General features: G+C 63.3%; 69 protein-coding genes, 1 tRNA gene and 1 pseudogene. 42 read left to right on the forward strand and 29 right to left on the reverse strand.

Translation table 11 applies throughout. The annotated features are described in order from the left end of the window. Window positions 1–15: 15 nt before the first annotated feature. The gene (locus tag ACLBXN_RS13995) at window positions 16–1,023 is read right to left on the reverse strand and encodes an AraC family transcriptional regulator (protein ID WP_447612513.1); all 1,008 of its coding nucleotides are present in this window, start codon (window positions 1,021–1,023) and stop codon (window positions 16–18) included. 230 nt (window positions 1,024–1,253) lie between these two features. Between ACLBXN_RS13995 and ACLBXN_RS14000 the strand changes: the two genes are divergently transcribed. From ACLBXN_RS14000 to ACLBXN_RS14015, 4 genes are all read left to right on the forward strand, one after another. Beyond that, entirely contained in the window at window positions 1,254–2,714 is a 1,461-nt protein-coding gene (locus tag ACLBXN_RS14000) for a flavin-containing monooxygenase (RefSeq protein WP_447612514.1), read from the forward strand. A 54-nt stretch (window positions 2,715–2,768) separates the two neighbouring features. Continuing rightward, window positions 2,769–3,716 carry an alpha/beta hydrolase gene (locus tag ACLBXN_RS14005; RefSeq protein WP_447612515.1) on the forward strand — a complete coding sequence of 316 codons (948 nt, stop codon included), beginning with the start codon at window positions 2,769–2,771 and terminating at the stop codon, window positions 3,714–3,716. 11 nt (window positions 3,717–3,727) lie between these two features. After that, entirely contained in the window at window positions 3,728–4,684 is a 957-nt protein-coding gene (locus ACLBXN_RS14010) for a 3-hydroxyacyl-CoA dehydrogenase (RefSeq protein ID WP_447612516.1), read from the forward strand. Window positions 4,685–4,924: 240 nt separating this feature from the next. Next, a complete protein-coding gene (locus ACLBXN_RS14015; RefSeq protein WP_447612517.1) occupies window positions 4,925–5,947 on the forward strand; it encodes an aldo/keto reductase in 1,023 nt (340 codons plus the stop codon). Window positions 5,948–6,120: 173 nt separating this feature from the next. Here ACLBXN_RS14015 and ACLBXN_RS14020 read toward each other — a convergent pair whose 3' ends face one another. Further along, window positions 6,121–7,014, reverse strand: a complete 894-nt coding sequence (locus ACLBXN_RS14020) for a CoA transferase (protein WP_447612518.1) — start codon at window positions 7,012–7,014, stop codon at window positions 6,121–6,123. A 569-nt stretch (window positions 7,015–7,583) separates the two neighbouring features. On the opposite strand from ACLBXN_RS14020, the gene ygiD reads away from it, so the two are divergent. Further along, a complete protein-coding gene (ygiD, locus tag ACLBXN_RS14025; protein WP_211456782.1) occupies window positions 7,584–8,510 on the forward strand; it encodes a 4,5-DOPA-extradiol-dioxygenase in 927 nt (308 codons plus the stop codon). A gap of 190 nt (window positions 8,511–8,700) precedes the next feature. On the opposite strand, the gene ACLBXN_RS14030 is transcribed toward ygiD, so the two are convergent. Further along, window positions 8,701–9,897 carry an amino acid aminotransferase gene (locus tag ACLBXN_RS14030; protein WP_447612519.1) on the reverse strand — a complete coding sequence of 399 codons (1,197 nt, stop codon included), beginning with the start codon at window positions 9,895–9,897 and terminating at the stop codon, window positions 8,701–8,703. Between the two features lie 174 nt (window positions 9,898–10,071). On the opposite strand from ACLBXN_RS14030, the gene uvrB reads away from it, so the two are divergent. The 10 genes from uvrB to ACLBXN_RS14080 all read left to right on the forward strand — a co-directional run bounded on the left by uvrB (window position 10,072) and on the right by ACLBXN_RS14080 (window position 19,027). Next, the gene (uvrB, locus tag ACLBXN_RS14035; protein WP_087084545.1) at window positions 10,072–12,138 is read left to right on the forward strand and encodes an excinuclease ABC subunit UvrB; all 2,067 of its coding nucleotides are present in this window, start codon (window positions 10,072–10,074) and stop codon (window positions 12,136–12,138) included. 228 nt (window positions 12,139–12,366) lie between these two features. Then, entirely contained in the window at window positions 12,367–12,903 is a 537-nt protein-coding gene (iscR, locus tag ACLBXN_RS14040; protein ID WP_003054211.1) for a Fe-S cluster assembly transcriptional regulator IscR, read from the forward strand. A gap of 173 nt (window positions 12,904–13,076) precedes the next feature. Beyond that, window positions 13,077–14,297 carry an IscS subfamily cysteine desulfurase gene (locus ACLBXN_RS14045; protein ID WP_029158470.1) on the forward strand — a complete coding sequence of 407 codons (1,221 nt, stop codon included), beginning with the start codon at window positions 13,077–13,079 and terminating at the stop codon, window positions 14,295–14,297. A 34-nt stretch (window positions 14,298–14,331) separates the two neighbouring features. Beyond that, a complete protein-coding gene (gene iscU / locus ACLBXN_RS14050) occupies window positions 14,332–14,727 on the forward strand; it encodes a Fe-S cluster assembly scaffold IscU (RefSeq protein WP_003054213.1) in 396 nt (131 codons plus the stop codon). A 4-nt stretch (window positions 14,728–14,731) separates the two neighbouring features. Next, the gene (gene iscA / locus ACLBXN_RS14055; protein ID WP_003054214.1) at window positions 14,732–15,055 is read left to right on the forward strand and encodes an iron-sulfur cluster assembly protein IscA; all 324 of its coding nucleotides are present in this window, start codon (window positions 14,732–14,734) and stop codon (window positions 15,053–15,055) included. Window positions 15,056–15,204: 149 nt separating this feature from the next. After that, the gene (gene hscB, locus ACLBXN_RS14060; protein ID WP_447612520.1) at window positions 15,205–15,723 is read left to right on the forward strand and encodes a Fe-S protein assembly co-chaperone HscB; all 519 of its coding nucleotides are present in this window, start codon (window positions 15,205–15,207) and stop codon (window positions 15,721–15,723) included. Between the two features lie 94 nt (window positions 15,724–15,817). Next, a complete protein-coding gene (hscA, locus tag ACLBXN_RS14065) occupies window positions 15,818–17,677 on the forward strand; it encodes a Fe-S protein assembly chaperone HscA (protein WP_447612521.1) in 1,860 nt (619 codons plus the stop codon). 15 nt (window positions 17,678–17,692) lie between these two features. Then, window positions 17,693–18,031 carry an ISC system 2Fe-2S type ferredoxin gene (fdx, locus tag ACLBXN_RS14070; protein WP_003054218.1) on the forward strand — a complete coding sequence of 113 codons (339 nt, stop codon included), beginning with the start codon at window positions 17,693–17,695 and terminating at the stop codon, window positions 18,029–18,031. A gap of 173 nt (window positions 18,032–18,204) precedes the next feature. After that, window positions 18,205–18,936, forward strand: coding sequence for a DNA polymerase III subunit epsilon (gene dnaQ / locus ACLBXN_RS14075; protein ID WP_447612522.1), 732 nt, complete (start codon window positions 18,205–18,207; stop codon window positions 18,934–18,936). A 16-nt stretch (window positions 18,937–18,952) separates the two neighbouring features. After that, window positions 18,953–19,027: transfer RNA gene (locus ACLBXN_RS14080), tRNA-Val, on the forward strand. Between the two features lie 191 nt (window positions 19,028–19,218). On the opposite strand, the gene ACLBXN_RS14085 is transcribed toward ACLBXN_RS14080, so the two are convergent. From ACLBXN_RS14085 to ACLBXN_RS14115, 7 genes are read right to left on the reverse strand one after another with little or no spacing between them, the layout of a single operon-like run. Next, entirely contained in the window at window positions 19,219–20,010 is a 792-nt protein-coding gene (locus tag ACLBXN_RS14085; RefSeq protein ID WP_447612523.1) for an SDR family NAD(P)-dependent oxidoreductase, read from the reverse strand. Window positions 20,011–20,015: 5 nt separating this feature from the next. After that, window positions 20,016–20,576 carry a DUF3833 domain-containing protein gene (locus tag ACLBXN_RS14090; RefSeq protein ID WP_343677690.1) on the reverse strand — a complete coding sequence of 187 codons (561 nt, stop codon included), beginning with the start codon at window positions 20,574–20,576 and terminating at the stop codon, window positions 20,016–20,018. Further along, window positions 20,573–21,859 carry an MFS transporter gene (locus ACLBXN_RS14095; protein WP_447612524.1) on the reverse strand — a complete coding sequence of 429 codons (1,287 nt, stop codon included), beginning with the start codon at window positions 21,857–21,859 and terminating at the stop codon, window positions 20,573–20,575. Before ACLBXN_RS14095 ends, ACLBXN_RS14090 begins: the two co-directional genes overlap by 4 nt. A gap of 18 nt (window positions 21,860–21,877) precedes the next feature. Then, window positions 21,878–22,468, reverse strand: coding sequence for a hypothetical protein (locus tag ACLBXN_RS14100; protein ID WP_447612525.1), 591 nt, complete (start codon window positions 22,466–22,468; stop codon window positions 21,878–21,880). Next, a complete protein-coding gene (locus ACLBXN_RS14105) occupies window positions 22,465–23,739 on the reverse strand; it encodes a class I SAM-dependent methyltransferase (protein WP_447612526.1) in 1,275 nt (424 codons plus the stop codon). The genes ACLBXN_RS14100 and ACLBXN_RS14105 overlap by 4 nt, the downstream gene beginning before the upstream one ends. Continuing rightward, entirely contained in the window at window positions 23,736–24,488 is a 753-nt protein-coding gene (locus ACLBXN_RS14110; protein ID WP_447612527.1) for a DUF1365 domain-containing protein, read from the reverse strand. Before ACLBXN_RS14110 ends, ACLBXN_RS14105 begins: the two co-directional genes overlap by 4 nt. Next, the gene (locus tag ACLBXN_RS14115) at window positions 24,485–25,810 is read right to left on the reverse strand and encodes an NAD(P)/FAD-dependent oxidoreductase (RefSeq protein ID WP_447612528.1); all 1,326 of its coding nucleotides are present in this window, start codon (window positions 25,808–25,810) and stop codon (window positions 24,485–24,487) included. The genes ACLBXN_RS14110 and ACLBXN_RS14115 overlap by 4 nt, the downstream gene beginning before the upstream one ends. Before the next feature lie 140 nt (window positions 25,811–25,950). Here ACLBXN_RS14115 and ACLBXN_RS14120 point away from each other — a divergent pair, with 140 nt between their 5' ends. After that, window positions 25,951–26,589: a TetR/AcrR family transcriptional regulator gene (locus ACLBXN_RS14120; protein ID WP_114863967.1), complete on the forward strand. Its 639-nt coding sequence runs from the start codon at window positions 25,951–25,953 to the stop codon at window positions 26,587–26,589. Window positions 26,590–26,671: 82 nt separating this feature from the next. On the opposite strand, the gene ACLBXN_RS14125 is transcribed toward ACLBXN_RS14120, so the two are convergent. From ACLBXN_RS14125 to msrB, 5 genes are all read right to left on the reverse strand, one after another. Then, window positions 26,672–27,361 (reverse strand): glutathione S-transferase family protein, encoded by a 690-nt coding sequence (locus ACLBXN_RS14125; protein WP_447612529.1) that lies wholly within the window; start codon window positions 27,359–27,361, stop codon window positions 26,672–26,674. Beyond that, window positions 27,339–27,833, reverse strand: a complete 495-nt coding sequence (locus ACLBXN_RS14130) for a nuclear transport factor 2 family protein (protein WP_447612530.1) — start codon at window positions 27,831–27,833, stop codon at window positions 27,339–27,341. The genes ACLBXN_RS14125 and ACLBXN_RS14130 overlap by 23 nt, the downstream gene beginning before the upstream one ends. Window positions 27,834–27,928: 95 nt before the next feature. Continuing rightward, the gene (gene msrA, locus ACLBXN_RS14135; protein ID WP_447612531.1) at window positions 27,929–28,693 is read right to left on the reverse strand and encodes a peptide-methionine (S)-S-oxide reductase MsrA; all 765 of its coding nucleotides are present in this window, start codon (window positions 28,691–28,693) and stop codon (window positions 27,929–27,931) included. Continuing rightward, a complete protein-coding gene (locus tag ACLBXN_RS14140) occupies window positions 28,690–30,522 on the reverse strand; it encodes a cytochrome c biogenesis protein DipZ (protein ID WP_447612532.1) in 1,833 nt (610 codons plus the stop codon). Before ACLBXN_RS14140 ends, msrA begins: the two co-directional genes overlap by 4 nt. A gap of 13 nt (window positions 30,523–30,535) precedes the next feature. After that, on the reverse strand, window positions 30,536–31,027 hold the full coding sequence (gene msrB / locus ACLBXN_RS14145; protein ID WP_447612533.1) for a peptide-methionine (R)-S-oxide reductase MsrB: 492 nt from the start codon (window positions 31,025–31,027) through the stop codon (window positions 30,536–30,538). 173 nt (window positions 31,028–31,200) lie between these two features. Between msrB and ACLBXN_RS14150 the strand changes: the two genes are divergently transcribed. From ACLBXN_RS14150 to ACLBXN_RS14175, 6 genes are all read left to right on the forward strand, one after another. Then, a complete protein-coding gene (locus ACLBXN_RS14150) occupies window positions 31,201–31,917 on the forward strand; it encodes a response regulator transcription factor (protein ID WP_301445582.1) in 717 nt (238 codons plus the stop codon). Then, window positions 31,914–33,383, forward strand: coding sequence for a sensor histidine kinase (locus tag ACLBXN_RS14155; protein WP_447612534.1), 1,470 nt, complete (start codon window positions 31,914–31,916; stop codon window positions 33,381–33,383). Before ACLBXN_RS14150 ends, ACLBXN_RS14155 begins: the two co-directional genes overlap by 4 nt. Window positions 33,384–33,842: 459 nt before the next feature. Next, a complete protein-coding gene (locus tag ACLBXN_RS14160; RefSeq protein WP_447612535.1) occupies window positions 33,843–34,541 on the forward strand; it encodes a gluconate 2-dehydrogenase subunit 3 family protein in 699 nt (232 codons plus the stop codon). Between the two features lie 3 nt (window positions 34,542–34,544). Then, window positions 34,545–36,314 (forward strand): GMC family oxidoreductase, encoded by a 1,770-nt coding sequence (locus ACLBXN_RS14165; RefSeq protein ID WP_043003719.1) that lies wholly within the window; start codon window positions 34,545–34,547, stop codon window positions 36,312–36,314. A 12-nt stretch (window positions 36,315–36,326) separates the two neighbouring features. Next, on the forward strand, window positions 36,327–37,706 hold the full coding sequence (locus ACLBXN_RS14170; protein ID WP_447612536.1) for a c-type cytochrome: 1,380 nt from the start codon (window positions 36,327–36,329) through the stop codon (window positions 37,704–37,706). Between the two features lie 369 nt (window positions 37,707–38,075). Beyond that, on the forward strand, window positions 38,076–38,531 hold the full coding sequence (locus tag ACLBXN_RS14175) for an Lrp/AsnC family transcriptional regulator (protein WP_003054244.1): 456 nt from the start codon (window positions 38,076–38,078) through the stop codon (window positions 38,529–38,531). Between the two features lie 194 nt (window positions 38,532–38,725). Here the strand turns inward: ACLBXN_RS14175 and phnE are convergent, their stop codons facing one another. The 3 genes from phnE to ACLBXN_RS14190 form a co-directional block, all read right to left on the reverse strand. Next, a complete protein-coding gene (gene phnE / locus ACLBXN_RS14180; protein ID WP_447612537.1) occupies window positions 38,726–40,300 on the reverse strand; it encodes a phosphonate ABC transporter, permease protein PhnE in 1,575 nt (524 codons plus the stop codon). Further along, complete coding sequence (locus tag ACLBXN_RS14185) at window positions 40,291–41,133, reverse strand: phosphonate ABC transporter ATP-binding protein (RefSeq protein WP_447612538.1); 843 nt, start codon at window positions 41,131–41,133, stop codon at window positions 40,291–40,293. The genes phnE and ACLBXN_RS14185 overlap by 10 nt, the downstream gene beginning before the upstream one ends. A 74-nt stretch (window positions 41,134–41,207) precedes the next feature. Next, a complete protein-coding gene (locus ACLBXN_RS14190) occupies window positions 41,208–42,089 on the reverse strand; it encodes a putative selenate ABC transporter substrate-binding protein (RefSeq protein WP_447612539.1) in 882 nt (293 codons plus the stop codon). 1,037 nt (window positions 42,090–43,126) lie between these two features. Here ACLBXN_RS14190 and ACLBXN_RS14195 point away from each other — a divergent pair. After that, window positions 43,127–43,603: pseudogene (locus tag ACLBXN_RS14195) on the forward strand (RNA ligase family protein); the annotation flags it as partial. A gap of 126 nt (window positions 43,604–43,729) precedes the next feature. Here ACLBXN_RS14195 and ACLBXN_RS14200 read toward each other — a convergent pair. The 5 genes from ACLBXN_RS14200 to ACLBXN_RS14220 all read right to left on the reverse strand — a co-directional run bounded on the left by ACLBXN_RS14200 (window position 43,730) and on the right by ACLBXN_RS14220 (window position 48,085). After that, window positions 43,730–44,968: a cyanate transporter gene (locus ACLBXN_RS14200; protein ID WP_447612540.1), complete on the reverse strand. Its 1,239-nt coding sequence runs from the start codon at window positions 44,966–44,968 to the stop codon at window positions 43,730–43,732. Between the two features lie 90 nt (window positions 44,969–45,058). Further along, window positions 45,059–45,499, reverse strand: coding sequence for a nucleoside deaminase (locus ACLBXN_RS14205; protein WP_447612704.1), 441 nt, complete (start codon window positions 45,497–45,499; stop codon window positions 45,059–45,061). Between the two features lie 176 nt (window positions 45,500–45,675). Further along, the gene (locus ACLBXN_RS14210; protein ID WP_447612541.1) at window positions 45,676–46,677 is read right to left on the reverse strand and encodes an alpha/beta hydrolase fold domain-containing protein; all 1,002 of its coding nucleotides are present in this window, start codon (window positions 46,675–46,677) and stop codon (window positions 45,676–45,678) included. Then, the gene (locus ACLBXN_RS14215) at window positions 46,674–47,630 is read right to left on the reverse strand and encodes a class I SAM-dependent methyltransferase (protein ID WP_447612542.1); all 957 of its coding nucleotides are present in this window, start codon (window positions 47,628–47,630) and stop codon (window positions 46,674–46,676) included. Before ACLBXN_RS14215 ends, ACLBXN_RS14210 begins: the two co-directional genes overlap by 4 nt. Before the next feature lie 149 nt (window positions 47,631–47,779). Then, entirely contained in the window at window positions 47,780–48,085 is a 306-nt protein-coding gene (locus ACLBXN_RS14220; protein WP_043003708.1) for a hypothetical protein, read from the reverse strand. 116 nt (window positions 48,086–48,201) lie between these two features. Here ACLBXN_RS14220 and ACLBXN_RS14225 point away from each other — a divergent pair, with 116 nt between their 5' ends. The 5 genes from ACLBXN_RS14225 to ACLBXN_RS14245 all read left to right on the forward strand — a co-directional run bounded on the left by ACLBXN_RS14225 (window position 48,202) and on the right by ACLBXN_RS14245 (window position 52,716). Further along, window positions 48,202–48,918 (forward strand): methylated-DNA--[protein]-cysteine S-methyltransferase, encoded by a 717-nt coding sequence (locus ACLBXN_RS14225; RefSeq protein WP_447612543.1) that lies wholly within the window; start codon window positions 48,202–48,204, stop codon window positions 48,916–48,918. Between the two features lie 218 nt (window positions 48,919–49,136). Next, complete coding sequence (locus tag ACLBXN_RS14230; RefSeq protein ID WP_343677712.1) at window positions 49,137–49,928, forward strand: SDR family oxidoreductase; 792 nt, start codon at window positions 49,137–49,139, stop codon at window positions 49,926–49,928. 121 nt (window positions 49,929–50,049) lie between these two features. Further along, the gene (locus ACLBXN_RS14235; RefSeq protein ID WP_167002410.1) at window positions 50,050–50,472 is read left to right on the forward strand and encodes a hotdog fold thioesterase; all 423 of its coding nucleotides are present in this window, start codon (window positions 50,050–50,052) and stop codon (window positions 50,470–50,472) included. 135 nt (window positions 50,473–50,607) lie between these two features. Beyond that, entirely contained in the window at window positions 50,608–51,624 is a 1,017-nt protein-coding gene (locus ACLBXN_RS14240; RefSeq protein ID WP_447612544.1) for an NADP-dependent oxidoreductase, read from the forward strand. Between the two features lie 186 nt (window positions 51,625–51,810). Then, a complete protein-coding gene (locus ACLBXN_RS14245; protein ID WP_447612545.1) occupies window positions 51,811–52,716 on the forward strand; it encodes an SDR family oxidoreductase in 906 nt (301 codons plus the stop codon). Window positions 52,717–52,762: 46 nt separating this feature from the next. Here ACLBXN_RS14245 and ACLBXN_RS14250 read toward each other — a convergent pair whose 3' ends face one another. Next, window positions 52,763–53,248 carry an Lcl C-terminal domain-containing protein gene (locus ACLBXN_RS14250; protein ID WP_447612546.1) on the reverse strand — a complete coding sequence of 162 codons (486 nt, stop codon included), beginning with the start codon at window positions 53,246–53,248 and terminating at the stop codon, window positions 52,763–52,765. Window positions 53,249–53,586: 338 nt separating this feature from the next. Here ACLBXN_RS14250 and ACLBXN_RS14255 point away from each other — a divergent pair, with 338 nt between their 5' ends. From ACLBXN_RS14255 to ACLBXN_RS14275, 5 genes are all read left to right on the forward strand, one after another. Further along, a complete protein-coding gene (locus tag ACLBXN_RS14255; RefSeq protein ID WP_447612547.1) occupies window positions 53,587–54,786 on the forward strand; it encodes a multidrug effflux MFS transporter in 1,200 nt (399 codons plus the stop codon). Next, complete coding sequence (locus ACLBXN_RS14260) at window positions 54,779–56,206, forward strand: MFS transporter (RefSeq protein ID WP_043003701.1); 1,428 nt, start codon at window positions 54,779–54,781, stop codon at window positions 56,204–56,206. Before ACLBXN_RS14255 ends, ACLBXN_RS14260 begins: the two co-directional genes overlap by 8 nt. Before the next feature lie 289 nt (window positions 56,207–56,495). Continuing rightward, window positions 56,496–57,794 carry an efflux RND transporter periplasmic adaptor subunit gene (locus ACLBXN_RS14265; protein ID WP_447612548.1) on the forward strand — a complete coding sequence of 433 codons (1,299 nt, stop codon included), beginning with the start codon at window positions 56,496–56,498 and terminating at the stop codon, window positions 57,792–57,794. 18 nt (window positions 57,795–57,812) lie between these two features. Then, window positions 57,813–60,980: an efflux RND transporter permease subunit gene (locus ACLBXN_RS14270; protein WP_447612549.1), complete on the forward strand. Its 3,168-nt coding sequence runs from the start codon at window positions 57,813–57,815 to the stop codon at window positions 60,978–60,980. 11 nt (window positions 60,981–60,991) lie between these two features. Continuing rightward, window positions 60,992–62,416, forward strand: coding sequence for an efflux transporter outer membrane subunit (locus tag ACLBXN_RS14275; RefSeq protein ID WP_447612550.1), 1,425 nt, complete (start codon window positions 60,992–60,994; stop codon window positions 62,414–62,416). A 128-nt stretch (window positions 62,417–62,544) separates the two neighbouring features. On the opposite strand, the gene ACLBXN_RS14280 is transcribed toward ACLBXN_RS14275, so the two are convergent. Beyond that, window positions 62,545–63,183 (reverse strand): TetR/AcrR family transcriptional regulator, encoded by a 639-nt coding sequence (locus ACLBXN_RS14280; RefSeq protein WP_211456554.1) that lies wholly within the window; start codon window positions 63,181–63,183, stop codon window positions 62,545–62,547. A gap of 170 nt (window positions 63,184–63,353) precedes the next feature. After that, a complete protein-coding gene (locus tag ACLBXN_RS14285; RefSeq protein ID WP_447612551.1) occupies window positions 63,354–63,854 on the reverse strand; it encodes a flavodoxin family protein in 501 nt (166 codons plus the stop codon). A gap of 559 nt (window positions 63,855–64,413) precedes the next feature. Between ACLBXN_RS14285 and ACLBXN_RS14290 the strand changes: the two genes are divergently transcribed. The 6 genes from ACLBXN_RS14290 (at window position 64,414) to ACLBXN_RS14315 (ending at window position 76,366) form a co-directional block, all read left to right on the forward strand. Then, window positions 64,414–67,548: an EAL domain-containing protein gene (locus ACLBXN_RS14290; protein ID WP_447612552.1), complete on the forward strand. Its 3,135-nt coding sequence runs from the start codon at window positions 64,414–64,416 to the stop codon at window positions 67,546–67,548. A gap of 50 nt (window positions 67,549–67,598) precedes the next feature. Further along, complete coding sequence (locus tag ACLBXN_RS14295) at window positions 67,599–67,928, forward strand: YnfA family protein (protein WP_447612553.1); 330 nt, start codon at window positions 67,599–67,601, stop codon at window positions 67,926–67,928. A 249-nt stretch (window positions 67,929–68,177) separates the two neighbouring features. After that, window positions 68,178–71,705 (forward strand): chromosome segregation protein SMC, encoded by a 3,528-nt coding sequence (gene smc / locus ACLBXN_RS14300; RefSeq protein ID WP_447612554.1) that lies wholly within the window; start codon window positions 68,178–68,180, stop codon window positions 71,703–71,705. 37 nt (window positions 71,706–71,742) lie between these two features. Next, complete coding sequence (locus ACLBXN_RS14305) at window positions 71,743–73,098, forward strand: cell division protein FtsZ (protein ID WP_211456549.1); 1,356 nt, start codon at window positions 71,743–71,745, stop codon at window positions 73,096–73,098. Window positions 73,099–73,162: 64 nt separating this feature from the next. Next, window positions 73,163–75,289, forward strand: coding sequence for an NAD-dependent DNA ligase LigA (gene ligA, locus ACLBXN_RS14310; protein WP_447612555.1), 2,127 nt, complete (start codon window positions 73,163–73,165; stop codon window positions 75,287–75,289). Between the two features lie 30 nt (window positions 75,290–75,319). Beyond that, window positions 75,320–76,366, forward strand: a complete 1,047-nt coding sequence (locus ACLBXN_RS14315; RefSeq protein WP_447612556.1) for a patatin-like phospholipase family protein — start codon at window positions 75,320–75,322, stop codon at window positions 76,364–76,366. Window positions 76,367–76,389: 23 nt separating this feature from the next. On the opposite strand, the gene ACLBXN_RS14320 is transcribed toward ACLBXN_RS14315, so the two are convergent. The 3 genes from ACLBXN_RS14320 to ACLBXN_RS14330 all read right to left on the reverse strand — a co-directional run bounded on the left by ACLBXN_RS14320 (window position 76,390) and on the right by ACLBXN_RS14330 (window position 79,137). After that, the gene (locus tag ACLBXN_RS14320) at window positions 76,390–76,740 is read right to left on the reverse strand and encodes a DsrE family protein (RefSeq protein WP_447612557.1); all 351 of its coding nucleotides are present in this window, start codon (window positions 76,738–76,740) and stop codon (window positions 76,390–76,392) included. 76 nt (window positions 76,741–76,816) lie between these two features. Continuing rightward, window positions 76,817–77,695 (reverse strand): thiol:disulfide interchange protein DsbG, encoded by an 879-nt coding sequence (gene dsbG / locus ACLBXN_RS14325; protein ID WP_447612558.1) that lies wholly within the window; start codon window positions 77,693–77,695, stop codon window positions 76,817–76,819. Window positions 77,696–77,718: 23 nt separating this feature from the next. Next, window positions 77,719–79,137 (reverse strand): prolipoprotein diacylglyceryl transferase family protein, encoded by a 1,419-nt coding sequence (locus ACLBXN_RS14330; protein WP_447612559.1) that lies wholly within the window; start codon window positions 79,135–79,137, stop codon window positions 77,719–77,721. A 182-nt stretch (window positions 79,138–79,319) separates the two neighbouring features. Between ACLBXN_RS14330 and ACLBXN_RS14335 the strand changes: the two genes are divergently transcribed. From ACLBXN_RS14335 to ACLBXN_RS14345, 3 genes are all read left to right on the forward strand, one after another. Continuing rightward, on the forward strand, window positions 79,320–79,994 hold the full coding sequence (locus ACLBXN_RS14335; RefSeq protein ID WP_003054305.1) for a response regulator: 675 nt from the start codon (window positions 79,320–79,322) through the stop codon (window positions 79,992–79,994). Next, complete coding sequence (locus ACLBXN_RS14340; RefSeq protein ID WP_447612560.1) at window positions 79,994–81,778, forward strand: ATP-binding protein; 1,785 nt, start codon at window positions 79,994–79,996, stop codon at window positions 81,776–81,778. The genes ACLBXN_RS14335 and ACLBXN_RS14340 overlap by 1 nt, the downstream gene beginning before the upstream one ends. 185 nt (window positions 81,779–81,963) lie before the next feature. Then, a partial coding sequence (locus ACLBXN_RS14345) for a c-type cytochrome (protein ID WP_447612562.1) occupies window positions 81,964–82,636 on the forward strand: 673 nt, incomplete at its 3' end.

Genomic DNA, 82,636 nt, shown 5'->3' on the forward strand with positions numbered 1-82,636 from the left:
GGTCCTACACCGAGGCTATACCTCCCAGGAACCATGGCGCAGCTGACGGGGGGATTGGCCAAACCAGCGCTGGCATGCTCGGGTGAGCACGGCCTGGTCTGAATACCCCAGCAATTGCGCGATATGGCCCAGGCTCAGCTCGGGCTGTGCGAGCAATTGGGCCACCCAGGTCTTGCGTGCGCTATCGCGCAGTTCCTCGAAGGCCGCGCCTTCCGCTTGCAGGCGTCGCTGCAGGGTGCGCGGGTGCTGGCTCAGGGCGCGTGCCGCCGAGGGCAGGTCGGCCATGCCCATGCGAACCAGATTGGCCAGCGCGTTGCGCACCTGGTCCGTCACACTGGTATCCCTGCCTGGTGCGGCTCCCAGCAGGAAACGTTCGACAAACTGCTGCAGCAGCCGGTTGTGCCGAGGCATGGGCTGACGCCAGGCCAGCGGGTCGACGGCAATGCCGTCAAAGCTGGAGCCAAAGCGCGGCAACTGGCCCAGGTGCCGCCGGTATTGCGCGCTGCTGCCCACGGGGGCATGGCGCAGATGGATGGCGGAGGGGCGCAGCGCACCTTCGGACAGCACATGGATCAGGCGGCACATATAGGCCACGCAGATTTCCGTGCCCTGGGGCATGTGGGCGTGGGAGGGCAGGCGCGAGAGCACTTCCACGCATTCCAGCCCCTCGTCAGGCACCATGAAGGTTCTGTAGCTCAAGGTGGGGTTGTGGAAGTGGACATATTTGCCGCCCTGCATCATGCCTTCGCGCACGGTGGGCGCTGACTGTATGACCAGCCCCAGCAAGCCCAGGGTTTCGACACCTTGCCGGGCGCACAGGCGCAGCCCGAAATCCTGCACGCCCAGCACACAGGCGGCTTCCTCTATGACCAGGGCCACGGCGTGACTGGGCAGGTAGCGCTCGGGGTCGGCCAGATCGACAGGCACCAGGCCGCAGGCGCGCAGTATGGCGGCGGGGTCACCGCCCTGTGCGCGCACCAGGTCTTCAAAGCCCGCAAGCGAGGCGGCGCGGACACTGGTCATGACGGCGGAATCAGCAGGCTTGGTAGGCATCGGGGTATGTACTGCATGTCGTTCAACATCAAAATCCTGTCGCGCAAACACAAGTTTTGCCAGAGGGCTAGACCTAGCATGGCTGCGTGACAGACACGATTGACGCAAATCAGATCTAGGCGGGAGCTTCACCTCCAGGCCACGATCCCGGCTCATTCCTGTCGGCTCACACCCCAGCAGACAAGCAGGAGACACCCGGTATGGCACAGCATTTCGACTTTCTCATCATCGGCGCCGGTATTTCCGGCATTGGTGCGGCGCGTCATCTGCGTGAGCAGTTCGCGGACCGCAGCCTCGCCATCCTCGAGGCCATGGACGGCTTCGGTGGCACCTGGTGGACGCACCGCTACCCAGGGGCTCGCTCGGACAGCGACCTGTTCACCTATGGCTATGGCTTCAAGCCCTGGACGGGCAATGCCATTGCCACGGCGGACGAGATTCGCCACTACCTGGCCGAGACCATTGAGGAGAACGGTCTGGCCCCGCTGATCCGCTACGACCACAAGGTGCAGTCGGCCCGCTGGTCGTCCGAGGACAGGCGCTGGATGCTGGAAGTCACCCACGGTGGCTCGGACGAGGTGCAGACCTTCACCACCGGTTTTCTCTGGGTCTGCGCCGGCTATTACGACCACGGCCGGGGCTATACGCCAGAGTGGCCGACGCTCAAGGACTTCAAGGGCCAAGTCATTCACCCGCAGCACTGGCCGAAGGAGCTGGACTACTCGGGCAAGCGCATCGTGGTCATAGGCTCGGGTGCCACGGCGGCCACGCTGATCCCCAGCCTGGCGCCGGATGCTGGCCATGTGACCATGCTGCAGCGCTCGCCCACCTTCTTCCTGCCCGCGTCCGAGCATCCGCTGGTGCCGCTGCTCAAGCCTTTGAACCTGCCTGAGGACTGGTACCACGAGATCATGCGCCGCGCCTTCATCGCGCGCACCGACGAGATCGTGCAGACCTCCAGGCAGTACCCCGAAGCGATGCGCGCCTTCCTGCTTGGCGAGATCCGTTCGCACCTGCCTGAAGGCTTCGACATCGACAAGCACTTCAACCCCGGCTACCGTCCCTGGCAGCAGCGCATTGCCGTGGTGCCCAACGGCGACTTCTTTCAGGCCATGCGAGAGGGCAAGGCCTCGGTGGTGACGGACACCATAGAGAACTTCGACGCCAGCGGCATCCAGCTGACCGGCGGCGGGCATCTGGACGCCGACATCATCGTTACTGCCACGGGCTTCAATCTCAAACTGTTCGGCGGCATTGCGTTCAGCGTGGATGGCGCGCCGGTGGATTTTCGCGAGCGCATCTCCTACCGGGGCGTGATGATCGAGGGCTTGCCCAATATGGCCTACACCCAGGGTTACTTCCGCTCCAGCTGGACGCTGCGCTGCGACCTGGTGTGCGACTGGGTGTGCCGCCTGCTTGCCCATATGCGCGAGCAAGGCCACGCCGAGGTGCGGCCTACGGTGGCTGCAGCCGATGCCGGCATGCCGCGCCTGTCATGGATAGAGGCCGACAACTTCAACGCCGGCTATGTGCTGCGTGCGCAGGATGCCATGTTCGGCCAGGGCGCCCGCCAGCCCTGGAGGCATGACCTGGAGTACGCCGAAGAGCGCGTGGTTCTGCCGGCCGCATCGCTGCAGGACGATGCCTTGGCCTATCGCTAGGCCCGTCCCCCGTATCCCTTGCCTCGATCTTTATAACGACAGGAGACTTCAAGCATGGCTCTCGATCCCCATCTGGCCGGCGTCCTGCAGCAACTGGCCGCTGCCAACAAGAAATCCACCGCCGAAGGCACACCCGAAGAGGGCCGTGCCGGCTATCTGGCGCTGACCCGTGGCTCGCTCACGCCCGAGCAGATCGTGCCCGTGGCCAGCGTGCGGGACACGACCGTGCCCGGCGGCGCAGGCCCTGTGGCCGCGCGCATCTACAGGCCCGAAGGCGCAGGGCCTTTTCCCACCGTGGCCTATTTCCACGGCGGAGGCTATGTCATCGGCAACCTGGACACGCATGACAATATCTGCCGCGAGATCTGCCGTGACGCGCAGGCCGTGGTGGTGTCGGTGGACTACCGGCTGGCCCCCGAGCATCCCTTCCCGGCAGGCATAGAGGACGCTGTGGCTGCCGCCCGATGGGTGGTTGCCAATGCGCCTGAGCTGGGGGGCAACGGCACCGTGGCCGTGGCCGGCGATAGCGCTGGCGGCAACTTCTGCGCCGTGGTGACGCAGCAGCTGCGCGATGCGGGCATTTCCCTGGCTGTGCAATTTCTCATCTACCCCGCGGTAGACCACGCCGCCGCCGAGTACGCCAGCGCCGAGCAGAACGCCAAGGGCTATTTCCTGGAAGCCGAGACCATGGCCTGGTTCTACAACCATTACGCCGGCGCCTGCCCCGATGCGCTGGACCCGCGCCTGGCACCGCTGCAGGCCAGGAGCCTGGCAAACCTGCCACCCGCCTTGATCGTGAATGCCGAGTTCGATCCGCTGCGTGATCAGGGTGCGGCCTATGCCGAGGCACTGCGTGCTGCGGGCGGGCAGGCCGAGCTGATTGAAGGTGCGGGCATGATCCACGGCTTCTTCGACATGGGCCGCTGGTCGCCCGGCGCGCAGGCCGTCATCACGCGCAGCATCGAGCGCTTTGCCGCGCTGCTCAACACAAGAACCCATTGAGGAGGCCCGCAATGACCCATGTGAATCACCTGAGCGTCCTCGGATCGGGCGTGCTGGGTGGCCAGATTGCCTGGCACAGCGCGTTCAAGGGCAAAACCGTTGTTGTCTACGACATCTCGGAAGATGCGCTGGCGCGCTGCCGTGCCGCACAGGCGCAGTACGCAGCCATCTACCTGGCAGAGCTCGGTGCCAGCGAGGCCGACATCGAGACCACGCGCCAGCGCCTGAGCTTCACCACGGACATGGCACAGGCCGTGGCCAAGGCCGATCTGGTCATCGAGGCCGTGCCGGAGATCCCGGATGTCAAGGCAGATGTCTACCGGCAGATGGCGCCGCTGCTGCAGGTCCACACCGTGGTCGCCACCAATTCGTCCACCTTTTTGCCCAGCGATTTTGCGGCTCCCACGGGCCGGCCCGAAAAGTTCTGTGCGCTGCACTACGCCAACTACATCTGGTCGGCCAATGTCGTGGAAATCATGCCGCATGCGGCGACGGCCCGGGCCACGCTGGAGACCGTCACCCGGTTCGGCATCGAGACCGGCATGGTGCCGATTCCCATCCCCGTGGAGCACAACGGCTATGTCATCAACACCTGGTTCCCCGCACTGCTCAAGGCGGCCCAGACGCTGGTGACCAATGGCATCGCCACACCCGAGGATGTGGACCGAACCTTCCTGATTGCCAACCGCGGTGCCCGCATGGGGCCGTTCGGCATGATGGACATCGTGGGCATGAAGACTTGCTACGACGTGTCTTCCTACTGGGGCCGGCTGCAGGGCGATGCGCAGCAGCTGGCCAATGCCGAATACGTCAAGACCCAGTTGATGGACAAGGGCCGTACCGGCATGCTGGCGGGCAAGGGCTATTACGACTACCCGAATCCGGCCTATGCGGCGGCGAACTTTCTGGATGTGCCTGCGCTGTCGCAGCTATCTGACATCGTCGATCGCTGTACTTCAAGAGCCTGAGTCTTTGGTGCGCTTACGGCGCATGCGGTACTGCCACTGTGCCTGTGCCTGATGCTGCAGTGAGGCAGTGCCGGGCAGGTGCCTGACGGGCACAGATTTTGATGCGGACATTATTTTGGCTTGGCATCGGCCATACACGAACCGGAAGGCAGCTGCTGGAATAATATTGCTCCAGCTTGTATAGCGGCCTGCGCCCGCGCTTGGTTCGGTTGAAGGCCTTTGGATGCATAAGGAAAGTTAATGGAAAACCGCAAAATCGGCCCATTCAGCGTGGCCAATGTGGCGCTGGGCTGCATGAATTTCTGCCATGCCTACGGCAACCCCGTCTCCACCGAGCAATCGCACGCCGTGCTGCATGCGGCCCTGGATGCGGGCGTGACCTTGTTCGACACCGCTGCCCTCTATGGCTTTGGCGCCAGCGAATCGCTGATCGGCCCCGTGCTCAAGCCCCATCGCAACCACATCACCCTGGCCAGCAAATGTGGCATGGCCGGCGTGCGCGGCGAAGACGGCGTGATGCGCCGCGTCATCGACGGCCGCCCCCGGACGCTGCGCCAGAACTGCGAAGACAGTCTCAAGCGCCTGGGCACCGATGTGATCGACCTCTACTATCTGCATCGCTGGGACAGGAATGTGCCCATCGAGGAGTCTGTGGGCGAGATGGCGCGCCTGAAGGAAGAGGGCAAGGTTCGCGCCCTGGGCCTGTCGGAAGTGGGGGCCGACGCGCTGCGCCGCGCGCACAAGGAGCACCCGATTGCCGCGCTGCAAAGCGAATATTCGCTGTGGTCGCGCAATGCGGAGCTGGGCACGCTTGCCGCCTGCAAGGAGCTGGGCATTGCCTATGTGGCCTTCAGCCCCATGGGTCGTGCCTTTTTCAGCGGCAAGCTGCAGCAGGTGGACAACCTGGTCAAGGGCGATATCCGCGCCTCCATGCCGCGCTTTGCCGGTGAGGCCTATGCGCAGAATCTGCGCCTGCTGGCGCCCATGCAGGCCGTGGCGGAAAAGGCCGGCTGCACGCTGGCCGAGCTGGCCATCGCCTGGGTGCTGCACCAGGGCGAGCATGTGATTGCCTTGCCCGGCACCACCAGCGTGGAGCATCTGCACGAAGACATTCGCGGCGGCCGCGTCCATCTCGACGCCGAGCTGCTGGCCGAGCTCGATGACATCTTCAAGCCCGAAGCCATTGCAGGTGACCGCTATGCGCTGCAAGGTCAGGGCGAGGTCGATACCGAGAAATACGCGTTTGAAAAGCGCCCAGGCTAGTGCCTTTGCGGACGCCCGGTCAGGGGTGGTCTGCGGCGTTGCCGCGCCGGCGGCGCAAATCCTCGCAATAGCACCACTATTGCTGCGGTATCGCGCGGGGGGGGCCGCCCCCTAGCACCCCATCCCGCGAAGGCCCTAGCGCGGAGGGGAGCGTAAACAGGCTCTGGTTTGCTTCAGGTTTGGGGCAGGGCGTGCAGGGGAATGTCCCTGTCCTGGGCCAGCTGCATCAGTTCCTCGCAGCTGCGCGCGGCCAGAAACCGGGCCACGCCCTGATGAATCTCGGGCTTGCGCATATCGGTTGGGTGGCTGAGCAGCAGGTCCGCCGCTTCGCACAGGCGCTGGGCAAAGTGAGGCTCCAGCGCGGCGACGGCCACGATGCCGTCGGCGCAGGGATAGATGCGGTAGCCCGCATGGGCGCCGCCGACATCGCCCGCGGGCTGGGTCAGACCCCAGTGCCAGGGCAGGGCCAGCCATTGCGCGGCCTGGGCCAGGCCGACTTCGCGCAGGATGCCGCGCCCGCTGCGGCTGCTGACGAGCACGGCCTGGAGCACGGCCTCGCTGGCCATCAGCGCTCCCGCCATATCGGCAAACAGGCTGGGGGGCAGGGCGGTGCTGCGCACCAGTCCGGCTTCGGCCTGATAGGTGAGGTCGTGGCCGGGGACATCGGCCAGCTCGCCAGCACTGCCTACCACGCGCACCAGCGACAGTCGGGGGTAGCGCTGCTGCAGGGCTTCCCAGCCCAGGCCCAGCTTGCTCAGGGCCGAGGGACGGAACGAGGTCAGCAGCACATCGGTTTGCGCCAGTTGCGCATGCAGACTGGCCTGCCCTTCGGCGGTCTTGAGATCGGCCTGCAGGATTTGCACCTGGTCATGCATCTGCGCGTAGGCATCGGGGCAATAGAGACCCATGGGGTCGGCGCTGCGGCCTGCGCCGGCGGCCAGGGGCTCAAGCTTGCGGCAATCGGCTCCCATGCCGGCACAGCGCCACAGGGCGGCAGGCCCGGGCAGGTTCAGAGCCAGGCTGAGTATGCGAATTCCTTGCAGGGGTTGAATGGCGGTGCTGGGCATGAGTGGGAGTATTCCTTGTCTGGACTTGTGCAAGCCAGTGCGGCATCAGGATGGCTTGCTGGAAGCGAAGCCTTTGTCTGATCCTGATTGGCGTGAGTCGTGCTTGTGCAGCTGCAGTTGTAGTGCAAGCGGGCCCCTGGTGCTGGCACTTTCAGGACAGTCTGTTGCGCAGGCGATGCTTTCAGGCGCTGTTGCGCTGTGGCAAGCTTGCCCCATCTAAGAACGTGTTTACGATCTCTACGCAGCCGCGTTGGAGCGCAATCGGGACGAGTTCGAAGCGATGGCCCGCCGCTTGCACCGGGGTGCAAGCAAGAGACAGCGCACAGAAATCGCCCGATTTCGCTCCAACCCTCCGGGACAGTGTCTTTGCGGACGCCCGGTCAGGGGCAGTCTGCGGCGTTGCCTCGCCGGCCGCGCGAATCCTCGCAATAGCACGGCTATTGCTGCGGTATCGCACCTAGCATCCCATCCCGCAAAGCCTCTGTCGCGGCGCGAGGAGATCGTAAACATGTTCTATAAAGCGCCCGTAGGGGCGCATTCGATTGACCGAGATGCGTAGACGTACGCTTTTGTCCCTGGGCGCAGCCTCCGTGTTGGCCGTCGGCGGGGGCTGGAAGGCTTTTTCCATGAACTCCACTTCTTCTTCCCTGTTGCCCGAGCAGCTGTTGCAGCAGCTCAAACCTTCGCCGCGCATGCCGGTGATGTTCCTGGGCCATGGCAGCCCCATGAATGTGATCGAGGACACGCACTGGCGCCAGAGCTGGAAGGCACTGGGCCAGGAGCTGACGGCTAAGGGCATTGCGCCGCAGCTGATTCTCTGCGTCTCGGCCCACTGGCTGACCGAGTCCGACTGGGCGCTGACCGGCATGGCCCAGCCGCGCACGATTCATGATTTCGGCGGTTTTCCGCAAGAGCTGTTTGATCAGCAATATCCGGCCCCCGGCGCGCCCGAGGTGGCCAGGCAGCTCGCAGCCGAGCTGCATTCGCCGCTGGACGGATCGGCCCTGCTGGTGGACCAGAAATGGGGCTTCGACCACGGCACCTGGTCGGTGCTGCTGCCCATGTTTCCCGAGGCCAGTATTCCCGTCATGCAGCTGAGCATGCCTTACGGGCTGGCGCCCGAAAAGCATTTCGAGATGGGTCGCCAGCTGCGCGCGCTGCGTGACCGCGGCGTGCTCATCGTGGGCAGCGGCAATGTCGTGCACAACCTGCGCGCCATGCAGCGCGGTGCCAGCGACAACCAGGCCTATGACTGGACGATCCAGTTCGACACCGAAGTGCAGCAGCGCCTGGACAGCGGCAATCTGGCCGATCTGAGCACCTTCCTGGACTGGGGCCCGCAGGCCCGTCTGGCCCATCCCACGCACGACCACTATCTGCCCCTGCTGTATGCGGCAGGGGCCGTGCAGGAGGGCGAAGCGCCGCGCGTGTTCAACACGGCCTACCAGTATGCGGCGCTGTCCATGCGCTCGGCCATCTGGGGATTGAGCGCCTGATCAAGATTTTGATAGCTTGCTGCGCTTGTTTTACAAAGTTTTCAGATGCTTTTCTGCCTGAAAACGATATGGGTGATGCGCTAGCAGCTATCAAATATTGAACAGGCAATGAAACAGCCATAAAAAAAGAGCAACGGATTAAAAGTCCATTGCTCTTTTGCTTTCAGGGACCAGGCCCCGAATCGTGAACTTAGATCACGGCGGCGATGGCCTTGCAGACATAGTCGATGTTCTTGCTGTTCAGCGCAGCCACGCACATGCGGCCGGTGTCGGTACCGTACACGCCGAACTCGGAGCGCAGACGCACCATCTGGTCCTTGGACAGGCCGGAGTACGAGAACATGCCGATCTGGGTGGTGATGAAGGACATGTCTTGCTGCACGCCGGCAGCCTTCAGGCCGTCAACCAGCTTCTGGCGCATGGCCTTGATGCGCACGCGCATCTCGCCCAGTTCCTTTTCCCACAGGGCGTGCAGCTCGGGGTTGTTCAGCACGGCTGCCACCACGGCACCGCCATGGGTGGGAGGGTTGGAGTAGTTGGTGCGGATGACGATCTTCAGCTGCGACAGCACGCGAGCGGCTTCTTCCTTGTCGGAGGCCACCACGGACAGGGCGCCCACGCGCTCGCCGTACAGGCTGAAGCTCTTGGAGAAGGAAGTCGAGACAAAGATGTTCAGGCCGGCAGCCACGAACTTGCCGATCACGGCGCCGTCTTCGGCGATGCCGTGGCCAAAGCCCTGGTAGGCCATGTCCAGGAAGGCGACCAGGCCCTTGGCCTTGACGACGGCAATGACTTCATCCCACTGAGCGGCAGTGATGTCGTAGCCGGTGGGGTTGTGGCAGCAGGCGTGCAGCACGACCACGGTGCCGGCAGGGGCAGCGTTCAGGTCGGCCAGCATGCCGGCGAAGTCGATGGAGCGGGTCGCTGCATCGTAGTAAGCGTAGGTGTCGACTTCAAAACCTGCGTTGGTGAAGATGGCCTTGTGGTTTTCCCAGCTGGGGTTGGAGATCAGGACCTTGGCGTTGGGGTTGAGCTTCTTGAGGAAGTCCGCGCCGATCTTCAGGCCGCCGGTGCCGCCGATGGCTTGCACGGTGGCCACGCGGCCGGACTTGACCACGTCGGATTCGGCACCGAACACCAGGGCCTTGACGCCGTTGTCATAGGCGGCGATACCGTCGATGGGCAGGTAGCCACGGGCGGTGGGCTTTTCCATCATGGCCTTCTCGGCGGCCTGCACGCACTCCAGCAGGGGCAGCTTGCCGTTGTCGTCGAAGTACACGCCCACGCCCAGATTCACTTTGTTGGGGTTTGCGTCAGCAGCAAATTGCTCGTTCAGACCCAGGATGGGGTCGCGGGGGGCCATTTCGACGGCGGTAAACAGAGACATGAAAAAATCCTTGAGGGATGGAAATAAGTCAGGTCACCCCCAGCTATTGCTCCGAGAGCGTTTGACGGACAGGGCATTGCCCGGTGCTCGAAAAAACGCATCAGCCTAGGTTAGGCTTGAGGGTTGGGCTGCCATTCTACTCGCGCTTACCCTATGCGTCATGGACATGAGATCATGCAAGAACAAAATATGACTGCCGAGCCGCAAGGCCGTTTCGTGCAATATCCGGACTCGCCGTTCGAGCTGTTCCAGCCCTATCCGCCCGCTGGCGATCAGCCCGCGGCCATCGAAAAACTGGTCGAGGGCGTCAATGACGGCGAGTCCTTCCAGACGCTGCTGGGCGTGACGGGCTCGGGCAAGACCTTCACCATGGCCAACGTGATCGCGCGTCTGGGCAAGCCGGCCATCGTGTTTGCGCCCAACAAGACGCTGGCCGCACAGCTGTACTCGGAGTTCAGGGAGTTTTTCCCGAAAAACGCGGTCGAGTACTTCGTCAGCTACTACGACTACTACCAGCCCGAAGCCTATGTGCCCCAGCGCGATCTGTTCATCGAAAAGGACAGCGCCATCAACGAGCACATCGAGCAGATGCGCCTGTCCTGCACCAAGAGCATCATGGAGCGGCGCGACGTGGTGATCGTGGCCACCGTCTCGGCCATCTACGGCATCGGCGAGCCCGAGAGCTACCACCGCATGATCATGACGCTGCGCGCGGGCGACACGCTCAACCAGCGCGATGCGATCGCGCAGCTGATCCGCATGCAGTACCAGCGCAACGACCAGGATTTCTCGCGCGGCACCTTCCGCGTGCGCGGCGACACCATCGACGTTTTTCCGGCCGAGCATTCGGAGCTGGCCGTGCGCATCGAGCTGTTCGACGACGAGGTCGAAAGCCTGCAGCTCTTCGATCCGCTCACGGGCCGGGTGCGCCAGAACATTCCGCGCTTCACCATCTATCCCAGCAGCCACTATGTGACGCCGCGCGACAAGGTGCTGGCGGCCGTGGAGACCATCAAGGAAGAGCTGGCCGAGCGCCTCAAGCAACTCGTGGGCATGGGCAAGCTGGTGGAGGCGCAGCGCCTGGAGCAGCGCACGCGCTTCGATCTGGAAATGCTCAGCGAAGTGGGGCACTGCAAGGGCATCGAGAACTACACGCGCCATCTCTCGGCCTCCCAGCCCGGCGATCCGCCCAGCACGCTGACCGACTATCTGCCGCGCGACTCCATCATGTTCCTCGACGAGAGCCATCAGATGATCGGCCAGCTCAACGCCATGTACAACGGCGACCGGGCGCGCAAGACCACGCTGGTGGAATATGGCTTTCGCCTGCCGTCGGCGTTGGACAATCGCCCGCTCAAGTTCGAGGAGTTCGAGCAGCGCATGCGCCAGGTGGTCTTCGTCTCGGCCACGCCCGCCGAATACGAAAAGACCCATGCGGGGCAGGTGGTGGAGCAGGTGGTGCGTCCCACGGGCCTGGTCGACCCCGAGATCGAAGTGCGGCCGGCCATTCACCAGGTCGACGACGTGCTGCAGGAGATCCGCCAGCGCGTGGAGCTGGAGGAGCGCGTGCTCATCACCACGCTGACCAAGCGCATGGCCGAGCAGCTGACCGAATACCTGACCGACAACGGCGTGAAGGTGCGCTATCTGCACTCCGACGTGGATACGGTGGAGCGCGTGGAAATCATCCGTGACCTGCGCCTGGGGGCCTTCGATGTGCTGGTCGGCATCAACCTGCTGCGCGAAGGCCTGGATATTCCCGAGGTCTCGCTGGTGGCGATCCTGGATGCCGACAAGGAAGGTTTTCTGCGTGCCGAGCGCAGCCTGATCCAGACCATCGGTCGCGCGGCGCGCAACGTCAACGGCAAGGCGATTCTCTATGCGGACCGCATCACGGAGTCCATGAAGAAAGCCATCGGCGAAACCGAAAGACGCCGCGAGAAACAGATGGCTTTCAACGAGGCCAACGGGATCGTGCCCAAGCAGATTGTCAAGAGGGTGAAAGACCTGATTGATGGTGTCTACAGCGAAAAGAGCGGCAAAGAGGCCGAACGCCTGCAGGAACAGGCCCTACAGCAGGCACGTGTCGAGGATATGTCGGAGAAAGACATTGCCAAGGAGATCAAGCGTCTGGAGAAGCAGATGCTCGAGCACGCCAGGAACCTGGAATTCGAGCAAGCAGCGCGTGTGCGAGACCAGCTCTCGCTTCTCAAGCAGCAATTGTTCGGCGCGGCGCCGTAGGAATATTCCTTCGCAACCCTCAGGGTTATTACGTGAGTGCACGCTGTTACCCGACAAAATTGATGGGGAATGTGATATACTCGCGTCAAACACTCAACAACAAACTTCCCTCACAGAAGGGCTCTGAACCTAATCACAGGACGGAGTAAGGGCGGAGACTGTGCTCGTCTAGGTACTGTGACCAGGCGTGCGTTTCTGTAACGAACAATCCTGACTGAAGGAGCTCGTATGCGTCTTACGACCAAAGGCCGCTTTGCGGTCACCGCGATGATCGACCTGGCACTGCGCCAGAACAATGGCCCTGTGACCCTGGCTGCCATCAGCCAGCGTCAGCAGATTTCGCTGTCCTATCTGGAACAGCTGTTTGGCAAGCTGCGTCGCCACGAACTGGTGGAATCCACCCGTGGCCCCGGCGGCGGCTACACACTGGCCCGCAAGGCAACAGACATCACCGTGGCCGACATCATCGTCTCGGTGGATGAACCCATTGATGCGACCCAGTGCGGTGGCAAGGAAAACTGTCTGGGCGAAGCCGGCCGCTGCATGACCCACGAACTGTGGGCCGCGCTGAATCAGCGCATGGTGGAATTCCTGGACTCCGTCACCCTGCAAAAGCTGGTCGACGAACAACTGGCCAAGGGCATCCAGATCGAGGACAAGCCCGTGGTGCGCCGTGCCATCTCCACTGCGCCCGTGGTCAAGCCCATCCGTGTGAACGCACCGAACTCGGTGTTCGCCCTGGGTAACGCCTTCGCGAAATCCTGATCCGCAGCCGCTCGAGCAGCGCTCGTGCGGCGACCAGATCACTCTGAAGCCCGACTCCGATAGTCAGGGCGTGGATACATGCATGGCTGTGCGGCATGTTTTCTCGCCCTGATGGCACCACGAGGTGCATCGATTCCTCACGATTTGTCAGCCAAAAACAAGACGAGCCAGTCATGGACATGACCCCGCACTTTCCCATTTATCTCGACTACGGTGCAACCACTCCGGTGGACCCCCGCGTGGCGGACGCCATGATTCCCTGGCTGCGTGAACATTTTGGCAATGCCGCATCGCGCAGCCATGCCTGGGGCTGGGAAGCCGAAGAAGCCGTCGAGAAGGCCCGCAAGCAGGTCGCCGATCTGATTGGCGCCGACCCACGCGAAATCGTCTGGACCAGCGGCGCGACGGAGTCCGACAACTTGGCTATCAAGGGTGCAGCGCATTTCTACCAAGGCAAGGGCAAGCACCTGATCACCGTGAAGACCGAGCACAAGGCTGTGCTGGACACCATGCGTGAACTGGAGCGCCAGGGCTTTGAAGTCAGCTATCTGGACGTGCAGGAAAACGGTCTGCTGGACATCGAGGTGTTCAAGGCGGCGATCCGCCCCGACACCATTCTCGCCAGCGTGATGGCCGTGAACAACGAGATCGGTGTGGTTCAGGACCTGAACACCATCGGCGCTCTGTGCCGTGAAAAGGGCATCATCTTCCACGTCGACGCCGCTCAGGCTTCGGGCAAGATGGATCTGGACATGCAGACCATGCCCATCGACCTGATGAGCCTGGCTTCGCACAAGACCTACGGTCCCAAGGGCATAGGTGCACTGTATGTGCGCCGCAAGCCGCGCGTGCGCCTGGAAGCGCAGATGCACGGCGGCGGTCATGAGCGCGGCATGCGCTCGGGCACGTTGGCAACCCACCAGATCGTGGGCATGGGCGAGGCCTTCCGCATCGCCAAGGAAGAGATGGCCAAGGATATGGCGCACGCCCGTGCACTGCGCCAGCGTCTGCTCGACGGTCTGAAGGATCTGGAGCAGGTGTTCGTGAACGGCGATATGGACAACGGTGTTCCCCATTACCTGAACATGAGCTTCAACTTCGTCGAAGGCGAGTCGCTGATCATGGGTATCAAGGGCCTGGCCGTGTCCTCGGGTTCGGCCTGCACATCCGCCAGCCTGGAGCCCAGCTACGTGCTGCGTGCCCTGGGTCGCAGCGATGAGTTGGCACACAGCTCTTTGCGCATGACCTTTGGTCGCTTCACGACGGAAGAGGAGATCGACTACGCAATCAAGTCGATCCGCGAAAACGTGCTGAAGCTGCGCGAGCTGAGCCCGCTGTGGGAGATGTACAAAGACGGCATCGACCTCAGCACTATTCAATGGGCTGCACACTAAGCACAGATTACAAAGAGTTCAAGAGGTAGACACCATGGCTTACTCCGAAAAAGTTGTTGACCACTACGAAAACCCCCGCAACGTTGGCTCGTTCGACAAGAGCGATGACTCCGTGGGCACGGGTATGGTGGGCGCGCCTGCCTGCGGCGACGTGATGAAGCTGCAGATCAAGGTCAATCCCGCCACCGGCGTGATCGAAGATGCACGCTTCAAGACCTATGGCTGCGGCTCTGCTATTGCCTCGTCTTCGCTGGTGACCGAATGGGTCAAGGGCAAGACGCTGGACGAGGCTGCGGCCCTGAAGAACAGCCAGATCGCCGAAGAGCTGGCGCTGCCCCCGGTCAAGGTTCACTGCTCCATCCTGGCTGAAGACGCCATCAAGGCTGCCGTGAACGATTACCGCGCAAAGCGCACTGCAACGGAAGCCTGAGGCCATGGCCATCTCAATGACCGAGGCGGCTGCCCGTCATGTGAACCGCTATCTTTCACGTCGCGGCAAGGGGATTGGCGTGCGCCTCGGCGTGAAAACCACCGGCTGCTCCGGTCTGGCTTACAAGCTGGAGTATGTGGACGAGGTTCAGCCCGATGACGTGGTGTTCGAAGACCACGGCATCAAGGTGCTGATCGACCCCAAGAGCCTGGCCTATATCGACGGCACGGAACTGGATTTCGTGCGCGAGGGCCTGAACGAAGGCTTCAAGTTCCACAACCCCAACGAGCGTGATCGCTGCGGTTGTGGTGAGAGCTTCAGGATTTGATTTCCCCCCCTGAGTCGCTTCGCGCCTTCCCCCCAAGGGGACGACACCTTCGCTGCGAGGCGGCTCTTGCTCGGTGTCCCTGGCGTGTGTAGCGCCCAAGCGTAAGAACGGAACCGCCTCAGCTTTGCTGCAGGCGGTTTTTTAATGCCATGAATCTGCAATCTGACGACTTTGAATTGTTTGGCCTGCCGCGCAAGTTTGCGCAGGAGCGCAGCCAGATCGACGCACGCTGGAAAGAGCTGCAGCGCGAGGCGCATCCCGACCGTTTTGCGGCGCAGGGCGCGGCCGCGCAGCGTGTGGCCATGCAATGGTCGGTGCGCATCAACGAGGCCTATCAGCGCCTCAAGGACCCGCTCAAGCGTGCGGCCTATCTGTGTGAGCTGGCCGGCGCTCCGGTGCGGGCAGAAGACAACACGGCCATGCCCGCGGCATTCCTGATGCAGCAGATGGAGTGGCGCGAAGCGCTCGAGGATGCTGTCAGCGAGCAGGAGCTCGATGCTCTGGAGGCCGAGATGCTCGCCGCCAAGAAACAGATGCTTGCCGAATGCGGTCGTTTGCTGGACGAGGCTGGCGATGCCGCCGCTGCCGTGCAGCAGGTGAGAGCCCTCATGTTTGTTGCGCGATTTGCGCAAGATGTGGATCGCCGTCGCGATCAACTGGGACAATAAGACCCAGAGCAACGCTTTGTGCCCCTGGCGCATGGCGTATCCATCTTGAGCGGGCCAGCCACGCTGGCCTCTGACGTTTCAAAAGAAGAATTTCATGGCGCTTTTGCAGATCTCCGAGCCCGGCCAATCCCCCGATCCCCATCAGCGACGCATTGCCGTGGGCATAGACCTGGGCACCACGCATTCTCTGGTTGCTGCCGTACGCAACGGCGTGGCCGAATGCCTGCCTGACGATCAGGGGCGTGTGCTGCTGCCGTCGGTGGTGCGCTACATGGAAATGGGCCGCCGCCAGATCGGCTTCGATGCCAAGGCTGCTCAGGCGCAGGATGCCACCAACACCATCAGTTCGGCCAAGCGCTTCATGGGGCGCAGTCTGGCTGATATCGACTCACCCGAGAAGCTGCCTTATCGCTTCAAGGCCGAGGACGGTGGCGTTATCTCCATCGAGACTGCGGACGGCGCCAAGACGCCCGTGGAAATCAGCGCCGAAATCCTGGCGACCTTGCGCTTCCGCGCCGAAGACACGTTTGATGACGAGCTCTATGGTGCCGTCATCACCGTGCCCGCGTACTTTGACGATGCCCAGCGTCAGGCCACCAAGGATGCGGCCAAATTGGCCGGCATCAATCTGCTGCGCCTGATCAACGAGCCCACGGCGGCAGCCATTGCCTACGGTCTGGATAACGCAGCAGAAGGTGTCTACGCCGTCTACGATCTGGGTGGCGGCACTTTCGATATCTCGGTGCTGCGCCTTGCACATGGCGTGTTCGAAGTGATCGCCACCGGCGGCGACTCGGCACTGGGTGGCGACGACTACGATGACGCGCTGGCAGCCTGGGTGGCGGAAAAGACCGGCACGCAACTGGAGTCGGCAGCAGACAAGACCGCCTGGCGTATTGCCGCGCGCTATTGCAAGCAGGCCTTGACTGATTCTGAAACTGTAGCGTTTACCGCTGATATTTCCTCGGGTTCAGTATCATTTGATGTCAAACGTGAGGAATTCATTGGGCTGACTGCTCACTTAACCAGTAAGAGCCTTGCGGCCGTGCGCCGCGCGCTCAAGGATGCAGACCTGGGTCGTGACGAGGTGCAGGGCGTGGTCATGGTCGGCGGCTCCACCCGCATGCCCCAGATTCGCCAGGCCGTGGCCGACTTCTTCGGCAGCGAGCCGCTGACCAATCTCAACCCCGACGAAGTGGTGGCGCTGGGCGCTGCCATTCAGGCCAATCAACTGGCCGGCAACAATACCGCCGGCGATCTGCTGTTGCTGGACGTGATCCCGCTGTCGCTGGGCGTGGAAACCATGGGCGGCCTGTCCGAGCGCATCATCACGCGCAACGAGACCATTCCCACGGCCCGCGCACAGGACTTCACGACCTACAAGGATGGTCAGACCGCGTTGGCCATTCACGTGGTGCAGGGCGAGCGTGACCTGGTGGCAGACTGCCGCAGCCTTGCGCGTTTCGAGCTGCGCGGTATTCCGCCCATGGCTGCCGGTGCGGCGCGCATCCGCGTGACCTTCACGGTCGATGCGGACGGCCTGCTGTCCGTCAGTGCCAAGGAGCAACTCAGCGGCGTCGAAGCCCATATCAATGTCAAGCCTTCGTACGGTCTCTCCGACGACCAGATTGCGCAGATGCTGCAGGACGGCTTTGCCACGGCCCAGGAGGACATGAAGGCCCGCGCCCTGGTCGAGGCCCGCGTGGATGCCGATCGCATGCTGCTGGCCACGCAAAGCGCGCTGGATGTGGATGGCGATGTGCTCGGCGCCGAACAGCGCGACAGCATCGACGCCCTGATGGCCGCGCTACGCGTGGCGGTCGCCAGTGATGATCCTGCCGTCGTCGAAGGCGCGACGCAGGCCCTGGCCAAGGGAACGGAGTCGTTCGCAGCCGAACGCATGAATCGCAGCATCCAGCAGGCGCTGGCTGGCAAGAGTGTCAACACCATTTAATTCATAAACAGAACAATGCCCATCATCAAAATTCTTCCTCACGCCGAGTACTGCCCCAACGGAACGGAAATCGAAGCGCCTGTCGGCACCTCGATCTGCGAAGCCATGCTGGACAACGGCATCAATATCGAGCATGCCTGCGACATGAGCTGCGCCTGCACGACCTGCCATGTCATCGTCAAGGAGGGCTTCAACTCCCTGAACGAGGCGGAGGAAGAGGAAGAAGACCTGCTCGACAAGGCCTGGGGCCTGCAGCCTCAGTCGCGCCTGTCCTGCCAGGCCATTCTGGCGCGCGAGAATGTGACGGTGGAGATCCCCAAGTACTCCATCAATCACGCCAAGGAAAATCACTGAGCACCCCCTGAGGCGCTTTGCGCCTTCCCCTTCTCTCTACGCGCTTCGCGCTAGGGGAGGGGGACGACACCCTCGGTGCGCGGCGGCGCTTCCTCGGTGTCCTGGCTCTGGTGCGCGCTTGTTTTAGAAATTGTTGGGCGATGTGAGCGCCGCAGGTAATTGGGAGAAATTGAATGTCGCGTCAAATTGTTCTGGATACGGAAACCACGGGTCTGTCTCCCATTGACGGCGACCGCCTGATCGAGCTGGGCTGCGTGGAGCTGGTCAACCGCAAGCTCACCGGCAACAATCTGCACCTGTACTTCAATGCGGGTCGCGACAGCCACCCCGATGCCTTGCGCGTGCACGGAATCACCACGGAGTTCCTCAAGGACAAGCCGCGCTTCGAGGAGAAGATCGACGAGATCTGGGAGTATCTGCAAGGCGCAGAACTCATCATCCACAATGCGCCGTTCGACCTGGGCTTTCTGAACAACGAGCTCAAGCTGGCCAAGCGCCCGCCGCTAAAGCAATGCGTGGGCGGAGTCCTCGACACCCTGGTCATGGCCAAGGAGATGTACCCGGGCAAGCGCAACTCGCTGGACTCGCTGTGCGATCGCCTGGGGGTCGACAATTCCAACCGCACACTGCACGGCGCCTTGCTGGATGCGGAGTTGCTGGCGGATGTCTACATCAATCTGACGCGCGGGCAGGATGCCTTGCTCATGACCGAGGAGCCGGCAGATGCTCCGGCGGCCGGGACGATGGTCGTGGCCTCGGTGGACCTGAGCAGCTTGAAGCTGCCGGTGCTGCGCGCCAACGAGCAGGAGCAGTCGGCTCACGACGATGTGCTCAAGCAGATGGATAAATCCAGTGGTGGCAAGACCGCCTGGCGCAACTTTGAAAATGTGAGCGCCAATCCCTGATACAATAACGTTCATCGGGTGATTAGCTCAGCGGTAGAGCACTGCCTTCACACGGCAGGGGTCACATGTTCGATCCATGTATCACCCACCAGATATCAAACCCTCTTGAGTCATTGATTCAAGAGGGTTTTTTGTTTTGGGCTCTGGTCAGCAGTCTCATCTGTCGTTGCATTCCGAGCTGCTGCAAGCCTGTGGTGTTCGGCGTGCGCTTGAGGTCATGCTGGGCCTGGTATTCAGGCCGCTGGCCCGATGTGCTAGAGCATGGCTCGCAGGGCCGGGCATTCAGTTGCCTGTGACGCGGCGCACGGCCGAGAAATACCAGGCATCGGGCAGGCAGCGCAGCAGACGCATCCAGCGCGTGAAGCGGCGTGGAAAATTCATCTCGAAACGCCCCTGGGCCCAGCCTTGCAGCATATGCCGGGCGGCCTCGTCGGCATCGATCAGGGCCGGCATGCTGAAATGGTTCTGCGCCGTCAGCGGCGTATCGACAAAGCCGGGGTTGATGATGGACACACCCAGGCCCCGGTCGTGCAGGTCCAGATAGAGGTTTTCGGCCAGGTTGTTGAGTGCCGCCTTGGTCGGGCCGTAGGCCAGGGACATGGGCAGCCCGCGATAGCCGGCCACCGAGCCGACCAGTGCCAGATGACCTTGCCCCGCCGCAAGCAGCATCGGAAGTACGGCATCGAGCAAATGCAGGGCGCCGCCATAGTTCACGGCCAGGTGGCGCTGCATCTCGGACAGGTCGAACTCCGTGGCGCGCTGGGGCTTGTAGCGGCCTGCGCAATAGAGAATCAGGTCGGGAGCCTTGCCGCAATGAGCCTGCACCGTCCGGGCTGCTGCAGACAGGGCTGCGGCATCGGTCACGTCCAGCGGCAGGGCCAGACAGCCGTCGTGGCTGCGCACGAAATCCTGCAGCGCGTCGCCTTGGCGCGCAGAAACGATCACCCTGGCTCCCTGCCTGTGCAGCGCGTCGGCCGTGGCGCGACCTATGCCCGAGGAGGCTCCCAGAATCCAGGCCGAGCGACCCTGCCAGTCGCGCAGTGGCGGGTTCAGCCGTGCACAGAGCAGCGACATGATCTTCACTCCTTGACGATGGCAAGCGTTACATCGCCCAGATGCAGGCCCAGCTTGCTCATGGCGGTGCGGTTGAGCAGGGTGCGTCCGTCGATCAGGTACATCCAGTCATCCATGCTGACATTCCAGACTCTTCCATTTACGGGCAGGGCCAGCACATAGCTCCAGCGGATGGCATTGCCTGCGCTCTCGCCCTGGGCTTCACCGACCACGTCGTCGGCGCGACCGCTGTAGCGCCCATCGCCCAGATGGCGGATATGCCAGACGCGTTGCTGCGTGCTGCCGTCGCTATAGACAAAGTGCTCGTCCAGCGTGCCCTCGTCGCCCTGCCAGCTCCCTGTCATGCGCACGGTGAAGCGCTTGACCACCTTGCCTGAGCGGTCCGTGAACATGCCGTGCGCCGTCAGCGGCCCGTTGAAGTACTGGCGCAGGTCCAATTGCGGCTGCTCCTTGGCGTAGTCCTGCACCGAAGGCCCGGCGCAGCCCGCAAGGCTCAGCGCCAATGCTGCGCCCAGGCAGGCGCGCCGCAGCGGCGAAAACGAGGTGGAGCGGATGATGTGGCTCATATGTGCCTCCAGGAAGAATGCAGACGCTCGGCGCGCCAGAGCAAGGTCGCTGCTGCGAGCTTGAGCAGGCAGGGCAGGCCGCCATAGGCCCAGGCCAGCGCCTGCAGGCCTGCGGGCTCGCTGGCACCGCTGCGATAGCCGGCTGCCGACAGCAGGGGCAGGGCCAGGCCCGCCGCCAGGGCCAGGTTGAGCTTGGTGGCGCAGGTCCACCAGCCCAGGTAGCGGCCCTCGCTGCGGCCGCCTTCGCCGGATTCGTGAATCACCCCTGTGAGCAACGCACCTGGCAGGGCCAGATCCGCGCCCAGGGCCAGACCGCTTGCCAGGCAGATCACGGCAAAAGCTATGCCGTCGCCTTCGCCTAGCCAGGGCGTGAAGCCGAAGGCCAGCACGCTGGCCAGCATTCCGGCCCGCCAGCTGGGTGCCAGCCCCCAGCGTGCAACGGCTTTCACCCACAGTGGCAGGCCCAGGGCTGCAGCGCCGAAGAAGCAAAGCAGCAGCACCGGCAGCAGTTCCGAGGCCTGCAGCCGGTCCGCCACGAAGAAAGGCAGCAGGGTGGCGGGAATGGCGGCAGCCACCCCGTTGACCATGAAGATAGCCAGCAGCCGCCTGAAGCCTGCATTGGCCCATGGCGAGTTGGCAGGCCCGGTCACGGACTGCGACTGTTGTTGTGGAACCGGGGTCTTGAGCCGTAACAGGCCGGTCAGGCCCAGTGCCAGACCCAGGGCGAGAAAGCCTGTGGTCGCATCCAGTCCCAGCCAGGCCGGCAGCATGCTGGCCAGCAGCACGCCCGTCAGGCTGGCTCCTTCGCGCCAGGCCGTGACACGCGCACGCCAGGCGGGCTCACCGCCCCAGCGCGTACCCCATGCCTGGTGGAGGATGGCAAGCACACTATAGGCCAGTGTGCACACCAGCAGGCTGCAGGCAAGCCAGCCCAGCAGGCCCGTCGTATCCTGCGCATCGAAAGGCGGATGCCAGAGGGCACCGAAGCCCAGCACCATCAGCAGGCTGGCCAGGATCGCCGCACTGGCGGTCCAAACCACGCCTTGGAGCAGAAGGCAGTCGACCCAGCGGCCGACGGCCGGGTCGACGAGGGCGTCGAAGGCCCGTGTGGCCAGCAGCACGGCGCCCAGTCCCGCCAGCGGAGCGCCTGCCACGCTGGCGTAGTGGTAGGGCAGGTTCACATACAGCGGCAGGGAGGCGAAGGCCAGCGGTGCGGCCAGAGCGCCATAGGCCAGGCCTGTGCGCCAAGGCAGGAGGGGGGCGGTGGCCGTATGTGAAGCCATGAGATGCTCCGCTGGCGCTCAGCCCAGGCCGAGCAGTGAACTGCGCATGGCAGGGGCCGACGTCTGCGGCGACAGCCAGATGCCGAAGAACAGGCGTGCATACTCTGCGTCGCGCAGCTGCGCGGTCTGGCGGCCGTTGTGGAAGAAGCGCACTTCGCCGTGGCCGTCGTTCAGGCCCAGCAGCCTGTCCTGGGCCTGTACGTCTGGGAAGGCCTGTTTCATCAGCTCCAGCCATTGCCGGGCCTGCTCCTCGGTGAAGCTGCCCACCCTGCGCATTTCAGCGATGGAGCGCTCGGCAATGGCCATACCTTCGAGTTTGCGGTCATAAACCAGCTCCAGTGCAAACGGATGTCGGGCGTAGTCTTCGGCTGGGAAACCGGGGCCGGCCCACAGCCTTGCCTCGTAGACACGCAGACCGAAAAAGCGCAGCACGCCTTTGCCGATCAGGCGACCGGCAGGCAGGGTGCTGCGCAGTTCGATGGGGAGATCTGCTGTCGGGGTGATGGCGTGGGTCAGGTTGGACATGGCGGTCAGTGAAGGGGCAAGAGCGCAGGCAGCGCCCCAGGCCAGGGCCTGGCGGCGGTGCGCGCGGGGTTGAGGGGCAGTCATGGCAGAGGCCTGCGCAGGGTGAACTGGACGACATCGGTGTTGCCGGTGTCGAAGGCCGCTTCGCAATAGGCAAGGTAGAAGCGCCAGATGCGCACAAAGCGCTCGTCAAAGCCCTGGGAGCGCACGGCGTCGAGCTGGTGCTCGAAGGACTGGCGCCAGCGGCGCAGCGTTTCTGCATAGTCGCGGCCGAAGGCCAGGTGATGTTCGACCACCAGGCCTGCACGCCGTGCTTCCTGCTCGAAGGCGGAAATGCTGGGCAGCAGCCCGCCCGGGAAGATGTACTGCTGTATGAAGTCGGTGGAGCGAAGATAGCGCGCGAACAGGTCTTCGCGCAGCGTGATGGTCTGTATGCATGCCAGGCCTCCGGGCTTGAGACAGTCGCGCAGTGCCTGGAAATAGCCGCGCCAGTATTCGCGGCCCACGGCCTCGAACATCTCGATGGATACGATGGCATCGAAGGGCTGGCGGGCATGCAGGGCAGGCAGGTCGCGGTAGTCCTGGTAGCGCAGCTCCACGGCGTCGCCCAGGCCGGACTGCTGCATGCGGCGCTGTCCCCAGGTCAACTGCTCGCGCGACAGCGTCACGCCCGTGACCCGGGCACCGAATTCGCGGGCCGCAGTCTCTGCCAGGCCACCCCAGCCGCAGCCGATCTCCAGCAGGCGTTGGCCGGGCTGCAGCCGCACCTCGTCCAGCGTGCGTCTGAGCTTGGCCTGCTGGGCCGCCTGCAGGTCGGCTTGTTGCAGCGATTCGCCCGTGCGCCCCTCGAACCAGGCTGCGCTATAGCTCATGCCGGGGTCCAACCACAGCTGGTAGAAGTCATTGCCCAGGTCGTAATGGGCATGGATGTTTCTGGCGCTGCCGGCCCGCGTATTGCGTTGCAGAAGGTGACGCAGGCGGTAGCCCAACCGGCCCCACCAGCTGCCATAGATCAGGCTTTGCACGTGGTCGCGGTTGGCCATGCATAGCCGCAGGAGGGCAGCCAGGTCGGGACTGTCCCATTCACCGGCGATATAGCCTTCGGCCAGGCCGATGTCGCCCGATTTCAGGGGGCGTTCCAGCGCCTGCCAGTCGCGTAGCACGCAATGTGCGTCGGCGATGCTGGATGCAGAGCGCATCTGAGGCAGGTGCAGCAGGCGACCGTCGGGCTGCTCCAGGTCCAGCTGCCCGCGGGGCAGACATTCGAGCAAGTTCAGCACGCGGCGTGCCCGCGCAGGCGTGCGGCGCGGTGCGGCGGCGGCGGGGCTCAGCAAGGGGGCGGCGGTGGTGTTCATCGTGTGACGAAGCGCTCGGGCTCGGTGGGTTTGCCATGGAAAGGCAGGCGCTTGGCCCAGAGGCGCAGCGCTTGCCAGTGGATGCGGGCTATGACGCCCAGCGTCATCAAAGGAGTGCCGAAGAAGGCGCGGCGCACGGCGGTCGCATCCAGCGGATGCAGCGTGCCGCCCACGCTGGTCTGCAGCAGAGGGCCGTCTTCGTCATGCAGGTCCACGCGCGCCAGGGTTCGTCGCTCGCTGCGCTCGAAGCGGAAGCGGTACTCGCCCCGCACTTCGCAGAACGGCGAGACATGGAACTGCTTGCGTGCCATCTGCTCGCGGCCCCAGGCCAGCTCAGGACCGGCCAGCAGATAGGCATGGCGCTCGCCAAAGGTGTTGTTGACTTCTGCGAGCACGGCGGCCAGCGAGCCATCGCCGCGGTGGGCATACCAGAAGCTCACGGGCTTGAAGACATAACCCAGCACGCGCGGGAAGGTGTGCAGCCAGACTTCGCCATCGGCATCGTCAATGCCTTCGCTGTGCAGCAGTTGCTCGAACCAGTCCAGGGCATCCGCTCCACCCTCGCCGTGGTCGCTGTCGTGAAAGCTGACCCAGCCGCGGCGGTTGCGCCGCAGCGCGGTATCGGGCTGCATGCGCAAGCTGCGCATTGGCAGCATGAGGAAGTAGCCCGAATATCGGAAGGCATGCTCGACGGGCCGCAGACGGCGATGCCAGACATGGCCGAAGCCGATGAGGGGCCGGGCGTTCATGCTGCCCCCCTGATGCCAGGACTGACGGGCAGCTTGGGCAAGACGTCCAGCAGGCCATTGGCCGCATCGAGCCCTGAACGCAGGCCATCCTCGTGAAAGCCGTAGCCACACCATGCTCCGCAGAACCAGGTCCGGCGCTGGCCTTGCAGAGCCGCGACCTGGCTCTGGGCCTCTATGGCCGCCAGGTCGAAGACCGGATGGCTGTATGCAATGCGCGCGTGAACCTTGCTCTCGTCGATGGGACGCACCGGATTCAAGGAGACCATCACGGGCTGCTGCCACGGCAGAGGCTGCAGGCGGTTGATCAGATAGTGCAGGCAGACGCCTGTCCGGTTGCGCCCTGCATCGGCCGCGCGTTCGTAGTTCCAGGCCGCCCAGGCTGCCTCGCGGCTGGGCAGCACGCTGGCATCGGTGTGCAGCACGGCCTGATTGGGCTGGTAGCGTATGGCACCCAGCACGCTGCGCTCCTGCGGCGTGGCGTCTAGACCCAGCAGGCGCAGGGCCTGATCGCTATGGCAGGCCAGTACCACGGCATCGAAGTGCTCCGTGCCATGCGCCATCTGCAGCAACACGCCATGTTCCACGCGGCGCAGGCCCAGCACGGGCGCGTTCAGACGGGCTTCGTGCTGCAGCGCGGCCAGCATGCGCCGCACATACTGGCGCGAGCCGCCCCGCACGGTGTACCACTGGGGTCGGTCGGAGACTTGGATCAGGCCATGGTTGTGACAAAAGCGGATCAGCGTGGCCACAGGAAAGCGCAGCATCTGATCCGTCGGGCAGGACCAGATGCAACCCATCATGGGCAGCAGGTAGTCCTGCCGGAAGGCGGTGCCGAAGCCGTGCTCATCCAGAAAAGCTTCGATGGAGCTGCGCAGGCCGGCCTCGTCGCCTTCCCGGGCGATACGTGTGGCCAGACGATTGAAGCGCAGGATCTCGGCCAGCATCTTCAGAAAACGGGGGCGCAGCAGATTGCTGCGCTGCGCAAAGACTGCTCCCAGTGAGCTGCCGCTCCACTCGAGGCCGGCACGCCCGTCGGCCAGGGGAACCTGTACCGAAAACGACATCTCTGCGGCCGCCGTAGGCACTTGCAGCTCTTCGAACAGCTGCGTCAAAAGCGGATAGGTGCGGTGGTTGAAGACCAGGAAGCCCGTGTCCACACCCTGGCTCACGCCATTCAGCGTCATATCGACAGTGTTGGCATGCCCGCCGAAATGGTGGCCCGCTTCCAGCAATGTCACGCGATGCTGACCTGGCGCACCTGCCAGACGCCGGGCAGCGGCCAGACCCGCAACCCCAGACCCTATGACTGCAATGCGATGCATGGGAATGCCTTTCCTGGTTTATCAGTCCGTTTGCACCAGAAAGGTTAAATCGTGAACTGATGAGTTCAAACTATAAACCAAACATTTCCACTTTGCACTATCTAGTATGGGGTATGGCCTATCAGGTCTAAAATAAGCCCATGACAAGCCGCTCTTCCATCAAACAGCAGATACAGCGCGTGCGTGAGCAGGCCATCGTGGTGGCCGTCAACCGGCTGCTGGCCACCAAGGGCTATGACGCCATGACGGTGGACGAGGTCGCTGCCGAAGCCGGAATGGCCAAGGCCAGCCTCTACAAGCTGTTCACCTCCAAGGAGGAACTGGCGGGAGCCGCCATGGTCGGCGTGCTGGACCGTGCCCTGGCCTTCGTGGACGGCCTGCGCGACGAAGCAAGCCAGGCGGCCGAGGCAGGTGCTCCCATGCGCCCGCTGGATCAGCTCAAGGCCGTGACGCGCTGGGCCATGCAGACGCAGCTGGAGGGCGAAATGCCTTCGCTGCCGGCGCAGAACTCGAATCTCAGCGCGTCTTTGCAATCCAACGATGCTTATATGGACCGGCTGATTGCCCTGAGCAACCGGCTCAGCATCTGGATCACCGAAGCCCAGACCAGCGGCCAGTTGCATGCCGCGCTGCCCCCCGAGCTGGTGCTGTATACGCTGTTTGCACGCGCCTGCGATCCCGTCGTGGCCCTGCTCAAGGAGTCGGGGCAGTACACGCATGCGCAGATCATCGACTGGGTGACGAGCACCACGTTTGACGGGCTTGCAGTGGCGCGCTGAGAAGTCGGGACCCGCAGATGCGCCGGCGCCTGGCGCTATCCTGACAAGGGTTCGATCCGGTTTGTGGAAGTCTGCCGCAGTCTCAGGATTGCATGATGACCGGCCCGCCCTTGCTCAAGGCTCGCTGGTATGCAGCACGCTCGTGCATGCGCTGGCGATAGGCGATCAGATGAGGCCAGGCGTTCTCGTTTTCGCTGCGCACCAGAGCCGCTTCAACGGCAAAGCTCATCTGGAAGTCGGCCATGCTCAGATGCTCGCCGGCAAACCAGCGATGTTCTGCCAAATGCGCTTCCATAAAGGCCAATGCAGTCTGCACATTGGGCGCAACGAGTCTTTGCTGCACCCGCTTGCACAGGGCGCGCGCGATGGGACGCACGAAAAATGGCATGGGCTGGCGCGGGATGGTGTCGAAAACCAGTTTCATCACGAGCCAGTTCATCAGCGAACCCTCGGCATAGTGCATCCAGAAGCGGCACTCACGGTGTTCTTGGGTGCCGCGCAGGGGCTCAAGGTGCGAAAGCTCCGAAGGCGCCTGATGAGCGTAGCGCTCAACCAGATACTCGATGATCGCGCCTGATTCTGCGACAACAATGTCCGAATCGGTGATCACCGGCGATTTGCCCAGAGGATGCACGCGCTTGAGCTCCGGTGGCGCCAGGCGGGTGCCGGGATCGCGCTGGTAGCGACGCAGTTCGTAAGGAACACCGAGCTCCTCAAGCAGCCAGAGTATGCGCTGCGAGCGCGAAGTTTCAAGGTGATGAACGATGAGCATGGGGCGTTTTCCTGGAAGCGGAACCTGCGTTGCGCAGCCAGCGCATCAGGATTCCAAGCAAAGGCAGTTTCTCGTAAAGTTCTTCAGCTGCATCCCAGTAATCGCGATGCTGGCAGACAAGACCTTGTGCATCAAAGCGCAGCAGGCTGGCACCTCGAATGCATTGCTCGGAACCGGGCCGCCAGCGTCGCAAGCGAAAGCGAAATTCCCAGGCCAGAAAGGCCTGACTGTCCTGTACCAGCCGCTCGGTGATGACAAAGCGCGGCTCTTGCAGCGTGTCGAACATATGGGCGAAGATGCCGGCGATTGCATTCACGCCGCGCACTTCATTGAACGGATCCTTGAAGTGCGCATCGCTCGCGTAATAGCTGTCGAGTCGCTGCAGATGGCCAGGGGTCAGTTGTTCGTACAGCTGGACAAGCCGCTCCACTGCGGCACCCGTAGAGGTTGAGGTAGAGGGGCTTTGCTGCATGCATCAAATTGTAGGCAAACTGCTCCGCATCCCCGTGGCGGCTGCGCCACGGCGGTCCTTCAGACCAGTCATGTCAGGCTTCCCGTGTCGGACTGCTACGGGTGCGTTTTCTTGGTCAGCACCGGTTCGCTCCGGTAGCGGTCTGGGAAGAGGCGCTTGAGGTTGTTCACCTTGGGCAGATCATTGAAGACGATATAGGGGTGACGCGGGTTTTCGGTCATGAAATCCTGGTGGTAGAGCTCGGCCGGATAGAAGCTCGGCCGGTCCTCGAGGCGGGTGACGATGGGTTTCGGATACAGGTGTGCCGCGTCAAGCTGCGCGACATAGGCCTGTGCTGTCTTGAGCTGGGCGGGGCTGGTCGCGAAAATGGCCGAACGGTATTGCGTGCCGGTGTCCGGGCCTTGCCGGTTGAGCTGGGTGGGATCATGAACCACAGAGAAAAATATCTGCAGCAGTTGTCCATAGCTCACCAGGGACGGATCGAAGGTAACTTCTACCGATTCGGCATGTCCGGTATTGCCGCGACTGACCAGCTCATAGGAGGCGGAGGCTGCAGTGCCTCCGCTATAGCCCGAGACGGCGCGCTGCACGCCTTTGACATGCTGGAATACGCCCTGTACGCCCCAGAAGCAGCCGCCGGCAAAGATGGCGCGCTGCGGCGCGGGCCCGGTGGCCGGCATGTCCATGGCAGGGGGCGGGATGCGGACTGCCTCCTCGGCCGAGAAGGCCGTTGATTGCCACAGCAGTCCGCTGCCCAGCAAAACGATGCCGCCAGTCAAAGTCTGGAGCAGGCCGCGCCTATGCATGCCGCGCCGATTCGAGGTGGCCGAGGAGGTGAGGTTGGTTTTCATGGGGCTCATCCGAAAGTGAAGGCGTAGGCAGAAACGCCGCTGTCAAGAAATTCGATGCTGAAGGTCCGCTCGGCAACGGCACCGGACTGGCGCACCAGCTGATAGAGACGTTGCCCGGTGACGGTGCCGCTGCCGTCGGCTGCCACGTCCACGCCGTGGGCATCGCCGGGTGGCTTGCCGTCCACCCTGACCTTGAAGCGCACCGGTTTGCCATCGGGTCCGGGGCTCAGCACCAGGTGCAGATCACGCGCCTTGAACCGGTAGACGATGCGCCCCGAAGGACCGGCCAGCGATGCGCTTTCCGGCCCCACCATCCATTGACCGCCCAGACCCCAGGCGTTCAGGCGGGTCTCATGCGGCTCCAGATACGTGGTCGTCTTGTCGTGCACGGCTTTGGGAGTGGAGGCGAAGTTCTCGGCGCGCTCGTAGCCCAGATAGGTTTCGGGCGAGGCGACCTCATCCATGCTGGCGGCCAGTTGCACGCCCCCTGCATCCACCTGCGTCAGGCCCATGGCCGAACGGGTGCTGCCCGCTTCTTTGAGAAGCTGCTGTATCACCCGTTCAGACTCTGCATAGCCGCCTTCGCCGAAGTGATGATGGCGTATGCGTCCCGTGGCATCGATGAAGTAATGAGCAGGCCAGTACTGGTTGCGGAAGGCGCGCCAGATCGCATACTGGTTGTCCACGGCCACCGGATAGCTGATGCCCAGATCTTTCATGGCCTTGCTCACGTTGCCGATGTCGCGTTCAAAGGCGAACTCGGGTGCGTGCACGCCGATCACGACCAGACCCTGGTCGCGGTATTTTTCGGCCCAGGCCTTCACATAGGGGAGAGTGCGCAGGCAGTTGATGCAGGAGTAGGTCCAGAAATCCACCAACACCACCTTGCCTCTCAGGTCCTGCTCACCCAGTGGCTTGGAGTTGAGCCATTGGGTTGCACCGTCCAGGGGCGGCGCGATGCCCTCATCGGGCAGAGCCTGGGCTGTGCTGGACGGCCCGCTCATGCGCATTGCAGCTCCCGCGGCCATCATGGCAGCCCCGTCAGCAGGTGCAAGGGATGGTGCTTGCATCATCATGCCCGGGTTGCCACGCATGGCCAGCTGGTCGTCGCTCTGCGGCTGGTTCAGGTGCTCGACCAGTTTTTGCTCCAGGCTGCCGGTGGACGCCGTTGACAGTCGGGCCAGCACGCCGGTGTCGATTCCCAGTGCAATGGCTGCAACGCCGGCGAGCATGGCTGCCCCGAGGCCGCGTCGCACCCATTCACCGGCACCCAGCGAACGCTTGAGCGCGGCAAATACCCGGCCACCCAGCAGCAAAGCCGCAGCCATGGAGGTCGCTGCTCCGGCGGCATAGGCCAGCAGCAGCAAGCTTGAGGTCGTGTTGGCACCCTGCAGGGCGGCGCCGGTCAGTATCAGTCCCAGAATGGGCCCGGCGCATGGAGCCCACAGCAGCCCCGTCGCGACTCCCAGCAACACGGAGGAGGCCATCTTTGGCGTACCGTCTTGCTGTACCGACTCGGACAGGCGCGATCCGGCAGTCACCAATGGACGGGTCAGCCGCTCCGACAGATGCGGCAGCAACAGGGTCAGCCCGAAAACGGCCACCAGCGCCAGAGCCAGCCAGCGGCCATATTGATTGGCAGCCACCACCCAGCCGCCGCCTACCGCTGCGAGAGAGGCAACGACCGCAAAGGTCAGCGCCATGCCTGCCAGCAATGGCAGGCCGTTGCGCACAAAGGGCTGATTCGCGCGAGAGAACACGAAAGGCAGCACGGGCAGGATGCAGGGGCTGACGATGGTCAGCACGCCGCCCAGATAGGCAAGGACGATCAGCAACATGGCCTGTTTCTCCTCAAGCGGGCTTGGGCGCGAAAGTCAGTGCAAGACCGTTCATGCAGTAGCGCAGACCTGTCGGAGGCGGCCCGTCCTCGAAGACATGGCCGAGGTGACCGCCGCAGCGCCGGCAGTGAGCCTCGATGCGCACCATGCCGTAGCTTCGATCCTTGCGGGCGGCGACGGCATTGTCCAGTGGCTTCCAGAAGCTCGGCCAGCCGGTGCCGCTTTCGAACTTGGTAGTGGAGGCAAACAAGGGCAATGAGCAACCGGCGCAGGAAAAGGTGCCCGGACGATGCTCCTTGTTGAGCGGACTGCTGCCCGGAGACTCTGTGGCCTCCTGACGAAGCACGGCATATTGCTGGGGGCTGAGCCGGGCGCGCCACTGGGCGTCGGTGTAGCTGATTTCGAAGGGCTCGGTCGCCGCAGTGGCTCGGCGGTGGAACGTTGCGGCGCAGAGCGCAGCGGCGGAGGCTGCGGTGCCCAGCAGCATGTGGCGTCGGGTGGTCATGGCATCGGCTTTCAGGGTTCGATGGCATCGAGCTTAGGAAGTGCGGGTCCCGAAGTCCTCACGCAAAGTTAAAAAAAACGTGATAACTCCCCGCGAGCAGTTTGAGCACAATGTGAAATCAGGCGGTACTGCGCCGCCGTGCTGCACCAACTGCCCCGGAGACCTGAATACCCATGACCATTGCCCGTCGCATTCTGCTGGTCGAGGACGACGCCCATATCGCCGATCTGCTTTCGCTTCACCTTCGGGACGAGGGGTTGGAGGTCGTGCATTGCGCCCGTGGTGACGACGGGCTGGCGCATCTGGAGCGTGGCGGCTGGGATGCGCTGGTACTGGATCTGATGCTGCCTGGGGTGGACGGCCTGGAGATCTGCAGACGTGCACGCGCCATGACGCGCTACACGCCGATCATCATCATCAGTGCCCGCTCCAGCGAGGTGCATCGCATTCTGGGACTGGAGATCGGCGCTGACGACTATCTGGCCAAGCCGTTTTCGGTACTGGAACTGGTGGCCAGGGTGAAGGCCCTGCTGCGCCGGGTCGACGCGCTGGCTCAGAGCGCGCGCCTGGAGTCGGGCAGTCTGTCGGTCAACGGGCTGGTCATGGACCCGGTCGCCAGGGATGCCAGCCTGAACGGACGCCATCTCGACCTCACACCCCGGGAATTCGATCTTCTGTATTTCTTTGCCCGCCAGTCGGGCAAGGTGTTTTCGCGCATGGACCTGCTCAACGCGGTCTGGGGCTATCAGCACGAGGGCTACGAGCACACCGTCAACACCCATATCAACCGGCTGCGCGCCAAGGTGGAGCTCAACCCTGCGCAGCCCACGCGAATCCTCACGGTCTGGGGACGCGGCTACAAGTTTGCCGAAGCCGGGGAGCGCGAATGAATCTGACCCTGACTCAGCGGCTGGCGATCGTGTTCGCCCTTCTGCTGCTGGTCTGCAGCGGCACTTCCGCCTGGCTGCAGCTTCGCTCCAACCGCATGCATGAACTGGAGGTGGTGCAGGCCTTGTCCCGCGACGTTGCCGAGAGCATTGCCCGCGACGCCCAGTTGACGGATGCGAACGGCTTGATGCCGAACGCGGTGCGCAATCTGTTCAACCAGCTGATGATGGTGAACCCGAGTGTCGAGGTCTATCTGCTGGAGCCTGATGGGCGCATTGCCGGTCATGCGGCTCCCGAAGGGCGTTTGCGCCGCGACCGGGTCGATCTGGAGCCGGTCCATCGATTTATCGATGGTCATATGCTGCCCATCCTGGGTGACGATCCGCGCAGCCGCGATGGCCGCAAGGTCTTCAGTGCGGCTCCCCTGAGCGTGAACGGGAGGGAGGTCGGCTTCATCTATGTGGTGCTGCTGGGCGAGGCCCATGATCTGCTTGCCGCCAGAGGTTCCGCAGATGCGGTGCTGAAGACTGCATTGCTGTCGATCGGCATGGTGGGGCTGCTATGCCTAGCCGCCGGGCTTGTCGCCTTCACCTTGATCACACGCCCCTTGCGGCGCCTGACCGAGTCGGTGCGGCAGTTCGATATGCATGGCGTTCCGCCTGAGATGCCGGCGCGTGCTTCGGAGGCGGCAGATAACAGCCGTGACGAGATCGCCGTGCTGGACTCGGCCTACAGGCAGATGGTGCTGCGCATCAGCGAGCAATGGCAGGCGCTGAGGCGACAGGATCAGGAGCGCCGGGAGTTGATCGCGAATGTATCCCATGATCTGCGCACGCCGCTGTCGTCCTTGCATGGGTATCTGGAGACCCTGCTGCTCAAGGATGCAAGCCTGGAGCCCGCAGAGCGCAGGCGCTATCTGGGCATTGCACTCGACCAAAGCCAGAGGGTGGGTGCGCTGTCCCAAAGTCTGTTCGAGCTGGCGAGGCTGGAGTATGGCTTTGTGCAGCCCGAGCCAGAGTCGTTCTCGCTGCGGGACCTGGTGCAGGATGTGTTTCAGAAGTTCGAGCTTGCTGCGGAGTCGCGCCATATCGCCCTGCAGGCGGATCTGGCCCCGCAGTTGCCAGCAGTTCGTGCAGATCTGGGAATGATGGAGCGAGTCTTGAGCAACCTGCTCGACAACGCCTTGCGCTATACCCCCGAAGGCGGGTCGATCAGCATAGGCATCAGAAGCGTGGGCCCGGAGCTGGAGCTGACGGTCAGCGACACCGGCCCTGGCATTCCGCCAGAGCTGCGCGAAGGCCTGTTCAGGCGTCCATTCACGGTCGGTGGCGCCCGCCGCGACGGGGGACTTGGCTTGAGAATCGTGCACCAGATGCTGGAGCTGCACGGGGTCGGCATCCATCTGGTCGAGGGTGACGGAGGGGGCGCTGCGTTCCGGTTTTCCCTGCCACGGGCTCCGGAGGCCTGATGTAAAGCAGGGCTGCAAGCTGGCACTTCACAGGTCATGGAGCCCGGCTCACAGGAGGGTTCGGGGCCACTACCAGTCATCGGTATCGCCATGAGTCCGGCCCTGCGGCAGGCGGCGTTTTGCTACGTGGCAGTCGCCTGCAGATTGATGGCAGTCTTATGTCTTATATCTAAGTGAAAACCCCAGTTGTTCGCTCCAATAAAAGACCATTGCCTACTAGCAGTCAAGGCAGTCGTCTGACACAAATAGTTGCCAGCGCAACTATTATTAAATTGTTAAGGCGGTTTGGGCCGGCTTGAAAAATGCTTTGGCTCTGTGTACGAGTGCCCGCTTTGCGGGCATTTTCTTTGGGGCGTGCAGCTTTCGGTCGGAACCACCGCTGATTCAAAAAACTTGAACACTTGCCCAACGCACAACTGGCTGTGTATGAGCGGGTTCACACGATGTAGGAATCGCAAAATGTCCAACTTTTCCCCACCCAGCCGCAGATCCTTTCTGTTCGCCTCCGGTGCTGGCGTCGCACTGGCCGGAACGGCCGTGACCATGCACGCCAACTCCAAGGAGCCAGCGCTCAAACTGGATGCATACAAGCCCGAGTATTTCAATGCGGATGAGTGGGCTTTCGTTCTGGCAGCGACAGCGCGCCTGATCCCGTCCGAAGGCGACGGTCCCGGAGCGATAGAAGCCCATGTGCCGGTGTTCATCGACCGTCAACTCAAGAGCTACTACGGCACTGCGGATATCTGGTACATGGAGGGGCCGCACGATCCCACGGCCAAGCCCGATCGCGGCTGGCAAACGCCTTTGACGCCTGCACAGCTCTATCGCAAGGCGATTCCTGCCTTCAACGTCGAGTGCAAGACACGCTACGGCAAGGAGTTCAAGGACCTGTCACATGAGCAGCAGGATGAAGCGCTGACGGCTTTGCAAAAAGGCGAGATCAAGCTGGACCCCGAACTGAGCATCTTCTTCACCACCTTGCTGGCCAATACCAAGGAAGGCTATTTCGCCGACCCCATGCATGGCGGCAACCACGGTATGCAGTCCTGGAAATACATCGGCTTCCCTGGCGCTCGTGCCAGCTATGCCGAATGGGTCGACCAACACAACAAGAAGTACCCGCTGGGTCCGGTTTCCATCAAGGGCGAAAGGGCATAAACCATGGCACGCATTGAAAAAAAGAAAGACGTGGTCATCGTGGGCCTGGGCTGGACCGGCTCCATCGCCGGCATGGAACTGGCGGCCGAAGGCCTGGAAATCGTGGCGCTGGAGCGTGGTGGCGACCAGAACACGGTGCCCGAGTTCAAGTACCCCAACCAGATCGATGAGTTGACCTGGGGCGTGCGCCTGAAAAACATGCAGCATCCGCGCCAGCAGACAGTGACCATCCGTCGCAATGACGGCGAAATCGCGCTGCCATACCGTGCGATGGGTTCGTTCCTGCCTGCCAACGGCGTTGGTGGCGCGGGCACCCACTGGAACGGGCTGCTGTGGCGCCCGCAAGCTGAAGAAATTCAACTGCGCAGCTATGTGAAGCAGCACTGGGGTGAGTCCATCATTCCTGAAGGCATGAATCTGATGGACTACCCCGTCACTTACGACGAGCTGGAGCCGTTCTTCACGCAGTTTGACGAAGTGGCAGGTATCTCCGGCAAGGCTGGCAATCTCAACGGCAAGATTCAGCCCGGCGGCAATCCTTTCGAAGGCTGGCGTTCCAAGGACTACCCCATGCCCCCGCTGCCTGCGACCTACGACGCAACCTTGTTCGAGGCGACGGCCAAGCAAATGGGCTATCACACCTTCCCGGCGCCCGCAGGTATTGCCTCCACCGCCTATGTGAACCCCTATGGCATGCAGATGGGGCCTTGCAATTTCTGTGGTTTCTGCGAGCGCTACGGCTGCTATCAATATTCCAAGTCGTCGCCCCAGACGGCCGTTCTGGACGCGCTCAAGCGCAAAAAGAATTTCAGCTACCGCACGCATTGCGAAGTGCTGCGCGTGGAAAGCTCGGAAGACGGCAAGACCGCCACCGGCGTGACCTACTTCGACTCCAACACCAACGAAGAAGTGTTCCAGCCAGCGGATCTGGTGATCCTGTCTTCCTTCCAGCTCAACAACGTGCACCTGCTGCTGGTTTCCGGCATCGGCAAGCCCTACGACCCCAAGACCAACGAAGGGGTGACCGGCAAGAACTACGCCTATCAGATGAACGGTGGCGTGACGATGTTCTACAAGGAGGCGAACTTCAACCCCTTCATCGGTCACGGCTCCAACGGGATCTGTATCGATGACTTCAGCGTCAACCAGAACGACTTTGGCAAGCTGGGCTTCATCGGCGGTGCTTACTGGCGTTCGGGGACCTTCAATGGCCAGCCCATCCGCTCCATGCCGCTGCCCAAGGGTACGCCGGGCTGGGGTGCCGGTTGGAAGAAGGGTATCGGCGAGTGGTATGGCCACTCCATGTCCATCGGCACGCACGGTTCGCACATGTCCTACCGCGCCAATCACCTGGATCTGGACCCCACTTACAAGGATCCACACGGCCGTCCGCTGATGCGCATGACCTTCAACTGGCAGGACAACGACCTGAAGATGAACCAGTACCAGAAGCTCAAGGCGGCAGAAGTTGGCAACAACATGAAGCCTGATCAGATCCAGCTGGGTTTCAAGGACATCGGTGCGCAGTTCGACGTGCGTCCCTACCAGACCACACACACCACTGGCGGTCACATCATGTCCGACAAGCCCACGGAAGGCGTGGTGAATCGCTACTGCCAGGCCTGGGACAAGCACAACGTGTTCGTCTTCGGCGCCGGCAACTTCGTGCAGAACACCCAGTACAACCCCACCGGCATGGTCGGCGGTCTGGCCTACTGGACGCTGCATGCGATTCGCACCATGTATCTGAAAAACCCACGTCCGCTGGTCTGAGGAGAGCAAGACATGAAGAAAATCCTCAGCATTCTGATTGCGCTGATCGTTCTGGGCGTTCTGGCGGCGCTGGCGCTGATCTACCTGCCATTCAAGCCGACACCGGCGAATGAGGCGCTGGCCGCCGACTGGAAGGCAGACGCCGGTCGTGGCGAATATGTCATGCGCGCCAGTGACTGCATGGCCTGTCACACCGCCAAGGGTGGCGAGCCCATGGCCGGCGGTCGCGGCATTGAAAGCCCCATGGGCACCATCTGGTCCTCCAACATCACGCCGGACAAGGAAACCGGCATCGGCAGCTGGACTCTGGACCAGTTCCGTGCCGCGATGGTGGACGGTATCGGTGGTCACGGCCAGCAGCTGTACCCGGCCATGCCCTACGAGAACTATCGCTTCATGAAGGAAAGCGATATCCGCGCGCTGTTCGACTACCTCCAGACCGAGGTCAAGCCCGTCAGGAACGAGGTGCAGGCCACTAGCCTGAGCTTTCCGTTCAATATGCGCTTCGGCATCCGTGCCTGGAACTGGCTGGCGCTGTCGGGTGAAGCCGACTTCAAGCCCATGGCCGGTGACGACCAGCAGATTCGCGGTCAGTATCTGGTCGAAGGCGCCGGTCACTGCGCAGCCTGCCACAGCCCTCGCACTGCCTTCATGGCGCAGAACGGCACACGCCTGTCCGACTCCAGCTTCCTGACCGGCGGCATGGTGGACGACTGGTCTGCTCCTGCACTGCGTGGCAAGGACTCGCGTGTTCAGCAATGGACGACCGAGCAGGTGGCCGCCTATCTGGCAACCGGCCGTAATGCTCATGCGGTGGCCAACGGAGAAATGGCGCTGGTGGTCGAGCACTCCATGCAGTACATGACCGATGCCGATCTGAACGCCATGGCCAAGTTCCTCAAGACCATGGACGGCCAGGCCGCAGATGCTGCCCCTGAAAAAGTGGCTACGCCAGGCCCTCGCAGCACTGCGGTTGCCAAAGCGGATGGAGCCGGCGAGGCCACGGCCAAACTGCTGAAATCCGCGTCTCCCGACATGCCTTTGGGTGCTCGCCTGTATCTCGACAACTGCGCAGCCTGCCACTTTGTCAGCGGCAAGGGCGCTCCCGAGATCTTCCCCGAGCTGCAAGGCAATGCCATGGTGCTGGGCAAGGATGCCAGCCCGCTGGTGTCGGTGATTCTGAAGGGCGCTTCCTCGCCCGCTACGGATCGCCGTCCCATGCATCTGGTGATGCAGGGCTATGCCGACCGCCTTACCGACGGTGAAGTGGCCGCACTGGCCAGCTTCGTGCGCAAAGGCTGGGGCAACCAGGCTTCGGATGTGAGCGAAAGCCAGGTCAGCAAGGTGCGCCAGCATGTGCAAGCCGATGCTGCTCCACAGCGAGCCCAGTAAATAGCACGCGTATCCGCCAGGTGCTTTGCGCGCCAGGCAGATTCCCGAAACCCAGCCCGATGGAAATCCGGCTGGGTTTTTTATGCTGCAGCTACTGGCCCGGACGATGGAGCCCTCCAAAAATCAACAGGCCGCACCACTGTGCTTAAGTGATGCGGCCTGTTGCGTAGGCGTGTTGCGGATCAACCAACCGGATGCTGACGGTAAACGGCGCGGCATGTTGAATGGTTTTGCTGCGTCGGTAGACGTGCTTCCATGGACTCAAGTGTGCATGTTGCAGCGCAGAAAATGTTGCTTCAAATTCTGCGAATACAGCGTTGCTGCAGAAAAATTTTCTGTATTTAAGTTTTTAACGGTAAATTCAGGAATATGGACACCTTGGATAAAAAGATTCTTGCTGCCTTGCAGGCTAATGCGCGCGCCAGCCTGCAGGACATTGGTGCTGCAGTGGGCCTGAGTGCATCGCCATGCTGGGCCCGCATCAAGAAGATGGAGGAGGCCGGAGTGATCGAGGGCTATACCGTACGTCTGAACCCGCAGGCGCTGGGACTGGCCGATTCGGTTCTGGTCATGGTCACGCTGGACAGCCATTCAGACAACACGCTGGAAAAGTTCGGCGAGGTGCTGGCCACCATTCCCGAAGTCGTGGAAGCGCATCTGGTCTCGGGCGAGTACGACTATCTGCTGCGTATCGTCGTCAAGGACACGCGTGACTACGAGCGCCTGCTGCGTGAGAAGCTCTACAAGATCAAGGGCATACGCCATAGCCAGTCCAGCTTTGTGTTGCGTACGCTTAAAAAAGCCGACCTGCCTCTGGGCGTGTGAAGCGGCACTGCTCTTCGCGGTGTGATCAGTCGCGGCGCGGAGCTGGTGTGACTGAAGTCATTCAGACTTCGGTGCTCATCGAGCCTGGATGCAGGCCGGGCCGCTGCCAGCGCTGGCCCTTCGGGGGCGGCTGCGCGTCGGATTGATGGAGGAGCTGATGAAGCTGACGCGAAGCCGAGGCACCCGCAGCTGTATCAACGCATGGAGCGGCGCAAGGCAGCGCTGCTCCAGTCCACGGCGATGCTCAGCAAGAGCATGGCCATGATCACGGTGCTGGCCTGGGCATAGTGGAACAGCGAAAGCTCGAAGTACAGCAACTGGCCCAGCCCGCCTGCTCCCACAAAGCCCAGAATCGCCGCCATGCGGATATTCATCTCCCAGCGGTACAGCGTGTAAGCCAGCAGTTGCGGCGCAGCGCCAGGAAGGGTGCCATAGCAAAATGCCAGCAGGCGATTGCTGCCGCTGAGCCTGAGCGCAGTTGCGGGAGCCACCGGAGCATTCTGCAAGGCCTCGGCAAACAGGCGACCCAGCACGCCGGTGGTATGCAGGGCCAGGGCCAGGGCTCCGGCGAATGGGCCCAGGCCCACGGCCAGCGCGGTGATCGTGGCCCAGACCAGCTCGGGCACGGAGCGCAGCACATTGAGCACCACATTCCATGGTGCGCGCCAGCGCGGCAGGGCCAGCAGCAGGCCCGCGATCGCGGCCAGCAAGGTGCCGACGATGGAGATGGCCAGGGTCTCCCAGATGCCTTGGAGCACCTTGAGCAGCCAGGGCTGGCTCAGATCGGGCGGGAAAAAGCCGCGTACAAAGTCGCCCATGCTGGCGGCTGCATCTGTCGTGAACAGTGCCGAGAAATCAATATCCAGAAGCCGCAGGCTGGCCCATAGCGCCGCACAGGCAGTCAGCACAAATGTGCCGGTTCGCCAGCCGAAGGGCAGTGCGCGCGCAGCAGGCACGGCGTCGAGTGCGCGACGCAGCCACCAGGAAAGCAGATCGGCCGCCGCCACCAGCAGCATGAAGGCCAGCAGAATGCTGGCGGCTTCGCCGCCGTTGAGCATCTTCATGGCCTGGTCCATGAGCTGGCCCAGGCCTCCCGCACCGACAAAGCCCATGACCACCGAGGCACGGATCGCGCATTCCCAGCGGTAGACGGTGTAGGAAGTCAGCTCTTTGGCCGCCTGCGGCAGCAGGCCGTAGAGCAGGGCCTGAATACGGCCGGCGCCGCTGGCACGCAGGGCGCGGGCCGGAGCAGGGTTGGTAGATTCGAGAATTTCGGCATAGACCTTGGCCAGCATGCCACCATAGGTCAGGCCCAGGGCCAGCACACCGGCTGCGGGGCCCAGGCCGAAGACGCGCACAAACACCAGAGCCCAGACCAGTTCGGGAATGCCGCGCAGGATGGTGAGCACGCTGCGGGCGATGGGGTTGAGCGTGACCCTCTCGCGCGCAGCGCCCGTGGACAGATAGGCCATGGGTACGGCAATCACGAAGGCCAGCGCCATGCCGGCCGTGGCGATGGCCAGGGTCTCCAGCGTGGCCTGACCCAGGTAGGCCAGGAACTCCCCACTGGTTTCGGGCGGCAGAAACTGCGCGAGAAAGCCGCCGATGACCTTGAGATTGTCGGCATCGAAAAGCGGCTTGAGCGAAAAGCCCGAGGTCTGCAGCATGGGCCAGAGCACGATCAGGGCCAGGATCAGGCCGCTCAGGCGGCCACGAGCGGAGGGGTCGCGGCGCGATGGCCGGGCGGGCTCGGCCATTTCTAGCGACATGCGTTCACCTGGATGGGAGCGGGCGCGGTGCTGGCGAGATCGCGCTGAGCCAGGCGGTTGTGCAGCGTGGGCAGATCGGCCGGGCTGCCATCGGCATGGGCGTAGAGCGCTTGCAACTGGGCTTCGCTGACTTGCGCGGCAGGCAGGTCAAAGGCCAGGCGGCCATTGCGTACGCCGACGATGCGGGCAAAGTTGGCCAGAGCCAGATCGACGGCATGCAGACTGGCCACCAGCGTGGCCTTGCGCGCGGCAGCTTCCTGCACCAGCAATTGCACCGTGGCCTGCGAGAGCGCAGGGTCCAGGGCGGAGACCGGCTCGTCGGCCAGAATCAGCTCGGCTTGCTGGTAAAGCACGCGGGCAATGCCCACGCGCTGCAACTGGCCGCCGGAGAGCTGGTCGCAGCGTGCAAACAGCTTGTCCTCAAGCTGCACGCGGGTCAGGGCCTCGCGCGCGCCCGCAATGTCCTGCGGATAGGCCAGCGATGCCAGCGCCTTCCACAGCGGCCACTGGCCCAGCTTGCCGGCCAGCACGGCCGTGACCACACGTTGACGCAGCGGAATGGGGGCGGCCTGATGCACGGTGCCGATGCAGCTGCGCAAAGCCTTGAGTTCGCGGGCGGCGGATTGCGCAGACGCGGTCCGGCCCAGCACCTGCATGCGACCTGCCGTGGGCAGGTAGGCTGTGCCTATGGTGCTGAGCAGCGAAGTCTTGCCGGCGCCCGAGGGGCCGATGAGCGCAATGCTCTCGCCCTGGATGGCGGACAAGGAGATATGGGACAGGGCGGTAAAGCCGTTGCTGTGGGTCAGGCCCACATCGTCCAGCATGAAGCTCATGAGACGAATACTCTGAAAACAATAGCTGCCAACGCTTGGTGCATAAGCGTTGGCAGTCAAAAAAACTGAACTTCTTACTTCAGCAGACCGGCGGACTTGGCGGCGGCTTCAATGCCGTCGTAGTTCTTGGTGTCGGTGGCGATGAACTTGGAGGCGCGCTGCAGGTCCATGATGGCCTTGTGCTCTGGCTTGCTGGGGTCCAGTGCCAGGAAGGCGGCGGTCAGCTTCTTGACGATGGCCGGGTCCAGGTCGCCGCGCACCGTCCAGTTGTAGTCAAAGTAGGTGGGCGTCGTGGCGAACACGCGCACCTTGCTGGTGTCCACCTTCTTGGATTCGACCAGCTTGTCCCACACCGAAGTGTTGAGCACGCCGGCCTCGGCCTTGCCTGCGGCAACAAAGGCCACGGTGGCGTCATGCGCGCCCGAGTAGGCCACTGTCTTGAAGTCTTTTTCGGGGTTCAGGCCGTCCTGCTGCAGGAAGAAGCGCGGCATCAGGCTGCCCGAAGTGGAGGAGGGGGCGCCGAAGGCAAAGGCCTTGCCCTTGAGGTCGGCCAGCGTCTTGATGGCGGGGTCGGCCGTGATGAACTTGCTGGTGAAGACCGCATCCTCGGCCCGCTGCACGATGGGGATGGCCGTGCCGTTGGTGCGGATCTTGGCTTGCACATAGGTGAAACCGCCCAGCCAGGCCAGATCCAGCTTGCGGGTGGCCAGGGACTCGACCACAGCCGCGTAGTCGGATACGGGGGTGAACACCACTTTCATGCCGGTGGCCTGCGAGAGGTATTCGCCCAGGGGCTTGAACTTGCGCTGCAGCTCGGTCGGTGCCTCGTCGGGAATGGCCGAGACGCGCAGCACGGCGGGGGTGTCTGCATGCGCTGCGGACAGCAAGGAGGAGGAAGCGAGAGCTGCCACGGCCAAGCCGCGCAGCGCCTGGCGGCGAGCGAAAGAGTGCTTCATTAAGTGCTCCGTTCAAAAAGCCACCGCCGTCCGGATACACGGCGGTTTAGTAGGTCACAAGCGCTTGGCTTGCGGCGAATGGAAACCCATAGGCGGTACACCGACCGCTGGCGCTTATTGTTACGTAATTGAGAAACCCTCGGCGCAGTCTTTGCTTGATTTGAATAGCAAAAAGCCCCGTGGGGACGGGGCTTGGCACGAAAGCGACTGCTTGTCTGCAGGTTCAAATATTGCAGATGCAGCAGGTAGACGGCCGTGGCTGCGCTGCCCTCGTTGTCTACCATCAGCAAGGGCTTGCCGCTCGATTGATAGCTACCGATCTTCTCAAGCAGGAGCGCGGCAGGCGTTTGCCCGGGTTCGGGAACTGGTGCCGGGACCTTGGGAGCCGGAGCCAGCGCTGGGTGTCTGTTTCGTGTTGTCGTCCTCACCACCGCAGGCGGCCAGGGCGGCGGCTGCAATCATGCAAATCAGAAGAGGTTGGCGCAAGCCCTGTGCAGATGTCATTGAGAACTTGGCAGATGAAGAAGAAAAACTTCGATGTCTCACCAGCCTGCATCTCATCTCTGTGAAACCGATTCGTGGTCTTTGTGCCACAGGTCCTGCAAACCGCTTGGCAGTTGCTATGCCAAGCCAATAAACTCGCCAGCCTTTACCCCACTTGCGTTATCCGCTCTCATTTTCGAGGTGCATCATGTCTTGCCAGATTCGTTTGCGCTAAACGACTTCGCCACACGCTGATTTTTCAGGTGTGCGCTGCGGTATGGACATATCGGTCCCCTGAGGTGCCTGGCCCAGGTGGCCTGCCGCCCCGAAGGGGCAGTTTCTTCATCATGGGCAAGCCCTTGCCCGGCGTTCCCGACCTGGCTCGCGCCCCGGTCCTGCGCTCTTCCACTCTCTGAATCCCGGTCAGCCCTTTGCTCGGCGGCCAGGTGTTTTTGTCTTCGCCCGATGGTGGCGGCAAGTGCCGCTTTCGTTGTCCTTGGTTTGTCTGCCACGTCTTTTGGCGCGTGGCTTATTCCCTTTTTGGAAAGCACAACATGACTACTACCCATTTATTCAATCTGGAGATTCTCAAATATCCGCGCACGCCGTATCTGCGCGGCTCGCGGCTGCAGGTCGGCGATCAGGCCGATGCCGTGTCCTATGAAGCCCTGGCCGGCCGGCATATCGTGGTTGAGGAAAAGCTCGATGGCGCCAATGCGGCGCTGAGCTTCGGCGCCGACGGCAGCTTGCTGCTGCAGTCGCGCGGCCACTATCTGCAAGCCGATCAGATGGGCGGGCGCGAGCGCCAGTTCAATGCCTACAAGCAATGGGCCAGAGCCCATGAAGGCGCGCTGATGGCGCTGCTGGACGAGCGCTATGTGATGTATGGCGAGTGGCTGTACGCCAAGCATTCGCTGTACTACGACGCGTTGCCGCACTGGTTTTGCGAGTTCGACGTCTGGGACCGCGTGGCGCAGCAGTTTCTGGACACGCCGCAGCGCCATGCGCTGCTGGCCGGTGTGAGCATGTTGCACAGATGGGAGGTGCCCTTGCCGACCGAGGCGCATGGGCTGCAACTGCTGGTCAACGAGTAGCTCAAGCCAAAACAAAAAGGGCCTGGAAATTTCCAGGCCCTTTTTTGTCGCGAGATGGCGGATTCATGTCCGCTGCATGGCTTGCGGGTAGCCCTTGGGGTTGAAGCGTGTCACCAGCAGGCAGACCAGCGCTGCCACACCGGCCTGATAGAGCCAGCCCGTCATCCAGTTGCCGCTGATCTGGTGCAACTGTGCCATGACCAGAGGGGCCAGCGCTGCAAGGATGAAGCCGCCGCCCTGCATCAGCGAGTTGAGGGCGCCGGCTTGTGTGGGAGAGGGCAGATGGTCCAGCGCCACCAGCATGAAGAGCGAGAAGCAGCCGCCCAGACCCAGCCCCAGCACGATGGCATTGAGCGTGGGCATGGCATCGGGCCAGAGCCCGAGGCCGGCAAAGCCGATGATCTGCAGCAGCAAGGCCAGCATGAGCCAGCAGCGACGATCCAGGCTGCGGCGCGCGAGCGCAGGCATGGCCAGCGCCGATGCGGCTTGTGCAATCGACAAGATGGCCAGCAGCGAGCCGCTTTGCGTGGCCGTCCAGCCATGGGTTTGATAGAACGGAGCGAGCCAGGCAACTGTGGAGCCATAACCGCCGTTCATCAGGCCAAAGCTGATCAGCAGCAGCCAGGTGCGGCCACGGCGCAGCAGCCAGCCGGTGTCGCTGTCACTGTTGGCTTGTACCAGGGGCGCGGAGGGCACAGGGGTGGCGGACTCGCGCATCAGAGTCAGCGCATGCCAGGCCAGCGGCAATGCCAGCAACACGGGAATGGCCCAGATGGCCAGCGAAGCCTGCCAGCTCAGGCCCAGCTGCATGGCCACGGGCGAGAGCTGGGCACTGAGTGCGCCGCCGCCCATGAGCGCCGCCGAATACAGGCCCATCATGGGCGCCACGTTGTGGGGAGACTGGCGCTTGATGAGCCCCGGCAGAATGCTTTGTGCCAGCGCCACGCCGGCGCCGCACAAGCCGGCCGTGGCGATCAGCAGCGTACCGGTGGCGGCACCCGCAGGCGTCAGGCGCAGGGCGCAGCCCAGGGCAATCAGCAGCAGCGAGGCGCAAATGCTGGCGCGCGCGCCCCAGCGTTGCAAAGCCGTGGGAGCAAGCCAGCCACCAATGCCCATCAGCGCCATGGGCAGCAGCGTGAGCCAGGAGAAGCTGCGCAAATCCATGCCCGTGGCCTGCTGTATGGTCGGTGCCAAGGGGCCGGGTGCCGTCAGAAAGGGACGCAGATTGATGGTGACCAGTATCACCACCAGCAGCCAGAGCAGCGGCGGCACGCGATGCGTTCGGGAAGATGTCGATGTCATAAAGCGCTGAGGCTGCCGGCGGTGCAGTGCATCGGTGCGGTCGCCTTGGGCAGCCCGGTTTGTTGTTGTGGTTTTTTGGGGCCAGGAGGGTCAGGCAGTTGGCCAGGCCTCATCTCCATAGAGCTGGGCCGCGCGGATGCCGGTGTCGATGCGGGTGATGGGCAGCGGCGGTGGCGTCAGCGACAGGCGCAGGCGCTGGTAGGTACCCTCGCTGGACAGGCTATAGGGCGCGGCGTCTTGGTTGTCGAAGGCGAAGAACACCTGTTCGGCGCCATTCATGACCAGGGCCGCCAGGCACATGGGGCAGGGGTGGCCGCTGGCATAGATGGACAGGCCCGCCAGGCTGGGGTTGGCGCGCAGCTGCGTGCCCGCGCGTATGGCCTGCATTTCGGCATGGGTGCTGGGGTCGTGGCTGGCAATGATCTCGTTGACGCCGGTGGCAACGACTTCATTTCCCCGGGCGAGCACGGCGCCGAACGGGCGGCCGCCCTGAAGGCGGTTGGCATGGGCCAGGTCCACGGCCAGGCGCATCAGTTGTCGTGGGGTGGCGGAAGTTGGACTCATGGCGATGAAAGCTGTGGCGGCAGGCGCCGGATGCCTGATGCATCAGCGCCGCAACTGTGGTGTTTGAAGGGGGCGGGGCGGCGCCCGGCGCCTTGCAGCGTACACCTGCAGGGCCATGCCGCTACCCGTCTGGAAAGCAAAGCTTATTTGCTCAGAGGGCGTTGGCGGCCCAATAGTTCCGCCCAGGCCGAGCAGGCGAGCTCCACCTGCTGGCGTGCCGCCGGGCTGGCAGCCAGCATGCGTGCAAAGCCGTGGACCATGGCCGGGGCGCGCAAAAGCTGCAGCGGTGCGCCCAGTGCCTGGGCCTCATGGGCAAAGGCCTCGGCCTCGTCGCGCAGAATATCGTGGCTGGCCGTCATCAAAAGCGTGGGCGGCAAATGGACAATGGCTGCGCTGCTGCAGCCCGGCGTCAGCCATTGTGCGGCCTGGCCCTCGGGCCGGCCCAGTTCCTGCCAGTAGCGCTGCATGGCGGCGGGCGTGAGCCCGAAGCCTGTGGCAAAGCGGCGCATGCTGTCATTGTCCTGATCGGGCTGCAGCGGCGGGTAGAGCAGGAGCAGGCCAGCAATGTGGGCCGCATTGGTGGGTTGCTGAATCTGGCGCACTGCCGCTGCCAGTGCCAGATGGGCGCCAGCGCTATCACCACCGAGCAGGACCTTATCGGCCGCAAAAGGCAGCAGCCCGCGCATATCGCTCAGCCACTGCAGCACGGCCATCACATCGTCCAGCGGCGCGGGAAAGCGGCTCTCTGGCGTGCGGCGGTAATGCACGGACAGCACGGTATGGCCGGTAAATTGGGCCAGATGCTCGCACAGGTCGTCATGGGTGTTGAGATCGCCCACCATCCAGCCGCCGCCGTGCAGCCAGACCAGCGTCCGGCCGCTGCCCGCACCTTGCTTGCGATAGCTGCGCAGGCAGATTTCGCGGCCCTCGGCGGCCAGGAAATGTTCGGCCCTGGAGATGCCGGGCAGGGCCGAGCGAATCAATCCGGCTTGCAGCTCGCTGAGCAGGCGCCGACGCTCCACATAGTCAAGCTGCGGGGTCGGCGTGTCCGTATCGAGCTGGGCAAAGCGCTGCAAGATGCGTCCCAGTGCCGGATCTATGGGCTGCGGAGGCAGGTCCTGGCGGTCGTCTGTAGCGTCGTTCATGGCTGCTGGGCCTCAGTCAGCGCCGGCGCGCGATAGACCATGACCTTGAGGCTGCGTTCCTCGTCCACATCGGCAAAAACCGGTGGGTTGGCCAGGCGCTCGACGAACTGCAACTCGGGTGCGATTTCCGCCATCTGCCTGCACAGGAAGTCCGTCCCCAGCTCGGGTGCGTTCAGGCACAGCAGGACCTGGCCGCCCGGCACCAACAGATCGGGCAGGCGGCGCATCAGGCGCGCATAGTCCTTTGTGGCGATGAAGCTTCCCTTCTGGTAGCTGGGCGGGTCCACGACGATCAGGTCGTACGGACCGCTGCGGTTGATTTTGCCCCAGCTGCTGAAAATATCGTGGGCGGCAAAGCTGGCGCCGGCCTTGACGCCGTTGAGCTGATGGTTGTGCTGACCCGTGGCCAGAGCGCCCTTGCTCATGTCCATATTGAGAACCTGGCCCGCGCCGGCCAGCTTGGCCACGACCGAGAACGCGCAGGTATAGGCAAACAGATTGAGCACCTTCATGCGCGCGGGCCGCTCATGGGCCAGCACCTGCCGGCGCACCCAGTCGCGGCCGGCGGCCATGTCGAGGAACAGGCCGTGGTTCTGCCCACGCGAGATATGGACCAGATATTTGGCGCCGTTCTCGGTCACCACATGCGGCTCGGGCAGCTCGCCGGCCATGACGCGGGTTTCGACCTTGCTGCCGCTCTCACGGCTCTGAAAGGCCCAGGTCAGAGCCTGGCCTGCAGGGGCAATCTGCTGCCAGCGCTGCTCCAGCGCCTGACCGATCTGGCTCAGCTGGGCTTCCTCCATGGGCGCAAAGCTGGTCAGCACGATCACGGGGGCAAAGGCATCCAGTGAGATCTGCTCGCAGCCCGGATAGCGCCCGCCGCGGCCGTGAAAGATGCGCTGGGCATCAGTAGGAAAAGGCATCTGGGCAATGGCGGCTAGCAGGGCTTGCATGGGGAGAAAACAGTCACACGGTCAAACAAGCCGCCAGTGTAGGCATTGCAGCGAGCTCCGGTTGCCAGGGCGGCACATGCCCCTTGCAATGGTTGGCGGCCCGGGCAGCCGCAAATGGCCCTGGGGCTCGCGCGGGCGTGGCCGTTCACTCAGTGGTAGATGCGCCGCACATCGAAGAAACAGCTTTCGGTGCCGCCAATGCCTTGCAGGCCGGCTTCGGCAGCAGCACGGGCGGCTTTCATCCAGCGCTGGAAGGTGAGCTTGGCGTCGTCGGTGATTTCCTCGGGCGGGGTGTCTTCCAGGCCTTGCACCAGAGAAAGTGCTTCGCCGACCTGCTCTTCCCCGCCAAGCTGGCGTGCCAGTACGCGGGCATAGCGTGCCTCGGCTTGATGACGTTTGTCCTCGGGCAGCTCGGGGTAGTCGCAAAGAGAGACGGTGAAATGGGCTTCTTGCATGTCCGTATATCCACAGTGTTTTGACTGTTTAAATATACAGTAATTAACTGTTTTTGTATCCAGTTCCTGGAAAATTTTTGCGGCAGACCGGGGACTGCGTTTTGTAGACTGTGGCCATGAATCACGCTGCTTCGCTGCCATTTCCCGGCCATGCCCTGTTTGTCACGCGGATCGGTGTCTGTGGACTGGCCTGGAATGCCGCTGCCGTCTGCGCCGTGCAACTGCCCGAGGCCAGCTGGGGCGAGACCCGGGAGCGCATGCTGCTGGGCCTGACCAAACGCCATGCGCTGCAGCCGCAGCGCGGGCCGGCGGTCTATGGCGCCGTAACCTCCATCTCCGCGGTTCCGGGTTTTGCCCTGCAAGCCATGGCCGGGGTGCAGCGTCTGCTGGCAGGCGTGAACTCGCAGAGCGAGCAGGGCTGGGCGCAGCCCGGCGTGGAGGCTTTGGCTTTCGGCGTGCTGGGCGATATGCGCCAGGCCTTCACGCAAGAAGCGGGCGACGGTCTGCCCGATCTGCAGCAGATCGCGCTTGATGAATTTGCCGTGCCTGCATTTCACAGCCGGGTCTATGCTTTCACGCGCGCCCTGGAGCCGGGCCGAACCAGCACCTATGGCGAGGTGGCGGCGGCACTGGGCGAGGCCGGTGCGGCGCGCGCCGTGGGCCAGGCGCTGGGAGCCAATCCGTTTGCGCCGATTGTTCCCTGTCACCGCGTGCTGGCGGCAGGGCGGGCACCGGGCGGCTTTTCGGGCGGTCAGGGTGCTTTGACCAAGCTGCGCATGCTGGAGATCGAAGGCGGGGCCTGGGGCGGCACACAGTCGCTGTTTGCCGATTGATGCCGATTGAGGGCACTGGATGCGCTTCGCCTGGCGGCTGCCGGCAGACCCTGCAAGCCGCGCCGGCGCGGTCTCTGCCACCTGCGGGACAGCGCCGACACGCAGGTGACAACACAGCGTCTGAGGCGCCCGCACAATTCATGCAGCTTTTGACGGGCAGGCCTTGCAAGGCACTGCGAACCCGGTTTGAACCTTGAAAACAAACAGGAGACATGAGAATGACACGTACGGTGCAGCAACTTTTCGATCTCTCGGGCAAGACGGCCTTGGTGACCGGTGGCTCGCGTGGCCTGGGTCTGCAGATGGCGCATGCGCTGGGCGAGGCCGGTGCGAAGATTCTGCTGAGCTCGCGCAAGGCCAAGGATCTGGAAGAGGCCGCAGCCGAGCTCAAGGCCGCGGGCATAGAGGCTGACTGGATTGCCGCCGACTGCTCGGACGAGGCCGATATCACCCGTCTGGCCAAGGAGGCCGTGCAGCGCCTCGGCCATGTGGACATCCTGATCAACAACGCCGGAGCCAGCTGGGGCGCGCCGGCCGAGGACCACCCGACGGCGGCCTGGGACAAGGTGATGAACCTGAATGTGCGCGGCTATTTTCTGCTGAGCCAGCAGATCGCCCGCCTGTCCATGCTGGAGCGCAGGAGCGGTCGCATCATCAATCTGGCGTCGATCGCCGGCCTGGGCGGCAATCCCACGGGCATGAAGACCATTGCCTACAACACCTCCAAAGGCGCGGTCATCAATTTCACGCGCGCGCTGGCTGGCGAGTGGGGCGAGCACGGCATTACGGTCAACGCCATCTGCCCGGGCTTTTTCAAGACCAAGATGGCGGCCGTGCTGATCGAGACGCTGGGTGAGGACGAAATGCGTTCCCATGCCCCGCTGCGCCGCCTGGGCGACGACGAGGATCTCAAGGGACTGACGCTGCTCTATGCCAGCGATGCCGGCAAGCACATCACCGGCCAGTGGATGGCGGTGGATGGCGGCGTGAGCGCCCTGGTCGGAGGCTGAAGCCCGGCCTGGCCGTGTTTTTGTCACGCGCCGGAGTTCGGGCCGGTCCGGCGTGTTTATATTCACGACTTGGCTGTCGCAGCGCGGTGCGCGGCGCTTCATTCTCCTGAAAGGTTTTGCGGTGTTGTCATTTGGTCCAGAAATTCCCTTTGTGCATGAACTCGGTTTCGTCCTGATCAAGGCCGAAAACGGCGAATCCGAACTGCGCTACACACCGCGGCCCGAGCACCTGAATTCCTTCGGCGTCACGCATGGCGGCGCATCGATGACCTTGCTCGATGTGACCATGGCCGTGGCCGCGCGCAGCGTGGATTTCGAGCAGGGTGTTGTCACCATCGAGATGAAGAGTTCCTTCATGCAGGCCGCCAAGGGGCCGCTGGTGGGTCAGGGCAAGCTGCTGCATCGCACCGGAAGCATGGCTTTCACCGAAGGCCGTATCTACGACGCGCAAGGACGCCTGTGCGTGCAGGCCACAGGCACTTTCAAGTACATGCAGCGCAGGCCCGCAGCCGAAGGCGGACTGAAAGCCCTGCCTACGGATTGAGTACAGATAGGCTGCTCTGTTTTTATGAGCGGCTACCGCCTTTCATATGGTTGTTTTGTATGTTATTGGCTGTAAGTGTGAGGTATATCAAGCGCTTTCAGCTATGAAAATTGAGTTTCAAACAGGAGACGAAACATGACGGTCAATCAGCAGATCCTTCTGGACAACCGCCCGCAGGGCGAGGCGGTAGAGAGCAATTTCAAGCTGGTGCAGTCGCCGCTGCCCGCGGTGGGCGAGGGTCAGGTGCTGGTGCGCCACCACTATCTGAGCCTGGACCCTTACATGCGCGGTCGCATGAACGACTCCAAGAGCTATGCCCAGCCCCAGCCGCTGGGCGAGGTCATGCAGGGCGGCACGGTAGGCGAGATTGTCGAGAGCCGCCACCCCAAGTTCAAGGCCGGCGACAAGGTGGTCGGCATGGGCGGCTGGCAGGAGTACTCGCTGCTCGACCCCAGCGTGCCCGGCGCGCTGCGCAAGGTCGACACCACCCATGTGCCGCTGTCCTACTATCTGGGCGCCGTGGGCATGCCGGGCGTCACTGCCTGGTATGGCCTGGTCAAGATCATCAACCCCAAGGCCGGTGAAACCATGGTCGTCAGCGCTGCGACCGGTGCCGTGGGCAGCGCCTTTGTGGCGCTGGCCAAGGCGCGCGGCTGCCGCGTGGTGGGCATTGCGGGCGGTGCCGAGAAATGCCGTTACGCCGTGCATGAGCTGGGCTTTGATGCCTGCATCGATTACCGCGAGCACCCCGATGCCAAGACCATGGCCAAGGCCCTGAAGGATGCCTGCCCCAACGGCATCGATGGCTATTTCGAGAACGTGGGCGGCTATATCTTCGATGCCGTGCTGCTGCGCACCAATGCCTTTGCGCGTGTGGCCCTGTGCGGAATGATTGCAGGCTATGACGGCCAGCCCCTGCCGCTGGCCAACCCGGCGCTGCTGCTGGTCAACCGCATCAAGCTCGAAGGCTTTATCGTCAGCGAGCACATGGAAGTCTGGGGCGAGGCCCTGACCGAGCTGGGCGGCCTGGTGGCAGCCGGCAAGCTCAAGCCGCGCGAGACGATTTCCCAAGGTCTGGCCTCGGCGCCCGGCGCGTTTCTGGGTCTGCTCAAGGGCAAGAACTTCGGCAAGCAGCTGGTGAAGCTGCTCTAACCCCCTGAGGCGCTTTGCGCCTTCCCCCTTTCTCTACGCGCTGCGCGCTATGGAAGGGGGACGACAGCCTCGCTCCGGGGCGGCGCGGCCGGCATAGGCCCTTGCTTGCTGTCCCTTGGTTGTGCCGCGCCGGTTTCGAGTGTGGAAGCGCATTTGAGCTGCGTCCAAATAAATACGGAGACAAGAATGATCACGAATTTCGCGGGAAAGACGGCGGTTCTGACGGGTGCGGGCTCGGGCTTCGGGCTGGAGTGCGCGCGCATTGGAGCCGCCAGAGGCATGAATCTGGTGCTGGTCGATGTGCAGCAGGAGGCGCTGGACAAGGCCGAGGCCGAGCTCAAGGCCGCAGGTGCCAAGGTGCTGGCACGCAAGGTCGATGTGTCGGATGCGGCGCAGATGGAACGACTGGCTGCCGAGGTCAAGGAGACCTTTGGCGCTCCGCACTTCGTCTTCAACAACGCGGGCGTCGGTGCCGGCGGCCTGGTTTGGGAAAACACGGTGGCCGACTGGCAATGGGTGCTGGGCGTCAATGTCTGGGGCGTGATCCATGGCGTGCGCCTGTTCACGCCCATGATGCTGGAGGCCGCCAAGGCCGATCCGGCCTTCGAAGGCCATATCGTCAACACCGCCAGCATGGCCGGTCTGCTGGCGCCGCCGAACATGGGTATCTACAACGTCAGTAAGCATGCGGTGGTGTCGCTGACCGAGACTCTGTACCAGGACCTGGCCCTGGTCTCGGATCAGGTCAGCGCCAGTCTGCTCTGTCCCTTCTTTGTGCCCACGGGCATAGGTCACAGCGAGCGCAACCGTCCCCAGGGCCTGGAGGCGCAGCCTTTGACGGCCAGCCAGAAGATAGGTCAGGCCATGACCGACAAGGCTGTGGGCTCGGGCAAGGTCACGGCGACCGAGGTGGCGCAGAAGGTGTTCGATGCGATTGCGTCGGGCCAGTTCTATATCTACAGCCACCCGCAGGCTCTGGGCTCGGTGCAGGTGCGTCTGGAGGATGTGGTGCAGGGCCGCAACCCGACGGATCCGTTCGCGCACAAGCCCGAACTGGGCGAGAGCCTCAAGGCGGCGCTGCGCGCAGGCTGAGCGTGAGGGATTTGAAAAAGCCTTGCCGCTGCGGCAAGGCTTTTTTTCATGGCGTGGACGAAGCCTGGGGGCCGAGCTCGGCCTCGGTGGCCGGACGCACCAGGCGCAGCAGCAGGCCATTGCCCTTGCCCATATCAGGCACGGCCTGCAGCGTCTCGGTGTTGACCGCCCAGGCCTGCTGGGCCGAGAGGCCGGAGATGCTGCTGGATTTGTCCACCTGGGCGTAGTTGTAGGTGTTCAGGCGCTGGGCATTCACGGCCGCCGTGCTCGTCCAGTGCCAGTCGCGCGGCGCATTGGGAAAGAGTTCCGGGTTCAGGCCCTGGGGCTTGCTGCTGCGGTCCAGCAGGCGCTTGAGCTCATTGACGCGCGGCAGCCGCCAGCGCAGGTTTTCGGTCTTGCTGCGTTCTGCGGCATGGGTCATGGCCTGCTTGTAGCTGAAGACCTCGGCCTGGCCGCTGCAGGTCTTGCCATTCCAGCTCATGCCCTCGGCGCAGCGGGGCCAAGCCAGCTTGGCGCGCGTGTCTATCACCATGTTCCCATCCGGTGAGGGCAGAAAAGCCGGGGCCGCTGCGGCGGGCTGCGCGCTGGCTGGCTGAGACGTCAGGCATAGCGCAGCGAGCGCAGTCAGCAGTAAAAAGGGCAGACGTGGGGAAAAACTTGCAGCAATCACGGCAATAGCAGGGAAGGGTAGTTGAGCCCATTGTGCTGGTTGTCCATGCAGTCATGGCCTGGATGACCGGGCCTAAAGCCTCGTAATTGACGGCTTAGGTGCAGGCTGTGCGAGGCTGACCGGCGTGAGCCTGCACCGCCATGCAGGAAACCGGCGCCTGCTCAGCACATAAATCAAGTTACCACGACAATTACACCCCTATGCAAGCTTCTGTTTCCCTGCGCCTGGTTCTGATTCTCGGCCTGTTGTCGGCCATAGGGCCTTTCGCCATCGATATGTATCTGCCGGCCTTGCCACAGATCGGCGCCAGCCTGGATGCCCAGGTCGGTGCCGTGCAAGCCAGCCTGACCGCGTTCTTTCTCTCCATCGGCGTGGGCCAGCTGCTTTACGGCCCGGTCTCGGACATGCTGGGCCGCAAGCCGCCGCTGTATTTTGGCCTGACGGTGTTTGCCGCCGCCAGCGTGGGATGTGCGCTGGCACCGAATATCGAAACCCTGGTGGTGTTCCGCTTTGTGCAGGGTCTGGGCGCTGCGGCCTGCATGGCCGTGCCGCGTGCCGTGGTGCGCGACCTGCATACGGGCCACGCGGCCGCGCGCATGATGTCGCTGCTGATGCTGGTCTTCAGCGTTTCGCCGATTCTGGCGCCTCTGGCCGGCAGCGGCGTGATTGCCCTGGCCGGCTGGCGTGCCGTGTTCTGGGTCGTGGCCGCCGCAGCCTTGCTGGGCCTGATCGCCACCTGGCGTGGCGTGGAGGAAACCCGCAGCGCCGAGGCGCGGCTGGACAGCAGCCTGGGCGGCGCGCTCAAGGCCTACCTGAGCTTGTTGCGTGACTGGCATTACCTGGGCCTGGTGTTCATCGGTGGCTGCGCCATGGCGGGCTTTTTTGTCTACCTGGCGGGCTCGCCATTTGTGCTCATCAACTACTACGGCCTCTCGTCCACGCAGTACAGCATGGCGTTCGCACTCAACTCCATCGCCTTCATCGGTGCGGCGCAGCTGACGGGTCGGCTGGGTCAGCGCTTTGGCCTGGTCAATGTGGTCAAGGCCGCTGCTTCTGCCTCGGGCGTGACCATGACTGCATTGCTGGTCTATTACCTGCTGGGCGGCGAGCAGTTGACGGTGCTGATCGTGCTGTACTTCATCGCCAGTGCCTTCATGGGCCTCGTGATTCCCACGACCTCGGTGCTGGCCCTGGAGGAGCATGGCGAGATTGCCGGAACCGCCTCGGCCTTGCTGGGCACGCTGCAGATGCTGAGCGGCGCGGCGGCCATGCAGATCGTGGGGCATTTTTCCAACGGCAAGCCCCTGCCCATGGTGGTGGGTATGGCGACCGGAGCCCTGGTGGGCGTGGCGCTGACCTGGATCACGCTGGGCCGTGTACACAGAGTTGCCCATGACTGAGAGCACTGCCCAGACTCCTGCCGCCTACGACGGCCTGCCTGATGGCGCACGCGGCCGCGCCATGCTGGTCATCATTCTGGGACTGACGCTGTCGGTGCTGGACAGCAGCATCGTCAATCTGGCCTTGCCCGCCATTGCGCGCGAGCTGCAGGCCAGCTCGGCGCTGACGCTGTGGGTGGTCAATGCCTATCAGCTTGCCGGCCTGGTGTTGCTGCTGCCGCTGGCGGCACTGGGCGAGCGCCTGGGTTACCGGCGCATCTATCTGCTGGGCATGACGGTGTTTGTCATTGCCTCGGTGGCGGCCACGCTGGCCAGCTCGCTGGCCACTCTGATTGCGGCGCGCGTGTTTCAAGGCATGGGTGCGGCCGGCATCATGAGCGTGAATGCAGCACTGGTGCGATTGACCTATCCGCGCGCCATGCTGGGACGCGGCATGGCCATCAATTCGCTGGTGGTGGCGACCTCGTCCATGGCCGGGCCTTCGGTGGCCGCGGCCATCCTGTCGGTCGCCAACTGGCCCTGGCTGTTTGCCATCAATGTGCCGCTGGGCCTCATCACCTTGTGGATGGGACGCAAGGCGCTGCCGGCCAACCCCGTGGTGCGCAAGGATGGCGAGCCGATAGCGGCGCTTGACGTATTGCTCAATATTCTGATGTTCACTCTGCTTTTCCTGGGCGGTGAGCAACTGGGCGTGCGCATGGGGCAGGGAGCTGCGGGCAGCTCCCTGATGCCTTCGGGCTGGTGGCTGCTGGGCGCCGGGCTGGTGGTTGGCTATGTCTATCTGCGCCGTCAGTGGCACAAGACAGCTCCGCTGTTTCCGGTCGATCTGATGCGCATTCCCGTGTTCCGCTTGTCGATGTGCGGCTCGGTCTCTGCCTTCTGCGCGCAGATGCTGTCCTATCTGGCCCTGCCATTCCTGCTGCTGGAGGCGCGGGGCCTGTCTCCCATGGAGGCCGGCATGCTTATCACGGCCTGGCCGCTGGCCACCATGCTCACGGCCCCGGTTGCGGGACGTCTGATCGGCAAGTATCCCGACGGACTGCTGGGCGGCATCGGCATGGCGATGTTTGCCTGCGGACTGTGGCTGCTGGCGGCCATGCCCATCGATGTCGCGCACTGGGATATGGTCTGGCGCATGCTGCTGGCGGGCAGCGGCTTTGCGCTCTACCAGTCACCCAACAATCACACCATCGTCACCTCGGCGCCCATGTCGCGCAGCGGTGCAGCGGGCGGCATGCTGAGTTCGGCCCGCATGACCGGGCAGACGCTGGGTGCAGTGGTACTGGCCACCATCTTTGCCATCTCGGGCGGGCATGGTGGCAATGCTGAACTGCTGGCGCTGGCCGTGGCCGGCGGTTTTGCGGCATTGGCCGGGGTTTTCAGCATGTTGCGGGTACGCCCGGGCAAGTCGCAGCATTGATTTGGCAGCAAAAGCGGCTGCCGTGCTGATATTGATGGCACAGCCGACCATCGATTGCGCAGTGCGGCGGGGGGCGGCTCTAGTCCGATATGAGGTGGAGCCTTGCTGCCAAGGCTTTCTACAGTGGTGCCACCAAGCCGATGGCGCAGCATGTCTTGCATGCCTGTGTGACAGAAGAATGGCAAGCGGGTGATTGCCGGCATGTCATTGCGCTCTTGGCTGCTTTACATTTTATTAATATTGTCGGCGCACAATGTTGACAAGTTCCTTAGTTCAAACCGTTCCACGTATGAAGATTGACCAGCCCGCTTCGCCGAGACCGCGCCGAGAGGCGCATTTTTCTTGCCTGCCCGGTGCAGGCCGGCAGGGTCGTCGCCAGCAGCGCTGGACGCTGGCTGTGGGCGCCATGCTGATCGCTGCGGCGCTGGCGGGCTGCTCCAAGCCCGAGGCGGAGCAAAAAGGCCCGGCCAAGTCGGAACCCAAGGTCGGAGTGGTCACCTTGCAGTCTCAAAGCCAGCAGCTGGATGCCAGCCTGCCGGGGCGTACCCGGGCTTTCATGACGGCCGAAGTGCGTCCCCAGGTCTCGGGCATCATCCAGCAGCGCCTGTTCACCGAAGGCGCTCAGGTCAAGCAGGGCCAGCAGCTCTACCAGATCGATGCCGCATCGCTGAAGGCCGCCGAGGCCAGTGCCGCGGCAGCCGTGGCCAAGGCCGAAGCCAGCCAGCGCACGCTGGCGGCCACGGCGCGGCGCAATGCCGAGCTGGTCAAGATCGATGCCATCAGCAAGCAGGCCTTTGACGAAAGCCAGGCGGCGGCAGCACAGTCTGCTTCGGACGTGGCGGTGGCCAAGGCGAACCTGGAAACCGCGCGTATCAATCTCAAGTACAGCCGTATCGAGGCGCCGATCGGCGGCCGCATCGCGCTGTCTGCCGTCACGCCCGGCGCGCTGGTCACGGCCAGTCAGGCCACGGCGCTCACCACCATCGTGCAATTGGACCCGATGTATGTGGACTTCACCCAGTCCAGCTCCGATCTGATGCAGCTCAAGCGAGATCTGGAGTCCGGCCGCTACCAGAAGGTGGAAGGCAACAAGATTCCCGTGCGCATCCAGCTCGACGACGGCAGCGACTACCCGCATCAGGGCAAGCTGGCCTTTGCAGGCGTGATCGTCAACGACACGACCGGCACGCTGACCCTGCGCGCCGAGGTGCCCAATCCCGACGGCATGCTCATGCCCGGCATGTATGTGAAGGCCTTGCTGCCGACAGCCCTGGCACCCGATGCCTTGCTGGTGCCGCAGCAGTCGGTGACCCGCGATCTGACCGGACGCGCCAATGTCATGGTCGTCAAGGACGGCGATTTGGTGGAAAAGCGCGATGTGGAGTTGGACCGCGCCGTGGGAGCTTTCTGGTTGCTCAAGACGGGCCTGAAAGCCGGCGAGCGTGTGATGGTGGATGGCTTTCAGCGCATCAAGCCCGGCGACAAGGTCCAGACCGTTGAAGTGGATCTGAAGGCCAAGGCCGAGCGCAAGAGCCAGCGTGGCGAGCCGCCCGTCCAGGCCGCTGCCGATGCGCCTGCCAAGAAGTAAGCAAGGCAGGCGACACACATGGCTCAGTTCTTCATCAACCGGCCCATCTTTGCGTGGGTCATCGCCATCATCATCATGCTGGCCGGGGCTTTGTCGATCAAGCTGCTGCCGCTGGAGCAGTACCCCGAGATCGCTCCACCCCGGGTGACCATCGGCGCCCAGTACACGGGTGCTTCGGCGGAGACGGTCGAAAACTCGGTGACGCAGATCATCGAGCAGCAGATCAAGGGCATCGACAACATGCTCTATATGAGCTCGACCAGCAATGCCTCCGGTCAGGCCCGCATCACGCTGACCTTTGCTCCCGGCACCAATGTCGACGTGGCCCAGGTGCAGGTGCAAAACAAGATCCAGGGCGCGGTCAACCGCCTGCCGGACTCCGTGAAGACGCGAGGCGTGTTCATCAACAAGGGCGGCCAGGATTTTCTGGTCACCTACAGTTTCTATTCGCCCGATGAGGATGTGACCGCCGTGGACATCGGCGACTACATCAACAGCAATCTGGTGGACATCATCGGACGCATCGAAGGCGTCGGTGACATCAACGTCTTCGGTACGCCCTATGCGATGCGCATCTGGATGGACCCGGCCAAGATGGAGAAATACGGACTGATTCCCTCAGATCTGAGCAACGCGCTCAACGCGCAAAATGCCCAGGTCTCCGCAGGCCAGCTGGGGGCTTTGCCGGCAGTGCAGAACCAGCAGCTGAACGCGACCATTACGGCGCGTACCAAGCTCAAGACCGTGGAGCAGTTCGAGAACATCGTGCTCAAGTCCTCGAATGACGGCTCTGTCGTCACCATCAAGGACGTGGCCCGGGTGGAACTGGGGGCCGACAATCTGTCCATTCAGGCCAAGCTCAACGGCATGCCGGGCGCAGGCATGGGCATCATCCTGGCCGACGGTGCCAACGCTATGGCGGTGTCGGATGCCGTGGCCGCCAAGCTGGCCGAGCTCAAGCCCTTTTTCCCCAATCAGATCGACTATTTCGTGAGCTCGGACTCCACGCCCTTTGTGCGGGCCTCGATCAACGAGGTGGTGCATGCGCTGGGCGAGGCCATGGTGCTGGTGGTGATCGTGATGTTCGTGTTCCTGCAGAACTTCCGTGCCACGCTGATCCCCGCCATTGCCGTGCCGGTGGTGCTGCTGGGCACCTTCGGCGTGCTGTCCGTTGCGGGTTTCTCCATCAATACTCTGACGATGTTTGCCATGGTGCTGGCCATCGGCCTGCTGGTGGATGACGCCATCGTGGTGGTCGAGAACGTGGAGCGGGTGATGCACGAGACGGGCAAGTCTCCCAAGGAGGCGACGCGCCAGTCCATGAAGGAAATCACGCCCGCGCTGGTCGGCATCGGGGTCACGCTGTCGGCGGTATTCGTGCCCATGGCTTTCTTTGGTGGCTCGACCGGTGTGATCTATCGCCAGTTCTCCATCACCATCGTGGCGGCCATGGCGCTGTCCGTGTTCGTGGCCCTGACGCTGACACCGGCGTTGTGCGCCACGCTTCTGAAGGCTCCGGATCTCGGCCACGGAGATGGCCACGAGCGCCCCATACGCTCCGGGGTGCTGGGCATCAACGACCGGTTCTTCCGCTGGTTCAACCGCAATTTCGATGCCGCGGCCAACCGCTACCAGAGCACCGTGGCTTTCAGCCTGGGCCGGACCAAGCGCATGATGCTGATCTTCCTGGCCGTGCTGGCCGCGGTCTGGTTGCTGATGGCCAAGCTGCCCACCTCGTTCCTGCCGGACGAGGATCAGGGCTTTGTCTATGTCAACGTCAATCTGCCGTCGGGTGCTTCGGACACCCGTCTGCAGGAAGTGCTGGACCAGGTGCGCGAGTATCTGGCCAAGCAGCCGGACGTGATCAGCTTCAACCAGGTTTCGGGCCTCAATGGCGACCAGAGTTCGGCGCGCGGCTTCATTCGTCTGAAGCCCTGGAGCATGCGTCCGCTGCCTTCGCAGTCGGCCGCGGCCATTGCGAACAAGGCGACCAAGGATCTGGCCGGCATCCGTGATGCGCGCGTGCAGGTGGTGTTGCCGCCCGCAGTGCGCGGCCTGGGTTCGAGCTCGGGCTACAACTTCATGATCAAGGACATCAACGGTGTGGGCCATGAAGCGCTGCTCGCCGCGCGTGATCAGGTGCTTGGCGAAATGCGTGCCAACAATCTGCTGACGGCTGTGCGCACCACCAATCTGGAAGACGCCAGCGAACTGCGCGTGGATGTGGATGACCGCAAGGCTGCTGCTCTGGGGCTGGCGTACAGCGACATCAACAGCGTGCTATCCAGCGCGATGGGCGGCACCTATGTGAACGACTTCCTGAACAACGGCCGCGTCAAGCGTGTCTACATCATGGGCGATGCCCAGTACCGAATGCTGCCCACCGATATCGCCAAATGGACGGTGCGCAACAACAAGGGCGAGATGGTGCCGTTTGGCGCGTTCTCCAAAACCTACTGGGCCTATGGTTCGCCCCAGCTGCTGCGCTATAACGGCAGCCCGGCCTATGAGTTTGAAGGCCGTGCTGCAGCGGGCATCAGCTCGGGTACAGCCATGGAGACGGTGGAAGACATCCTGAAAAAGCTGCCCAACGGCATTGCCTATGAATGGACAGGAGCTTCCTTGCAGGAGCGGCAGTCCGGTGCGCAGGCTCCCATGCTGTATGCCATCTCGATTCTGTTCGTCTTCCTGTGCCTGGCCGCACTCTATGAAAGCTGGACGGTGCCGCTGTCGGTGATGCTGGCCGTGCCGCTGGGCGTGGTGGGAGCGTTGCTGGCGACCTATACCCGTGGCCTGACCAACGACGTGTATTTCCAGGTCGGCCTGCTCACCACCGTGGGTCTCGCGGCAAAGAACGCGATCCTTATCGTGGAGTTTGCGGTGCAGCTGCAGGAGCAGGGCAAGAAGCTGTTCGATGCGACGGTGGAGGCCGTGCGTCTGCGTCTGCGTCCCATCCTGATGACTTCTCTGGCCTTTGGTTTCGGCGTGATCCCGCTGGCCATCGGCACCGGCGCTGGAGCTGGTGGTCGCAATGCCATCGGCACAGCCGTGCTGGGCGGCATGGTGGCATCGACGGTGCTGGGTATCTTCCTCGTACCGGTGTTCTTCCTGCTGGTGCGCAGCTGGTTCAAGAGCCGCTCGCGCAGCGATGAGGTGGCGGACGTCAACAAGGAGAGCGCGGCATGAGGCGCCAGAGCATGAAATTTTCGACCATGGCGGTCGCCGCAGTGACGGCCTTGCTGGCGGGCTGCAACCTGGCTCCGGCCTATAGAACGCCTGATCTGCCCGTGCCCGAGACTGTCTCCGGTAACGCCGTGCCGGCTCAGGCCAGCGAGGCGGCGCTGCAACAGGCCCAGGCGCTGCAATGGTTGCAGTCGCCGCAGCTGCGCGAGGTGGTGGCGCTGGCGCTGAGCAACAATCGCGATCTGCGCGTCGCGCTGGAAAACATCGAGAAGGCGCGCGCCCAGTACGGCATCACCAGAGCCGATCTGCTGCCGGGCATCACGGCCCAGGCGCAGAGCAATCGCACGCGCACCGCAGGCGATCTGACGACGGCCGGACGCTCCAGCGTCAGCGAGCAATACACGGCCCAGCTGGGTTTCGCCAGCTACGAGCTGGACCTGTGGGGGCGCATCCGCAATCTGAGCGAAGCCTCGCTGCAGCAGTTTCTGCAAAGCCAGGACAACCGGCGCAATGTGCAGATCGGTCTGGTGGCTGATGTCGCCAATGCATGGCTGACGCTGGCGGCCGATCAGGCGCGCCTGCAGCTGGCCAGGGATACGCTGGACAGCCGCATCAAGGCTTTCGAGCTGACGCGGCGCATGCATGAGCTGGGCTCGACCTCCGGTCTGGTGCTGGCCCAGAACCAAACCACGGTCGATACCGCGCGCGGTGACGTGGCGAGTTATACCTCTCAGGTCGACAGGGACCGCAATGCCCTGCAGCTGCTGGTGGGCGGTCCGGTGCCTGCGCAACTGCTGCCCAACGCCCAGACCCTGACGGGCGCGGCAGGCACGGCGGCTCTCAAGGTCGTTCCCGTACCTCTGCCCTCATCGGTGCTGCTCAAGCGTCCTGATGTGCAGGCTGCGGAGCGCAATCTGCAGGCCATGAATGCCAATATCGGCGCAGCCAGAGCGGCGCTGTTTCCCAGCATCACGCTCACCGGCAGTTTCGGTACCGGAAGCAACGAGCTGGACCGCCTGTTCGGCAACAACAACAGCACCTGGAGTTTCATCCCTCTGGTCAAACTGCCGATTTTTGATGGCGGCCGCAACCGCGCCAATGTACAGGTGGCCGAAAGCAATCAGCGCATTGCGCTGAGTCAGTACGAGAAGTCCGTGCAGACTGCCTTCAAGGAGGTGGCAGATGTGCTGGCCGACCGTGCCCAGTGGGGCGAACGGCTGGACGCCCAGACCAGCATGGTGGCCAATACCCAAAAAGCCTTTGATTTGTCGAATGCTCGCTTCAAGGCCGGTGTGGACAACTATCTGACGGTGCTGGATGCGCAGCGCAGCCTCTATACCGCGCAGCAGACCTTGATAGGCCTGCGCCTGTCGGAGCAGCTCAACCGCGTGACCCTGTGGAAGGCACTGGGTGGAGAAGAGGCCCCACAGCCGGGTTGATGGGCGAACTCGCTCGATGAACAAAGCCGCAGTCCTAAAGACTGCGGTTTTGTTATTTTTGATAGCTGCTAGCGCTTTGCCAGTAAGCGATTGAGCCGGATTTCATTGAAATTCTGGCGCACCAACACTCAAGGCATCTTGAACAGCAGGGTCACCTGGAGCCGGAACAGGGTTCCGGCATTCATGGGCACTTCGGGATGAATGACGGTGTTGTTCATCATGGCCAGCCACAGCGGTGCAAGCAGCAATTCCGGGTGCTGCACCAGCTCCGGTGCCTTGAGCTCTCCACGCTTGGCGGCCAGCTGCGCGAGCCGGGTGAAATGCTCTAGCAAGGCGTCGTGGACATAGCGACGATACATCTGCGCCAGCAGCGGAAACTCCAGGCCTTCGGCGACGACCAGTCTGGCAGTGGCAGAGCGGCCGCTGCTGTCTATGACCTCCGCAGCGGCGCCCACGGTGCGCAGCAGATATTCGCCCACCGATTCCTGCTCGTGCATGGGGCTGGACTGCAAGGCCACGGCGGCCGAGGCGATATGTGTCTGGATGACAGCTTCGAACAGGGCTTCCTTGCTGTCGAAATAGCGAAACAGCGTGACCTTTGACAGTCCCGCGCGCTGTGCCACCGAAGCCGTGGTGCCACGCGCATAGCCGTGTTCCAGAAATTCTGCAAACGCAGCCGCCACGATGGAGCGGCGCGTGGCCTGAGTCTTTTGCGGACTGGGGCCGCGAGGCGTGCGCTTGGGACGTGCGGTGTCTGGTTCAATCATGGACGCAAGAGCTGGTGAAGTCGCAGACTATGCCTGCTTGGGAGCGCGCATCGGAGAAAAGCATGCGCGCGCAATGATGGCACATTTATACAAGCCGATTCGAAGGCCCCATTCTTGCCTTTGTCTGGAGCCTGTCCCGCGCGGAATGATGCGGGCAAACCCTGGTTTTTTTAAAAAATTCCCAAAGCCAGCCCGGCGGCCAGCGACTGGCCCAATTCTTCGCAGCGCTGGAGATCGGCGGCTGGGATCTGCTTGGGGGCCAGTATGGCCTCCGGTGTCTGGGCATGGGTGCAGATGATGAGCGGCTCCGCCACTGCCTTCAGACGCCAGCCGGTGGCAATGCGTTCCATCTGTCTGGCTGCGTTATGACCGTCACTGCCCGCACAGACCAGACTGGCATAGGGGCGGCCCTGTATCCGATCGAGCACGCCGTAATAGCTTCGGTCGAAAAAGTCCTTCATGAGGCCGCTGATCGCAGCCAGATTCTCCGGCGTCGCAAACAGATAGCCCTGGGCCTGCAGCAGGTCTTGCGGGCCGGCGTCGGTGGCATGCAGCAGGCGGACCTGCACGGATGCTTCCTGGCGGGCGCCGGTACTGGCGGCTTCGACCATCTGGAGTGTGCCGCCCGTCAGGGAGTGGTAGACGATCAGCAGGGTCGGGCGTTGGGACATGATTGCGCTGTTACCGGTGGAAAAACCTTGTTACTCACTCGCCTGCAGGCGGAAATAACCGGGTTCCGCACTGTGGTTCTGCTTGATTGTTGCAGAAAAGATACAAATTGTCGTGGTTTGTGATCAAGTCGGAATAGGACTAAGCTCCGACAAATATTGACATTTGTCAATTTTGAGGCGGAGGCTTGCTCTTGATTTTGCAGCGCTTTGTATTGGATATACAAGCTTATGCCTATGATTTGATCTAAATCTAGAAGCAATCATGGCAAGCCTTTCAGGGTAATCACTTGGCGTGAATGTTCTTTGGCTGTAGGTTTGTTCCTACAAACTATGTCGCTCCTCCCATTGGCTCATGGTGTCGCAGCCTTTGCTGCAAGGCGCTACTGCGGACCGGAGCCACTTCGCAACTCAGGAATCTTGTGTTTTTTGCATGCCGCAATTCGCAACTCAGCCAGTGATGACAGTGCGCAAACCTTGGTTGGCGCTGCTGGCACTGGGTTTTGGGATTTCCTGTGGCTGTCTGGGGAGCTGGCTGCTCCATCAGAGCCAGGAGTCGCGCATGCAACAGCGTTTGCAGCTCAGTGCCGATATGGCAACGCGATCCCTGGAGCAGCGCCTGGGCAGCTATGACCGGCTGCTTGCCAAGCTGGCCGAGCAAATGGCCAGTGATGTGGATGCGGGCCAGCAGATGTTTTCCCAGCATGCCCATGCCTTGCTCAGCCGTGAGAGCCTGGTCGGGCTGCAGGCACTGAGTCTGACCCGCGCGGTGAACGAGGAACTGCATACCGATCTTGCGCGTGATTCCCAGGCCTTCGAGGTTTCCTATGTCTGGCCGATGATCGACAACGAGGCTCTGGCGGGGAGCAATGCACGTCAGCCGGCAGCGGCATTTCATGGTCTGATGCAGGCATGGAATTCGCGCCAGATGTCGATGTCGGCGCCGTTTCGCTTTCTGCAGCTGCCCGATAGCCCCAAGGGCGTTGCGTTGCGTGCGCCGCTATGGCCTGCTGCCCAGGAAGGGGGCTACAACGGCTCCGAGAAGCTGCTTGGAACGGTCGATGCCCGGATCCGGCTCGGTGAATTTGCCAGAGGGCTGGTTCCGGCCAATCTTTATCCGCAGGTCGCTTTCAAGCTGGTGGACCTCAGCCCCGCCGACCCATTGCCCAAGGTCGGTCTTGACCACAAACGGCCGGCCTTGCCGCTGTCCCTGCTTGCCAGCGGCTCGGAGATACTGTTCACGGGCTCCTTGTGGGCGGAGGCGGAAACCCATCCGGAGTTTGCTGCAATCAAGCCGCTGGAGCGGCAGATACAGGTGTACGACCGTATCTGGTCGCTGCAGTTCAAGCCCGCGCTCAGCAGCCAGAGAAGGCTTGAGCGATACCTGCCATGGCTGGTGCTGGCTGCGGGCCTGCTTGCGGGGCTGGTGCTGGCCGCCTGGGTTTCGGGCTGGTGGCAAAGCCGCTGGAGCTGGAGCCGGCGCCTCAAGTTCAGCGCACAGGCGCGGCAGGAGAGCGATGCGCGCTTTCATGCCATGTGCGAGCAGGCCGCCATGGGTGTGCTCGAGCTGGATATCGCCACGCGCAGCGTGCTCAAGGTCAACCAGCATTTCTGCAGGCTGCTGGGCTACGAAGCCCAGGACATTCACAGACGCAGCGTGCTGGAGCTGGTCATGCCTGAAGATCAGGCCCAGTGCGCCCAGCTTCTGGAAGGACTGGACCTGCAGCAGTTTCAGCACAACGCGGGCGAGTTCTGTCTGCGCTCCAAGAATGGTGCGCCGGTCTGGGTGGAGCTCAACGCGTTTCTGACCGGACGTCATGAGTCCCGTCGATTGCAGGTGCTGGTGCAGGACATCAGCGGGCGCAAGCGTCTGGAGCAGATGGAGCGGCTGGGTCACCAGCAGTTGCGCAGTCTCATGCAACGGTTGCCGGTAGGGCTGGTCATGGAGGATCTGGACGGGCGCCTGGTGTACTGGAACGAGGAGTTTCTGCGTCTGGCCGGCTATGGCGGCAAGCCCAGCGTGTCCACCCAGCAGTGGTGGGAACGCATGTTCCCCGACACCGCAGAGCGCGAGCGCGTGATCCAGCGCTGGCAGGTCGCCAAGGCGCAGGCCAGCCGGATCTTGCAGCTTCGCCGCTCCGAACACGAGCGCGTCGATGGCAAGGATGCGCAGTGGGACGAGCTCGCCACCGAGGCCGCTGCGTGCACCGTATCTGCACAGACCTTGATGCTCAGAGGTCTTGACGGCCTGCGCCGCCCGGTGGCGGTCAGCGCCGTGCTGCAGGCCGATGGATGCCTGATGGTGCTGCAGGACCAGAGCCAGCGCATGGCGGCCGAACAGGAGGTCCGTCGTCTGGCCTTCTACGATGCCCTGACAGGGCTTCCCAACCGCCGCCTGCTGGCCGACCGGCTGCAGCAGGCGCTGGCCGTGGCCCAGCGCAAGGCCCATTTCGGTGGAGTGGTACTGCTGGATATCGACAACTTCAAGGCCTTCAACGAGACCTATGGCCTGGATCAGGGCGATCTGCTGCTGCAGTCGATGAGTCAGCGCATCCGTAGTCTGCTGCCTTCGGGGGCCACGATTGCCCGCCAGGGCGGTGACGATTTCGTGCTGCTGATCGAGGATCTGGGCGGAGATTCCGTAGCGGCTGCCGCCAGGCTGGAGCAGCAGGCCGATCAATGGCTGGACCGCTTGCGCGAGCCCATAGAGATCGGCGGAGTGCTGCGCTCCATTACCGTCAGCATGGGTCTGAGCCTGTTTGGCGAGCCCGAACTGACGGGTGAGGAAGTGCAGCGCCGCGCTGAAATGGCCATGTACCAGGCCAAGAGCCAGGGGCGCAATGTCAGCTGCTTCTTTGATCCGCAGTTGCAATCGGCCTTGCAGGAGCGCCGTACGCTAGAGCAGGACATGCGAGCCGGCCTGCAGGCCGGCGAGTTCGAGCTGTTCTATCAACCCCAGGTGGAAATGGGCAAGGTGATCGGTGCCGAAGGTCTGCTGCGCTGGAAGCACCCAGAAAAAGGTTTTGTTCCGCCCGCCCACTTTATTCCGCTGGCCGAAGAAACCGGCGTCATCCTGCCTCTGGGGGACTGGGTGCTCAGGGCGGCCTGTCAGCAGCTGGCGAAATGGGCCAAGCATCCCCGTTATGCGCAACTGGTGCTCTCGGTCAATGTCAGCCCCAAGCAGTTTCACCAAAGCGGCTTTGTCGAGCAGGTGCTCAAGGCGCTGGCCGAGCATGGGGCCGATGCGCGCCGGCTCAAGCTGGAGCTGACCGAAGGCATGCTGGTGGCCGATGTAGACGACACCATCGCCAAGATGATGCGCCTCAAGTCCTACGGCATCGGATTCTCGCTGGACGATTTCGGCACCGGCTATTCGTCGCTGTCCTATCTGAAGCGGCTGCCGCTGGACCAGCTCAAGATCGATCGCAGCTTTGTGCGTGACGTGCTGACCGACCCCAATGATGCGGCCATTGCACGCACCATCGTGGCCCTGGCCAAGAGTCTGGGTCTGCATGTGATTGCCGAAGGCGTGGAGACGCAGGCGCAGTGCCGTTTCCTCGAAGGCATACGCTGCTATGCATGGCAGGGCTATCTGATGAGCCCGCCTGTGCCGGTCAGCGAGTTCGAGGGGCTGGTCACGAATGGCAATGTGCCGGGTTCTGCGACGCCGGCGCTCAGCCCGGTGTCCATGCGCTGAGGCGGTTGCGGTCTCTACAATGCCTGCTTTTTGTTGTGTGAGAGTTCGAATTGCCTGAAATCAAGACCTTGCTGCTGTTTGCCTTGACCGCCGTGGCGGAGATCGTGGGCTGCTATCTGCCCTGGCTCTGGCTCAAGCAGGGCGGCAGTGTCTGGTTGCTGCTGCCTGCAGCGGCCAGCCTGGCATTGTTTGTCTGGCTGCTGACTTTGCACCCCTCGGCCTCGGGTCGCGTCTACGCCGCCTATGGCGGCATCTACATCAGCATGGCGCTTCTATGGCTGTGGCTGGTCGATGGCATCAAACCCAGTGCCTGGGATATGGCGGGAGTTGCCGTCTGCCTGCTGGGAGCCGGGCTGATCGCCTTTCAGCCGCGCGCCTGAGGCAACCCTCGGCAGGTTTGGTGGTTGAAATCCGCCTCCAGCCCTTGGCGCACAAGCACAGGCAGCTATGGTTTGTGTGTATGCAGCAATCTTGGCTGACGAAGGGGCAGGCCGCGTTATGATTCCCTTCTGCTAATGGTTGCGAGCACGGGCATGGCCTTGAGGCTTTGCATGGCTGCCGTTGCTGTTGGCGCTTCTCTTCCCCACCACAAGCCTTTGCAGGCCAGCTTCTAGACCGACACTGACACTGTGCGCCTGAATTCCATCAAGCTCTCCGGCTTCAAATCCTTTGCCGAGCCCACCAATTTCATTCTGCCGGGGCAGATGGTCGGTGTGGTGGGACCTAACGGTTGCGGCAAGTCCAACATCATGGATGCGGTGCGCTGGGTGCTGGGCGAGAGCAAGGCCAGCGAGTTGCGTGGCGAGTCCATGCAGGACGTGATCTTCAACGGCACCACGCATCGCAAGCCGTCCAGCCGCGCGAGTGTGGAGCTGACCTTCGACAACAGCGACCATCGCGCGGGCGGCCAGTGGGGCCAGTTCGGCGAGATCGCCGTCAAGCGCGTGCTCACGCGCGAAGGCAATAGCAGCTACTTCATCAACAACCAGCCCGTGCGTCGCCGCGACGTGCAGGACGTGTTTCTGGGCACGGGTCTGGGGCCGCGTGCCTACGCCATCATCGGTCAGGGCACGATCAGCCGCATCATCGAGTCGCGCCCCGAGGAGCTGCGCCTGTTCCTCGAGGAAGCGGCCGGGGTTTCCAAGTACAAGGAGCGTCGTCGTGAGACGGAAAACCGCCTCTCGGCCACGACCGAGAACCTCACCCGTGTGGAAGACATTCTGCGCGAGCTCAATGCCAATCTGGACAAGCTGGAAAAGCAGGCCGAAGTTGCGGCCAAGTACAACGGCCTGAACGCCCAGGTCACGCTCAAGCAGCATCAGCTGTGGTTCATGAAGCGGGCCGAGGCCGAGGCCGAGCAGGACCGCGTGCGTGTCGAAGGCCTCCAGGTCGTCAACGAGCTCGAAGAGCGCATGGCCGATATCCGCAACAACGAAAGCGGACTCGAGACCCTGCGCCAATCGCACTACGACGCCAGCGATCAGGTCAATCAGGCACAGAGCAAGCTCTACGAAGCCACGGCCGAGGTCGGCAAGCTGGAAGCCGAGATTCGCTATGTGGTCGAAGGCCGCCAGCGCGTGCAGCAGCGCCTGCAGCAACTGGCAGAGCAGCTGCTGCTGTGGAGCAGCCGCAGCGAAGAGGCCCAGGGCGAGATCGAGAACATCGAAGGCGCGGGCATGGATGCCGAGGAGCAGGCCGAGATGCTGGCCGCGCAGCTTGAGGAGCAAAGCGGCCGTCTGCCCGACCTGGAGGAAGCCTGGCACAAGGCGCAGAAGGCCGACGCCGAGCAGCGCAACTCCGTGGTGCAGGTGCAGCAGCAGATTCAGGTGCTGGCCGCTGAGCAGCGCAGCCTGGACGAGCAGCGTCGCCAGTTCGAAACCCGTTACGAGCGTTTGCGGACCGACCGCAATGCGCTGGAGACGCCGGACGAGGCACGTCTGAACAATTTGCAGGCACAGCTGGCCGAGGCCCAGGAGCTGGCCGAGATGGCGGATGCCGTGCTCAACGAGCTGCAGGACAGCGTGCCGCAACTCGACGAGGACCGGCGCGCGCGCCAGCAGGCATTGAATGCGGAGAACAGCCGGCATGCCGATCTGTCGGCGCGGCTGGAGGCTCTGAAGGCCTTGCAGGAAAAGGTCAAGACCGATGGCAAGCTCCAGCCCTGGCTGGCCAAGCATGGGCTGGACGGCTTGCAGGGGCTGTGGAGCCGCATTGCCATCGAATCGGGCTGGGAAAACGCGCTGGAAGCCGCGCTGCGCGAACGTCTGGGGGCGCTGGAAGTCGGTCGCCTCGACATGGTGCGCGGTTTTCTGGGCTCGGGCGGGCAGGATGCTCCGCCAGCGAGGCTGGCCTTCTTCAGCCAGGCTCAGGCTCCCGGTGTCACGGCAGCTACGCGCTTTGCGCGTCTCAGCGATCTGCTCAAGATCAGCGATGCCGGTCTGCGCACCGTGCTGGTGGACTGGTTGACGGGCTGCTATACCGCGCCCACACTCGACGAGGCCCTGGCCAAGCGCGCCGATCTGCAGGCCGGCGAGACCATCTATGTGCCCACAGGCCATGCGGTGACCGCGCACAGCGTGACTTTCTATGCCCAGGATTCCGAGCAATCGGGTCTGCTGGCACGGGCGCAGGAGATCGAGCATCTCGAGAAGGAAGTCCGCGCCCAGTCACTGATTGCCGATGAGTCGCGCTCGGCTCTGGTGCGCGCCGAAAGCGCTTATGCCGATGCCTCGCAGCGTCTGGTGTCCGCGCGCCGCGAAGCGAGTGAGTCGCAAAGCCGTGCCCATGAGCTGCAGGTCGAAACCCTGCGCCTGTCGCAGCTGGCCGAGCAGGCGCGTGCCCGCAATGCACAGATCACGGCGGATCTGTCCGAAGTCGAAGCCCAGCTCTCCGATATCGAAGAGCGCAAGGTGGCTGCAGAAGCGCGCTTCGAGGAGCTGGACATGCAGCTGGCCGACAGCCAGGAGCGCCATGCCCAGCTGGGCGATCGCGTGCTGGACGCCGAGCGTCGCTTGAACGAGTCGCGCGAGCAGCTGCGCAGCCTGGAGCGTCAGGCCCAGGAAGCAACCTTCTCGCAGCGCACGCTGCACGCGCGTCGCGCGGAGCTGTCTCGCACCATCGAAACCGCCAGCCAGCAAACCAGATCACTGGCCGATGAGCAGCAGCGCGCCCAGGATGAACTGGCCCGGCTGTCCGATGCGGCAGCGCAGGGCGGTCTTCAGGATGCGCTTGACTTAAAGATGCAGCGTGAAAAGGACGTTGCCGAGCGCCGCAGCGAATATGAGGATCTGACAAACAAGCTTCGCGCCAGCGACGAGCGTCGCCAGAGCCTGGAGAAGGCGCTGGATCCGCTGCGTCAGCGCATCACCGAATTCCAGCTCAAGGAGCAGGCTGCGCGCCTGGGTCTGGAGCAATACAGCAATCTGCTGACCGAGGCCAATGCCGATCTGGCAGCGGTGTCGCAATCCATTGCCGAGGGCAATGTGCGTCTTCACGGTCTGCAGGGCGAGATCGATCGTCTGCATCGGGAAATTCAGGCCCTGGGGGCGGTGAATCTGGCCGCGCTCGACGAGCTGACCCTGGCACGCGAGCGCAAGACCTTCCTCGATGCGCAGATGGACGATCTGACCAAGGCCATGAATACCCTGGAAGAGGCGATCCGCAAGATCGACGCCGAGACCCGGGATCTGCTGACCGGCACCTTCGATATCGTCAATCGTCACTTCGGCCGCATGTTCCCCGAGCTGTTCGGCGGCGGTCAGGCCAAGCTGGTGATTACCGGCGACGAAATCCTCGATGCCGGCGTGCAGGTGATTGCCCAGCCGCCGGGCAAGAAGAACCAGACTATTCACCTGCTCTCTGGCGGCGAAAAGGCCTTGACCGCGATTGCGCTGGTGTTTGCCATCTTCCAGCTCAACCCCGCGCCATTCTGTCTGCTGGACGAAGTGGATGCGCCGCTGGACGATGCGAACACCGAGCGCTATGCCAAGCTGGTTCACAGCATGAGCAAGGGAACCCAGTTCCTGTTCATCAGCCACAACAAGATCGCCATGGAAATGGCGGAGCAGTTGATCGGTGTGACCATGCAGGAGCAGGGCGTTTCACGAATTGTTGCGGTGGACATGGAGTCCGCCCTCTCCATGGCTGAGCTATCCTGAGCCCGGTCATCCTCCTATTGAAGAACCGTTTTCTCACATGAGTAACTTGCAAATCAGTCTGGCCGTCCTGGGTGTGGTGCTGTTGGCGCTGATCGTTGCCTACAACTCCTGGACTGCGCGTCGCAATGCTCCCAAGCGGGCCGAGCCCGAGGAAGAAAGCACAGATCCTCAGCGCCTTGAGCCCGGCATGAACACCGTCGGTCATGGCGCGGATCTGACCAAGTACCAGCACGAGCCCGTGCTGGGCGATTTCGGCAATGCCATTCCCGGCACCGAGCCTCTGCAGATGCCGGAGTCCGCGGGTCGCTTTGCCGAAGCCGATGCCGAGCTGGCCCGACTCGTGGCGCGTGAAGCCCATGAAGAGGCACAGCGCCAGGAGGCCCTGGCTGCCGCCCAGCAGAAAGCCGAGCTGGCCGAAGCCGCGCATGCCGGGGCGATGCAAGAGGCGACTGCTCAGCGCACGGATGCTGCCATTGCTGCCGTGACCGAGCAGGCCGCGCAGGCAGTGGAGCCCGTGTTGACGGACGCTCCACTGGCCGTTTCGATTCCTCCTGCCTCGTCCGTGGAGCGCCGCGGCCATCTGGATGCGCTGATCGATGCGATCGCGCCTGTCACGGTGGCGCAGATCGTTCCTGGCGAAGTGGCTCTGCAGGCCCAGCCCAGCACCCGCCGTGCCGGCAACAAGCCTTTTGCCATCGAAGGCATGAATCAGGAAAGCAAGCAGTGGGAGCCGCTGCAGACCGGCCAACGCTATCTGGGTTTTCAGGCCGGGGTGCAACTGGCCAACCGTACCGGTGCGCTCAACGAGATCGAGTTCTCGGAGTTCGTCACCAAGGTTCAGCGCTTTGCCGATGCGCTGGGCGCCATGGCCGATGTGCCCAATATGCTCAACGAGGTCTCGCGGGCACGCGAGCTCGATCAGTTCGCCAGCGAGCACGATGCGCAGCTGAGCTTTATGCTACGGGCGCGTCAGGCATCCTGGAGTGCCGGTTATGTACAGCAGAATGCGCAGCGCCTGGGCTTTGTCATCACGCCCATGCCGGGTCGCATGGTGCTTGCCTCGCCCATCCAGGGCCTGCCGCCTGTGTTGGTGTTGAATTACGACCCCCAGGCCGCCATGGGCGACGATCTGGATCAGTCCGTCGTGCGCGAATTCCTGCTCAGCCTCGATGTGGCCCAGGTGCCGCGCGGGCAGCAGCCGTTTGCACGCCTGCGCCAGGTGGCGGAGCAGCTTTGCCAGACCATGGACGGCGTGCTCTGCGACCAGAATGGCTATCTGCTGCCGGTCTCGGCGCTGGACCCGATTCAGCATGACCTGGAGCTGCTCTACGACAAGCTCGACAGCGCAGAGCTGTCGGCCGGCTCGCTTCTCGCCAGAAGGCTTTTCAGCTAAAACAAACAGGGCCAACGATGTTGGCCTTTTTTATCCCAGACCGTGAATTTCCAGCGGGCAGAGCATGACCGAGAATTTAGACCTTTTTTCCGCTGAGCCCCAGGGCCAAAAAGCGCCGGCTGCTATCAATGTGGGGGTGCCGGAAAGCGTGACGAGCAAGGTGGCTGCATTGCGCGCCCAGCTCCGGCAATGGGCACATGAGTACTACGTGCTCGATGCACCCACGGTGCCTGATGGCGAGTACGACCGTGTCTATCAGCAACTGGAAGCACTCGAAGGCGCTTACCCGGCCCTCGTCACCCCGGACTCGCCCACGCAACGCGTGATCGGTGCAGTGCTGGATGGCCTGACGCCCGTGCGTCATGCCGTGCCCATGCTCAGCATTCAGACCGAGACCGACAACGAGGCCACGGGCGCGATTGCCTTCGACCAGCGCGTGCGCAAGGAGCTGGGGCTGGATGCATCCGCAGCCGCCATCGAGTATGTGGCCGAACCCAAGTTCGACGGTCTGGCCATGAATCTGCGTTATGAAAGCGGCCGCCTGGTGCAGGCCACCACGCGCGGCGATGGCGAGGTGGGGGAAGACGTCACCCACAATATCCGCACCATTCGCCAGATTCCGCTGTCCCTGCCAGCAGATCGCAATGTGCCGCCGGTGGTGGAGGTGCGTGGCGAGGTGCATATGGCCAAGGCCGATCTGGAAAAACTCAATGCGCGCCAGCAGGCTGCCGGTGCCAAGACCTTTGCCAACCCGCGCAATGCGGCTGCCGGCTCGGTGCGCCAGCTCGACTCGAATATCGCGGCCCAGCGCCCGCTGTCGTTCTTCGCCTACGGCCTGGGCGAGATCACACCGCCAGAGCTGGGCGGGCCGGACTTCGGCACGCACTACGCCATGCTGCAGACGCTGAGATCCTGGGGGTTTCCGGTTGCACCGCAGGTCAGCCTGGCATTGGGTGCTTCCGAGCTGGTCGCGTTTCACCAGCGCATCGGTGCCGAGCGTGCCAATCTGCCTTATGAAATCGACGGCGTGGTCTACAAGGTCAACAGCCTGGCCCTGCAGCGTCAGCTGGGCTTCAAGTCGCGCGAGCCGCGCTGGGCCGTGGCGCACAAATATCCCGCACAGGAGATGCCTACGCTGATGGAAGCCATCGACGTGCAGGTGGGGCGTACGGGCAAGCTCACGCCCGTGGCGCGCTTGGCTCCGGTGCAGGTGGGCGGTGTGGTGGTGACCAATGCCACCCTGTCCAATCTGTTCGACATTCGCAAGAAGGGCGTGCGTGTGGGCGACCAGGTCATAGTGCGCCGTGCAGGCGACGTGATCCCCGAGGTAGTGGGGCGCGTGCCGGGCGAGCGGCCGGTTTACGTGCCCAACTTCCGCATGCCCAGGACCTGTCCCATCTGCGGCAGCGCGGTGGTGCGCGAAAAAGGCGAGGCTAATCACCGTTGCACTGGCGGCCTGTTCTGCGGCGCGCAGCGCAAGGAGGCCATCTTGCATTTTGCGCATCGCCGTGCCATGGATATCGAAGGTCTGGGCGATAAGCTGGTTGATCAGCTCGTGGATGGCCAGGTGGTGCGCGTGTTGCCAGACCTTTACCGACTGGGCCTGAGTTCGCTGGCGGCGCTGGATCGCATGGCCGAGAAGTCTGCCCAGAACGTGCTGGCGGCCCTGGAGAAATCCAAGAGCACCACGCTGCAGCGCTTTCTGTTTGGTCTGGGCATTCGCAATGTGGGCGAGTCCACGGCCAGGGATCTGGCCAAGCATTTCGGCAAGCTCGATGCCATCATGGACGCCAGCGTGGAGGAATTGCTGCAGGTCAAGGATGTGGGGCCGGTGGTGGCCGACAGCATTCACACCTTTTTTGCCCAGCCCCATAACCGTGAGGTGGTGGAGCAGTTGCGCGCCTGCGGCGTGCACTGGGAGGAAGGCGAGCCAGTCGAGAAAGCGCCCCAGATTCTGGCTGGACTGACCGTGGTGCTGACCGGCACCTTGCCCACACTGGGCCGCGACGTGGCCAAGGACATGCTGGAGGCGGCGGGTGCCAAGGTCTCGGGTTCGGTCAGCAAGAAAACCAGCTATGTGGTGGCAGGGGCGGAGGCTGGCAGCAAGCTGGCCAAGGCCGAGGAGCTTGGCGTGCCTGTGCTGGACGAGGCCGGGATGCTGGCATTGCTGCGCGGCGAGCAGCCCGGTTGAACCATCTGTGAAAGTGGCAGGGAAGGCCTTATGAACAAATTGCGACGCAAACCCGTGGTGGGCCTGGCCCTGGGCAGCGGCTCTGCGAGAGGCTGGGCGCATTTTGGCGTGTTGCGCGCGCTGCGCGAGGCAGGCGTCAGCCCCGACATCATCTGCGGCACTTCCATTGGTTCGCTGGTCGGTGCAACCTACGCGGCCGGCGAGATGGATGCCTTCGAGAGCTGGGTGCTGGGTCTGGGCAAGCGCAAGGTCTTCGGCTTCATGGACTTCAATCTGGGCGGTGGCCTGCTCAAGGGCGAGAAGATCATCGAGTTCTGGCGCGAGAATTTCGTGCAGGAAACCGTGGAGGAACTGGGCACGCCGTTCGGCTGCGTGGCCACCGACCTGCAGACGGGAGCCGAAGTCTGGCTGCGCAAGGGCTCGATTGCCGAGGCCGTGCGCGCTTCCATCGCCCTGCCCGGATTGTTCACCCCCGTGATGCGTGAAGGGCGGTTGCTGGTTGACGGCGGCCTGGTCAATCCTGTCCCGGTTTCGCTGGCGCGCGCCATGGGGGCGGATATCGTCATTGCCGTCGATTTGAATGCCGACATCATGCGCCGGCATATGAGGGCTGCGGACATGGGCGAGAACGAGCTCAGGATGCACAGCCGCGAGCTCAAGGTTTCGGCGCTGCATACGGAAGAAGTGGAGCCCCCTCTGCCGCTGGGCCAGATTCCCGAAGCTCTGGCCGCGAACGGTTCGCCGCTCGGCTGGACAGGGGCCTGGAAGCGCAGCATGACCAGCGTGAAGACGCTGTCTTCAACCGTCATGCGCAGGGGGCGCAAGGGGGACGGGTTTGACGAGGGCGACGACTCCATGCCCGTACCCTCGCTGGTCAATGTGGTCATGGCCAGCGTCAACATCATGCAGATGCGCATCACCCGCAGCCGCATGGCGGGAGACCCGGCCGAGGTGCTGATAGCGCCGCGCCTCTCGCATGTCGGACTGATGGATTTCTACCGTGGGCGCGAGTCCATCGACGAAGGCTATGCTGCAACCCAGCTGGCGCTGCCTGCGCTCAGGGACTGGGGGCTGTAGTCCTGAATCCGGCGCCCGCCCGCTCAGCTGCGGATATAGGTCCAGCCATCCTGCTGCATGCGGGCGATGGCTTCAACGGCGCCCATGGGCAGCACCTGGATGTTTTCAGGGGAGCTGAGGCTATTGTTTCTGAGCGTGTTGGGGCATAGCAGCACCTGCGCCAATGTCGGACCCAGATCGTCCGGCTGGTCCAGCACGGCTTGCACAGCCTGGGCGTTGACGACGATCCAGACTTCCAGCTCGGGGTTGGCGGCTTTCAGGTTCTTGAAATTACCGCGTGCGCGGGCCAGCGCTTGCGGACTGGGGGCGTGCAGCACGATGCGGGTGGCAGGGCCGAGGGCGGGCAGCAGGGTGTTCCAGTCAGGGCGGTTCATGGTGCTTGTATAGATTTGCTACCGTGATGATAGCTGCTTGCGCTTTCCGCGCATGGGTTTCAAGGCAATTCAGCTCTTATTGAGGGCTTGGCTTGCCTGGGGCATTTTCGAGCAATTCGTCCAGCAGCCCCGGCGGCATGCCGGTGCGGATCTGCACCAGGCCCCGGGAGTTCTTCCAGATCGTCACAGGCGTCGCGCGCAAGCCCGCACTGCTCATCAGCGCAGCGTTATTGGCCAGCGCATCGCGGGCCGACACAGGGATGCGCTGCAGCGGCGCAATGCCAAGGGCATCGGGATTTTTGCCATGAGCATCGGCATAGGCCATGGCGTGGCCGGCCAGAGCCTGCTCCGGAACCCGGGAGTCCAGAATGGCAGCGGCCTTGCCCTCGCTGCTGGGACGCAGCATGCCGACCAGAATATGGCGTAGCTGCAACTGGCCTGCCTGCACCAGCGGCCTTGCTTCGCGCCAGAGCTGGTTGCAATAGGGGCAGTTGGGGTCGGTGAATACATAGGCGATGCGAGGGGCATCAGGCTTGCCGTCGGCAATCCAGCGGGTGTTTTCCAGATCGGCCCAGAGCTCCTGACCCATGGGCTGTTGTACCGCGCTGTGCAGGGCCTTGGCGTTCACATCCTTGCCCTGGGCATCGATGACGGTGCCGATCACCCAGTGCTTGCCGTCAGGCATGCGGTAGATGGGAATCGGCTGCTGATCGCGGTAGGCAGCCCAGGCCTTGAGGCCGCCGGAGCTTTGCATAGGCCCCACGATCTGCAGGCCCTGTTCGGCCAGGAACTGCGCCGACGGCAGATCGTCGGCTGCAACACTGCTTGCGGCGGCTTTGCTGGCGGCAATCACATCGCGGGCATGGGCCACGGCCACCACGGTAGCGGCAGTGGCGGCGAGCACGGGAAAAATCAGTGCAGAAAGCGGGCGTGACAGCGGCAGTGGGCGGGGCACGGTAAACCTTGGTCAGTCTTGAGTCATGGAGCAGGTCGAGCGGGGGCAATGGTGCGCAGCTGTTCGGCCAGGCTGGCACGCGAGAGCTCTCCCATGCGCATGGATCGGAGCTGCCCGCTCGCGTCATAGAAATAGGTGGAAGGCAAGCCGCGCTGCTGCCAGTGCCGGCCGGCGAGCTGATCCGGGTCCAGCAGCACCTGGGAGACGGGCAAGGGCATGGATTGCAGATAGCGCAGCACGGTGGCCGCGTCCTCGCCCTGGTTGATCCAGATGAAACGCACCTCCGGATGGTCTTTTTGCGCCTGGGCCAGTACCGGCATTTCACGTTTGCAGGGCGGGCACCAGCTGGCCCAGAGGTTGACGACCAGCGCCTGGCCCCGATAGCCGCGCAGGTCTGTGGGCTGAGCGCTAGCGCTGACCAGCGTCAGCGCAGGTAGCAAGGGCCTGGTGGGCTCCACCCAGTTGCGCAGCGCATAAGCCGTCACGAGGATGAAAGCCCCCAGTCCCAGGGACTGCAGCACGCCGCGCCGCAAAGCCGCATGCCGACCTGCGCTCCATGTGGCCCAGAGTGCTGCCGCCAACAGTCCGGCCCAGAGGTTCCAGCCGCCGTCGCGAATATCCAGGATCTGCAGTGCGCTGGCCGGAGATGCACCCAAGGACGACCAATACTCGGGCCACCACTGAGCTACATAGGTCGCACGTGCCGCCAGCAGCCCTGCCAGCGTGGCACGCAGCAGCAGGGCCTCCATGGGCTGACCGCCTTGGCGCTGCTTGCGCCTCGCCCACCACTGGCTTGCAAACATGGCCAGAAGCGCTGCAAGTGCCATGCTGGGAAAGGCAAGAGGGCCGATCAGCACACTGGCCGGCAGTGCCAGTGCCTGCAGTGGGCTGGCTGACGCGGCTGCGGTATTGACAGGATCCGGGGTAGTTGGCTGCGCCGTCTTGCCGAGATCCAACTGAGTAGATCTGATGCTCTGCTGCTGCACTGGGTAGCAGATGCCGACCTCGGCGCAACCCTGCCACTGCAATTCCAGCGGCCACTGCTCGGGCCTTTCGGGCAGCGCGACCTGAACGCGCAGCTCCTGATGAAAGACTTGAACCTTGCCAAAAAAGGCATCGTCCAGCGAATGCCCCAGAGGGATTTGCAGCGGCAGCGCCTGACCCAGCGCATCGCGCAGGCGCAGTTGGTCGCGGTAGAGGTAATGGCCGGGGGCAATAGTCCAGTGCAGCTCCAGCAGGCGACGACCGTCGGCCTCTGTCCTGATGGCGTTCTGCTCCGGTGGCGTCAGTGCAAAAGCCTGTTCCGCACCCAGAATCGAGGATTGCGCAGCGGATCTGCCAGCGCTCAGGCCGGGCGGGCTCAGCGGCTGCGACCACGCAGCCGAGCCTGCCAGCAGCAGGGCTGAAAGCAGAGCTTGGACTGCGATGAAGCGAAGAAACATGAGCAAACGGGGGGGCGGTCCTGGATGGGGCTGGCCGTGATCTTGGGCGCAGGGGATTAAGCAGGGGTTAACGCTGCGAAAAGACAAATCTGCGATGCTCGCCCGATTCGGATAAACAAGGCGCGCAACACCTGCCCGGTCACAGGAAACGATGGCGCGGGTGGTGGTTGCGCAATGAAAAAATGCATGTGCTGTTAGTGGAAGATAACGCTTTGGTCGCCAGCGGGGTGAAGGCGGGCCTGCAGCTACAGGGCTTTGGTGTGGACGTGGTGGGTTGCGCCAGCCAGGCCGATGCGGCGCTCAAATCCTCCCACTTTGACGTGTGTGTGCTGGATCTGGGTCTGCCTGATGAGGATGGTCTGCATTTGCTGGCGCGCTGGCGCAGCCAGGGGCTGGCGCTGCCCGTGCTGGTGTTGACCGCACGTGATGCAGTGGGTCAGCGTATCGAAGGCTTGCAGACCGGGGCCGACGACTATCTGGTCAAGCCCTTCGATCTGCACGAGCTGGCGGCGCGACTGCATGCGCTGCTGCGCCGTGCTGCGGGGCGTACCGTGGACTGGATCGTGCTGGGCGATGTCAATGTGGATCTGGCTGCCGGCCAGGCCATGCGTGGGGGCTGTGCCGTGGATTTGTCGCGCCGGGAATGGGCGCTGCTGCGTGCGCTGCTGCAGTCACCGGGGCGCGTTCTGAGTCTGGAGCAGTTGCGCGACAGCCTCTACGGCTACAGCCTCGATGTGGAGAGCAATGCCGTGAACGTGCATGTGCATCACCTGCGCCGCAAGCTGGGCTCGGACATGGTGGAGACCGTGCGTGGCGTGGGCTTCAGATTGGGGCGTGTGCAAGGGGGCGGGCGCTGATGCGCAGTCTGCGGGTCCGCCTGCTGATCTGGCTGTGCCTGGCGCTGTGCACGCTATGGGGTGGCGTGGCCGCCTGGATGTTTGCCGACATGCGGCAGGAGCTGCGCTCGGTGCTTGACGACCGGCTGATCGCCTCGGCTCGCATGGTGGCGGGCATCGTCCATCAATTCAAACCCCATAACGCCAGTCCCGAGGACTGGGGCCCCATGCTCAATGTGGTGGCGCGTGATGGCGTTGCCTGCGAGGTCAGCATGATTCGCAGCGAGGTGCAGACCGCCCCCGCACCTGGTGCCATGGAGGCTGCTGCTGATGCAGGGACCGGTGCGGCGACGGGCAAGGCGGATGCACGCCCGGCCCTGATTCCTGCGTCTCCTCTGGATGTGCCGCGGCTCAGGGCTGCAAAGACTGGCAGTACCAACCCTGGCGGGACTGCTGAATCCGGCCATGGGGCCGAACCCGGCGATTCTCAGGTACTGGCTCGCACCGCCGGTGCGCCCAGCTTCCAGGGGCCGCTGCCGCTGGGCTTCTCGAGCATCACCAAAGGCGGCAAGCCCTGGCGCACCTATGTGCTCGAGGAGCATGGCGTGCGCATTGCCACGGCCGACCGCATCGATGTACGCGAGGGCCTGATTCATGGCTTTGCCTACACCATCATCCTGCCCTTTGTGCTGGCACTGCTGGCCAGCATGGTGCTGATGTGGTGGGGCGTGACGCGCGGCCTGCGGCCGCTGGAGTCGCTGCGCCAGGAGTTGAGCCAGCGTCCGCCCGGTGACGACTCTCCGGTGGCGCAAGGCCGGCAGGTCAGGGAGCTAGCGCCGCTGGTGCAGACCATCAATCACCTGCTGCAGCGCGTGCACCGAGCCATTGAGCGTGAGCGCCGCTGGAGCGACGATGCCGCCCATGAGCTGCGCACTCCGCTGACAGCCGTCAAAACCCATGTGCAGGTGGCGCAGATGGCGGTGGCCCATGCAGGCGCACAGATGGTGGCGTTGACGGAACAGTCGCCTGCTGGAAACCCAGGCATCGCTTCCAGGCCTGTTTCCCAGACGACACAGTGGCAGATGACCCGGCATGCTCTGGAGCAGGCGGGACAGGGGGTGGAGCATTTGCAGCACACGCTGGAGCAATTGCTGCTGCTGGCCAGGCTGGATTGCCAGCCGGCAGCTGAGGAAGACTGTGGCTTCCGCGGCGAGCCGGCCTGTGGCTTGGAGGCTCTGGAAAAGGCCCGGGAGCTCACTGCCACGGCCATTCCCTCGGGATCGCAGCGCTTGCGTTGGTCGCCAGATCAGGACTTTGGGGATGCCCGGCTGCAGGCTTTGTGCGTGGCCCTGCCTCAGCCCCTGCTGGTGTCGGCATTGCGCAATCTGATGGAGAACGCCTTGCACTATGGGCAGCCAGCAGACGCAGGGCCTGGCGAATCTTCGGTGCTGCTTGGTCTGCGTCATGTTTCGCAGCCGGTGCAGCCTGATGCCGGCAAGCTGCAGGCAACGCCTGCCAATCCCTGCGGTTATCTGGAGTTCACGGTAATCGACCACGGGCCCGGGCTGAACCGCGAGGACTGTGCCGTGGCGACCCAGCGCTTCTGGCGCAAGCAGCATCAGGCCCATGGCAGCGGCCTGGGACTGGCGATCGTGCAGCGCATCGCGCAGAGCGGCGGCGGTGAGCTGGAATTGCTGCCCCTGGCGCAATGGCGGCAGCAGAGCGGCCAGGCGGAGCCTGCGGTGACGGGGCTGGTGGCGCGTTTATGCCTGCCGGTCAAGCCCTGTGCGGCATTGCCCGATTAGCCCGGTCCTGCAGCGGCAGCCAATTGCTGGCGGCATTAATTGGCTCTTAATCTTCCCTCGGTATCTTAGTGCCATGTGCTTGCTGCCATGGCTTGCTTCGGCCGTGACTGCCCAGCTCAGACGTAGGCGTCAGGCACAGGCCTGATGCGCGGCAGATCTGCGCCGCCCAAACCTCCATTCCCAAGATGAATCGCTTGAACACAAAGACTCTGCCCCGGTCGTGGGTAGCTGTCGGCATTTCCATGCTGATGGCGACCAGCGCCTGGGCACAAGAACCTGCCGCCGCCAAGGCCGCATTGAACGGCAACGCCGCTGCCGGGGCCAGGATTGCCCAGGCCGGCTCGGCGGGCGGGGCGGCTGCCTGTGCCAGCTGCCATGGTGCCAAGGGTGAGGGCCAGGCCGGCTTTCCTGCTCTGGCGGGCCAGCATGCTGGCTACCTGGAGCGTCAGCTGAACCAGCTCGCGGCCGGCGCCCGGCAATCCATTGTCATGGCTCCCATGGCCAAGGCCATGAGCGCGCAGGAGCGCGCCGATGTGGCGGCCTATTACGCGAGCTTGCCATTGCCCATCAAGAGCGTGCGCGGTGCCTTGCCCGGCAAGAGCGACGATGGCGGCGCCTGGCTGGTCGAGCGCGGCCGCTGGGCCGACGGCATTCCTGCCTGTGCGCAGTGCCATGGCCCCGGCGGCGTGGGCGTGGGCAATGATTTCCCGGCCATCGGCCACCTGACGGCCGACTATATGCAGAGCCAGATCGACGCCTGGAACAAGGGGCAGCGCGAAGCCGGCCCTCTGGGTCTGATGGGCGCAGTGGCCAAGAAGCTCACGGCTGAGGACATCAAGGCCGTGGCTGCGTATTACC

It is taken from the genome of Comamonas sp. C24C (assembly GCF_053345995.1).

Excerpts from the sequence above, each read along its gene's own strand:
- ACLBXN_RS13995 (WP_447612513.1), bottom strand. The coding sequence starts at position 1,023 with ATGACCAGTGTCCGCGCCGCCTCGCTTGCGGGCTTTGAAGACCTGGTG.
- ACLBXN_RS14000 (WP_447612514.1), top strand. The coding sequence starts at position 1,254 with ATGGCACAGCATTTCGACTTTCTCATCATCGGCGCCGGTATTTCCGGC.
- ACLBXN_RS14005 (WP_447612515.1), top strand. The coding sequence starts at position 2,769 with ATGGCTCTCGATCCCCATCTGGCCGGCGTCCTGCAGCAACTGGCCGCT.
- ACLBXN_RS14010 (WP_447612516.1), top strand. The coding sequence starts at position 3,728 with ATGACCCATGTGAATCACCTGAGCGTCCTCGGATCGGGCGTGCTGGGT.
- ACLBXN_RS14015 (WP_447612517.1), top strand. The coding sequence starts at position 4,925 with ATGGAAAACCGCAAAATCGGCCCATTCAGCGTGGCCAATGTGGCGCTG.
- ACLBXN_RS14020 (WP_447612518.1), bottom strand. The coding sequence starts at position 7,014 with ATGCCCAGCACCGCCATTCAACCCCTGCAAGGAATTCGCATACTCAGC.
- ACLBXN_RS14030 (WP_447612519.1), bottom strand. The coding sequence starts at position 9,897 with ATGTCTCTGTTTACCGCCGTCGAAATGGCCCCCCGCGACCCCATCCTG.
- uvrB (WP_087084545.1), top strand. The coding sequence starts at position 10,072 with ATGCAAGAACAAAATATGACTGCCGAGCCGCAAGGCCGTTTCGTGCAA.
- iscR (WP_003054211.1), top strand. The coding sequence starts at position 12,367 with ATGCGTCTTACGACCAAAGGCCGCTTTGCGGTCACCGCGATGATCGAC.
- ACLBXN_RS14045 (WP_029158470.1), top strand. The coding sequence starts at position 13,077 with ATGGACATGACCCCGCACTTTCCCATTTATCTCGACTACGGTGCAACC.
- iscU (WP_003054213.1), top strand. The coding sequence starts at position 14,332 with ATGGCTTACTCCGAAAAAGTTGTTGACCACTACGAAAACCCCCGCAAC.
- iscA (WP_003054214.1), top strand. The coding sequence starts at position 14,732 with ATGGCCATCTCAATGACCGAGGCGGCTGCCCGTCATGTGAACCGCTAT.
- hscB (WP_447612520.1), top strand. The coding sequence starts at position 15,205 with ATGAATCTGCAATCTGACGACTTTGAATTGTTTGGCCTGCCGCGCAAG.
- hscA (WP_447612521.1), top strand. The coding sequence starts at position 15,818 with ATGGCGCTTTTGCAGATCTCCGAGCCCGGCCAATCCCCCGATCCCCAT.
- fdx (WP_003054218.1), top strand. The coding sequence starts at position 17,693 with ATGCCCATCATCAAAATTCTTCCTCACGCCGAGTACTGCCCCAACGGA.
- dnaQ (WP_447612522.1), top strand. The coding sequence starts at position 18,205 with ATGTCGCGTCAAATTGTTCTGGATACGGAAACCACGGGTCTGTCTCCC.
- ACLBXN_RS14085 (WP_447612523.1), bottom strand. The coding sequence starts at position 20,010 with ATGTCGCTGCTCTGTGCACGGCTGAACCCGCCACTGCGCGACTGGCAG.
- ACLBXN_RS14090 (WP_343677690.1), bottom strand. The coding sequence starts at position 20,576 with ATGAGCCACATCATCCGCTCCACCTCGTTTTCGCCGCTGCGGCGCGCC.
- ACLBXN_RS14095 (WP_447612524.1), bottom strand. The coding sequence starts at position 21,859 with ATGGCTTCACATACGGCCACCGCCCCCCTCCTGCCTTGGCGCACAGGC.
- ACLBXN_RS14100 (WP_447612525.1), bottom strand. The coding sequence starts at position 22,468 with ATGACTGCCCCTCAACCCCGCGCGCACCGCCGCCAGGCCCTGGCCTGG.
- ACLBXN_RS14105 (WP_447612526.1), bottom strand. The coding sequence starts at position 23,739 with ATGAACACCACCGCCGCCCCCTTGCTGAGCCCCGCCGCCGCCGCACCG.
- ACLBXN_RS14110 (WP_447612527.1), bottom strand. The coding sequence starts at position 24,488 with ATGAACGCCCGGCCCCTCATCGGCTTCGGCCATGTCTGGCATCGCCGT.
- ACLBXN_RS14115 (WP_447612528.1), bottom strand. The coding sequence starts at position 25,810 with ATGCATCGCATTGCAGTCATAGGGTCTGGGGTTGCGGGTCTGGCCGCT.
- ACLBXN_RS14120 (WP_114863967.1), top strand. The coding sequence starts at position 25,951 with ATGACAAGCCGCTCTTCCATCAAACAGCAGATACAGCGCGTGCGTGAG.
- ACLBXN_RS14125 (WP_447612529.1), bottom strand. The coding sequence starts at position 27,361 with ATGCTCATCGTTCATCACCTTGAAACTTCGCGCTCGCAGCGCATACTC.
- ACLBXN_RS14130 (WP_447612530.1), bottom strand. The coding sequence starts at position 27,833 with ATGCAGCAAAGCCCCTCTACCTCAACCTCTACGGGTGCCGCAGTGGAG.
- msrA (WP_447612531.1), bottom strand. The coding sequence starts at position 28,693 with ATGAGCCCCATGAAAACCAACCTCACCTCCTCGGCCACCTCGAATCGG.
- ACLBXN_RS14140 (WP_447612532.1), bottom strand. The coding sequence starts at position 30,522 with ATGTTGCTGATCGTCCTTGCCTATCTGGGCGGCGTGCTGACCATCGTC.
- msrB (WP_447612533.1), bottom strand. The coding sequence starts at position 31,027 with ATGACCACCCGACGCCACATGCTGCTGGGCACCGCAGCCTCCGCCGCT.
- ACLBXN_RS14150 (WP_301445582.1), top strand. The coding sequence starts at position 31,201 with ATGACCATTGCCCGTCGCATTCTGCTGGTCGAGGACGACGCCCATATC.
- ACLBXN_RS14155 (WP_447612534.1), top strand. The coding sequence starts at position 31,914 with ATGAATCTGACCCTGACTCAGCGGCTGGCGATCGTGTTCGCCCTTCTG.
- ACLBXN_RS14160 (WP_447612535.1), top strand. The coding sequence starts at position 33,843 with ATGTCCAACTTTTCCCCACCCAGCCGCAGATCCTTTCTGTTCGCCTCC.
- ACLBXN_RS14165 (WP_043003719.1), top strand. The coding sequence starts at position 34,545 with ATGGCACGCATTGAAAAAAAGAAAGACGTGGTCATCGTGGGCCTGGGC.
- ACLBXN_RS14170 (WP_447612536.1), top strand. The coding sequence starts at position 36,327 with ATGAAGAAAATCCTCAGCATTCTGATTGCGCTGATCGTTCTGGGCGTT.
- ACLBXN_RS14175 (WP_003054244.1), top strand. The coding sequence starts at position 38,076 with ATGGACACCTTGGATAAAAAGATTCTTGCTGCCTTGCAGGCTAATGCG.
- phnE (WP_447612537.1), bottom strand. The coding sequence starts at position 40,300 with ATGTCGCTAGAAATGGCCGAGCCCGCCCGGCCATCGCGCCGCGACCCC.
- ACLBXN_RS14185 (WP_447612538.1), bottom strand. The coding sequence starts at position 41,133 with ATGAGCTTCATGCTGGACGATGTGGGCCTGACCCACAGCAACGGCTTT.
- ACLBXN_RS14190 (WP_447612539.1), bottom strand. The coding sequence starts at position 42,089 with ATGAAGCACTCTTTCGCTCGCCGCCAGGCGCTGCGCGGCTTGGCCGTG.
- ACLBXN_RS14200 (WP_447612540.1), bottom strand. The coding sequence starts at position 44,968 with ATGACATCGACATCTTCCCGAACGCATCGCGTGCCGCCGCTGCTCTGG.
- ACLBXN_RS14205 (WP_447612704.1), bottom strand. The coding sequence starts at position 45,499 with ATGCGCCTGGCCGTGGACCTGGCCCATGCCAACCGCCTTCAGGGCGGC.
- ACLBXN_RS14210 (WP_447612541.1), bottom strand. The coding sequence starts at position 46,677 with ATGAACGACGCTACAGACGACCGCCAGGACCTGCCTCCGCAGCCCATA.
- ACLBXN_RS14215 (WP_447612542.1), bottom strand. The coding sequence starts at position 47,630 with ATGCAAGCCCTGCTAGCCGCCATTGCCCAGATGCCTTTTCCTACTGAT.
- ACLBXN_RS14220 (WP_043003708.1), bottom strand. The coding sequence starts at position 48,085 with ATGCAAGAAGCCCATTTCACCGTCTCTCTTTGCGACTACCCCGAGCTG.
- ACLBXN_RS14225 (WP_447612543.1), top strand. The coding sequence starts at position 48,202 with ATGAATCACGCTGCTTCGCTGCCATTTCCCGGCCATGCCCTGTTTGTC.
- ACLBXN_RS14230 (WP_343677712.1), top strand. The coding sequence starts at position 49,137 with ATGACACGTACGGTGCAGCAACTTTTCGATCTCTCGGGCAAGACGGCC.
- ACLBXN_RS14240 (WP_447612544.1), top strand. The coding sequence starts at position 50,608 with ATGACGGTCAATCAGCAGATCCTTCTGGACAACCGCCCGCAGGGCGAG.
- ACLBXN_RS14245 (WP_447612545.1), top strand. The coding sequence starts at position 51,811 with ATGATCACGAATTTCGCGGGAAAGACGGCGGTTCTGACGGGTGCGGGC.
- ACLBXN_RS14250 (WP_447612546.1), bottom strand. The coding sequence starts at position 53,248 with ATGGTGATAGACACGCGCGCCAAGCTGGCTTGGCCCCGCTGCGCCGAG.
- ACLBXN_RS14255 (WP_447612547.1), top strand. The coding sequence starts at position 53,587 with ATGCAAGCTTCTGTTTCCCTGCGCCTGGTTCTGATTCTCGGCCTGTTG.
- ACLBXN_RS14260 (WP_043003701.1), top strand. The coding sequence starts at position 54,779 with ATGACTGAGAGCACTGCCCAGACTCCTGCCGCCTACGACGGCCTGCCT.
- ACLBXN_RS14265 (WP_447612548.1), top strand. The coding sequence starts at position 56,496 with ATGAAGATTGACCAGCCCGCTTCGCCGAGACCGCGCCGAGAGGCGCAT.
- ACLBXN_RS14270 (WP_447612549.1), top strand. The coding sequence starts at position 57,813 with ATGGCTCAGTTCTTCATCAACCGGCCCATCTTTGCGTGGGTCATCGCC.
- ACLBXN_RS14275 (WP_447612550.1), top strand. The coding sequence starts at position 60,992 with ATGAAATTTTCGACCATGGCGGTCGCCGCAGTGACGGCCTTGCTGGCG.
- ACLBXN_RS14280 (WP_211456554.1), bottom strand. The coding sequence starts at position 63,183 with ATGATTGAACCAGACACCGCACGTCCCAAGCGCACGCCTCGCGGCCCC.
- ACLBXN_RS14285 (WP_447612551.1), bottom strand. The coding sequence starts at position 63,854 with ATGTCCCAACGCCCGACCCTGCTGATCGTCTACCACTCCCTGACGGGC.
- ACLBXN_RS14290 (WP_447612552.1), top strand. The coding sequence starts at position 64,414 with ATGCAACAGCGTTTGCAGCTCAGTGCCGATATGGCAACGCGATCCCTG.
- ACLBXN_RS14305 (WP_211456549.1), top strand. The coding sequence starts at position 71,743 with ATGAGTAACTTGCAAATCAGTCTGGCCGTCCTGGGTGTGGTGCTGTTG.
- ligA (WP_447612555.1), top strand. The coding sequence starts at position 73,163 with ATGACCGAGAATTTAGACCTTTTTTCCGCTGAGCCCCAGGGCCAAAAA.
- ACLBXN_RS14315 (WP_447612556.1), top strand. The coding sequence starts at position 75,320 with ATGAACAAATTGCGACGCAAACCCGTGGTGGGCCTGGCCCTGGGCAGC.
- ACLBXN_RS14320 (WP_447612557.1), bottom strand. The coding sequence starts at position 76,740 with ATGAACCGCCCTGACTGGAACACCCTGCTGCCCGCCCTCGGCCCTGCC.
- ACLBXN_RS14330 (WP_447612559.1), bottom strand. The coding sequence starts at position 79,137 with ATGTTTCTTCGCTTCATCGCAGTCCAAGCTCTGCTTTCAGCCCTGCTG.
- ACLBXN_RS14335 (WP_003054305.1), top strand. The coding sequence starts at position 79,320 with ATGCATGTGCTGTTAGTGGAAGATAACGCTTTGGTCGCCAGCGGGGTG.
- ACLBXN_RS14340 (WP_447612560.1), top strand. The coding sequence starts at position 79,994 with ATGCGCAGTCTGCGGGTCCGCCTGCTGATCTGGCTGTGCCTGGCGCTG.